The 114,161-nt window shown below is 33.7% G+C and carries 113 protein-coding genes, 1 rRNA gene and 1 pseudogene; 76 read left to right on the top strand and 39 right to left on the bottom strand.

The genetic code is table 11. The features are described from left to right. From rrf to EKM77_RS08385, 8 genes are all read left to right on the top strand, one after another. Positions 1-77: ribosomal RNA gene (gene rrf / locus EKM77_RS11235) — 5S ribosomal RNA — on the top strand; the annotation flags it as partial. A 324-nt stretch (positions 78-401) separates the two neighbouring features. After that, a complete protein-coding gene (locus EKM77_RS08355) occupies positions 402-2,024 on the top strand; it encodes a helix-turn-helix domain-containing protein (RefSeq protein ID WP_225425214.1) in 1,623 nt (540 codons plus the stop codon). Between the two features lie 239 nt (positions 2,025-2,263). Further along, positions 2,264-3,451: an MFS transporter gene (locus tag EKM77_RS08360; protein WP_125593605.1), complete on the top strand. Its 1,188-nt coding sequence runs from the start codon at positions 2,264-2,266 to the stop codon at positions 3,449-3,451. Position 3,452: 1 nt separating this feature from the next. Then, positions 3,453-4,352 carry an alpha/beta hydrolase gene (locus EKM77_RS08365; RefSeq protein WP_125593606.1) on the top strand — a complete coding sequence of 300 codons (900 nt, stop codon included), beginning with the start codon at positions 3,453-3,455 and terminating at the stop codon, positions 4,350-4,352. A gap of 9 nt (positions 4,353-4,361) precedes the next feature. Further along, on the top strand, positions 4,362-4,829 hold the full coding sequence (locus tag EKM77_RS08370; RefSeq protein WP_125593607.1) for a hypothetical protein: 468 nt from the start codon (positions 4,362-4,364) through the stop codon (positions 4,827-4,829). After that, positions 4,829-5,671, top strand: a complete 843-nt coding sequence (locus EKM77_RS08375; protein ID WP_125593608.1) for a sulfite exporter TauE/SafE family protein — start codon at positions 4,829-4,831, stop codon at positions 5,669-5,671. Before EKM77_RS08370 ends, EKM77_RS08375 begins: the two co-directional genes overlap by 1 nt. Beyond that, positions 5,671-6,021, top strand: coding sequence for a DUF1634 domain-containing protein (locus EKM77_RS08380; protein WP_125593609.1), 351 nt, complete (start codon positions 5,671-5,673; stop codon positions 6,019-6,021). Before EKM77_RS08375 ends, EKM77_RS08380 begins: the two co-directional genes overlap by 1 nt. 66 nt (positions 6,022-6,087) lie before the next feature. Further along, the gene (locus EKM77_RS08385) at positions 6,088-7,017 is read left to right on the top strand and encodes a DMT family transporter (RefSeq protein ID WP_125593610.1); all 930 of its coding nucleotides are present in this window, start codon (positions 6,088-6,090) and stop codon (positions 7,015-7,017) included. A 49-nt stretch (positions 7,018-7,066) separates the two neighbouring features. Here the strand turns inward: EKM77_RS08385 and nrdF are convergent, their stop codons facing one another. Genes nrdF through nrdH form a run of 4 tightly spaced genes read right to left on the bottom strand, consistent with a single transcriptional unit; the run spans position 7,067 to position 10,842 of the window. Further along, positions 7,067-8,068 (bottom strand): class 1b ribonucleoside-diphosphate reductase subunit beta, encoded by a 1,002-nt coding sequence (gene nrdF / locus EKM77_RS08390; RefSeq protein WP_125593611.1) that lies wholly within the window; start codon positions 8,066-8,068, stop codon positions 7,067-7,069. A gap of 13 nt (positions 8,069-8,081) precedes the next feature. Further along, the gene (gene nrdE, locus EKM77_RS08395) at positions 8,082-10,253 is read right to left on the bottom strand and encodes a class 1b ribonucleoside-diphosphate reductase subunit alpha (RefSeq protein WP_164507752.1); all 2,172 of its coding nucleotides are present in this window, start codon (positions 10,251-10,253) and stop codon (positions 8,082-8,084) included. Then, positions 10,234-10,608 carry a class Ib ribonucleoside-diphosphate reductase assembly flavoprotein NrdI gene (nrdI, locus tag EKM77_RS08400; protein ID WP_125593612.1) on the bottom strand — a complete coding sequence of 125 codons (375 nt, stop codon included), beginning with the start codon at positions 10,606-10,608 and terminating at the stop codon, positions 10,234-10,236. Before nrdI ends, nrdE begins: the two co-directional genes overlap by 20 nt. Positions 10,609-10,611: 3 nt before the next feature. Next, positions 10,612-10,842 carry a glutaredoxin-like protein NrdH gene (nrdH, locus tag EKM77_RS08405; RefSeq protein WP_125593613.1) on the bottom strand — a complete coding sequence of 77 codons (231 nt, stop codon included), beginning with the start codon at positions 10,840-10,842 and terminating at the stop codon, positions 10,612-10,614. Between the two features lie 260 nt (positions 10,843-11,102). Between nrdH and EKM77_RS08410 the strand changes: the two genes are divergently transcribed. Continuing rightward, positions 11,103-11,735 carry an LVIS_2131 family protein gene (locus EKM77_RS08410; protein WP_125593614.1) on the top strand — a complete coding sequence of 211 codons (633 nt, stop codon included), beginning with the start codon at positions 11,103-11,105 and terminating at the stop codon, positions 11,733-11,735. A gap of 39 nt (positions 11,736-11,774) precedes the next feature. Here the strand turns inward: EKM77_RS08410 and EKM77_RS08415 are convergent, their stop codons facing one another. Next, complete coding sequence (locus EKM77_RS08415) at positions 11,775-11,984, bottom strand: DUF2187 domain-containing protein (protein ID WP_125593615.1); 210 nt, start codon at positions 11,982-11,984, stop codon at positions 11,775-11,777. A gap of 87 nt (positions 11,985-12,071) precedes the next feature. Between EKM77_RS08415 and EKM77_RS08420 the strand changes: the two genes are divergently transcribed. The 5 genes from EKM77_RS08420 (at position 12,072) to EKM77_RS08440 (ending at position 16,575) form a co-directional block, all read left to right on the top strand. Continuing rightward, on the top strand, positions 12,072-12,629 hold the full coding sequence (locus EKM77_RS08420; protein ID WP_125593616.1) for a guanylate kinase: 558 nt from the start codon (positions 12,072-12,074) through the stop codon (positions 12,627-12,629). Positions 12,630-12,860: 231 nt separating this feature from the next. Further along, a complete protein-coding gene (locus EKM77_RS08425; protein ID WP_225425215.1) occupies positions 12,861-13,589 on the top strand; it encodes a C40 family peptidase in 729 nt (242 codons plus the stop codon). A gap of 102 nt (positions 13,590-13,691) precedes the next feature. Beyond that, complete coding sequence (locus EKM77_RS08430) at positions 13,692-14,531, top strand: MurR/RpiR family transcriptional regulator (protein WP_125593617.1); 840 nt, start codon at positions 13,692-13,694, stop codon at positions 14,529-14,531. Between the two features lie 92 nt (positions 14,532-14,623). Continuing rightward, positions 14,624-15,607: a Gfo/Idh/MocA family protein gene (locus EKM77_RS08435; protein WP_125593618.1), complete on the top strand. Its 984-nt coding sequence runs from the start codon at positions 14,624-14,626 to the stop codon at positions 15,605-15,607. Positions 15,608-15,615: 8 nt separating this feature from the next. After that, entirely contained in the window at positions 15,616-16,575 is a 960-nt protein-coding gene (locus EKM77_RS08440; RefSeq protein WP_125593619.1) for an alcohol dehydrogenase catalytic domain-containing protein, read from the top strand. A 65-nt stretch (positions 16,576-16,640) separates the two neighbouring features. Here the strand turns inward: EKM77_RS08440 and EKM77_RS08445 are convergent, their stop codons facing one another. Then, positions 16,641-17,450, bottom strand: coding sequence for an SDR family oxidoreductase (locus tag EKM77_RS08445; RefSeq protein ID WP_125593620.1), 810 nt, complete (start codon positions 17,448-17,450; stop codon positions 16,641-16,643). A 495-nt stretch (positions 17,451-17,945) separates the two neighbouring features. Between EKM77_RS08445 and EKM77_RS08450 the strand changes: the two genes are divergently transcribed. The 8 genes from EKM77_RS08450 (at position 17,946) to EKM77_RS08485 (ending at position 26,291) form a co-directional block, all read left to right on the top strand. Continuing rightward, positions 17,946-19,460, top strand: a complete 1,515-nt coding sequence (locus EKM77_RS08450) for a xylulokinase (protein WP_125593621.1) — start codon at positions 17,946-17,948, stop codon at positions 19,458-19,460. Positions 19,461-19,483: 23 nt separating this feature from the next. Beyond that, the gene (locus EKM77_RS08455) at positions 19,484-20,503 is read left to right on the top strand and encodes an aldo/keto reductase family protein (protein ID WP_125593622.1); all 1,020 of its coding nucleotides are present in this window, start codon (positions 19,484-19,486) and stop codon (positions 20,501-20,503) included. A 49-nt stretch (positions 20,504-20,552) separates the two neighbouring features. Further along, a complete protein-coding gene (locus EKM77_RS08460; protein WP_125593623.1) occupies positions 20,553-20,990 on the top strand; it encodes an RbsD/FucU family protein in 438 nt (145 codons plus the stop codon). 99 nt (positions 20,991-21,089) lie between these two features. Then, positions 21,090-22,445, top strand: a complete 1,356-nt coding sequence (locus EKM77_RS08465) for a sugar porter family MFS transporter (protein WP_125593624.1) — start codon at positions 21,090-21,092, stop codon at positions 22,443-22,445. A gap of 28 nt (positions 22,446-22,473) precedes the next feature. Further along, a complete protein-coding gene (gene lacD, locus EKM77_RS08470) occupies positions 22,474-23,472 on the top strand; it encodes a tagatose-bisphosphate aldolase (RefSeq protein WP_125593625.1) in 999 nt (332 codons plus the stop codon). 84 nt (positions 23,473-23,556) lie between these two features. Next, positions 23,557-24,513, top strand: a complete 957-nt coding sequence (gene lacC, locus EKM77_RS08475) for a tagatose-6-phosphate kinase (protein WP_125593713.1) — start codon at positions 23,557-23,559, stop codon at positions 24,511-24,513. Between the two features lies 1 nt (position 24,514). Then, positions 24,515-25,396, top strand: coding sequence for an aldose 1-epimerase family protein (locus EKM77_RS08480; protein ID WP_125593626.1), 882 nt, complete (start codon positions 24,515-24,517; stop codon positions 25,394-25,396). Positions 25,397-25,529: 133 nt separating this feature from the next. Next, the gene (locus EKM77_RS08485; protein ID WP_125593627.1) at positions 25,530-26,291 is read left to right on the top strand and encodes a DeoR/GlpR family DNA-binding transcription regulator; all 762 of its coding nucleotides are present in this window, start codon (positions 25,530-25,532) and stop codon (positions 26,289-26,291) included. A 52-nt stretch (positions 26,292-26,343) separates the two neighbouring features. Here EKM77_RS08485 and EKM77_RS08490 read toward each other — a convergent pair whose 3' ends face one another. The 8 genes from EKM77_RS08490 to hflX all read right to left on the bottom strand — a co-directional run bounded on the left by EKM77_RS08490 (position 26,344) and on the right by hflX (position 36,331). Next, a complete protein-coding gene (locus tag EKM77_RS08490) occupies positions 26,344-27,669 on the bottom strand; it encodes an MFS transporter (protein WP_125593628.1) in 1,326 nt (441 codons plus the stop codon). A gap of 7 nt (positions 27,670-27,676) precedes the next feature. Beyond that, a complete protein-coding gene (locus EKM77_RS08495) occupies positions 27,677-28,189 on the bottom strand; it encodes a DUF1440 domain-containing protein (protein WP_125593629.1) in 513 nt (170 codons plus the stop codon). A gap of 1,072 nt (positions 28,190-29,261) precedes the next feature. Next, a complete protein-coding gene (locus EKM77_RS08500) occupies positions 29,262-30,185 on the bottom strand; it encodes an ABC transporter ATP-binding protein (RefSeq protein ID WP_125593630.1) in 924 nt (307 codons plus the stop codon). Beyond that, positions 30,185-31,228, bottom strand: coding sequence for an ABC transporter ATP-binding protein (locus tag EKM77_RS08505; RefSeq protein ID WP_125593631.1), 1,044 nt, complete (start codon positions 31,226-31,228; stop codon positions 30,185-30,187). Before EKM77_RS08505 ends, EKM77_RS08500 begins: the two co-directional genes overlap by 1 nt. A gap of 23 nt (positions 31,229-31,251) precedes the next feature. Continuing rightward, the gene (locus tag EKM77_RS08510) at positions 31,252-32,271 is read right to left on the bottom strand and encodes an ABC transporter permease (RefSeq protein ID WP_125593632.1); all 1,020 of its coding nucleotides are present in this window, start codon (positions 32,269-32,271) and stop codon (positions 31,252-31,254) included. Further along, positions 32,271-33,203 carry an oligopeptide ABC transporter permease gene (opp3b, locus tag EKM77_RS08515; RefSeq protein WP_125593633.1) on the bottom strand — a complete coding sequence of 311 codons (933 nt, stop codon included), beginning with the start codon at positions 33,201-33,203 and terminating at the stop codon, positions 32,271-32,273. The genes EKM77_RS08510 and opp3b overlap by 1 nt, the downstream gene beginning before the upstream one ends. A 21-nt stretch (positions 33,204-33,224) precedes the next feature. Then, the gene (locus tag EKM77_RS08520; RefSeq protein WP_125593634.1) at positions 33,225-34,859 is read right to left on the bottom strand and encodes a peptide ABC transporter substrate-binding protein; all 1,635 of its coding nucleotides are present in this window, start codon (positions 34,857-34,859) and stop codon (positions 33,225-33,227) included. Positions 34,860-35,056: 197 nt separating this feature from the next. Next, positions 35,057-36,331 carry a GTPase HflX gene (hflX, locus tag EKM77_RS08525; protein ID WP_125593635.1) on the bottom strand — a complete coding sequence of 425 codons (1,275 nt, stop codon included), beginning with the start codon at positions 36,329-36,331 and terminating at the stop codon, positions 35,057-35,059. 237 nt (positions 36,332-36,568) lie between these two features. Here hflX and EKM77_RS08530 point away from each other — a divergent pair, with 237 nt between their 5' ends. The 16 genes from EKM77_RS08530 (at position 36,569) to EKM77_RS08600 (ending at position 50,269) form a co-directional block, all read left to right on the top strand. After that, a complete protein-coding gene (locus tag EKM77_RS08530) occupies positions 36,569-37,273 on the top strand; it encodes a DUF975 family protein (RefSeq protein ID WP_125593636.1) in 705 nt (234 codons plus the stop codon). Between the two features lie 316 nt (positions 37,274-37,589). Beyond that, positions 37,590-38,342, top strand: coding sequence for an ABC transporter ATP-binding protein (locus tag EKM77_RS08535; protein ID WP_125593637.1), 753 nt, complete (start codon positions 37,590-37,592; stop codon positions 38,340-38,342). 21 nt (positions 38,343-38,363) lie between these two features. Then, on the top strand, positions 38,364-40,151 hold the full coding sequence (locus EKM77_RS08540; protein ID WP_125593638.1) for an FtsX-like permease family protein: 1,788 nt from the start codon (positions 38,364-38,366) through the stop codon (positions 40,149-40,151). 492 nt (positions 40,152-40,643) lie between these two features. Next, positions 40,644-41,375: an amino acid ABC transporter ATP-binding protein gene (locus EKM77_RS08545; RefSeq protein WP_191987452.1), complete on the top strand. Its 732-nt coding sequence runs from the start codon at positions 40,644-40,646 to the stop codon at positions 41,373-41,375. A gap of 15 nt (positions 41,376-41,390) precedes the next feature. After that, a complete protein-coding gene (locus EKM77_RS08550; RefSeq protein WP_125593640.1) occupies positions 41,391-42,218 on the top strand; it encodes a glutamate ABC transporter substrate-binding protein in 828 nt (275 codons plus the stop codon). Further along, entirely contained in the window at positions 42,215-42,853 is a 639-nt protein-coding gene (locus EKM77_RS08555) for an amino acid ABC transporter permease (protein ID WP_125593641.1), read from the top strand. The genes EKM77_RS08550 and EKM77_RS08555 overlap by 4 nt, the downstream gene beginning before the upstream one ends. Positions 42,854-42,866: 13 nt before the next feature. Beyond that, positions 42,867-43,520 (top strand): amino acid ABC transporter permease, encoded by a 654-nt coding sequence (locus tag EKM77_RS08560; protein ID WP_125593642.1) that lies wholly within the window; start codon positions 42,867-42,869, stop codon positions 43,518-43,520. Positions 43,521-43,542: 22 nt separating this feature from the next. Continuing rightward, a complete protein-coding gene (locus EKM77_RS10970) occupies positions 43,543-43,701 on the top strand; it encodes a hypothetical protein (RefSeq protein WP_164507753.1) in 159 nt (52 codons plus the stop codon). A gap of 414 nt (positions 43,702-44,115) precedes the next feature. Beyond that, a complete protein-coding gene (gene nhaC, locus EKM77_RS08565; protein WP_125593643.1) occupies positions 44,116-45,525 on the top strand; it encodes a Na+/H+ antiporter NhaC in 1,410 nt (469 codons plus the stop codon). Positions 45,526-45,714: 189 nt separating this feature from the next. Further along, positions 45,715-46,620, top strand: coding sequence for an efflux RND transporter periplasmic adaptor subunit (locus EKM77_RS08570; protein ID WP_125593644.1), 906 nt, complete (start codon positions 45,715-45,717; stop codon positions 46,618-46,620). An 11-nt stretch (positions 46,621-46,631) separates the two neighbouring features. After that, on the top strand, positions 46,632-47,303 hold the full coding sequence (locus EKM77_RS08575; protein ID WP_125593645.1) for an ABC transporter ATP-binding protein: 672 nt from the start codon (positions 46,632-46,634) through the stop codon (positions 47,301-47,303). Continuing rightward, entirely contained in the window at positions 47,303-48,457 is a 1,155-nt protein-coding gene (locus EKM77_RS08580) for an ABC transporter permease (protein WP_125593646.1), read from the top strand. Before EKM77_RS08575 ends, EKM77_RS08580 begins: the two co-directional genes overlap by 1 nt. Positions 48,458-48,465: 8 nt before the next feature. Next, entirely contained in the window at positions 48,466-48,921 is a 456-nt protein-coding gene (locus EKM77_RS08585; RefSeq protein WP_125593647.1) for a hypothetical protein, read from the top strand. A gap of 93 nt (positions 48,922-49,014) precedes the next feature. Beyond that, on the top strand, positions 49,015-49,632 hold the full coding sequence (locus tag EKM77_RS08590; RefSeq protein WP_164507754.1) for a hypothetical protein: 618 nt from the start codon (positions 49,015-49,017) through the stop codon (positions 49,630-49,632). A 35-nt stretch (positions 49,633-49,667) separates the two neighbouring features. Beyond that, positions 49,668-49,880, top strand: a complete 213-nt coding sequence (locus tag EKM77_RS08595) for a hypothetical protein (protein ID WP_125593649.1) — start codon at positions 49,668-49,670, stop codon at positions 49,878-49,880. A 170-nt stretch (positions 49,881-50,050) separates the two neighbouring features. Next, positions 50,051-50,269 (top strand): P8 family protein, encoded by a 219-nt coding sequence (locus EKM77_RS08600; RefSeq protein WP_125593650.1) that lies wholly within the window; start codon positions 50,051-50,053, stop codon positions 50,267-50,269. A 49-nt stretch (positions 50,270-50,318) separates the two neighbouring features. Here the strand turns inward: EKM77_RS08600 and EKM77_RS08605 are convergent, their stop codons facing one another. Beyond that, positions 50,319-52,013 (bottom strand): phosphoenolpyruvate carboxykinase, encoded by a 1,695-nt coding sequence (locus tag EKM77_RS08605; protein WP_125593651.1) that lies wholly within the window; start codon positions 52,011-52,013, stop codon positions 50,319-50,321. 261 nt (positions 52,014-52,274) lie between these two features. Between EKM77_RS08605 and EKM77_RS08610 the strand changes: the two genes are divergently transcribed. Together EKM77_RS08610 and EKM77_RS08615 are read left to right on the top strand one after the other, a co-directional pair. Beyond that, positions 52,275-52,997, top strand: a complete 723-nt coding sequence (locus tag EKM77_RS08610) for an NrtR DNA-binding winged helix domain-containing protein (protein ID WP_125593652.1) — start codon at positions 52,275-52,277, stop codon at positions 52,995-52,997. A 105-nt stretch (positions 52,998-53,102) separates the two neighbouring features. Further along, positions 53,103-54,287, top strand: a complete 1,185-nt coding sequence (locus EKM77_RS08615) for an MFS transporter (RefSeq protein ID WP_125593653.1) — start codon at positions 53,103-53,105, stop codon at positions 54,285-54,287. 224 nt (positions 54,288-54,511) lie between these two features. On the opposite strand, the gene EKM77_RS08620 is transcribed toward EKM77_RS08615, so the two are convergent. Beyond that, complete coding sequence (locus tag EKM77_RS08620; RefSeq protein WP_125593654.1) at positions 54,512-55,171, bottom strand: histidine phosphatase family protein; 660 nt, start codon at positions 55,169-55,171, stop codon at positions 54,512-54,514. 146 nt (positions 55,172-55,317) lie between these two features. On the opposite strand from EKM77_RS08620, the gene EKM77_RS08625 reads away from it, so the two are divergent. Both EKM77_RS08625 and EKM77_RS08630 read left to right on the top strand, forming a co-directional pair. Continuing rightward, positions 55,318-55,938 (top strand): NAD(P)-dependent oxidoreductase, encoded by a 621-nt coding sequence (locus EKM77_RS08625; RefSeq protein WP_125593655.1) that lies wholly within the window; start codon positions 55,318-55,320, stop codon positions 55,936-55,938. A gap of 9 nt (positions 55,939-55,947) precedes the next feature. Continuing rightward, positions 55,948-56,391 carry a flavodoxin domain-containing protein gene (locus EKM77_RS08630; protein WP_125593656.1) on the top strand — a complete coding sequence of 148 codons (444 nt, stop codon included), beginning with the start codon at positions 55,948-55,950 and terminating at the stop codon, positions 56,389-56,391. 94 nt (positions 56,392-56,485) lie between these two features. Here EKM77_RS08630 and ilvA read toward each other — a convergent pair whose 3' ends face one another. Then, positions 56,486-57,757: a threonine ammonia-lyase IlvA gene (gene ilvA, locus EKM77_RS08635; protein WP_125593657.1), complete on the bottom strand. Its 1,272-nt coding sequence runs from the start codon at positions 57,755-57,757 to the stop codon at positions 56,486-56,488. 99 nt (positions 57,758-57,856) lie between these two features. Beyond that, positions 57,857-58,111: a hypothetical protein gene (locus tag EKM77_RS08640; protein ID WP_125593658.1), complete on the bottom strand. Its 255-nt coding sequence runs from the start codon at positions 58,109-58,111 to the stop codon at positions 57,857-57,859. Between the two features lie 467 nt (positions 58,112-58,578). On the opposite strand from EKM77_RS08640, the gene ilvB reads away from it, so the two are divergent. From ilvB to EKM77_RS08670, 6 genes are read left to right on the top strand one after another with little or no spacing between them, the layout of a single operon-like run. Continuing rightward, positions 58,579-60,279: a biosynthetic-type acetolactate synthase large subunit gene (ilvB, locus tag EKM77_RS08645; protein ID WP_125593659.1), complete on the top strand. Its 1,701-nt coding sequence runs from the start codon at positions 58,579-58,581 to the stop codon at positions 60,277-60,279. Positions 60,280-60,316: 37 nt separating this feature from the next. Continuing rightward, entirely contained in the window at positions 60,317-61,342 is a 1,026-nt protein-coding gene (gene ilvC / locus EKM77_RS08650) for a ketol-acid reductoisomerase (RefSeq protein ID WP_125593660.1), read from the top strand. Positions 61,343-61,350: 8 nt separating this feature from the next. After that, positions 61,351-62,136, top strand: a complete 786-nt coding sequence (locus EKM77_RS08655; protein WP_125593661.1) for an ABC transporter ATP-binding protein — start codon at positions 61,351-61,353, stop codon at positions 62,134-62,136. 20 nt (positions 62,137-62,156) lie between these two features. Beyond that, positions 62,157-63,905, top strand: coding sequence for a dihydroxy-acid dehydratase (ilvD, locus tag EKM77_RS08660; protein WP_125593662.1), 1,749 nt, complete (start codon positions 62,157-62,159; stop codon positions 63,903-63,905). An 8-nt stretch (positions 63,906-63,913) separates the two neighbouring features. Continuing rightward, positions 63,914-64,246, top strand: a complete 333-nt coding sequence (locus EKM77_RS08665) for a metal-sulfur cluster assembly factor (protein ID WP_125593663.1) — start codon at positions 63,914-63,916, stop codon at positions 64,244-64,246. Positions 64,247-64,277: 31 nt separating this feature from the next. Continuing rightward, the gene (locus EKM77_RS08670) at positions 64,278-65,243 is read left to right on the top strand and encodes a bile acid:sodium symporter family protein (protein WP_125593664.1); all 966 of its coding nucleotides are present in this window, start codon (positions 64,278-64,280) and stop codon (positions 65,241-65,243) included. A gap of 73 nt (positions 65,244-65,316) precedes the next feature. Here EKM77_RS08670 and EKM77_RS08675 read toward each other — a convergent pair whose 3' ends face one another. Continuing rightward, positions 65,317-66,222 carry a proline-specific peptidase family protein gene (locus tag EKM77_RS08675; protein ID WP_125593665.1) on the bottom strand — a complete coding sequence of 302 codons (906 nt, stop codon included), beginning with the start codon at positions 66,220-66,222 and terminating at the stop codon, positions 65,317-65,319. A 546-nt stretch (positions 66,223-66,768) separates the two neighbouring features. Between EKM77_RS08675 and EKM77_RS08680 the strand changes: the two genes are divergently transcribed. The 5 genes from EKM77_RS08680 (at position 66,769) to EKM77_RS08700 (ending at position 72,094) form a co-directional block, all read left to right on the top strand. After that, positions 66,769-68,667 carry a heavy metal translocating P-type ATPase gene (locus EKM77_RS08680; RefSeq protein ID WP_125593666.1) on the top strand — a complete coding sequence of 633 codons (1,899 nt, stop codon included), beginning with the start codon at positions 66,769-66,771 and terminating at the stop codon, positions 68,665-68,667. A gap of 56 nt (positions 68,668-68,723) precedes the next feature. Further along, entirely contained in the window at positions 68,724-68,954 is a 231-nt protein-coding gene (locus tag EKM77_RS08685; protein WP_125593667.1) for a heavy-metal-associated domain-containing protein, read from the top strand. After that, a complete protein-coding gene (locus tag EKM77_RS08690; RefSeq protein WP_125593668.1) occupies positions 68,954-69,508 on the top strand; it encodes a ferritin-like domain-containing protein in 555 nt (184 codons plus the stop codon). Before EKM77_RS08685 ends, EKM77_RS08690 begins: the two co-directional genes overlap by 1 nt. A 185-nt stretch (positions 69,509-69,693) precedes the next feature. Next, complete coding sequence (locus tag EKM77_RS08695) at positions 69,694-70,386, top strand: Crp/Fnr family transcriptional regulator (RefSeq protein ID WP_125593669.1); 693 nt, start codon at positions 69,694-69,696, stop codon at positions 70,384-70,386. A gap of 199 nt (positions 70,387-70,585) precedes the next feature. Then, positions 70,586-72,094, top strand: a complete 1,509-nt coding sequence (locus EKM77_RS08700) for a cytosine permease (RefSeq protein WP_125593670.1) — start codon at positions 70,586-70,588, stop codon at positions 72,092-72,094. A 77-nt stretch (positions 72,095-72,171) separates the two neighbouring features. Here the strand turns inward: EKM77_RS08700 and EKM77_RS08705 are convergent. Further along, positions 72,172-73,131 (bottom strand): annotated as a pseudogene (locus EKM77_RS08705) (ornithine cyclodeaminase family protein). Positions 73,132-73,304: 173 nt separating this feature from the next. Here EKM77_RS08705 and EKM77_RS08710 point away from each other — a divergent pair. Beyond that, positions 73,305-74,018, top strand: coding sequence for a TetR/AcrR family transcriptional regulator (locus tag EKM77_RS08710; protein WP_125593671.1), 714 nt, complete (start codon positions 73,305-73,307; stop codon positions 74,016-74,018). A gap of 193 nt (positions 74,019-74,211) precedes the next feature. On the opposite strand, the gene EKM77_RS08715 is transcribed toward EKM77_RS08710, so the two are convergent. The 3 genes from EKM77_RS08715 to EKM77_RS08725 form a co-directional block, all read right to left on the bottom strand. Further along, positions 74,212-74,643, bottom strand: a complete 432-nt coding sequence (locus tag EKM77_RS08715; RefSeq protein ID WP_125593672.1) for a GNAT family N-acetyltransferase — start codon at positions 74,641-74,643, stop codon at positions 74,212-74,214. A 2-nt stretch (positions 74,644-74,645) separates the two neighbouring features. Next, positions 74,646-75,089 carry a MarR family winged helix-turn-helix transcriptional regulator gene (locus EKM77_RS08720; RefSeq protein ID WP_125593673.1) on the bottom strand — a complete coding sequence of 148 codons (444 nt, stop codon included), beginning with the start codon at positions 75,087-75,089 and terminating at the stop codon, positions 74,646-74,648. A 152-nt stretch (positions 75,090-75,241) separates the two neighbouring features. Next, positions 75,242-75,703, bottom strand: a complete 462-nt coding sequence (locus EKM77_RS08725; protein WP_125593674.1) for a VOC family protein — start codon at positions 75,701-75,703, stop codon at positions 75,242-75,244. Positions 75,704-75,898: 195 nt separating this feature from the next. Here EKM77_RS08725 and helD point away from each other — a divergent pair, with 195 nt between their 5' ends. Next, a complete protein-coding gene (gene helD, locus EKM77_RS08730) occupies positions 75,899-78,205 on the top strand; it encodes an RNA polymerase recycling motor HelD (RefSeq protein WP_125593675.1) in 2,307 nt (768 codons plus the stop codon). A gap of 49 nt (positions 78,206-78,254) precedes the next feature. Here the strand turns inward: helD and EKM77_RS08735 are convergent, their stop codons facing one another. From EKM77_RS08735 to EKM77_RS08745, 3 genes are all read right to left on the bottom strand, one after another. Beyond that, a complete protein-coding gene (locus EKM77_RS08735; RefSeq protein ID WP_125593676.1) occupies positions 78,255-78,623 on the bottom strand; it encodes a hypothetical protein in 369 nt (122 codons plus the stop codon). A gap of 86 nt (positions 78,624-78,709) precedes the next feature. Further along, positions 78,710-79,345, bottom strand: a complete 636-nt coding sequence (locus EKM77_RS08740) for a GPP34 family phosphoprotein (protein WP_125593677.1) — start codon at positions 79,343-79,345, stop codon at positions 78,710-78,712. Between the two features lie 10 nt (positions 79,346-79,355). Next, complete coding sequence (locus EKM77_RS08745) at positions 79,356-79,940, bottom strand: SGNH/GDSL hydrolase family protein (RefSeq protein WP_125593678.1); 585 nt, start codon at positions 79,938-79,940, stop codon at positions 79,356-79,358. 94 nt (positions 79,941-80,034) lie between these two features. Here EKM77_RS08745 and coaA point away from each other — a divergent pair, with 94 nt between their 5' ends. The 4 genes from coaA (at position 80,035) to EKM77_RS08765 (ending at position 85,872) form a co-directional block, all read left to right on the top strand. Beyond that, on the top strand, positions 80,035-80,961 hold the full coding sequence (coaA, locus tag EKM77_RS08750) for a type I pantothenate kinase (RefSeq protein WP_125593679.1): 927 nt from the start codon (positions 80,035-80,037) through the stop codon (positions 80,959-80,961). A gap of 65 nt (positions 80,962-81,026) precedes the next feature. Then, complete coding sequence (gene guaA, locus EKM77_RS08755) at positions 81,027-82,577, top strand: glutamine-hydrolyzing GMP synthase (RefSeq protein ID WP_125593680.1); 1,551 nt, start codon at positions 81,027-81,029, stop codon at positions 82,575-82,577. Positions 82,578-82,975: 398 nt separating this feature from the next. Then, positions 82,976-84,244: a Fic family protein gene (locus tag EKM77_RS08760; RefSeq protein ID WP_125593681.1), complete on the top strand. Its 1,269-nt coding sequence runs from the start codon at positions 82,976-82,978 to the stop codon at positions 84,242-84,244. A 164-nt stretch (positions 84,245-84,408) separates the two neighbouring features. Then, positions 84,409-85,872, top strand: a complete 1,464-nt coding sequence (locus tag EKM77_RS08765; RefSeq protein ID WP_125593682.1) for an MFS transporter — start codon at positions 84,409-84,411, stop codon at positions 85,870-85,872. Positions 85,873-86,037: 165 nt separating this feature from the next. Here EKM77_RS08765 and EKM77_RS08770 read toward each other — a convergent pair whose 3' ends face one another. After that, positions 86,038-88,743 carry an FtsX-like permease family protein gene (locus tag EKM77_RS08770; protein WP_125593683.1) on the bottom strand — a complete coding sequence of 902 codons (2,706 nt, stop codon included), beginning with the start codon at positions 88,741-88,743 and terminating at the stop codon, positions 86,038-86,040. Positions 88,744-88,753: 10 nt separating this feature from the next. Continuing rightward, entirely contained in the window at positions 88,754-89,458 is a 705-nt protein-coding gene (locus tag EKM77_RS08775) for an ABC transporter ATP-binding protein (RefSeq protein ID WP_125593684.1), read from the bottom strand. A 127-nt stretch (positions 89,459-89,585) separates the two neighbouring features. On the opposite strand from EKM77_RS08775, the gene EKM77_RS08780 reads away from it, so the two are divergent. Both EKM77_RS08780 and EKM77_RS08785 read left to right on the top strand, forming a co-directional pair. Next, positions 89,586-90,197, top strand: coding sequence for a TetR/AcrR family transcriptional regulator (locus EKM77_RS08780; RefSeq protein WP_125593685.1), 612 nt, complete (start codon positions 89,586-89,588; stop codon positions 90,195-90,197). Positions 90,198-90,370: 173 nt separating this feature from the next. Further along, complete coding sequence (locus tag EKM77_RS08785) at positions 90,371-91,264, top strand: YitT family protein (protein ID WP_125593686.1); 894 nt, start codon at positions 90,371-90,373, stop codon at positions 91,262-91,264. 111 nt (positions 91,265-91,375) lie between these two features. Here EKM77_RS08785 and EKM77_RS08790 read toward each other — a convergent pair whose 3' ends face one another. Next, on the bottom strand, positions 91,376-92,293 hold the full coding sequence (locus tag EKM77_RS08790; RefSeq protein ID WP_164507755.1) for a LysR family transcriptional regulator: 918 nt from the start codon (positions 92,291-92,293) through the stop codon (positions 91,376-91,378). Positions 92,294-92,430: 137 nt separating this feature from the next. On the opposite strand from EKM77_RS08790, the gene EKM77_RS08795 reads away from it, so the two are divergent. Together EKM77_RS08795 and EKM77_RS08800 are read left to right on the top strand one after the other, a co-directional pair. Continuing rightward, positions 92,431-93,399, top strand: coding sequence for an NAD(P)H-dependent flavin oxidoreductase (locus EKM77_RS08795; RefSeq protein ID WP_125593688.1), 969 nt, complete (start codon positions 92,431-92,433; stop codon positions 93,397-93,399). A gap of 216 nt (positions 93,400-93,615) precedes the next feature. Next, positions 93,616-94,014 (top strand): type II toxin-antitoxin system HicB family antitoxin, encoded by a 399-nt coding sequence (locus EKM77_RS08800; RefSeq protein ID WP_125593689.1) that lies wholly within the window; start codon positions 93,616-93,618, stop codon positions 94,012-94,014. Between the two features lie 2 nt (positions 94,015-94,016). Here EKM77_RS08800 and EKM77_RS08805 read toward each other — a convergent pair whose 3' ends face one another. The 3 genes from EKM77_RS08805 to EKM77_RS08815 form a co-directional block, all read right to left on the bottom strand. Then, on the bottom strand, positions 94,017-94,319 hold the full coding sequence (locus EKM77_RS08805; RefSeq protein ID WP_125593690.1) for a hypothetical protein: 303 nt from the start codon (positions 94,317-94,319) through the stop codon (positions 94,017-94,019). Between the two features lie 165 nt (positions 94,320-94,484). Then, complete coding sequence (locus EKM77_RS08810) at positions 94,485-95,483, bottom strand: lipid II:glycine glycyltransferase FemX (RefSeq protein WP_125593691.1); 999 nt, start codon at positions 95,481-95,483, stop codon at positions 94,485-94,487. Next, positions 95,483-96,712, bottom strand: coding sequence for a carboxylate--amine ligase (locus EKM77_RS08815; RefSeq protein ID WP_125593692.1), 1,230 nt, complete (start codon positions 96,710-96,712; stop codon positions 95,483-95,485). The genes EKM77_RS08810 and EKM77_RS08815 overlap by 1 nt, the downstream gene beginning before the upstream one ends. Before the next feature lie 299 nt (positions 96,713-97,011). On the opposite strand from EKM77_RS08815, the gene EKM77_RS08820 reads away from it, so the two are divergent. Further along, positions 97,012-97,977, top strand: coding sequence for an Lreu_0056 family protein (locus EKM77_RS08820; RefSeq protein WP_125593693.1), 966 nt, complete (start codon positions 97,012-97,014; stop codon positions 97,975-97,977). Positions 97,978-98,038: 61 nt separating this feature from the next. Here the strand turns inward: EKM77_RS08820 and EKM77_RS08825 are convergent, their stop codons facing one another. Continuing rightward, positions 98,039-99,124, bottom strand: a complete 1,086-nt coding sequence (locus tag EKM77_RS08825) for an SLAP domain-containing protein (RefSeq protein WP_125593694.1) — start codon at positions 99,122-99,124, stop codon at positions 98,039-98,041. A gap of 538 nt (positions 99,125-99,662) precedes the next feature. On the opposite strand from EKM77_RS08825, the gene EKM77_RS08830 reads away from it, so the two are divergent. Next, a complete protein-coding gene (locus tag EKM77_RS08830) occupies positions 99,663-99,887 on the top strand; it encodes a hypothetical protein (RefSeq protein WP_125593695.1) in 225 nt (74 codons plus the stop codon). Here EKM77_RS08830 and EKM77_RS08835 read toward each other — a convergent pair. Next, complete coding sequence (locus EKM77_RS08835; protein ID WP_125593696.1) at positions 99,882-100,193, bottom strand: helix-turn-helix domain-containing protein; 312 nt, start codon at positions 100,191-100,193, stop codon at positions 99,882-99,884. The genes EKM77_RS08830 and EKM77_RS08835 overlap by 6 nt on opposite strands. Before the next feature lie 236 nt (positions 100,194-100,429). On the opposite strand from EKM77_RS08835, the gene EKM77_RS08840 reads away from it, so the two are divergent. From EKM77_RS08840 to EKM77_RS08850, 3 genes are all read left to right on the top strand, one after another. Then, positions 100,430-100,999, top strand: coding sequence for an SLAP domain-containing protein (locus tag EKM77_RS08840; protein WP_125593697.1), 570 nt, complete (start codon positions 100,430-100,432; stop codon positions 100,997-100,999). A gap of 322 nt (positions 101,000-101,321) precedes the next feature. Further along, positions 101,322-102,218 carry a hypothetical protein gene (locus EKM77_RS08845; RefSeq protein WP_125593698.1) on the top strand — a complete coding sequence of 299 codons (897 nt, stop codon included), beginning with the start codon at positions 101,322-101,324 and terminating at the stop codon, positions 102,216-102,218. Positions 102,219-102,410: 192 nt separating this feature from the next. Beyond that, positions 102,411-103,274 carry an SLAP domain-containing protein gene (locus tag EKM77_RS08850; RefSeq protein WP_125593699.1) on the top strand — a complete coding sequence of 288 codons (864 nt, stop codon included), beginning with the start codon at positions 102,411-102,413 and terminating at the stop codon, positions 103,272-103,274. Positions 103,275-103,894: 620 nt separating this feature from the next. On the opposite strand, the gene EKM77_RS08855 is transcribed toward EKM77_RS08850, so the two are convergent. Next, positions 103,895-104,833 carry a helix-turn-helix transcriptional regulator gene (locus EKM77_RS08855; RefSeq protein WP_125593700.1) on the bottom strand — a complete coding sequence of 313 codons (939 nt, stop codon included), beginning with the start codon at positions 104,831-104,833 and terminating at the stop codon, positions 103,895-103,897. Positions 104,834-104,965: 132 nt separating this feature from the next. Here EKM77_RS08855 and EKM77_RS08860 point away from each other — a divergent pair, with 132 nt between their 5' ends. The 3 genes from EKM77_RS08860 to EKM77_RS08870 are packed head-to-tail and all read left to right on the top strand — an operon-like array spanning position 104,966 to position 106,745. After that, complete coding sequence (locus tag EKM77_RS08860; protein ID WP_164507756.1) at positions 104,966-105,406, top strand: LytTR family DNA-binding domain-containing protein; 441 nt, start codon at positions 104,966-104,968, stop codon at positions 105,404-105,406. Positions 105,407-105,419: 13 nt separating this feature from the next. Continuing rightward, positions 105,420-106,166 carry a LiaF transmembrane domain-containing protein gene (locus tag EKM77_RS08865; RefSeq protein WP_125593702.1) on the top strand — a complete coding sequence of 249 codons (747 nt, stop codon included), beginning with the start codon at positions 105,420-105,422 and terminating at the stop codon, positions 106,164-106,166. A gap of 42 nt (positions 106,167-106,208) precedes the next feature. Beyond that, the gene (locus EKM77_RS08870) at positions 106,209-106,745 is read left to right on the top strand and encodes a GNAT family N-acetyltransferase (protein ID WP_125593703.1); all 537 of its coding nucleotides are present in this window, start codon (positions 106,209-106,211) and stop codon (positions 106,743-106,745) included. A 47-nt stretch (positions 106,746-106,792) separates the two neighbouring features. On the opposite strand, the gene EKM77_RS08875 is transcribed toward EKM77_RS08870, so the two are convergent. Next, the gene (locus EKM77_RS08875) at positions 106,793-107,251 is read right to left on the bottom strand and encodes a nitroreductase family protein (RefSeq protein WP_125593704.1); all 459 of its coding nucleotides are present in this window, start codon (positions 107,249-107,251) and stop codon (positions 106,793-106,795) included. Between the two features lie 214 nt (positions 107,252-107,465). Between EKM77_RS08875 and EKM77_RS08880 the strand changes: the two genes are divergently transcribed. Together EKM77_RS08880 and EKM77_RS08885 are read left to right on the top strand one after the other, a co-directional pair. After that, a complete protein-coding gene (locus EKM77_RS08880) occupies positions 107,466-108,302 on the top strand; it encodes an SDR family oxidoreductase (RefSeq protein WP_125593705.1) in 837 nt (278 codons plus the stop codon). Positions 108,303-108,461: 159 nt separating this feature from the next. Beyond that, entirely contained in the window at positions 108,462-109,499 is a 1,038-nt protein-coding gene (locus tag EKM77_RS08885; RefSeq protein ID WP_125593714.1) for a zinc-dependent alcohol dehydrogenase family protein, read from the top strand. A gap of 42 nt (positions 109,500-109,541) precedes the next feature. Here EKM77_RS08885 and EKM77_RS08890 read toward each other — a convergent pair whose 3' ends face one another. After that, positions 109,542-110,471 carry a helix-turn-helix transcriptional regulator gene (locus EKM77_RS08890; RefSeq protein ID WP_125593706.1) on the bottom strand — a complete coding sequence of 310 codons (930 nt, stop codon included), beginning with the start codon at positions 110,469-110,471 and terminating at the stop codon, positions 109,542-109,544. Positions 110,472-110,564: 93 nt separating this feature from the next. On the opposite strand from EKM77_RS08890, the gene EKM77_RS08895 reads away from it, so the two are divergent. The 3 genes from EKM77_RS08895 (at position 110,565) to EKM77_RS08905 (ending at position 112,583) form a co-directional block, all read left to right on the top strand. Continuing rightward, a complete protein-coding gene (locus EKM77_RS08895; protein ID WP_125593707.1) occupies positions 110,565-111,209 on the top strand; it encodes an FMN-dependent NADH-azoreductase in 645 nt (214 codons plus the stop codon). A gap of 38 nt (positions 111,210-111,247) precedes the next feature. Then, positions 111,248-112,126, top strand: a complete 879-nt coding sequence (locus tag EKM77_RS08900) for a LysR family transcriptional regulator (RefSeq protein ID WP_125593708.1) — start codon at positions 111,248-111,250, stop codon at positions 112,124-112,126. Positions 112,127-112,211: 85 nt separating this feature from the next. After that, on the top strand, positions 112,212-112,583 hold the full coding sequence (locus EKM77_RS08905; protein ID WP_125593709.1) for a nuclear transport factor 2 family protein: 372 nt from the start codon (positions 112,212-112,214) through the stop codon (positions 112,581-112,583). A gap of 60 nt (positions 112,584-112,643) precedes the next feature. Here the strand turns inward: EKM77_RS08905 and EKM77_RS08910 are convergent, their stop codons facing one another. Further along, the gene (locus EKM77_RS08910; RefSeq protein WP_125593710.1) at positions 112,644-112,928 is read right to left on the bottom strand and encodes an iron-sulfur cluster repair di-iron protein, ric; all 285 of its coding nucleotides are present in this window, start codon (positions 112,926-112,928) and stop codon (positions 112,644-112,646) included. A 235-nt stretch (positions 112,929-113,163) separates the two neighbouring features. Further along, positions 113,164-113,946 (bottom strand): aldo/keto reductase, encoded by a 783-nt coding sequence (locus tag EKM77_RS08915; RefSeq protein ID WP_225425216.1) that lies wholly within the window; start codon positions 113,944-113,946, stop codon positions 113,164-113,166. Between the last annotated feature and the right edge of the window lie 215 nt (positions 113,947-114,161).

Consider the following 114,161-nt stretch of genomic DNA (forward strand, 5'->3'; position numbering starts at 1 on the left):
CGAACACAGAAGTTAAGCTTCTTAACGCCGAAAGTAGTTGGTGGGAAACTACCCGCGAGGATAGGTAGTTGCCACGCAATTCTTAAAGGAAGGACATTTGTCCTTCCTTTTTTTTGTATATTTTTTTAACTTTACCTATTATTAATGAATTATTATTATATAATGATTAAAAAAGACTATACATATTGAACATAAGGCGTAAAATATCTTATGAGATATATTATATTTAATATTCTTTTAATACTATTAAATGTGTGTGTGTTAAATGCCGTTTTAACGGGCATATTGCCTAAAAGAAAAATTAAAACTCAATTGAGTATTAATTTCTCTTTTGGGTAATATGCAACAATGTTTATAAAATATAGTTTAATTTCTACTATAAAATAGTGATAACTACGGGGGTGAACATTTTGGATAGTTTTACTGATTTATTTTTATCAAAATCCGAAATTGAAAAAATTCAATTATTCAACAAAATCAGACTTATTAGAACCAGCCAATTGGCAAGTGCGGACCTAATTGGAACTTATCGAAATAGACATATAGTGGTTAAAGATATTAATCTTCGTAAGGCCGCTTATCAGATGAATAAGAGTTATGGAAGTGTTTATAATACCTTCTTAGGTATACAGGAAGACTTCAAGGAGATCATTGGTAAAGATGATTATACAGTAGAAGAAATGTTCACTGTTAGTCGTGACGCTTATCATGCTTATTTAACAACGAACTCTGATGGATATAAATTTCTTGATTCTATTGTTAAAGGAACTGAAACTTCATTTAGACATTTTTACACTAGTATGAATAGTAGTAAGGCTACCGTTTTACGTCATTTAAAGCCTGTTAGAAGTTATTTGAAACGTTTTGGAGTTAGAATCGCTTACGAGCCTATGCGTTTTGTTGGTGATGAGGAGGCTATTCGTCTATCTATTGCTGCATTATATTGGAATGCTACTCGTGGATACGTTTGGCCTTTTGAGGACTTTACTCAAGAGACTGCCTTTAAAGTTGTTGATATTGCCTTAGATAAATATCGTATGAAGACTATTAATAATATCACTAAATTATTTTATGCTTATGTTGTAATGGCACATCTATACCGCATTATTGGCGGCAATCATATGCAAAATATGGATGCTTTGAATGTCATTAATTATCCATTCCCTAATATTTTTGAAGGTGCTAGTGCCTTATTAGAAGGAAATACAGGTAATGATAGAGTACGAGAATTGAAACGTGCTATTAAAGAAGATGTCAGTTATGAAGAGCAAATGTTCCAATCTGCTGATTTTTACATTCTATTAATGTGTGTTCCAACTACCTTTGAAGTTTCAAGTGAATACTTACAAACTGTTTCTAAACAATTGGTAAGATATAATCCGCTGTTTGCTAATTTTATTGATGATTTCTTGGATCTTATTCCCATTGATGTGGAACAAACTGTTTCTGAGTTGGCTTTGTCTCATAAAGAATTTTTACGCTATAAGTATAATTTGACTACATGTATCATTGGCGTATTGGCCCTTGACCACAAGTATATAGAAATGCTTAATTTGTTCTCAGGTTTTGGTGATGCTGTAAGTAAGATTAAAGATGAGAACTTGGAAAGTAAGATCGAATCAACGGTTCAGCATCTAATGCTTCGTGATAAATATAGTTCTCTCAAGGGTAAATCTAAACTTATTTCAGAATCATTGTATTCAATTGCTTATAGATTTTTCTCTCTATACAATAAGAATTTAAAAGTTAAAATTTATCTAGAATTAGAGTCATTCTTCTTGGTTTATTCAGACCTTTCAGTTACTTTACAATCCTTGCCATATGCTAAGATCGTTAGTGATTCTAAGGATGCAGATATTATTGTTACTGCTAATAGCTCTGAAATACCGGAAGATAAAATTAAAAAAGATGCATGTATTTATCGTTGGATGTACAACGGTGTTGATGGTCAAATGGGTGGATTACTCAATTTGATTTATAAAATTTGGAGTGAAGAAAAGGTAGAACAAAATCCTGATCTCTAAGATGCAGTAGTTGCAACTTAGGAAATAATATATTATGATGGTGAATGTGCGATGAGTCGAGAGCCGCCGTATTTGGACGGCACTTGTGGTAGGATATCATGCACCACTCACCGTATTGTGAGCGATATCTTCAGTAGTTGTGTGAACCGACGTACTGATTGCTCGTATAGAGTACTACCGTCAGCCATGGTGAAAACCATGGCTTTTTTTATGAAAAATTTTATGAAGAGGTGAGAGATATGAGGTCACAAAGAAGATGGCTATTGATTTTAAATATGACTTTTAACATGGTGATGGGATTTATATTACCTGTTAATACCATTTTTATTCATAAGAATCTTCACGAACCACTCACGACTGCTGGTTTTGCATTAATGATCTATTCCATTTTGATGATGGTCGGTAATGCATTGGGAGGAGTCATGTTCGATAGATTTTCAAAGAGATGGACTCTATATATTGGATATTTTATTTCAGTATTTTCGTTGATCGTCATGTCTTTTCACCATGTATGGCCCTCATACGTTGTATATTTAATTCTTTTGGGATTTGGTATGGGAATCTCTTATACTGCAATAAATGCTTATACAGCGTTAGCAGCTGAACAAATGGTCGGCGATAGTCGAATAATTTTCAATAATATGTATTTAGCGGCTAACTTAGGTATTGCGATCGGTTCAACTGCCGTTGGATTTATTTTCAATGCTAGTATCTTTTTAACTTTCTTTATTCCAGTAGTTATTTTTATTTTATGTATAATTATTTTGGCATTTAAGGCTAGTCTTTTTGAAGAGAAAAATACACATAAAACGGGATCTAACAAATATGTCAGTGATGATGTGGAAGACCCACTTATTAAAATTGGTTTTAGAAGATTTAGATTAAATATTGTTATTTTATGTATTGCTATTCTGATCGTCTGGATCGGATATTCTCAATGGGATAGTAATATGTCGGTTTATATGCTCAATAAGGGATTTACTACTCGTGAATATGGCTTAACATTTACAATCAATGCTGGTTCACTATTAATTATTCAGCCAGTTATGAATCGTGTAGTTTCAAAAATGTTTAAATTATTAAGGACACAGCTATTATTAGGTATTTCTATTATGGGATTATCATTCTTAATTCTGCCAACGGCTAAAACTTACATGGCTTTTGTTATCAGTATGTTAATTGTTACAGTCGGTGAATCAATGGTATTTCCAACTATTCCTGCTTTACTTAGTAAATTTTCAACCAATAAAAACCGCGGAACATTCCAAAGTTTTTACAGTATGTTTGGTTCATTAGGAAGAGCTTTGGGTCCGTATGTAGGTAGTTTAGTAGTAACTTGGATGTCATTTGGTCATATGTTTTATGCGATTACTTTGATGATGTTATTAATTGCTGCAACAATGACCGGAATTAAAGAGTTAGAATAATATGATATTTATAATAATAATAGTTTTAATATTAGTGGCATTAGGTTTGAACAAATTCTTTTTATACATCCAAAAAAGAGGTTCTAGTGCCTTAGGATCTAATCCGCCCAATATAAAACGCGACCCAGGTTTAGATAAAAAAACAGCAGAATTTTTAAGAATCGAAAAAAAAGAATGGAAGATCAAATCAAAATTTAATCAAAATGAACTTTATGCTTGGTTTACCGAAGCAAAACAGCCGACAAATACAACTGTTATTTTAGTTCATGGGTTTGCGGTCGATCATAATTCATTGAATATTCATGCCCAACTATTTTATAACTTAGGTTATAATGTTTTGCAGATCGACAACCAAGCGGCCGGTAAAAGTTCTGGTAAATATATGGGATATGGCTATATTGAGAGTCTGGATCTTATTGACTGGATCGATGAATTAAAAAATAGACGTCCGAATGAAGAAATAATCCTCTTTGGTGCCTCAATGGGAGCGGCAACTGTGATGTTGGTCAGTCCTAAAGTAGATGGAAAAGTTAAAGCAATTATTGAGGATTCTGGCTACACTAGTACCAAGGACATTTTGTCTTATCATGCTCAAAATATGTATCATATTAAAGGTCGATGGCTGATCAATGGTATATCTTTATTTTCTAAAATTAGAGCGGGTTTTTTCTATGGTCAGGCAGATTGTATGAAAGCTTTAAAAAAGAATAAAATCCCCATATTATTTATGCATGGTCAAAATGACTTTACAGTTCCGTTTGAAATGGAAGAAAAGTTATACACCTGTGGAAAATTCTTTAAAGAAAAATATGTCAGTCAAGGTGTTCATATTCGTAGTTACTACATCGATTCGATAAATTACCAAAAAGCTGTGGAAAAGTTTTTGCAACATGATCAATAGGAGAAAATTATGAAAATAAATATTAAAGAATTCATGGAAAAAATCGAAAATAACGAATTTAAACAAGATCATTTTGAAATAAGTAAAGACGATCTTTTACAATCTGATTCGTGGGTTTTAGAACAAGCTAAAGCAATTTTGGATAAGGATGAGGAATTGTCACAAGTAATGATCCATGTTGCTGATGCGGAATTTGATATTGATTTCTACTTAGAGACTGGTGTTATTAACTTGCCATTTGATGATGCTAAAAAAGTTACTCATTTCTTTGAAGATGAGGAGATCGTTGATACGAAAATTTATCTTTCAACTAGATGCGATTATTTGAACGCCTCGAAGTTTCATATTGATTTAATTTCAGAAAATAAGCTAGAAAATAGTGAAATCAAGAAAACTTTGGATATAATGAAAGAGAACTATCAAACTAGTTTGGAAAATTTCAATAATAAGGATGAATCAGAAACCGAGGAAAAGTAATGAATTCAATGTTACTGATATTATTAATGGGACTTTTTGCCGGATGCCTAGGCGCAATTTTAGGTATTGGCGGAGGGATGATCATTACACCGATTTTAACCATTATGATGGGATTGGATATTAAATATGCGATCGGTGCTAGTATTATTTCTGTTATTGCTACGAGTTCAGGATCAACCATTGCTTACTTAAAAGATGATATGTTAAATCTTCGTGTAGCTATGTTTTTGGAGATTGCCACTACTGTTGGGGCGATTATGGGTGCTTTATTAGTTGGACTCTTCTCCAGTTCTTTCCTATATGTTTTGTTTGGATTTTTCTTACTTTATTCAACTTACAATATGATTCGTAAGTTAATGGATAAAAAAGGTGAGAATGTTTATACGGGACATGATCCAATTGTTGACAAGCTTAATCTGGCGAATACTTACTACGATAAATCAGAACAAAAACAGATAGATTATTCGATGAAGAATGTACCAGGTGGATTTATCATGATGTGGGCAGCCGGTCTTGCTAGTGGATTGCTTGGTATTGGTAGTGGTGCTTTTAAAGTTATCGCTATGGACACCATTATGAAAATGCCATTAAAGCCATCTAGTGCTACTAGTAATTTAATGATGGGAGTAACCGCTGCTGCAAGTGCGACAGTTTATTTCTTTAATGGATCTATTAGACCAGATATAGCTGGTCCTTTAGCAATCGGTGTTTTAATTGGTGCTACGATCGGTGCTAGAATTATGCAAGTGCTCAAACCAAAAATTATTAGAATGATCTTTGTACCTATTATTCTTTATATGGGTGTTCAGATGGTTCTTAAAGGATTTGGGGTGAACCTATAATGCATGAAGAAATGAGAAAAGTTGAATTAATTATTGGCAAAATTTTACGTATTGGTGTTGTTACTTCAGCAATTGTTATTTTAATTGGAATTGCACTTTATTTCTTAAACGGTAGCGGATATGCAAATGGTTTTCCAACTAGATTTGGAACTATTTTAAGTGGTATTGTTGCAGGAAAATCATACGCGATTATTATGTTGGGAATTTTCTTATTGATTTTGACTCCTGTATTACGGGTCGTTGTTTCAATTTATGCATTTTATAAGGAAAAGGATAAAATGTATGTGGTCATTACAACAATCGTTTTGGTTATTTTGATTGTTGCTATGTTGTTAGGTTATAGAAGTTAAAAAGTCCGTCAAATTTATATTTGAGGGGCTTTTTTAGTACAATAAGGTGAATCAGGAGATGATAATATGTTGGCAATTGCAATTGGTTTGATTATTGGAATCGGACTTCCCCTTCAAACTAGTATTAATTCACGTTTAAAAATAGCTTTAGGTTCACCATTTTTAGCATCATTAACGTCTTTTACTATCGGAACTATTTTGTTAGCAATTATAACTTTAATAATTGACCACGGTTTATTTTTCCCAATCAAATTGTTTGTACAACAGCCGATTTGGTTATGGATAGGTGGAATATTTGGAGTTACTTATCTAACGGCTAATATATTGTTATTTCCTAAACTTGGTAGTGTTCAGACAGTTATCATGCCTATTTTAGGGCAGATAGTTATGGGGTTATTAATAGATAATTTTGGATTATTTTATTCTTTAAAGAGTCCGTTAACTATTACAAGATTTTTTGGTGCCATTTTAGTTTTATTAGGTGTAATAGGTGCGGTTTCAATTAATGAACTTATAAATAAAAGACATCATAGAATGGACAGTGAAAGCTCTGGTTTATTTATTTGGAGAATGTTTGGAGTTATCGCGGGGATGTTAGGTGCTGCTCAGTCAGCCATTAATGGTCATTTAGGAGCGGTACTAAATTCAACAGTCAAAGCAGCATTTCTTTCCTTTTTTGTGGGAACGATTTGTATTTTGCTGATTGTTATCTTTATTCATCCTAAATTGCAATTAAATAAGGCTAAAAATGGTAATCCCTGGTGGATGTGGATCGGAGGAATTATTGGCGGGCTTTATATTTTAGGTAATGTTTATTTAGTTCCCATAATTGGTACAGGACTTTCAGTAGTAATTATTTTATTAGGATTAATGATCGGTAGTTTGATAATTGATCAATTCGGTATCCTTGAATCGAAGAGAAATCCGGTTACAGTTGCACAAGTTCTAAGTTTGTTAGTAATGATCAGTGGAGTTGCTTTAATTAGATTATTTTAAAATTGAGTATTAAAAAAGATCCTGCGAAAATTCGCAGGATCTTTTAATGTTATTTCTTTAATTTATTAATTAATGAATTACCGTCTTTTAAACCGATATCATAATCAGAATCTTTCATAGCTTCAACTTTACCCATCAAGTAACCATTACCAACTTGTGAGAAGAAGTCATGGTTACTAGTACCTGTTGAGATACCATTCATAACGATAGGATTAACATCTTCAGCATTACCATCTGGGAATAATGGACTTTGGCCTAGATTCATCAAAGCTTTATTAGCGTTATATCTTAAGAAGACCATAACTTCGTCTACCCAGCCGACTTTATCATAAAGTGTCTTTGTATATTGTTCTTCGTTATCATAAAGCTGATATAAGAAGTCATACATCCAGTCACGCATTTTATCTTGTTCATCAGAACTTAACTCATTAAACCCTAATTGGAATTTATAACCAATATAAGTACCGTGAACTGATTCGTCACGAATAATTAGTTTAATGATTTCAGCGACGTTTGCTAGTTTATTATTTCCTAAATAATAAAGTGGTGTATAAAAACCAGAATAGAATAGGAAACTTTCTAGGAAAACACTGGCAACTTTCTTCTCTAAAGCAGTACCGTTTTGATAAACATCATTAATGAATTTAGCCTTCTTTTGAAGGTGTTCATTGTGATCAGTCCATTCAAAGATTTCTTCAATTTCTTCGGCACTATTTAAAGTACTAAAAATTGATGAATAACTCTTAGCGTGGACTGATTCCATGAATTGAATATTATTAAAAACAGCTGTTTCTGCTTGAGTACGAACGTTTTTAAGCATTGCTTGAATACCATCTTGAGATTGTAATGTATCAAGTAGTGTTAGTCCTCCAAAAACGTGTCCGACAACAGTTTGCTCTTCTTTACTTAAAGTACGCCAATCATCTAAATCGTTGGACAAAGGTATACGTGTATCTAACCAGAACTGAGAGGTCAACTTTTCCCATGTAGCTTTGTCTACGACATCCTCGATTTTGTTCCAGTTCATGGCCTTATAATACGTATCAACCATTTAAAAATTCCTCCTAAATTGAGCAGCTTTCACATTCATTACTGCCGATTTCATCATTGTTCTCTGTAAATGTTCTAACATAATAAAGTGATTTAATGCCTTTATAATATGCATAATTACGAAGAATGCTTAAATCACGTGTAGTTTGTTTAGAATCAGTTTTCCATTCGTAAATACCTTCTGGAATTTCTGAGCGCATAAATAATGTCAAACTCATACCTTGATCAACATGTTCTTGTGCTGATGCATAAACGTCGATAACTTTTCGCATATCAGTGTCATAAGCAGATTTGTAGAATTTAATTGTATCATTATCTAGCAATGGAGCAGGGAAATATAATTTACCGTTTTTCTTCTCTTGTCTTTCCTCAACTAGACGAGTTACAGGCTGTAAACTGGCACTTGTATTATTGATATAAGAAATTGATCCGTTAGGAGCAACCGCTAAACGATAAGCATTATACAATCCGTCTTTCATCACGCTATCCTTTAGTTTAGACCATTCTTCTTGTGTAGGCATATCAATTCCTGCAAATAGTTTTTTCACAAGTTCGGATTTTGGCGCAAAACTAGTATTTATATACTTGTCAAAATATGATCCATTTGCATAAGCAGATTTTTCAAAATTATAAAATGTTTCATTACGTTCCTTAGCAATTTCATTACTTTCTACTAAGGTCCAGTAATTTAATAGCATGAAGTAGACGCCGATAAACTCGATAGATTCAGGTGAGCCATATTCAATATGCTGACTAGCAAGATAAGTATGCAGACCCATAGCTCCTAAACCGATTGAATGATTTAACTTGTTACCATTTGCGACTGAAGGAACAGCTTGAATATCAGAAACATCACTGACATAAGTTAAAGCTCTAGTCATAGCACGAATGGATTTACCGAAGTCTGGTGTCTTCATCATATTGTAAATATTGGTTGAACCAAGGTTACAACTGACATCAGTACCCATTTTGACATATTCTTGAGCGTCGTTGATCTCTGAAGGAGTTTGTACTTGTTGGATCTCAGTACAAAGATTACTCATAATAACTTTACCTTCGATTGGATTATCACGGTTAACAGTATCAATGTTTAGGACATATGGATAACCAGATTCTTGTTGTAACTTACTGATTTCATCTTCTAGTTCACGAGCATTGATCTTATATTTTTTAATACGAGGATCTGCGACCATGTTGTCATATTCTTTTGTGATATCGATATATGAGAATGGTTTTCCATATACTCGTTCAACAGAATATGGGCTAAAGAGATACATGTCAGCATCTTCTCTGATTAATTCATAATATTTATCAGGCACGATCACACCTAGAGAAAGAGTTTTAACACGGATCTTTTCATCAGCGTTCTCTTTTTTAGCGGAGAGAAAGTCAATAATATCAGGATGGAAAACATTTAAATAAACAGCTCCAGCACCTTGTCTTTGACCTAATTGATTACTATAACTAAAACTATCTTCAAGTAACTTCATAACTGGTAAAACACCAGATGATGAGTTAGCAACTCCTTTAATAGGTGAACCTGATTCACGCAAATTAGATAGAGTAATACCAACACCTCCACCAATTCTAGAAAGTTGTAAAGCACTATTGATGGTGCGTCCAATACTGTTCATGTCATCAGTAACTTGTAATAAGAAACAAGATACGTATTCTCCACGACGTTTTCTACCAGCATTTAGAAAAGAAGGTGTTGCAGGTTGATAACGTTGTTCGATCATTTCAATTGCTAAAGTTTTAGCTAGTTTTTGATCGCCATGAGCGTAAAGAAGAGCATTAAAAAGAATTCTCATTTCGTAATTCTCTAAATACAGATCACCGTCATCAGTTTTTAAAATATATTGATTATAAAGTTTATAGGCTGCCATAAATGATTTAAATTGAAAATGTTTAGCAAGTAATTCTTGATAAAGGTCTTCAATAAAGTCAAATGGATATTCAGCTATGACATCTTTTTCAATGAAATTATTATCGATCAAATAGTCGATATGTTCTTTAAAAGAAGCAAATTTTTTAGTGTTAGGCTCAACGTTTTCGGTAAAGAAGGCTTTAATAGCCTCACGATCCTTGTTTAATGGAATTTTACCGTCTACAGGGATGTTGATCTCATTATTTAATTTAAAATAAGTTACTTTAGTTACGTCTAGATTATTTAGTCCCAAGGTCATTCACTACTTTCTTAAAATTTTCTACGTCTTTGTTAGTACCATTAAATTCAAACTCGAAAACAACTGGGACATTTAGTCCAGTAGCTATATCTCGTGCTGTGTGGTTATACAGAGTATTAAAGTTCCTATTGCCGCCGCCAGCAACTCCGATACAATTGTCATGATTTGTCTTATATTGAAGAAAATCAATCACAGAATCCATCATATCATCATCATAGGCTGGGACAATAAGAATAAATTGCCGACCCATTTCGTGGAACGGATCGGCATCGTTTATTTCATATCCTGTAAAACCAGTTTTGTTCATAAAACGTCTAGTTTGACCAGTTATTGAGTAAAAAGCTATATCAACCATAATTTAGCCTACTAATTCCTTTAAACTATCTGGACGAAATCCAACAATTGGAGCGTTATTATCTTGCATAACGATGGGAACACTCTTAAAACCTTGTTGCTTTAGAGTATCTAAATATTTAGGATCTTGATTAATATTTCTTTCTTCAAAGTTAACATTGTGTTCTTTGAGAAATCTCTTTGTCATCTTGCATTGCATGCAATTATTTTTACTATATACGATTACGTTATTCATGGTCTGATACCTCTTTTGATGTTAATGTCATGTTCTAGTATAAAACATTCGTTCTCCTTAACACAACATATAGTTACTAAAATTTATAAAATATACTATATGATGTATGGTAAAGCCTAGTATTGCAATATCTTTCAGATAAGCTCTCAATTTATTATAATTAAGCAGAGTCGTGGTAAAATTACCGTAATGACTATTATAGAATTATTAGTTAAAATTGAAAGTGCTTAAAGACAATTAATTTTAGTTGGGAGAAAATTATGAGTTCTTGGAATTTAATAGGAATTATTGCATGGGTTATTGTCATTGCCTTGCTAGTATGGGTCGTTTTCAATATTAGAAATCGTCACTTAAAGTTATTGGTAGTAAAAAAAGAAAAAATCACTTGGAAAACAGTTTTGACTGACTTAATTGAAATTATTGTCGTTATTGCAGCTGTTGTAGGGATGTTGTATGCATGCCTATTTTCAAATGCAGATTTGAGTAGTAAAAAAGATATTTCAATGTCCTATAAATATGAACCGATGATCATTCAGACAACAGAAGATGGTCAAGGATACTATGTCAAAATAAGTAAGGGTAATTCTCATGGTAACAATGATGTTTATCAGTATTGGGTAAATAATTCTACTTATAATGTATCTAGTCGAGATGCAACCATTTCTGATGCTACTCTGCCATTTAATGTTTCTGGTGTACGAATCAGTTGGCCAGTGAATAAATTTAAACATATGGATGATAAGTATCAATCAGCTTATGTTATTACTGCTCAAGCAAAGTATAAAAAGAATTTTGTAAATGGACTCGGCTTAAAAGCTGGACGTTTAGCTACAGAATATCGTGTGTTACGAGTACCAGCGCGTTCGTTTATTGATGTAAGTCATGATAAGTAATAAAAGAGGGGGTATCGTTTGACGATACTCCCTCTACTATTATTTAGTTTTTTTCATTTTCTTAATACTTACAACTATTTTATTGTTTAGTTCCATTTTGTTGGAATTATCTTTAGGATCATTTTCAACAATTTCCATTAAAGCTGAATGTTCGTAAATCTTTTCGACTTTTCCTTTAAATGGGTGATCCATATCTTCATCTACTTTACATTCGTAAATGTCGCCGACTTTCAAATCTTCTATTTTCATGAACAAGATCTCCTAAATTTTTACTTAACAGCATAGTATATTAATATAGTAGAATAAAAAATTCAAATTTAAAACTAGGGTAATCCAATGAATAAAAAAATTATTGTCATAACTGGAGCTAGTGGTACGGGAAAAACGACCATTAGCCATTACTTAAAAGAAAAATATCAAATTCCTAATGTTATTACACATACTACTAGAATGCCGCGTAATGGGGAGAAAAATGGGATTGACTACTATTTTGAAACAAATGAGAGCTTTTCTGAAAATCACTACTTAGAAAAGGTTGAATATAGCGGACATAAATATGGTTCTTCTGAAGAAGGACTAGAATCAATGTGGAGTAAAGTTGATGTTGCCAGTATTGTCGTTGACACAGCTGGAGCAATTGCATACAAGAAGAAGTATGGTGAAAAGGCGATCGTTATATTTTTAGAATTGGATCTGCCTAATTTAGCTAAGAGATTGAAGAAACGCGGCGATACTCCGGATAAAATTATCCAGAGAATCAATAGTGAAGAATTCAATCGTGATCTGAAAATACCGCAAGAATTACAAGGAAAATCTTACGAAATAGTCAATAAAGACATGAATATTACTAAAATGAAGGTCGATAAGCTATTAAATGACCTAAATATCAATTAAATTACATATAAAAATAAGACCTCTAAACACTGTTGCATCAATGCTTAGAGGTCTTTTGTATTATTAAAGTAATAAAGTGTAACATTCTTATACAATTGCTGTAACAATTCTGAAATATTCGGAGAGTATTATAGTCATCGTTGAGTGATAAGGAAACATTAATTAAGAAAATTTAAACATTTATAAAAAAAACAAAAAACAAAAAAACAAACCATTCGGGGGATTTCAATTTTGAATACTAAAATTAAAAAGAGTTTAATTTCATTTACAGCAGCTGCTTCATTGGCAGTTACAGGTTTAGGTATGACAGGTCTAACAACACATGCCGCAACACAAATCATTACAGACAACGTACCTTCAGTAGTTACTGCTAACAAGACAGCTATGCTTTACAAGACACCTTCTAAAGATGGTGACACAACAGGACGTGCTATTGCTGCTAATACTCCTTGGGCTGTTGGCCAAGAAGCTATGGATGACCAAGGTAATATCTGGTACTTCATTGGTACTGACGCATGGGTACAAGCATCAGACGTTACAACAAACACAGAAGCTACACAATCAGCTGACGACTCAGCTACACAAGCTGCAACAACAGAATCAGCTGCTGATACAGTAATCAGTACTGCTAAACAATATATTGGTACACCATATGTATGGGGTGGTAAGACACCAAGTGGTTTTGACTGTTCAGGTTTCACATCATACGTATTCAACGAAGCATTAGGTAAGAGCATTGGTTCATACACTGTTGCCCAAGAAGGTGCCGGTACACAAGAATCAGTATCACAAGCTTCAGCCGGAGATCTATTATTCTGGGGTAGCAAAGGTTCAACATACCACGTAGCTATCTACTTAGGTAACAACCAATACATCGCTGCTCCAAAGCCTGGTGATTCAGTTAAGGTTGCTACAATCTCAAGTTACTTCATGCCTTCATTCGCTGTTAAAGTTTTGTAGGATAAGTAATTTAACAATAAATTCAAAATTAAAATCCAAGACTGCCAATTTGGCGGTCTTTTTTTTATACATTTCTGATAAGATGACTTCAAGAGGGAAAATATGAAAAGCAAAAAAAATATTATTGATATTATTTATGAAAAACTACCCCAAATGTCTACCACGGATAAAAAAATTGCTCAAGTTATTATAGAGAATTCTGAAAAAGTTGTTGATTTTACAATAGCCCAGTTAGCCCACAAAGCTGATGTCAGTGAGGCATCTGTTTCTAGGTTCTGTAAAAATATCGATATTAGTGGATTTCATCAGTTAAAAATAAAATTGGCACAAATTTCAAATCAAAACGATGGATTTAAATCAGTCAATGGATCAGATTTACAAAAATCCTTATCTAATATTATTGATAATAAATCTTTAGAGATAAGAAAAACCATAGAGAATTTATCTGAAGAAGATTTAAAGCAGATTCTAAAAATATTGACTGATGCTAGAATAATTCAGTTCACTGCTGAAGGAAATACCTATCCCGTTGTTGAAGATGCCATTTATAAGTTCAATCAAGTAGGAATATTAGCGATCGGTAATTCCTCCTGGGAAACTTCATTAGCCCAAACTATGAATTTAAATAATAATGACGTTTTGATAGTTATTTCAAATTCTGGCGAATCTAAAGAATTGTTAGAACAAATCAAAGTGGCTCATCAAAAAAATATTCAAGTTATTTCTATAACGAATCGAGCTGATTCTCCTATTGCAAAGCAATCTGAATTTCACTTAATGACATCAGTTCGTCAAAAGGTTTTTCAATCAGAATATTATTTCTCTAGGATTGCAGCGGGAACATTAATTGAGACAATTTTTTTGTTATTAGTTTCAAAAGATAAGTTTCGACGTGATCAAATAGTCAAACACGAAGAAATAATAGCGGATCGAAAAATTTAAAGAATTGACAAATTTCAAAGAGCGGCCTATTATGAAATTAAATTTCATATATATTTTTAAAATGAAATATTATTTCTAAAGGAGAGCGCAAAATGAAATATAATTGGGGAATGATTGGAACTGGTTGGATCGCGCATGAGATGGCAGATGCTTTAAATAAAGTTAATGGAACAATTTATGGAGTGGCTGATTTAAATGAAGCTAAGTTACAAAAATTTGCTTCAGAAAAGAAAATTTCAAATACTTATGTAGATCCTGATGAAATGATAAATGATCCTAAAATAGATATTATCTATATCGCCACATCTCACACTTATCATTTTGATTACATTAAAAAGGCTTTAAATGCTGGAAAACATGTTTTTTGTGAAAAAGCCATAACAGTCAATGCTAAACAATTTGATGAGGTAAAAACGTTAGCTGATCAAAAAAATTTAATTTTGACCGAAGGTCTTACATTATTACATATGCCAATCTATGATGATGTTAAAAATCTAATTTCTTCTGGAGCTATCGGTGACGTTAAATTAGTTCAAGTTAATTTTGGAAGCCTGAAAGACTATGACCCCAATAATCGTTTCTTCAATAAGGATCTTGCAGGTGGAGCATTACTAGATATCGGTGGCTATGCAACAGCTTTTGCTAGAAGTTTTCTCAAAGAACAACCAAATAATATTTTAACGACGGTTAAATATTTTGAAACAGGAGTAGATGAACAGTCAGGAATAATTTTGAAAAATTCATCTGAACAAATGGCAGTTATGGCATTGTCTATGCGTGCTAAACAACCTAAAAGAGGAGTTATTTCTGGAACTAAGGGGTATATCGAAATCGACAATTACCCACGAGCTACTTCGGCTAAAATAACTTATACAAAAGACGCTCACACACAAACAACACAAACTATAACCTCAGGAGATTCTAATGCTGCGCTAGAATATGAAGTATCTGATATGCAAAGTTATGTAGATAACGGATATGATAATGGGCAACTTAAATTGTCAGGTGAGGTTACACATATTTTGGATAGTGTAAGAAATGAATGGGGCATGAAATATCCATTTGAGTCAAAATAGGAGAAATTATGAAAGCAGCTTATATTGATAAAGTAGGTTCATATCAAGAAATTAAAGTCGGTGAATTACCTGTTCCAAAGATAGATTCCTTAGAAGTGTTAGTAAAAATTGATTATGTTTCAGTTAACCATGTTGATACTTTCGTGAGGTCTGGTGGATATCAGACTAAGTTGAGTTATCCATTCGTTATTGGTAGAGACGCGATTGGAGTAGTGCAAGACATTGGTAGTCAGGTCGATGAATTTAAAATAGGTGATCTTGTTTGGACTAACAGTATGGGATATGACGGTAGAAATGGAGTAAGTAGTGAATATGCCGCTATCCCTGTTGATCGGCTGTTTAAGGCACCTGACGTTGACGAAAAACAGTTGATTGCGTCAGTCCATTCATCAGCCACAGCGCAAATACTTTTAGCAGATATTTTGAAAGTAAAATCCAATAAGTCCATCTTGATCGAAGGCAGCGCAGGCCACGTTGGAACTAAGTTGTTGCAAATAAGTAAAATATTAGGTTTAAATGTTGCGACTACTAGTAATAGAAGAGATTTTGAGCGTTTGAAAGAATTGGGAAGTGATCAGCTGATTGATTATCATCAAAGTGTTACAGAGATAGGTAATACTTTTGATTATATTATTGATACTTCTGGGAAAGTAGATCTTAATGATAATCTTCATTTGCTGAAGTTATACGGTCAAATTGGGATGATAACAGCACCTAAATCGGATAAATTTAGTTTTGATGTTAGAAATTTTTACACTAATGCTAAAAGTATTAAAGGCTTTGTTATTAGTCATGCTAGTTTGGAGCAGTTAAGGGGTGCTGGTAGAGCGCTGAATCGATGTTTTGAAAAAGGACAGCTGCTTGATGATGATATTTTGGAACTGCCTTTGAGTGATGCTGGTGAGGCTCATAGGATGCTTGAGAATGGGCTGGATAGTGGTAGGAGAGTTGTTTTAGATTTGAAATAAACAAAAAAAGATTGTTTTCTAAGATGAAAATCTCAGAAAACAATCTTTTTTTGTGTAATTTAAATTTATCCGCGAGACTTTCCACCAGACACATTTACAGTCTGTCCAGTCATATATCCTGCTCGATCTGACAAGAAGAATGCAACTAAGTTTGCGACTTCGCTCAATTTTCCACTTCGTCCAAGTGGAATGGTTGATGTTTTGGAATATCCAGCTCTAAGTTCTTCTACTGTTTTATGTCTTGAGTAAGCTAATGCGGTTTCATAATCTATTGTTCTTAAACCAGTTGCCTCAAGGACACCGGGAGCAACACCAATAACTCTAACATTATATTGTCCTAATTCTTTTGCCCAGGCGCGTGTGAATCCATTAATTGCACCTTTTGTTCCTGAATAGATGCTTGCACCTTGGGAACCTTCGAGGCCTGATTCTGATGACATATTTACGATTGATCCATTTTTTTTGTCTACTAATATTTTTGCTACGGCAGATGACATTAAGAATGTACTTTTAACATTTACGTTAAACATTTTATCAAAATTAGCTTCATCTATAACATATTTGCCGTTAGGATCTGTTGGATCGACTAAGACTCTTGGTATATTAATTCCAGCATTATTTACTAATCCGTCAACGGTGTTAAATTTTTCCAGTGTTTCATTGATTAAATTAGTAACATCGGCTTCATTAGTAACATCCGTTTTTACATAAAGTAAGTTTTTATTTGAAGTAGGTCCTTCTTTTAGATCTGCGTTAACTACATTTGCACCATCTGTAAGTAATTCATTTACGATTGCTTCTCCAATACCAGAGGAACCTCCAGTAACGATAAATGTTTTTCCTTTAATCTCTAACCAATTATTTTCTATTGTCATTTGTTTTTCCTTTCGATGATTAATGAAATATGTAGTGTCAGATATTATTAAAAGTATTAAACAACAAAGTTGGGAAGGGAGGAAGTTAATTGAACAATACGAAAATATTAAATGGCAAAAAAATTTGTCATTGATTCTTCTATTTACGTACAAATTAAATTTACCACATTTTTTGCAAATGTCCACATTAATGACAAAAAATATTTGCAAACGGTAAAAAATATAGGTTTAAACAACATTAATCCAAATTAATAAACAATAATTAAAAAAATTAAAGACATTTATTTGTGAAATGGCTCTAACTAAGCAAATTAATACTTTATTTATTTGTCAAACTTTGTATTAATGCAAATAAAATATTGCAATTGCCAAAATATATGCTAAGATATCGTTGTAGTGCACGAGATATAAATTGTTAACAACGAATCAGGGATTTATTTGAGCGTTCATTAAATAATGATCATTGGTTTCCATGTCTAGAAAGGCGGTACTTAATTGGCAGATAAACTTTTATTAGGTATAGATGTTGGAACTTCCTCATGTAAAGTAACTATTTTTAATTTAAAGGGTGAAGTTGTAGCACAAGAGTCCTCGGATCATAAAACATATTACCCACATGATGGATGGGTGGAACAAGATCCTATGGAATGGTGGGATGGGATTTGCAGATCCATTAAAAAAATTAAAAGTAATGGAAATATTAATTTTAATGATATCGCTGGGATTGGATTGGATGGCCAGAGTTGGTCAGCAATTCCTATTGATAAAAATGGAAATGTTTTGGATAGAACTCCAATTTGGATGGATACAAGAGCAAGTAAAATTTGTGATGATTTAGTGCAGCAAATTGGGAAAAAAGAAATATTTGATATTTCTGGAAACGATTTGCATCCTACCTACTCACTTCCCAAAATTTTATGGTTAAAAGAGAATAAATCAGATATTTTTAATAAAACTGTAAAATTTTTACAATCAAATAGTTTTATAGGATATAAGTTGACAGGAGTCATGTCACAAGATCCATCGCAGGCTTATGGATTATATTTTTACAACATGAGAACTGGAAAATATGACTTAGATTTATTAAAGAAATTTAAATTAAGCATTGATTTATTTCCCGAAATAATGAATTGTGATCAAGTCATAGGAGTTATCAATTCCGAATCTTCCGAGGAAACTGGATTACCAATTGGAATACCAGTTGTAGCAGGTGGATTAGACGCTGCTTGCGGAGCATTAGGTGCTGGCGTCATTTCATCAGGACAAACACAAGAACAAGGTGGTCAATCAGGTGGTATGAGTTTATGCCTAAATGAGGATGAATATAAATCTGATCCTAGATTGATTTTAAGTCGTCATGTTATTCCTAATAAATTATTGCTACAAGGTGGAACAGTTGGTGGCGCAGGAGTTGCTCGTTGGTTATTAAAGAATTTTTGCAAAGAAGAGCAATTAGAGTCTGAGAAAAATGACTCTAATCCTTTTCACGAAATGGATATTACAGCAGTCAAAACTAAACCCGGAGCTGATGGATTAATTTTTCTTCCTTACATGTCAGGAGAAAGGTCCCCAATTTGGAATGCTAAAGCAAAAGGAATCTATTATGGATTGGATTTTTCCAAGACTAGAGGTCATTTGATTCGTGCTAGTTACGAAGGCGTTGCCTATTCTTTGGAACATAATTTAAAAATTGCCGAAGAATCTTCAGCAAATATTCAGGAGCTATATGCCATGGGTGGAGCAGCAAATAGTGTTTTTTGGACACAGATAAAGGCTGATGTAACGGGTAAAAGAATATTAGTTCCAAGTTCCGATACAGCAACCACACTTGGAGCAGCAATTTTGGCTGGTATTGCGATAGGTGCTTATTCAAGTTATGAAGACGCGATTAATAAGACTGTGGAAATAAAGAAAATCTATGAACCAAATCCAGATAATAAGGCTACGTATAAAAAAGGATTTGAAAAATATTTACAAATTTATGATAATTTAAAAATTTTAATGAAATAATTTCAAAATAAGGAGTGGCAAAAATGTCAGATAAAATTACATCGATTGATCCAAGCATTGTACCAAGTTATACACTTTCAACTGGAGAAAAAATGCCAGCGATTGGAATGGGAACATTTGGATCTGACCATTTTTCAGCTGAAGATATTAGTGCAGCAGTAGCTGGAGCAATCGATTTTGGATATAGATTGTTTGATTGTGCTTCTGTATACGGTAATGAGGATTTAATCGGTAAAGTATTTAAAAATGTTTTTGATAACAAAACAGTAAAACGTGAAGATTTATTCATTATGTCAAAAGTTTGGAATGATCAACATCGCGAAGTCGGAAAAGCAATTAACAAATCACTGAAAGATCTTCAATTAACTTATTTAGATGCATATTTTGTTCACTGGCCATTTCCTAACTATCATGCACCATTTGCGAATGCTGAAGATCGTAATCCAGATTCAAAACCATTTAGTGTTGATGAATTTATGGATACATGGCATCAATTGGAAGATGCATACGATAAAGGTTTAATTAAGAATTTAGGTATGTCTAGTATGACAATTCCTAAGTTAGAAGCTGTTTTACCATTATGCCGTATAAAACCAACACTTATCGAAATTGAACAACATCCTGCTTTCCAACAAGCTGATTTATACCAATATATTATTGATCATGATATTCAACCAGTTGGTTTTATGCCATTAGGTTCACCAACTAGACCTGATAGAGATAAGTTTGACGAAGATGTAGATGATATGAAGATGCCTGAACTAGTTGAAATAGCCAAAGCTCATAATGTTCATCCTGCTTTAATTTGTTTGAAATGGGCATTTCAACGTGGAAGTATTCCTATCCCATTTTCAATTTATCCTGCAGAGTATCAAAGTAATTTAACAAGTATCACTGAAGATCCACTCACAGATAAAGAAATGGAAACAATGGCAACTTTGGATAAAAATAATCGTTTGGTTAAAGGTGAAGTATTCTTATGGCCAGGTGCTGACGATTGGCAAGCACTTTGGGATATTGATGGAACAATTACTAAAGAATAATTTTTTTTAGACATTAATGTAAGCGCTTTTATAAAAAGGAGGAATAATTATGTTAAAAGGAATTCCAAGTATTTTACCCCCAGAATTAATGAAATTATTAATGGAAATGGGACATGGTGATGAATTATTAATTGGTGATGGTAATTATCCAAAGTTTGGTCAGCCTGCAGAAAATGTTATTAGAATGGATGGTCATGGTATCCCAGAAATTTTAGATGCCGTAATGCAATTAATACCATTAGACCCTTATGTTGATAATCCGACAATGTTAATGGCTGTTCTTCCTGATGATCCATATGTGCCAACCATTTGGGATGATTATAGAAAAATAGTAAATAAATATGAAGCAAAAGGAACTAGAGAAATTCAACTTGAAAAACCTGAATTTTATGAACGTGGAACTCACGCATATGCTGCTATTGCAACAAGTGAAACTGCATTATACGCCAATATTATTTTAAGAAAGGGCGTAGTTGTACCTAAATAATGTAGTTGTCCATATTAAATAGGAATCTTAATGATAAGTTGAGATTCCTATTGTTCTTAATAAAGATAGGAAAGTTTCATATTTAGAAGGGGGTTCATTATGGAAAATGATGTAGAGGAAACTGAGGAAAAAACTAATTCAGTTCCTAAGACATTACCTATTGTCTATCTATTTGCCATTTTGGGAGGGTTTGCTGGATTATTGTACGGATATGATTCCGGAGCAATTTCATTGGCTCTACCTCCTATGACAAATGATTTTGGTTTAAATGCATCTACAAAAGGATTAATCGTTAGTTTGTTGTTATTTGGTGCTTTACCTTCAATTGTTGTGTTTACAGCATTGGAACGAAAAATTGAACGTAGAAATGTACTAATTATCGGTGGAGTTATATTCATCGTAGGTAGTTTGTTAACAGCTTTTGCAAATTCAGTTATGTACATTTTGATTGGACGTTTTGTTTTAGGAATTGCTGCAGGTATCGCTAATATGTATGGATTGATTTATTTATCCGAGTTAGCGCCAAAGCATATTCGTGGAATGATGTCCTCGTTATATCAATTAAGTGTGAACGTTGGTATTTTAGGAGCTTATCTAATTGGTGCTTATAACATGCCTAATGGTGTGTGGCGCTGGACTATTGGATTAGGTGTTGTACCTGCTTTAATTTTTGCGGTTGGTATGATCTTAAGCCCACAAAGTCCTAGATGGCTGGTTCGTGATGGCCAATATGACAAAGCAAAAAAAGTTTTAAGACGTGTTCGTTCTACTGATAAAGAAGTGGAAACAGAGTTTAATGATATAAAAAGTAGTTTGAACACACAGGATGCAGGATTGCGTGAATTATTAGGTAAATTTAAACCAGTAATTATTATGTTGGAAGTTTTAACCTTTATTCAAGTTTTTACAGGAATTAATGCTGCTGTTTATTATGCTCCAGAAATTTTTAAGAGTTTAGGATTAGCAAATGCTATGGTAGTTGCCGATATAGGTGTTGGTTTGGCACTTGTTATCCCTGTAGCGATTGCCTTGCCACTGATTGATAGAATTGGTCGTAAAAAACTTTTGGAATTTAGTTTAGCTGCACAAGTTCTACCATCAATTGGACTATGTATTTGGTCTGATAATGCTGTTATTGCTGTTACTTGTATCATTATTTATTGTGCTGCATTTAGTATTGGATTAGGACCAGTATTTTGGACATATGTTCCAGAAATTCTTCCTTTAAAGGCCCGTGGATTAGGAGTTGGTTTAATCACATTCTCACAATACTTGATGAATGCAATTTTCTCTTGGTTATTCCCGATTATTCTTGAAGCAATTGGTATAAATATTTTTTACTTCTTTGCCGCTCTATCACTATGGGCAGTTTGGTACATTCACAGAAATGTTTATGAAACTAAAGGTAAGTCACTAGAATCCATTGAAAATTATTGGGAAACACGTAAAGCGTAAGATTCAAAAAATCAGAGGAGATTATTAAATGTCACTAACTAAAAATAAAATTGAGCATCTAAAAAAATTATCAAATTCTCAAAATATCATAAGTGCACTAGCAATTGATCAACGCGGATCTTTAAAAAAAATGATTGCAATGGAGTCAAATTCACCTGCAAATGAAACGGAAATAGTTCATTTTAAAGAATCCATTTCAAAAGAATTAACTCCCTATGCATCTGCCATTCTCTTGGATCCAGAATATGGTCTGCCAGCGGCAAAAATTCGTGATAAAGACGCTGGATTGTTACTAGCTTATGAAAAGACAGGATATGATGCTACTGAACCTGGTAGATTACCTGATTTATTGGAACATTGGTCAGCTCAATTATTGAAGGAAGAAGGGGCCGATGCAGTTAAGTTCTTACTATATTATGATCCGGATGAATCTAAAGATATAAATGATCGTAAGCATGCTTTTGTAGAAAGAGTTGGTGCTGAATGTATGGCCGTTGATTTACCATTCTTCTTAGAACTTGTTTCTTATGACGGAACATTAGACAGCGTTAAAGATGAATCCTATGCAAAAGTAAAACCACATAAGGTAATTGAAACAACTAAAGAATTTTCTGATCCTAAGTATCATGTGGATGTTTTAAAAGTAGAGATTCCAGTAAATATGAAGTATGTCGAAGGATATACTGCTGGTGATATTTCACCAGTATATTCAAAAGAAGAAGCTGCTAAGTATTTTAAAGAACAAAGCGATTCTACTAACCTACCATTTATCTTTTTGAGCGCAGGTGTCACTAACGAACTATTTATAGAAGAATTGCAATTTGCAAAGGATTCCGGATCGAAATTTAACGGAGTTCTTTGTGGACGAGCAACTTGGAAGCCTGGTGTTAAAGAATATGCTGGCAAGTCCCCTGAAGAAGGTAGTAAATGGTTGCGTACTGAAGGTAAGAACAATATTGAAAAGTTGAATAAGGTATTGTCGGAAACAGCGACTCCTTGGACGGAAAAGGTTATTGATTTTGTTTAAAAATATATAGAAATTAGCATGTTGGACAAAGATATTAACTTTGGAAAACATGCTTTTTTCTTAAATGTGAATGGAGATTTTATTATGATTTTAACAGTGACTATGAATCCATCGATTGATATGTCCTATCCAATTGATCATTTAAAAATAGATGACGTTAATAGAGTTAAAGATGTAAGTAAGACTGCAGGTGGAAAAGGATTGAATGTTTCTAGAGTTATTAATTTTATGGGAACTGATATTTTGGCAACTGGTATTATTGGTGGATTTTTTGGAAAATTTATTGAAAAAAATTTAGATCAGGAACAAATACAACATAGTTTTACTCATATTGATCAAGAGACTAGAAATTCGATTGCTTTATTACACGACAATGGAAATCAAACAGAGATTTTAGAATCTGGCCCAACAATTGCAGAGGAAGACAATATTAGATTTTTAAAGGATTATAAAAAGCTTTTAGAAAAAACAGATCTGGTAACGATGTCTGGAAGTCTTCCTAGAGGACTAGGAAGTGATTATTATTCAAAAATGATTGATATAGCTAAAGAAAATAATGTAAAAGTAATTTTAGATAGTTCAGGAGAAACTTTAAGAACTTCTTTATTGAACAATAATAAGCCATTTTTGATAAAACCAAATCAAAATGAAATAGGTCAATTGGTGGGAGAAAAATTTGAAAGAAGCAATTATGATTCCATACCTTACTATTTAAATTCATCTATTTTTGATGGAGTTGAATGGATTGTTGTTTCTTTAGGAGCAGATGGGGCAATTGCTAAACATAATAAAAAATTTTATCGTGTAAAAATCCCGGTAATAAAAGTTGTAAATCCCGTTGGATCAGGAGACTCAACTTTAGCAGGTTTATCAGTTGCAATTTCCCACGAAAAATCAGATGAAGAAATTTTAAAAACGGGAATGACTACAGGAATACTTAATACGATGGAAAAAAGAACCGGATTTATTAATAAAGATCTATTTTCTAAGTATTATGATGAGATAACTGTAGAATCAATGAATTATGTAAAAGAGGGATAATATGATTCAGTTAAAAAATAAAAAATTTTCTATTGAAATAAGTGAAAAAGGTGCTGAAATACAAAGTATTTATAATATTGATGAAGAATTCAATTATATTTGGAATGATAAGGATAAAAAGTATTGGAAACGTCATGCTCCAATATTGTTTCCTTTTATAGGTCGTTCCAATGAAGATTCTTACCTATTCAAAGGGAAAAAGTATAATATGAGTCAACATGGTTTTGGTAGAGATCAGTTATTTGAATTGATAAGTAAAACTGATACGCAAGTTGTTTTATCTATTAATGATACTGAGGAAACTAGAAAAATATATCCTTTTAAGTTTAAGTTTACAGTTACATATACGTTAGAAGAAGATGGATTAAAAACGACTTACTCCATTAAGAATATAGATAACAAAGATATGTCATATGCATTAGGATCACATCCAGGGTTTAATGTTCCTTTTGGCAGTGACGATAAATATGAGGATTTCTACTTAGAAATCACTCCAAATGATTTATCTTTAGAACAATTTGAGATAGATCCTGTACCATTTATAAATGGTGAAATTGAACCATTTTCAAATATACAAGGGGTAATAAATTTGAGTCATGAAATGTTTAAAAATGGATTAATTATCTTAGCCAATAAAGATATCAAATCAGTTAAACTAGCCTCCATGAAGTCTAATCATAGTATTAAATTGGACATTAGTGACTTTCCATACTTAGCCTTATGGAGTAAGGAAGATGAAAAAGCACCATTTATTTGTATAGAACCTTTTGCAGGTTTGCCAGATAAGTATGGCAAACCAGATGATATAATGAGTAAGAAAGGTAACAATTTATTGAATTCTGGAAAAGAAGACATTTATTCATATAAAATGTTTTTAAATTAATTTAAAAATTGCAAAAATAACTTTGCAAGTATAAGCTTAACGAGTAAATAAGTTGATTTAATAAAATAATGTTCAAAAAACTTTTATTCATTTTATCAAGTTGCAAGTTAATATAGAGATAGGACGAAAGCTTATGGATGGAACTGCTCGTAAGAATTATATTATTCAAATGATGAAAGATAGTAACTCTGTAAAGATATTAGAGTTAAGTAAAAGATTGAAGGTTACTAGAGAGACAATTCGTCATGATTTGTATGATTTAGAAAAAGAAAAATTAGTCAAAGTCGTTAGAGGCGGAGCAATATTAAATACACCTATTACTGAAACTCCGTATGATAAAAGATTGGATGCACATATTAGTGAAAAAAGTGATATTGCCGATAAGTTTGTTGAATATATAGAAAAAGGCGATACTATTTATTTGGATTACGGAACTACAAGTCTTTTTGTCGCCAGAAAAATAAAGAATATGGACAATATAAATGTAGTCACAAATTCTTTACCTATAATTAATGAATTATATAAAAGTGAGAGTGTTAAATTAATTGTTTTAGGTGGAGAAGTTAGATCTAATGAAGGATCTCTTTATGGACAAGAGGCTATTAATAATCTTAAATACTTAAATATTAATATTGGATTTTTCAGTGGTAGTGGATTCAGTCCGGAGTTTGGATTATCTAATCTTCATACAGGTGAATCAGAATTGGCAAGAGTTGTGGCAGAACATAGTCAAAGTATTATGGTTGGAATTGATCACTATAAATTTGGAAATGTCTTTGTAAATAAGGTTTTACCTGTTTCTAAAATAGATACGCTAATAACTGATTCTTTAACCGACCAAGAATTAATTGGAAAGTTATCTGAAGAGACTAATTTGGTTTTTGCACAAGAATAAACACAAAAAAAGATTGTCTTCTAAGATGAAAATCTCAGAAAACAATCTTTTTTTATCCAGTAATCTCATTGATTTTAGCTTGAATCTTACTTTCGTTATAAGCTAGTAAAATCAAAAACATTACGACATATAATGCCAATGGTATTAAGGCAAAATTTAAATTAATTGCAGAAATGGTAGATGCTGATTGAGGTTTATTAGAAACATATCCAGTTAGTTGCAATGATTCAGCAGTGACTAAACCACCTAACCCAAGTCCTAAGTTAACTCCAAAGTCATCAGTAGATGCTAGAACACCTTCGGCCTGAATTCCCATGGCTGTACCATAACGAATTGTATCGGCAATCATAATTGAAACTAATCCAATTATGAATCCATTACCAATTGAATTCATAAGAATACCAAAGAACAATATTGGCATATTTTCACTATATGCGGCATAGGTAATAATCAGTTGTCCAATAAAAGCCGTTCCGATCCCAGTCAGCATAGTATTCTTTTTACCCAAGTGCTCTGAAACAAAGTAGATTGAAACAACTCCGATCAAAGCGGTTAGAGTAAAACTATTAGCTAGTGAGACTAAACCTTCATTACGTATTACATATTTAAAATAATAAATAATTGTCTGGTTTTTAATTGCGGTTGTCATCCAATATAAGAAAATAACAATTGAAATAACCATCCAAGGTTTATTCTGTTTTAACATTTTCCAAACGGCACTTAATGGTTGATGATTGATCTCTTCATTAGTGAAGCGTTCTCTAACGTGGAAAAATGTATTTAAAATCAATGCCAAAGAGATGATTCCAAATAAAACTATTGTTAATAGAAATCCTTTTTGCTGATCACCTTGTCCAAATAGAGCTACTAAAGGAATGGTAAAAGTAGCAACGATGATTTGTACGGAACTGCCAAAGAATTGTCTGATAACGCCTAATAAGGTAGTTTCTTTTTCATTTTCAGTCATTGTTGGCAAGATTGAAGTTATTGGTAAATTAACAGCTGTATAAAAGAATCCTAAACCAAGATAAGTAACGTATGCCCAAATTAATTTACCAGTATGAGGCAAGAAATTAGGCGTAACAAATGTTAAGACGGCGAAGATAACATACGGGAAAGAGAACCAAAGAAAGAAGGGTCTGCTTTTTCCCCATTTAGAATGCGTATTGTCAATCATAACACCGATAATTAAACTCTCAAAAACATCAGCGGCACGTGCTACAACAAATAAGACGGCTGCTTCATTAGGAGTTAATCCAAAAACATCAGTATAAAAAAACAGCAGATACATGGTCATCATTTGGAATACTAAGTTGTCTGCTGCATCGCTCAGCCCATAGCTGAGTCTTTCTGGAATAGACGTTTGCCATTTATTCATATAACGCCTACTTTTTTGACGTTAGACGACGATATAACTCTTGTCCAACGACGTCATTAGTCCACATCCAAGCAATATGGCCTAATGCCTCTGAAATATGTTCTTCTGTTGGTTGATCTTTAGCATCTGGTACGGTCTTCATCATTGGCATGATACCTAGATGAAAAGCTGCCCAAATGGCTAATCCAAAAATACTGCCAGAACCTTTTCTTATAAAAGGTTTATACTCTGCTAAAACTTCATAAATGATGGCAAAAGAAGTTGAGAATCCAAAATGAACTAGATAACTGACCCAAGGTAATTTGTGTCCGGAATATGTATAAGTAGCATGAGTCCATTTACTAGGGATCCCGAATTGTTGAAGTAAGGTTTGGGGTGGATTAGTTGCGTCTCGTTCCTTTGTTCTAGGAGGTAAGACATTTTCCCAACCGAGTTTTACAAACCCAGATGCCACACCAGCCAGTGTTCCAGCGATAATAGCTGATTTTAAGTTACTTTTTTGATCCTTTGATAATTTCATAATTTTCCCCCTTTTGATGAGTATTTTCCCCATTATTATAGAACAGACGTAATAATATCGCAGTGATTTAGTATTCAATTATTACAATAACCTCACAAATTCTTCACAATTTATTATTTGTTTATTCTTAATTTGGAAATTAATTATTCATAATTAGAAGTTATTATTTAAGCATAGTCAAAAACAAAGAAGAGGTGACCGGATGAAATATTAAACTCTCTATCAAGTTTTAATCCCCCTTAAAACAAGATAATGTTTTCTTAGAAACTCACTTACATAAATAACAATATAAATGATTAATCCCCTATATAAATTTAATCCCTATAAAAAATCCTTATTTATTATTTAATCCCCCAATTAAATAATCCTAAGAATTATACAAATTGAAAATATAACTCCCTGATATATATTTTCAAACTGAAAACAGGACCTGCCCCCTACGGTTAGATCCTGTTTTTTTGTATGTAATTATTGAATACCTCACATTTTCTTCACAAATTGATTAATAATAATTCGTACTTTAGGAATTAATTCTTCATAGGTAAAAGCTATTATTTAAGCATAGTCAAAAACAAAGAGGTGACCGAATGGAAGACAGATCCTAAGTTTTAAACTTAGATAATACTTTTACTTATAAATTTAATCCCTTTAATAATCCTTATTAATTATTTAATCCCCTAATTAAATAATCCCCTGATATAAGAATATATATATATCCTCCCCAGATATATTTAGAAAAATGATTACAAGAATTAAAACGGACGGTTATATCCAAATTGGATAATCGTCCGTTTTATTGTCACTCTCACAAATTCTTCACAGTTTATTAATCAATTGATCTTACTTTCAAAACTGACTCTTCATATTTAGGCGTTATTATTTAAGCATAGTCAAGAACAAAGAGGTGAATGATACAGTTTTCAAGTGATCCCTGAAAAGTTTTCTTCATAAATTGAAAAATTTTTTATTTAATCCCCTAATTAAATAAACCCTATATACAAATAAGATATATTTCCTCCCTAGATATATATCAAAAAAAAGGATTCCGCATCTAATGTGGAATCCTTTTTGCTTACTTAAATGTTGCAGCTTTCTTATCGTCACAATATAAGAAGTGTCCTGGTAATACTTCTTGTAATTTTTGTCCTTCATGGAAAGAACTCTTATGATCAAAATCAATTCTTTGACGAGTTTTTTCGATTTCAGGGTCTGGAACAGGGATTGCTGACAACAAACTCTTTGTATATGAATGAAGAGGGTGATTGTAGATCTCATCGGAATCAGCCAACTCAACGATTTTACCATTGTACATAACGGCAATTCTGTCACTAATATATTTAACCATCGAAAGATCATGGGCAATGAACATATAAGTTAATCCTTGATCCTTTTGAATATCTTGCATCAAGTTAACCACTTGAGCTTGAATAGATACATCAAGAGCTGAAATAGGTTCATCAGCGATGATGAATTCGGGATCGACTGCCAATGCTCTAGCAATACCGATACGTTGTCTCTGACCACCAGAGAACTCATAAGGGTAACGTGTCATATGTTCAGGATTTAGATGAACCATATCTAGCAACTCACGAACACGTTTATCACGATCTTCACTATTTTTGGTTAAGCCATGAACATCTAAACCTTCAGCAATAATATCTTTAACTTTCATTCTAGGATTCAATGAAGCATAAGGATCTTGGAAGATCATCTGCATTTCACGACGGAATTTTTTCATTTGTGGGCCATGACTTTTAATTTTACTAATATCTTGACCATTAAATAAAATTTGACCGTCAGTTGGATCATAGAGTCTGATAATACTACGTCCAGTTGTACTTTTACCAGAACCGGATTCACCAACTAATCCGAAAGTTTCACCTTTATATATATCAAAGGAAATATCATCAACGGCTTTTACTTCGTTAGGTTTACCAATATTGAAATATTGTTTTAAATGTTTGACTTGGACAATTTTTTGCTTATCTTCTGCCATTATTCATTATCTCCTAACTTTTTAAATTTAGAAAAGCGCTTTTGGATACCCTTTGGTGGAGTAACTTTTGGTGCATCTGGATGAAGTAACCAAGTTGCGGCGTAATGAGTTTTGGAAACTTTAAAGAATGGTGGTTGTTCTTCCAAATCTATTTGCATAGCGTACTTATTACGTGGGGCAAAGGCATCACCCTTAGGAGGGTTCAACAAGTTTGGAGGTGTACCTGGGATTGAATTTAGATGATCTTCTTCATTTGTATCCAAAGTAGGCATTGAATCTAGTAATCCCCAAGTATAGGGATGTTGAGGGTTATAAAAGATTTCGTCTACTGAACCATACTCGACAAACTTACCAGCATACATAACGGCGACACGGTCAGCGATACCGGCTACGACACCAAGGTCATGAGTAATAAAGATAATAGCAGTACCGATTTTTTGCTGTAATTCTTTTAATAAATCAATAATTTGAGCTTGAACGGTAACATCCAAAGCCGTTGTTGGTTCGTCGGCGATAAGGATCTCAGGATAGTCAACAATAGCGATTGCAATAACGATACGTTGTCTTTGACCACCAGAAAATTGATGAGGATAATCATTCATTCTTTCCTTAGGATTGGGAATACCAACTAAACGTAAAACTTCTTCGGCACGTCCTAGGGCTTCTTTTTTGGAAACTTTATTGTGAATCAAAAGAGGTTCAGCAACTTGCTTCCCAATTGTCATTGTTGGATCGAGGGATGTCATAGGATCTTGGAAGATCATTGAGATCTTATTTCCACGAATAGCATCCATTTCTTTTTTACTTTTTTTAAGGAGATCTTCTCCATGATAAAGGATCGTTCCTTTATTTATATCAGCATTCTTTGCAAGTAACTGCAAGATAGAACGAACAGTGATTGACTTACCAGAACCAGATTCACCAACAATAGCTAAGGTTTCACCGGCGGAAAGATCAAAATTCACTCCACGAATAGCTTGGACAGTACCGTTATAAGTAGCAAAGTTTACATGCAAATTTTTAACTTCTAGAATTTTATCCATTGCTTATTCTTTCTCCTTAGTTATTAGTCTGATGATTGTGGATCAAAGGCGTCACGTAGACCATCACCTAGCAAGTTAGTAGCAATCATAATGATACTTAAAATAATTGCCGGTGCCCACATTTGATATGGTAAAAATCTGAACGCTTTTTGACCGTCAGATAATAGTGTACCTAATGATGCGTTTGGTGCAGGGATACCAATACCAATGAAACTTAAGAAGGCTTCAAAGAAAATTGCATTTGGAATTGTAAACATTGTTTGAATAATAATAGTTGAAGATAGATTAGGTATTAGATGTTTTGTAGCAATTTTAGTTGATGACTCACCTAGAGTTCTCGCCGCTAAAACATATTCTTGTTCTTTTAATTGGAAAGTTTGCGCACGTATCAGACGTGCCATTGTAACCCAATCAGTTATAGCAATTGCTAAAACAATTGAGATCAAACCTGGTTTTAAGATGATCATCATTAAGATAACCACGATCAAGTTAGGAACTGAAGAAACGATTTCAACGATACGTTGCATAAAGTTATCTGTCATTCCGCCTTTCCAGCCTGAAACGATACCATAAGGAATACCGATCAATAGGTCTACTAAAGTGGCTAAAACAGCAACTATTAGTGAAAGACGAGTACCATAGATAATTCTTGATAATAGATCACGGCCTAAATAGTCAGTACCTAGAATATAGTAAGTTCCTTTAGGAGCATGAACTTGTTGGTAGGCATCGACCATTTTGCCACCCATATTTTGATAACCGTTGAATCCAGGGATATTTAAGTTACCCAATTTTGGTGGAAGGTTAGACAAAGTGGCATGTTGGACATTAGGTCCATAAGGTGCGATCACTGGTGCGAAAACAGAGATAAGGACGATTATTGAAAGAAGTGTTAAACATACAACAGCAACTTTATTTTTGAAAAGACGACGACGAACATCTTGCATGTAAGTTAGAGCAGGTGTGCCGATTTTTTCTTGTTCCTTATTACCCTTATTATTTAATAATTTAAATTTATCCTTGGGTATTTGGGGAATTTCCATTAGTCATTACCTCCATTTCCTAGTCTGATTCTTGGATCAATAAGTACATATAAAATATCGACGATCAAGAAGACTAAAATCAATAAGAATGAGTAAAAGATCGTTAGTCCCATGATAGTTGGATAGTCGTTAGTAGTAATTGATTTAACAAATTGTTCACCGATACCAGGGATCGAGAAAATATTCTCGACAACCATTGAACCGGTCATAGTTGATACTGCCATAGGACCGATAATAGTAACAATAGGGATCAATGAATTACGTAGAGCATGTTTAACAACCACTTGCCATTCTGAATTACCTTTTGATTTAGCAAGTTCAATGTAGTCACTACTTAAAACATCAACCATTTCAGTTCTCATGAATCTAGCAACATTACCTAAAGGAAGTGCTGCTAAAGCAATTGTTGGTAGAACACTTGATTGGAAGTTGTCCCATAATGCAACTGGGTAGATATGCCACTTGTAGGCTAGGTAGAATTGTAATAAAACAGCCAAAACAAATGATGGAATTGAAATTCCTAGGATCGAAATGAATGTAGCTAAAGTATCAACCCATGAATTTTTTCTGATGGCAGCGATAGCACCAAGTAAGATACCAAGAATAGTACCAAGGATCATGGCTTGTGCACCAATTTGCATTGATGGAGCTAAACGTTGACCGATTAATTGTGTAACAGGTTCATTATTAAATTGGAAAGATGTTCCAAGATTTCCTTGGAAGAGTCCGCCGATATAACGAATATATTGAATGAATACTGGTTGATCCAATCCATATTGTGCTTTAACGATTGCTAATTGATCTGGTGATAGACGATTCTGATTAGAGAACGGTGTACCAGGAAGCATCTTCATTAAGAAGAAGGTAATCGTAGCAATTATGAAGAGGGTCAAAAACAGGTAAAGAATTCTTTTAAGAATATACTTAGCCATATTTAATCTCCCTAACTTTAATTATTTTTTATATGCAGTAACGAGGTTATAACCGCCATTTGGTGAAATACGATAGTTTTTAACGTTAGATCTAGTTAAATTAGCTTGATTTAGTTGATAAAGGACAACAGCACCTTGATCTTCAGTTAAGATCTTAGTTGCTTCAAGCATATCTTGCCATCTAGCATCTTCATCGTTAGCATCAGTTGTTTTACTCTTCTTAACTAAGGCATCGTATTCTTTATTAGAATATTTACCATCATTAATAGAACTTGTAGTTGTAAAACAGTCTAAGAAACTGATTGGATCAGGGAAGTCAGCTGTCCAAGCTGAAACAACCATGTCAAAATCACCACTAATTGATTTATCCAAACGTGACTTGAACGGAACATTTTGCAGAGAAACTTTAAGTCCTGGCAAATTATCCATTAATTGTCCTTGAATAAATTCATCTTGTTTCTTAGCAGCATCAGTATCGTCACCTAAAATAGTAAAGTTAAGATCCTTTTGACCAGTTTCTTTTATTCCTTCTTTCCAAAGTTTTTTGGCAAGTTTAGGATTATATTCTGAATATTTATTTACTGAATCCAATGTCTTTTCTTTAGTAAAGTCAGTACCAGTCTTTGGATTATAAGACATTTTTTCAGGTACTAATGTATCTTCAATACCACCAGTTTTACCTAGGATATTGTCGGTCAATTGTTGACGATCGATTGACATTGAAATAGCTTGTCTGATCTTTTTATTTCTAAAGAATTTATACTTCTTTTGATTTAGTTCAAGATAATAGTTACTTGCTGTTTGTGAGACACTAAATGTTTTGTAGTTTGAAACTTGACGTGCTGTATCACCGCTGATTTGTTGCAAACGGTTGATCCTGTTTGTGTCATAAAGATTTAGTCCGGTATTGGCATCTTTAACAACATAGTATTCAAGTTTATTTAATCGAACTTTTTTAGCATTCCAATATGTATTATTTTTAACTTCAGTCCAGTCATTATCTGAAACGTTCCAATTAACTAACTTGAAGGGTCCATTGAAGACCATACCTGTACTCTTCAAACCATATTGTTTACCGGCCTTCTCTACAGCTGGTTTATATAATGGTAAGAAAGGCGAATTTACTACCAACTCATTGAAATATGGAATAGGTGATTCCAAAGTGATTTCTAGTTTATATTTGTTAAGAGCCTTAATCCCCAAGGTATTAACTGGTTTTTTACCTGCACTGATTTTATCAGCATTTTTTATTCCACTATAAATGTAGGCATATTCAGAAGCTGTCTTTGGATCAACAGTTCTACGCCATGCGTAAACGAAATCCTGAGCCGTAACGGGTTTACCATTAGACCATTTAGTATGTCGCAGTTCAATCGTATAGGTTTTACCATTATTAGTAGGTTTGACGATCTTTTTAGCAACAGCTGGTTGCAATTTTTTACCGTCAAATCGGTATAAACCTTCCATTGTATTGGAAAGATTTTGCGAACCGATGACATCGGTATTCATTGATGAGTCCATAGTTGCGATAACATCGGTTGAACTGATGGCAAGAGTTTTCTTGTCATCTTTTTCGGTGTTAGAACCGCAGCCAGACAAAATCAGCGCTATCGCAAAAATCGGAAATAGTGCTAACAAATACTTTTTAAATTTCATTACTTAACCTCCCTAAAAGCATCACAATAATTAGAGTACACCATAAAACATTAAATACAAGAACTTTTTATTAAAAAACCTCTAATATTTTGTTAAAGGATAATAAAATGTTGTATAAAATGCCTAAAAGTGCTTAATTTGGGGAATTTAAACAAAAACAGACATGACCTTGGGTTAGGCATGTCTGTTGATTAAATCTAATCATTAATGAATTCACTGTATTCTGCCAGTTCATCTGGACTTAGATTAGCTGTGATAAGTGAACCTTCGTTGAGAAAGTCTTTTTTGATGATTTGAGAGCTTCTTAGAATCTTTTCAGCGATTTTTTGTTGACTATAAGGTATTAATAATTCGACTGTTTTAAAGTTACTGTAGAGTTTCTTTTTAATGAGATCGACTAAAGTATCAATTGATTTTTTATCTAAAGCTGAATAGTAGATGTTGTCTCCTTCAATAGAAGGAAAAATTTGATCTGGTTTTAAATCGGCTTTATTGAATGCATAGATCATTGGTTTATCTGTAACACCAACTTCTTTTAATGTTCGTTCAGTAACATCAAGCATATTTCTCCAATGTTCATCACTAACATCAATAACTTGCACTAATAAATCAGCATCTTTAGCTTCTTTTAGAGTTGTTTTGAAAGACTCGATCAAGTTATGAGGTAATTTGCTGACAAAACCAACTGTATCAGATAGAAGAAAACTAGTATTGTCTTCCAAATCGATTTTTCTAACACTTGTATCAAGTGTGGCAAACAACATATCCTTTTCAAAGACTTTACGATCATCTGAATCTTCTTTATTAAAGTTCAAAAGTCCATTCATAGTTGTAGATTTACCGGCATTTGTATAACCAACTAGTGAAACTAGCGGCATCGTAGTATTGGTACGTTTTCTACTTTGAACATTGATCGTTTTATCGACGGTTTTTAATTGATCCTTTAAATAGGTAATTCTTTTACGAATCACACGACGATCCAACTCTAATTTTGTTTCACCAGCACCACGGTTTGCTAATCCACCTGATGAAGATTGTTGATCAAGTGGATTTCCTGATGGATGTATTCTTGGCAATTGATATTGTAATTTAGCAATTTCAACTTGCAGTTTAGCCTGTTTAGTATGAGCTCGGTTAGAGAAAACTTGTAAGATCAATTCAGTTCTATCCATGAAACTTAGTTTAGTCTCTTTTTCCAAGTTACGAATTTGTGAGGGTGTTAATTCATCATTTAAAACAATCGTCTTAACATCATCAGCATTGGCAATTTCTTTTATTTCAGTAACCTTACCAGAACCAAAATAAGTTTTAGCACTGACACTGTCGGCTTTTTGTTTGATAGTATCAGCCACTTCCATGTTATTAGCTTCGACTAATGAGGCTAGTTCTTCCATTGTATATTCAAAATCAGGCTGTAGATGGCTGACTCCGGCAACAATAACGCGTTCTTTTGTATTATTTAATTCTTTCATAGATCCTCCTGGTGGCACCAAAACCCCAGGGTATTAATGCCGTTTAATTATTTGTTTGAAATATGGGCGTTTCTTAATCTTATTTCTAACCACATGTGCAGTGTCCATCCTTTCGATAGTCTGCCTAAATAATAACATGGATTGATAAAACTCACCATAATAGGAAGGAACAGGAGCATTCTTTTGTTTACGATTGCTTTTTTGTATGATTGTAACTAAGGAAGGTGGGTATTAAACTTGAAAAATTATCGTACTAGAAAAGAGTTAAAGAAAGAGGTTAAAAAGCTATTAAATAAAGACCTCGGTAAAGCATTGATGCTTTATTTGGTAATAATTTTTTTAGGAATATTAAGTATGTTTTCGGGAAAAATTGAAGCCAAATCATTATTAATTGCAAACTATGATCCTTTCGCTGTTTATCATGGTTATGCAAGACTACTTTCAATCAGTGGCATTGCAGGTTTAATATTTTTATCTTTATTTTTATCAGTATTATTCAGAAGTTTAGATTGGTTAAGAAATAATGAATTAGAATTTTCACCTTTTAAGAGCAACTTTACATATTATCGTAATCCTGATTGGTGGAAATTGATTGTTATCAGAGTAATTGTAGCTATATTCACCTTTTTGTGGATGTTGTTATTAATTATTCCAGGGTATATTAAAATATTTTCGTACTCGCAGACTTTCCTTATTTATAAGGATGTACAAGAGAAAGGTTACGGCGATAAATATAAATTTACTGACTATATTACTAAAAGCCGACAATTGATGGATGGTAATAAATGGCGCTTTTTCGTTTTACAGCTAAGCTATATTGGGTGGTATTTTCTAGGATATATCACATTTGGAATAGCTCTGATTTGGGTAATTCCTTATGTTTGTATGACTAATGTTAATTTTTACAAGGATTTAGTAGAACAAAATCCTGATATTATTTAGTTGACAGTTTGTCATTTGAAAATTTAGAAGAGCATGTCATAAGGCGATTAGAGACTGAGCATAGCCTAAGGCATCGAATAATTGTGTACTTTCAATTGTTCGGTTCCTGTAGCTAAGCGGAGGTCTCTGCCTTATGGCACGCGTTTCAATAAACAAGTGCAGTAATCCAAAAAATCGGGTTACTGCACTTGTTTTTTTGCTTGAAAACATATTCTTATCAGGCTTCTTACAAATTTGTAAGGAATTGTAAGGAGAATCAAACGACTTTAATCACTAATTTTTTTAAGATAGATATATCAAATGGAGGAAAGATCAAATGCAAAAAATCGTAGAAGTTAAAAATATCGAAAAAATATATGGTAAGGCGGGAGAAAAGCAATATAAGGCTTTATCAGATGTTAATTTTGAAGTTGAACCTGGTGAATTTGTCGGCATCATGGGGGCATCTGGTTCAGGTAAAACAACGTTATTAAACATTTTATCTACTCTAGATACTCCAACAAGTGGTCAAGTTCACATTGGTGGACAAGACATAACTAAATTAAATACTAACGAAATGGCTGATTTTCGTGCCAATAAAATTGGATTCATTTTTCAAGATTTCAACTTATTAGAAAATCTAACCGCTTATGAAAATATTGCTTTGCCATTAGCTTTGCAAAATACTAGTACAAAAAAAATCGACCCATCTGTTATGGGAATTGCTAAAAAGCTTGGACTAACAAACATCTTGAATCACTATCCAACAGAACTATCCGGTGGTCAAAAACAAAGAGTTGCTGCAGCTCGTGCTTTGGTACATGATCCATCAATCGTTTTCGGTGATGAACCTACTGGGGCACTTGATTCAAAAAGTGCTCGTGCCTTGTTGGATACTATGAGTAAAATCAACCATGAAGATAATGTCTCAATTCTTTTGGTTACACATGATCCATTTTCAGCTAGCTATTGTGATCGAATCATTTTTATTAAAGATGGTGAAATTGGACAAGAATTAAAGAAAAATGACCACACTCGTGGTGAATTCTATCAAGAAATACTAGATTCTTTAGGAACATTTGCAGAGTAAAAAAGAAGGGAGGAAATAAAATTGTTAAATAAATTAGCATTAAGCGGGATCAAACACCGCTTAAGAGATTACAGTGTACTATTTTCAGGCCTTATCATAGCTTCAGCTATTTTTTATATGTTTATGTCGCTTGCAACTAATAGTGCCTTTTTAAAATCGAATTCACCAGCACAAGCAACTAGTTTCATTTATGGCTTCGGAGCAGTTTTACTGGCGATTATAACGGTAGTTTATATCAATTATGCCAATGGATTTTTATTAAGCATGCGTCAAAAAGAATATGGAATGTTCATGATGCTTGGAGCCAAAAGTAGTAAGATTTCCAAGATGATTTTCATCGAAACCTTTACAATTGGTGCGATTGCCACTGTATTAGGAAGCGTTATAGGAATCGTAGCGACTAGTTTTGTTAGTCAATTGGTTATAAATGCATTAGATATGAAAGTAACTCATTTTAATAGTTTTTATTTACCAGCACTACTTATTACCTTCGCATTTTTTATAGTGATATTCATTATTTCCGCTTTAAAAAATTCAATTTCGATCCGCCGTACTAAAGTGTTGACACTTTTACATAAAGATAGTCAGCCAGCACGTATTAAAAAGAATAAGGCTTTGAAAATTTTCCAAGTTATTTTAGGAATAGTTTTTCTAGCAATTGGTTATGCAACCATGATCATTATGGGAAGTAATCCGATCTTAATTTATTTAGGAGTACCAGTTGCACTATTTACGATCGTTATTGGAACCTACTTTACGATAAATTCTGTCATAACAGCCGTTATAGCGGCGTTAAAGAGAAATAAAAACTTCTCACAAAAAGGTCTTAACAATTTCACTCTGTCACAATTAAGTTTTAGAATTTCGGATTATACGAAGATACTTTCAATGGTAGCGATGATGTTTGCTTTAGCACTAGGTGCTATTACAGTTGGATTAGGATTTCAAAATCAAATTTCAACCGTAGTTGACGGACAAAATTATTACGATGTCACAGTAAACAATATAAATTCAGCTCAACAAAAACGTATTGATAAATTAAATGTTAAAACACAAACAACATACAATTATAAGACGGATAAAAACACGATTTATTATCAAGCTAGTGAATTTAAAAAGACACCATTTAAATATCAAAAATTCAATATGAAATCAATGGTTGGTAAAACAGTTGATACTACTGATCCGTCAATTGCAGATGCTTCATATGAATTACTAAATAATAATTTACCAAAATACAGAATGTTTAAAGTTTCCACTGTTAGCGACAGTAAGTTTGATTCTATTAATTCTAAAACTAATAGTCTAACGCTAGTTAAAACAAAGTCGTTTAACGCTAACTTGTCAGAAATTAAGAAGATCAATCAAGCTGAACAAAAGCGCTTCCCTGAACTTGTTGGAGCAGCATCAAGCAAATATGATAGTTATGTCTTAGTTAATGGAATTTTCTCAGGACTTGAATTTATGGGTCTATTCCTAGGTATCGCCTTTCTAGCAATGTTAGCAAGTTGTTTAATGTTTAAAATATTATCAGGTGCTAACAGTGATGTTAAACGATATAACATGCTTTATAAGATCGGAACAAGAACTAAATTTTTACGTTCAACTATCAATAAAGAAATTGCAGTACTCTTTGCTGTACCAGCTGGACTAGGTATTGTTCATGTATTGATCGGCTTACAAATGTTTTCAAAAATTTTGTATAAACCATATATGAATATTGAGATACCGTTTGGAATCTTTATTATTTTATATTTAGGTTATTACTTTGTAACTCGTTATTTGTATAAGAAAATTGTTTTGAAATAGTTCCCTTTGGGGAACTGGGGTCTGCGGGAATCTTCTATCCTACAGACCCCAGCTCCTCAAATGAGGAGCTAAATCCCCCAACCTTATTTATTAATGTGTGAAATCCTCAACAAATTTCCCGTAAATATAAAACCCTTGTTATTTAATTGTGAAAATAACAAGGGTTTTTGCATCTTCTTTTCTGTAATTAATAAGATTAAATAAAATCATTTAAACAATTATTTAATTTATGTTCGGGAATAACTAGAATCTTAAAAATAAATAAAAAGTTTTAAAAAATAAAAAAATTCAAAACAGAGGTTTAAATATTATACAAATGGTGGTATTACAATGATTAGGTGATTTATTTTTGGGGCTAATAAACCGAACAAAGCAGGTCACTTAAATGATTTTTGTTGCTAAATAGTTTTTAAAACATTAAAATTTCTTTAATACATTTTTTTCAGTAAGAATTATATAGGGAAAAAGAAGGGAGAAAAGTTTATGTCATCAATGATTGAATTTCGTGACGTTCAAAAATATTACGGAAAGTTTCATGCACTAAAAGACATTAACTTAAAGATTGATAAGGGGGAAACTGTTGTTTTGATCGGACCCTCTGGTTCTGGTAAAAGTACTTTAGCTAGAACAGTTAATGGATTGGAGACTATTCAAAAAGGACAGCTTATTGTTAACGGCCGTGATATTGCCGACAAATCAACCGATATTAACAGAATCAGAACTGATGTTGGTATGGTATTTCAACATTTTAATTTATATGCCAATAAAGATGTTTTGGAAAATGTTATGTTAGCGCCTAGAATCGTTTTGAAGTTGAATGAAGAAGAAAATAAGAAGACTGCTATGAACTTGCTTGATCAAGTTGGATTAGCTGATAAAGCTCATAATATGCCTTCACAGATTTCTGGTGGCCAAGCTCAGCGTGTGGCAATTGCTAGATCACTTGCTATGAAACCTCGTTGTATGCTATTTGACGAGCCTACCAGTGCTTTGGATCCTGAAATGATCGATGATGTTTTGGGCGTTATTAAGTATGTTACAAGTCAAAGTGATATGACCTCACTTATTGTTACTCATGAAATGGGCTTTGCTGAAGAAGTTGCCAACCGTGTTATTTTTATGGCTGACGGACAAATTCTTGAGGATGACAAGACTGAAACATTCTTCAAGAACCCTACAAATGAACGTGCTAGTCAGTTCTTAGGTAAGATTATTAAGCATTAGAGGGGAGTAACAGATATGAAAAGGTTTAAATATGTAACACTTTTGATTACGTCTTTACTCCTTGTCTTGACGCTGGCAGGGTGTGGTTCTAAACCACTGTCATCTCAAAATGTTTTGGAAAACGACAAGCAATCTAACACCATTACATGGGGAGTTAAGGCTGATCAAAAGTTGATTGGTTTAATTGATGTTAAAGATGGTCAAGAAAAGGGATTTGAAATTGATTTAGCCAAGGCCATTACTAAAAAAGTTTTAGGTAAGAACGGAAAAGCTAAGTTTGTTACTGTTACATCACAATCTAGAATTCCGTTATTAAAGAATGGAAATATTGATGCGATCATTGCAACAATGTCTATTTTGCCTGACCGTAAAAAAGTAATTGATTTCTCTGATTCATATTTTAGTGCTGGACAATCTATCTTGGTTAAAAAAGGATCATCGATCAAGAGTGTTAAAGATTTGAACGGTAAAACCGTTACAAGTGCAGTTGGATCTAATTCCGTTGATAATATTCATAAAATAGCACCAAAAGCCCGTGTTCTTCAATTACCAGATTTTGCTCAAGCACTGACGGCTTTAAAGTCTGGTCAAGGTGAAGCTATGACGACTGATAATGTTATTTTGGCTGGGCTGGCAGTTGAAAACCCAGGTTACAAATTAGTCGGTGGAACATTTACAACTGAACCTTATGGTATTGGTATCAATAAAGGCCAAGGTGACTTTAAAAAAGCAATCAACAAAGGTTTAAAAGAAGTTATTAAAGATGGTACGTATAACAAGCTGATCATGAAATGGTTTGGAAACGTTCCTGGATTCAACTATAAGGAGGTGCTCAGAAAATGATAAAACTACTTGTAGATAATTGGTCGGAATTCATTTCTGGATTCGGCTGGACAGTATTATCCAGTATTGTGGCCTTATTTTTCAGTTTGATCATTGGTTCTCTCTTTGCGATTTTAGAGGTTATGCCTAGTAAAGTCGCCCGCGTGATCGGGAACGTCTATGTTGAGATTTTCCGTAATATTCCATTGTTAGTTATAACGATGTTCTTTTACTTAGTAATTCCGTTATATGTTGTTAAAATCAATGGATTTACAGCTGGTACGATTGGATTGACGATTTATACATCAGCCTTTATCGCTGAAACCGTTCGTTCTGGTATTAATTCCGTTGACGTTGGTCAGATGGAAGCTTCTCGTGCTCAAGGTATGACTTTCTGGCAGGCGATGCGTTATATCGTCTTACCACAAGCCTTTAAATTGGTAATTCCACCACTTGGGAATCAATTTATTAACTTAGTTAAAAATTCATCAGTTCTAGCCTTTGTTGCTGGATTTGATTTGATGTATCAAGGTAACGCAATTGCATCGACAAGTTTTCAAACAGTAAATACGTACATTATAGTTGGTTTGTTCTACTTAGTTATTACTTTGCCGATCAGCTACTATATGCAACATCTAGAAAGAAAATTAGCTTAGAGGGGGACGTATTATGCAAAATTGGATAGATGCTTATTCATGGATCAATATACGATTCCTGCTCCAAGGTTTGGAAATCACTATATTGATCTCTGTAATTTCTGTTGTATTAAGTTTTATTTTTGGATCAGTTTTGGGAATCATTAGATATGCTAAGATCCCTTATTTTTCAAGGATCGTAGGATTTATTATTGATGTTGTTCGTAATTTACCTTTACTATTGATCATCTTCTTCACTTACTTTGGATTGCCAGCATTTGGTTTCAAACCAGATACAATTCCTGCTGCAATTTTGGCGATGACATTTTTTGAATCAATGATGATCGCTGAAATTATTCGTTCAGGTATTTTGGCAGTTGATATTGGTCAAATGGAAGCAGCACGTGCCCAAGGCATGAAGCTTGGACAAGCTATGTGGCATGTTATTTTGCCCCAAGCTTATAAAAAGATGATCCCAGCCTTGGTTAGTCAATTTATTTCGTTGATCAAGGATACATCTCTTGCAACTATCATTGTGGTGCCAGAGTTGATGCAACATGGACAAGTTGTCTACGGACAAAATCCTAATTACATTATTCCAGTCTTTGTAATTATGGCGGTAATGTACTTTATCGTATGTTATGCATTGTCATTGCTTTCAAAATATATTGATCGTCGAATGGCTTAATTTGTGAAAGGGAGTTACCACTATGAAAGATAAAATTGAAGCAGTAAAAGGATCAAAAAATTCTACTAATCCGTGGTTTACGGGGAAGTATGATAATTATGATTTTGAAGCAATAAAAAATGAGTTAGATTTTCCAATTGATAACGGTTATGTTGTTGGTAAGGAGATTCTTGAGTTTTAACCAACAATTAAAATTAGAAATTTATTAAAATAATAACTTGACTTGTAATTTAAACACTGCTAATATTCATATCAATCACATAAACAAATTAAGTGTTTGAACTAAGTAATGCTGTATCTGTGTGTAAGAAAGCCGGTGGTTGATGCGAACCGGTCAGGATATAGTACAGAAATACCAAACACGACTTGGTTATCCAAGCGGAAAAAGAGAACCGTTATTTCTCAAGAGTGGAGTAATAGTTGTAAGACTATTCTCAAATTGGGTGGTACCACGGTAAAAGTCGTCCCTGTTATTTAAATATAGCAGGAACGGCTTTTTTTATACTCAAGGGGGTATTGATATGGAAACTTCAGGCGGTAATCCTCGATATTGATTCGACGATTTAAAGCAAAAAAATTCGAGGAGATTTTAATTATGGAAAAGAAAGTAAGTTTTAGAGAATCCATGACGATTCTAATAGTTATGTTAATAATTTTAGGTACTAGTGTTATTAAATTCGGATTGTCCCCACAAACTCCAGTTTTGGTAGTTATTGGCTTATTGATCCTTTGGGCAAAAGTCAGAAAGAATAGTTGGGATGATATTCATAATGGTATTATGGACGGCGTTAAAAATGGTATCGTGCCAATTTTCATTTTTATTTTGATTGGTGCCTTGATCGGAACTTGGATCGCAGCAGGAATTATTCCATCAATGATGGTAGCTGGATTCCATATGATTTCAACACAATGGTTTGTTCCATCTGTTTTCCTAGTTTGTGCTTTGATCGGAACTTCGATCGGTAGTGCTTTTACAATTATTTCTACAATCGGTATCGCACTATTTGGAATGGGAACTACACTTGGTATTAATCCCGCTTTAGTTGCCGGAGCAATTATCTCTGGTGCTATCTTTGGTGATAAGACTTCACCACTTTCAGATTCAACTAACTTGGCTTCAGCCATTGCTGGTTCAGATTTGTTTTCTCATATCAAAAATTTAATGTGGACAACAATTCCCGCATTTATTATTTCATTGATTCTATACGCTGTTATTGGTAATAGCGGTTCAGGCGCTAGTTTAGGTAAAATTGATACAACTTTGAATGTTTTAAACTCTAATTTCACAATTACTTGGTGGGCAATTCTTCCAATCGCATTACTTTTCGTTTGTGCCTTCTTAAAGATTCCGGCTATTGCAACTTTGATTTTAAATATCACTGTTACGATCGGTATGATTTTTATTGAAAATCCTTCAACACCAATTAAATCAGTTGCAGGTTTTATCGAATCAGGATTTATTTCAAAGACAGGTAATGCCAGTGTCGATGCACTACTTACTCGTGGTGGTATCAGCTCAATGATGGGTACAGTTTCATTGATTTTTCTTACATTGTCACTTGGTGGTTTGTTAATGAAGTTTGATATTATTCAAACAGCTATGCAACCACTTGCTAAACGTTTGAAGACAACAGGACCACTTGTTACAGCTACAATTCTTTCAGGTATTGGAGTTAATATCTTTGTTGGTGAACAATACTTATCAGTTATCCTTCCTGGTAAAGCATTTAAAGAAACATTCAATAAGCGTGGACTTGATAATTTAGCTCTTAGCCGTGTTCTTGAAGATGGTGGTACAGTTATCAACTACTTGATCCCTTGGGGTGTTGCTGGCGCATTTGCAGCCAATACACTAGGCGTATCAACTTTGGAATTCTTACCATTCTGTTTCTTCAGTCTACTTTCACCGATCCTTTCTATTATTAGTGGTTTCACAGGTATTGGTTTGAAACGTTTATCTAGTTCAAAAAAGACAGTTAAAAGCTCTAAAGCAGTGACTGCCTAATATTTGGCAAAACGTCAAAGAAAACGTTATAAAATGATCTAAAATTCAATATATATAAATTTATTAATCATAAAAAGCGTAATAACGACTATATTACTTAAATAGTTGTTATTGCGCTTTTTGAGTGATTTTGAATTTAAAAGATGAGCTGTTATCCTTAAAACTATCTTTGTTTAGGGAGAATTTTGCATGAAGAAAATTAAAATTGCCATTTGGGGAATTAATGTCATTTTATTAGGAATAGTTTTATTTTTAGCTTTTGGTAAAAGTAATACGACCGAACCTAAATATACTACTTACACGGTAAAATCACAGAGTACGAATTATTTTACCGGAGTGGTTCAAGCTGATGAAAAAAATGCTGTTAGTGCTGAACCTAAATCGTCTGATGAGGTACTGGCTTCAACACAAGTTATTAACGGTCAAAAGGTTATGAAGGGTCAAACTATTTTTACATTTTATGAAGATATGTCCGGTGAAATTAATAGTGTGAATTTAGAAATCAATCAAATAAATTTAGCTATTCAAGAAGTAAATAAGAATACAACTAAAACAGCCGATGACAAAATAGAATTGGCTAAAGATCAGCAAAATTTGGCGGATGCACAAGATAAATTGAATAAACTAAATAAGCAGCAAAATCGTGTAGTCGCAGCGCCAATTTCTGGTACTTACTACAAAGATAGTGAAGGTCACAGTTATATTTATGGCAATCCAGTTATTTTGGGTAATGTGAATGAATTTAGTTTGGATAAAATTAAAATCGGTAAAAACGTTACAGTTGTTAAAAATAATGGTAAAGAAATTTCAGGAACATATTCAAAAAAAGACGCCATACCGTATAACAATGGTTCCGTATCTTATTATCATTTCCAAGTAAGCACAGACGAAAGCTTGCCATATGGAATGCATGTTCAAATTAAGAATAAATCACTAGGTTATAAAATTCCTGCAAGTGCAGTTAAAGATGAAGATACTGTCTATCTTTTGAAAAATAACAAGAAACATAAAGTCATCTTAAACCTAACTAAACATGGTAATGATTACTACACTAAAGAAGATATCAAGGCCGGCGATAAGCTAGTCTTGTTTTAGGCGGTGATCATATGCTTAAAGTAACTGATATAGGAAAAACATACGGCAAGTTCATTGCACTTGAAAATATAAATCTTGAAGTTTCAGATGGAGAATTTTTAGCGATCATGGGTCCGTCAGGCTCTGGGAAATCGACTTTGATCAACATTTTGGGTCTGTTAGATCAGAAATACACTGGAGAATATTTGCTAAAGGATAAATCATATAAAGATGCTAATGATAATTACTTATCAAGGATTCGTGGTGATCAATTAGGATTTGTCTTTCAAAATTTTAAGTTATTAACGACGTACAGTGTTTATGAAAATATTGAAGTTCCGTTAATTTATAGTAAACAAAAACAAGCTAATAAACGTGAATTGATCGAAGATGTAATAAATAAAGTAGGTCTGGAGGGCAAAGAGAAGAATACTCCTTCTGAACTCTCAGGTGGACAGCAACAACGTGTGGCGATTGCTAGAGCAATTGTTAATCGACCTAATTTAATCATTGCTGATGAACCAACAGGAGCCCTAGATTCCAAAACTAGTACAGAGATCATGGATATTTTTACTAATCTAAATAAAGCTGGCACAACAATCATTATGGTTACACATGATCGAGAAGTTGCTGACTATGCCATGAGAACTGTCTACATACGTGATGGTCATCTATATAATGACGAAAAGAGTGTGAAAAAATAATGTTAGATAAAGTTATGATCGCACTCAAATCAATCGGTAAGAATAAGAATCGAAATTTTTTGACGATGCTAGGTATTATTATTGGTATTGCTAGCGTTATTTGTATTTTGGCAATTGGGGATGGCTTTACTCACGTTGCCACTAAAGGGATGCAAGATCACAATACTAAAAATAAAGTGACTTTAGAATTTACTGCTTCATCAGATGAGGATACCAAAAGTGGATTTACTAGAGATGATCTGGCTGTTTTAGAGGGTATTAAAGGGGTCGATCATGTCAAGCTCACTAGTAGTAATCCTGAAGCCAGTGTGACAGTTCAACATCAAACTAAGAAGACTTCAGCAACACTTAATAAAGTTCCCAAAAGAGTTAAATTATATAGAGGTTTTGGAACAATATTAAATTCCGATGATACGGGCAATATCTTCATTTCTAAAGATTTAGCAGATAGGGCCTTTAAAGGTAAAGCATTAAATAAGAGATTAGTTATTAATGACAATGTTTATGTTGTAAGTGGAATATATAAAATAGGTGATTTTGAATATCGTCCTGATATTTATGTTTCTAAAACTACATTCAAACAATTATTTGCTGGTCAAATTTCACAAGATGAGGCCAGGCTATCTGTTCAGCCTTCTGCTAATAAAAAAGCAGTTGGAAAAAGTGCTGTAAATGAAATGAAAAAATTTGGTGAAGATTCCAAATTGGGTAAATACTCGATTTCTCATCCTGATCAAATTAGTAAGAGTTTTACAAAGACTTTGAATAATATTACTTATTTCGTTGCTTTTGTAGCGGGAATTTCATTATTAATCGCTGGTATTGGTGTTATGAACGTCATGTATATCACCGTTTCTGAACGTAGAAAAGAGATCGGTATCAGACGTGCCTTTGGTGCAACCGCAGGGGATATCAGAAATCAATTCTTAATTGAAAGTATTGTACTTTGTGTGATCGGGGGATTGATTGGGATAGCTTTAGGTTACGGGGTGGTACAAATTATTAATAGTTTCTTACCATTTAAGGCAGTAGTCACAACGTACGCAATTATTATGTCATTATCCGTTTCGACAATAGTTGGCTTAGTATTTGGATTTATTCCAGCTAATAAAGCAGCTAAATCGCCACTTGTAGGATTACTTAAAGAAGAATAGGGGACTTTATGAAAAAATTATATAGGTTAGATAAAGTTAGTTTAATAGGAGTTTTCTTGATTTATTGCTTTTTAGAAATCATCACGTTATTTTTAGGTGATAAAAAATTAGCCGGAGCCCCAGCTGCAGCTATGAAGTTCAAATTTTTAATTTTTGCTGTTGAAGCAATATTAATTTTTGTAGTTTTGTATGGGATTTTCTATTTGTTATTAAAGAATACCCCAGCCGATAAAAAAGCACTTTTTGTAAATGTTGTTTTAGGACTGGCGGTAACTAGTATTTTAAGTTCAATAATATTTGCCTTTATAACTAAAGATACTAATATCTGGCAGAAAGTAGTTACTGGAATTGTAGGATCTGGTTTGATGATTTGGTTAAATTGGAAAAATTTAAAAATTGATCAAGCAAATAAAATCAAAATTACAATATGGAATGTTATTTGGCTTGTATTAAGTATCGTTTAAATGATAAAAATACATATTGATAAATAATGGCAGGGCTATCTTAGTCCTGCTATTATTTTGTGTATGAAGAGAATATTTTGGATAATCTTACCAATGTTAATGCTTGTTGGCTGCCGTCATAATAAATACCATCAATATGTTATTTCTAAAAATAAGCAGCATTGGAATCAAGGATTAAAAAATACCACAACAAAAAAAGAGCCCAGTTTTGGGATGATGGATTATAATAACGACCCACTAACTTGGCAGCAATTTAAAGCTAAAAATAACTTGATAATTTTAGGGACAGTTGTTGATTATGAGAAAAATAGAAATCAGAATATTTTTCCTACAACTAAGGTTCAAGTTAGGATCGATAAGGTCTTATTTGGTAAGAAAATGAATAAGTATATAACGACGACTTTTCCTTCAGGATTTGGATATGCTAATGAAATTGAGTTGATTGATAAAACAATGAATGAGGAATATTTCTATCAAAAGAATTCATTCCCTTTACCTAAAATAGGTAGTAAATTTGTGACGGGGATGAATTTATTGCATGGCAAGTATCAAGTGAGCTCTCCTTTATTTAATTTTTGGGTACTAAAGAATGATCGTCTTAAATTAAATAATTTGGATTTAAATGATATTAAAAATGATGAAAAGGTTAGTCAGTTACTTGATTTAACAGACTTTTTAAATTGCAAATTAAACATTGGTAAGAACAGATAAATCGTGATATTCTTTTTGAAAAAGGGGATAGGACCATGATGTTTAGTTCGACTATCATAATAGTTCTTCTTTTAGCACTGGTTTGGTACGCATTTTCCAAGGATAATGGCAAGCCAGTAAAATTTAACAAAAACAGAGCACCGCTTATTATTGGAATCGTTGTAGCTGTGCTAGTTATTTTTACCGTTATACCAGCGTTACACATGTTCCCATTTACTCACGGTTATTATATGGGATGTTTTAGGTAAAACGTCATTAAGCAAACTTCTTTACAAGAGATCGGGATGAGATTATTATCAACCATAACCTTATTTGAAAATGTTTGTATAAACATATAAATCAATAAGGGCTTTTGTTAAACATCTCGATAATAATGATTTACAATGGTACTTGTAATCAAAGAAAGGAAGCTTTAATAATGGCTGTATCAGTAGATAAAACAAGTTTATTAGATATGAAAATGAGTGAAGTTTTTGATTGGAGTGACTCAACTCTACCAGTTAGAGATGCTATCTGGGATCACTTTATGGAAGCATCAAATCATGATACTGATAAAACAGTAGTAGAGGCTAAGAAATATGAAGATATGGACGAAGCCGATTTGAAGCCAGCTGTTGAGAAGTTACTTAAAAAATAAAATTTAATATAATAAAAAAAGCAGATCAGGCGATCTGCTTTTTTGGTGCTTAATTATTCATTAATTGATTTAATAATTCTTTAGCTGATTCTTGCAAGCTATCTTTTGATTTGTCATACCCTAGATGAGTATAAATTTCACCAACGTAAACTTTATCTTTATAAAGCTTGTTAAATACCTTGTCGATTACCGGACGAGTTTTTTCTTCTTCTTGAACTGGGCCAAATGGATTAGCGAAGAATGTTGTACTCATGCCTACTTCATCAGTTGTGCCGAGAGCTTTTCTCTTACCAGCAATGAATGTTTTCTTTGCCTCATCTTCATCAGGGAATTGATGCAAACCGATCTCTGAATCATAATTATTAGCATAAACCCACATATCAATACTATGGTGTTCGACCACACGTTTATAAGTATTAGCAGGTAAAATAACACGAGCATTTTTCAACTCTGGATTTAAGTAAATACCACGGTCCATATTATTGAAAGCTACGGAGCTACTTAAATCATCCAAACGAACGAAAGCACCAGTTTCAGTACCTTGAGCATAAACATTGCCGTCATCATCAAATGCAAAACTACCCATGTCATCAAAAATAGTTTCAATATTTAAAATTTTATCATCAGCAATTTCTTGTAGAGCTTCAATTGATTCAGATTTTCCGGCACCTGAGTCCCCAAAGAAAACAACAGACTTAGTCTTACCATTTGAGAAACTGATTCTAACCATTGATCCATGGATTGGAAGACGATTCTCATAAATCATATGCAAGTTATGAAGTGTCAAACACATTTTCTTCATGTAACCAAAGTAAGTTGTCTTATCATTATATGGAACTTCACCAATCCAAAGATCATTTTCTTCGTCGTGGTAATAGTGACAAACATCACCTTCAGTTTTGTCTAATCCAAATAACAAAATTTCATCAGGCTTTTTACCTTCAATACTTGCTGTATCAGCAACTTCAAACAAGTTGGCTAGAGCAATTCCACTAACAAAATAATCACGATGGAAGTAAATATAGGCTAGGCTTTCACCAATTTTGGCTGGGAAACAGAACCAATCTTTTTGATCACCATCAAATTTAGCTATTGGATTATCTTTAACAGCATCAAAGACACCTTCACGCTTGTTGCTCTTAGTGTGCATCATCATTGGAGGACGTAACATAAGGGTGTCTAAGAATCTAATGTTTTGTAATGCTTCATACCCCTTTGGTGTAGGCCAAGAAATTGATTGTGTTAGAACACAGGCATTTGTACCAGCGTTAACTTGACGGTATGCACGGTTAGAAAAACCTTGTAATTTCTCTTCAATAGCACGGTATAACTGAAGAACAATTTCATTAAAGCGATTATCGATATCCATAAAATCGTTAGTTACGATTTCACTATTGTGTTTATTGATCAGAGAAACTCTAAAGTATGAACGATAGAATGAATATAAATCTTCAATACTTTTCAGTATCAAATTTCGGTCATATTTTTCGTATCCAGATTTATTATCTACTAAGATAGCTTTCAAAGTATTGGTGTATGTTTTGGAATCCAATTTCTCAAAGTCGTTAGTTGATGTTTTTTTGCTTTCTTTGAGATAAAGCTTTACTAGCTTAGCGAAGCTTTCGGAGTTGATCAATTGAAAAATATCACGAACATATTCTTCGTTATAGTTGATTACAGCTACTGAACGATCAGGGTTAATATAAAATCCTTCCGTTTCAACAGCATCTGATGGTTTCAACATATGTTAAATTTCCCCTTTCAATTTAAAGACTTAAACTACATTCTAAAACATTTTACTGAAAACTTATACACTAAGTTAAATGAAAATGAGATTTTTTTAATAAAAAGCTTAAATAAAAATATTTTTTCTAATACAAATAAGAAAATTAAAGACTTTTTCTTATTAAAATAATTACCACATTATTATAATAAGAATGATAAATTAAACATAGTTAATTGCCTACTACTTATTGTAAAATTAAAAATAAGGAGGCAGTTTAAGATGGCTGAAATCAGTATTACTAACGTTATTTGGAGCTTTAATAGCAAGACAAAAGAATTGTTGGTCCTTTTATTGAAAAGAACTGAAAATCAAATGTGGGGCTTACCTACAACTTATTTGCGTAAAGATGAAAATGCTGAGGAGGCTTCTTTACGGTTAGTACGTGAGAAGATCGGCGTAGACCTTCCACTAGTTAATACTGAACAATTAGCTACCTTTACCGATATTCATAGAAGTAAAAAAAGGGAACTGGCCTTAACTTATATGATTTATCTGCCAGACATGCCTAAATTAGTTCCAGGATATGGGGCTGATGATGCGCAGTGGTTCATTGTTGATCCAAGTATTGATAATTATAAATTGACTCATGGCAAACTATCTTTTGAAACTTTGAAAGATAGTGTAGATCGTGACAAATTTTATTCTGATTCAGAAAAGTATCGGAAAAAAGACGGATTATTTGCAGATCATAGTTTAATTCTACGTACAGCTTTTAGTCGAGTTAGAAATCGTCTTGACTATTCGCCAACAATATTGCGTATTTTGGGACCAACTTTTACCTTAAAAAAGGCTAGGATCATCTATTCGATCCTTCTAAGAATCCCGCTTTCAGAAATAGACAATTCAAATTTCCGTAAGACTCATCGCCATTTATTTCAAGAAGTAGGAGTAGAAAATCTAAAGATGGCTGGTCGTCCGGGTAAGGTTTATCGGTTAAAATAGATAACTTGACATGACTTTTATTGTCATGTTATTCTTTTGAAGTTTTAAAAGTAAAATGTACCTAAATTATTTTTTTAATAAAAAATATTAAAATGGAGATGGAATATGCAAAACGTTTTAACTAGAAGTAACAAGTTACTATTTGTTATTGGTACGGCATGGCTTTTCGACGCCATGGATGTTGCATTATTATCATTTATTATGCCAATTGTTGAGAGTGAATGGGGTTTGGCACCTACTCAAATTGGATATCTTAGTGCCGTAACATCTTTAGGAATGATTTTTGGATCATTGGGCTGTGGATATTTGGCCGATAAATTTGGTCGTAAGCATGTAATGATCGGGACGTTGATCTTATTTTCAGTAGGAAATCTTTTACTAGCTTTTACTAGGGATGTAAATACATTTATGTTAGTAAGATTTATCACTGGTATTGGATTAGGTGGAGAGTTACCGGTGGCGGCAACTATGCTAGCTGATTCTTTCTCTGGAAAAACTCAATCTAGGATGTTGGTTTTAGCTGATAGTTTCTGGGCCATTGGTTGGATTTTTGCGTCATTATTATCATTTTTAGTTATGCCTATTTTTGGTTGGAGAATAACAGTTATTTTCACATTCTTAGTGTCTTTATATGCCTTTGTTATGAGAAGACATTTGCCAGATGAATATATTAAAACTAAAAGAGATAAGATAAATATTTTCCAGTCACTAAAAGATATTTGGTCTGGTAAGTATTTAAGAGCTACTAGTGTTTTGACTGTTTTATGGTTTGTAGTCATGTTTTCATATTATGGAATGTTTTTATGGCTTCCAAGTGTTTTAATTTTAAAAGGTTTTACGATTTTTCACGGTTTTGCTTATACGTTATTGATGAGTTTGGCACAATTACCAGGTTATTATTTAGCTGCTTGGTTGATGGGTAAAATTAGTCGTAAGAAGATTTTAATTATTTATCTTTTAGGAACTATTGTAAGTGCTTTTATTTTTGGAACAGCTAATAACGAAATTGTTATATTTATTGGTGGTGCACTATTGTCATTCTTCAATTTAGGTGCATGGGGAACACTTATTGCCTTTACTCCTAGTCATTATGAAGCAAAAATTCGTGGAGTTGGAGTTGGATTTACTCAATCGATTGGTCGAGTTGGTGCAACACTTGGACCTTTCTTAATAGGAGCATTATTAGGGATGGGATTGAGTATTTCAATGATATTTATGATGTTTGTAGCAGTTTTAGCAATCGGTATTTTAGTATTATTGTTTGGAATAAACGATGTTAAGATGGAATAGCTAATGGTTTAAAAAAACTTGTTCAGCTTTCGATTGTTAAATTAAAAAAGTGCAGTAATCCAATTTTGGATTACTGCACTTTTTGGGTACATCTAATTTGTTTATTGCAACGCGTTATATAAGGCAGAGACCTCCGCTTAGCTACGAATATCGAACAATTGCAAATGCGCAATTATTCGATATCCTAGGCTATGCTCAGTCTCTAACCGTCTTATATAACGCTCTTATATAATCATTTGATTATAACTTGTAACAAGATTTTTACCATTATCGCGTTCAAGCATAGTTAAACTTGAATTTCTTGGACTGTCTGTTACATCAAATTGACCATCACTATAACGATCTGTGATTGATCTGATAGTTGTTCCGTGTGAAACAAGTAAAATTTTATCTCCATCTTTAGCTATTTTATCAATAGCATCAAATCCACGATTGATTCTAGTCCAATATTCTTCAGCATTTTCAGCATCGTGGAAAGGATCGGCTTCCTTCATGAAATCTTTAGTTGCATTTAGATCATATTTATCAATAATATCGCTAAATCCCTTGGCACCATGTGGTTGTCCGACCATGAACCAAGCCTCGGGTGAATTCATTCCTTCAAAATAACCATAAAATTGTTCTCTGAATTCCATCAATTTAGTGGGATTCAATTTATCTTTATTCATATTTTCATCAACAATTAATTTGCATGTGTCGATAGCTCGTCTAGCGTCTGATGAAAAAGCTGCACTGAAGTCAACATCTTTTAGTGCGACGGCAGCTTTTTTTGCAATTTCCACACCATCTGGTGCTAACGGTGTATCTGACCAGCCCTGCATTTTGTTATAACGATTAAACCAAGTACGACCGTGACGAATTAAGTATATTTGGTATTTTGCCATTTTGTTCCTCCTAAAGATTTATCAACTCTAATGATACTACATGTGTATCAAGTACCGTCAAATTAAAAAGAATTGTTCTAGTGAGCCTAATATGTAGGAATTATTGTTTATTTTGTGTAAAGTAAAAAGTAGTGGGAGGTATTTTAATGAAAATAGCTGTAATTGGAGCAAATGGTAAGCAAGGATCAATGATTGTTGAGGAATCATTCAAACGTGGTTTAGATGTTACATCAATTGTACGTAATGAAAAAAAATCTCCAACAGAAAAATTTCTTGTCAGAGATGTTTATGATTTAACGCATGATGATGTAAAAGATTTTGATGTTTTAGTGGATGCATTGGGCTTTTTTGGCGACAGTGTTAAAGAATTTGTACCCTCTACAAAACATTTGATTGATATATTAAAGGGAACTGGAACTAGACTTATGGTAGTTGGTGGTGCTGGATCTCTTTACGTCAATAAAGAACATACACAAAAGAGATTTGAACAAGACGACTTTCCAGATTTTGTAAAACCACTTAGTGAAGAAATGGGAAAGGCATTAGATGTTTTGCGTAAGAGTGATATCAATTGGACTTATATTAGTCCAGCTGATGATTTTGATTTTGATGCAGAAAAAACTGGCGGGTATGTCTTAGCCGGTGAAGAAATGACTTTTGATAAAAATGGGAAATCTAAAATAAGTTATGCTGATTATGCGATGGCTATGGTTGATGAAATATTAAATGCCAAGCACCAAAAAGAACGTATCAGTGTAAGATGGTAGGTATTTAAAATGAGTAAAATATTCTTAGGTTATATAAGTATGTCTGGCCGTAATGAAACCGTTGCAAAGCATTTAGCACATTATTTAGAGGAAAATGGTGCAGAAGTTGTTTTAGATCAATTAGTTGATGCTGACGCCTTTGATTTACCAGAGTATGACGCCGTTATAATCGAAACATATACTTATAACGATGGTGAAATACCCGAAGAGGCACAAGACTTTTTTGAAGATTTGCAAGATGTCGACTTGGCTAAAACTAAATTTGCAGTTTTAGGAGTTAGTTCAAAATCACATATTCATTTTGGAAGAGCAGTCGATTACTTTACTATGGAAATGAATTCTAGTAACGGTGATCAAGTTGCTGATTCAGTTAAAATAAATGAAGATCCAGATGATGACGATTATGCACGTGTAAATCAGCTGGCAGACTATGTTTTGAAGAGTTTGAAATAAAAAAATAAATTAGTTTCTACTATTATATAGTGCGATTTAATATAATTAAAAAGTTTTCCAAAAATGGAAAGCTTTTTTTGTTCCTAGAGATAATTTAAACTAGCATTCTGTATAGTGCGGGATTGTCTTCTAGATTTAAATAATTAGGATCGAATTGAGTTAGTCGTTCTAACAAAACTTTGAGATTATCGGCTTTACCTAAACGAACACCGATCAAAACAGGACCAGTACCACTATTAACTTTTTTCGTGTATTCAAATTTAGTGATATCATCATCGGGATTCAGTGTTTGATTGACGAATTCTCTCAATGCACCTGCACGTTGAGGGAAACTTACTAAGAAGTAATGTTGTAAACCTTGATAAACTAAGGATCTTTCTTCCATATCATGCATTCTATTAATATCATTATTTCCACCAGATACAACACAGACTACATTTTTTCCAGCCAGTTGGTCTTTATAAACTTCTAGAGCTGCAATACTCAAGGCACCAGCTGGTTCAGCGACCAGTGCAAGTTTACTATAAACATCTAAAATAGTTTTACTATCTAATCCTTCGGGAACCTGGACTAGTCGATCGACAAATTTTTGGCAAGTATTGTAAGTTAATTGGCCGACTTTTCTAACTGCAGCACCATCGACAAAAGTGTCAACGGTATTAAGATTGACGGGATGACCAACAGAAAAGGCTTTAGCCATCGAGCTGGCACCAGTTGGTTCAACACCAACAACAGTTGTTTTAGGACTAACTGCTTTAGTGTGAGTGCTTATCCCACTGATCAATCCACCGCCACCGATTGCTGCAAATAAATAATCAACATCTAAATTTTCTTTTTTTGCGTCGTCAAATACTTCGACTGCAAGCGATCCTTGTCCTGCCATGGTATTTAAATCGTCAAAAGGAGCGATGAAAGTTTGATTATTTTCTAAACAAAATTTATTTGCGGCTTCATTTGCTTCATCGAAAGTATCACCGACCATTTTGATAGTAACGTTTTTGCCTCCAAAAAATTGAACTTGATCAACTTTTTGTTGCGGTGTAGTTGTTGGCATAAAGATAGTTGCGGGAATATCCATTTTTGCACTGGTAAAAGCAACTCCTTGAGCGTGATTTCCAGCACTGGCACAAACCACACCGCGTTTCCTATCTTCTTTTGATGTTTGGGAGATGGCGTAATAAGCACCACGAATTTTGAATGATCGGACTACTTGCATATCTTCTCTTTTAAGATAGACATTACAGTTATATTTTCGTGATAGATAGTCGCTGTATTGTAAAGGTGTGTGAACGACGACTGGTTTTAATACTTCGTAAGCTTTTTTTACTTCTTCATCGGTTAAAACTGCTTTGTTGTTGGTTGTCATAATTATTTTCCTCGTATGTTTTTAAATTTTTGGATAAAAAAAGGGTTATCTGCTTAGCAGATAACCCTTTTTGACATTGAATCATGAATATTTTGATAGCTATTCCTGAAATTTACAGAAATTGATACAAATATCCAAAATGTTTTGGGAATCCCACTGAGCATTATTGTCTAAATCAAATAGCAGACTAATCAAGGCCGTTGTAGCGACGGCCTTAATAATGACAATAATAATTTCAGCATCGTTCAAAATATTTTGGACAAGCACAAGAAGACTATCGTTTTCGATAGCCTTCTTGTTTAGAGAAGCTGTTACATCAAGCATTGAATTATTTGATAGATAAGTGACTGACATATTCAGCTCCCCTTTCCTAGACATTTTAATGTGCCTTTAATTTTATTTAAATTTAACACTTTGGTAAGAAATGTCAATATATAAATAATAATATTTATTTTTGCAAAAAATATTTAACTATAAATTTTGAGATAAATTACCTATATATGCCTGAAATTTTATTGATGTTTTATCCAGCGTAATTTGGGAAAGCCCTCTTGACAATTGATTTAAAGGCGTTTAATTTAATTGCCATCAGCAAATGAAGAAAATTAGTCAATCGTTATAACGATTAAACAATGGCATTTAAGAAACTTTTGAAAATGTTGAATTTAATCTTTAATGATTTTTTATCTACTCAGCTGAAATTGCAATAATTGGTGATAATCAAGGTAAATTAAAGAAAAATTAGAAAAACCAATCACTATATTAATTCTAATATAATTTGACCTAAAAAATGAGAATCACTTATGGAAGGAGGATCTATTATGTTAGCAAAACAGTCAGACGGTGAACAAAATCAAATTAGCGGAGCTGAATCTTTGATTCGATCGTTAGTTGATCACAATGTTGAAGTTTTATTCGGATACCCTGGTGGGGCTGTTTTACCAATTTATGATACGTTTTATACTTCATCTTTTAGAAATATTTTAATGCGTCACGAGCAAGGTGCAGCCCATGCTGCTGAAGGATATGCCAAAGTCACGGGGAAAACCGGAGTCATTTGTGTTACTAGTGGCCCAGGGGCATCAAACGCCATTACGGGAATTGCTGATGCAATGATGGATTCGACTCCATTGGTCGTTTTAACTGGACAAGTTGGTACAGAATCGATTGGAACACACGCATTTCAAGAGCTAGATATTTTGAGTATGACGAAAGCTGTAACTAAGTCTAATTTCCAAGTTAAAGATTATTCAAAACTTTCCAATACTTTAGATAGAGCTTTTGAAATTGCTCAATCAGGTCGAAAAGGCCCAGTCTTAGTCGATTTGCCAAAAGATGTAATGTCGGCAGTTTATTCTGATAATTCGGTTGAGTATAAGAAGAATTCAAAGAATCTCTTATTTGATGATCAAAAAAGTCAGCTTGATACAATTCTAAGTAAATTAAGGCAAGCAAAAAAACCCTTACTTCTATTAGGAGCAGGGGTTGGTGCAGCCAATGCAGGATTATTAGCCGCAGAATTTGCATATCAATGGCAAGTTCCAGTCGTATCGACTTTGTTAGGTTTAGGAGTTTTGAAAAATAACGATCCACTTTTCTTAGGAATGGGTGGAATGCATGGCTCATATGCCGCAAATATGGCTTTTCAAGAATGTGATTTTTTGTTAAATATTGGTTCAAGATTTGATGATCGTTTGGTCCCAAATGTTGAAAAGTTTGCTCCTTATGCTGAAGTTGCCCATATCGATGTTGATCCACAAGAAATTGATCGGATCGTTCATACTAAGTATTCAGCAACAGCAGATGCCAAACTGGCACTAGAATATATGACCTCTTTTCCAGCTGAAAGTCGTTCGACTAGGAAGTGGTTAGAAAAAACACAAAAGAATAAAGCTCGTCATCCCTTTAAATATAAGAAAGAAAAGAATTTGTTAAAACCGCAAGAAGTTATTCAAGCTGTTGGTGAAGTTACTCATGGACAAGCAACTGTTGTTACAGATGTCGGACAACACCAGATGTGGGTGGCACAATATTATCCATTCCATTATCCAAGACAATTAGTAACATCTGGAGGTTTAGGAACAATGGGCTTTGGTCTTCCGGCTGCAATTGGTGCAAAGTATGCCAATCCCGATAAAGATGTTGTTTTATTCGTCGGTGATGGCGGTATTCAAATGACCAGTGAGGAACTAGAAGTTTTAGCAGCTGAAAAATTAAATATAAAAATAATCTTATTAAATAATAGGACCCTCGGAATGGTCCGCCAATGGCAGGATGAATTTTATGACCAGCGTCGATCACAAACAGTTTTTGAACATCAGCCTGATTTTGAAAAACTGTCAGAAGCGTACGGGATTTCCTACTATGAATTAGACAAATCAGACAATTTAGAAACTAAATTTCAAGATTTATTCAGTAAAAGTGAACCAGCTTTGATCAATGTAACAATTCCAAGTTTTGAACAAGTCTATCCAATGATTGCACCTGGTTGTGCTAATGATGACATATTGGGCTTAGATTAAAAAATAAAAAGTATTTAAACTAAATGGAGGATTTATTATGAAAGTAGAAATGTTATATGACAATGATGTCACAACAAATTATTTACAAGGAAAGACTTTAGCATTTGTCGGATACGGATCACAAGGACATGCACAGGCTAACAATTTACGTGATTCTGGCTTCAACGTTGTAGTTGGCGTTCGACCAGGAAAATCATTTGATAATGCTAAACGTGATGGGTTTGAAGTATATTCAGTTGCCGAGGCCGTTAAAAAAGCCGACTGGGTTCAGATGTTAACACCCGATGAAGTTATGTCAGATGTCTATAAAAATGAAGTCGAACCTAATTTAAAAGAAGGCGACGTCTTAGGATTCTCTCACGGATTTAATATCCATTATAAGGAAATCGTTCCTCCAGCTAATGTTGATGTCGTTATGATGGCACCTAAAGGTCCAGGAAATCTCTGTCGCCGTACATATAAAGAAGGCTTCGGGGTCCCAGCACTTTATGGATACTTCCAAGATTATTCAGGACATGCAGAAGATCTCTCAAAAGAATTTGCTAAGGGAAATGGTGCTGCTCGTGCAGGATTATTGAAGACAACTTTCAAAGAAGAGACAGAAGAAGATCTCTTTGGTGAACAAAATGTCCTAATGGGGGGTATCACAGCTTTGATCGAAACAGGTTTTGAAGTTTTAACAGAAGCAGGATACTCTCCACAACTAGCCTATTTTGAAGTTGAACATGAAATGAAACTTATCTGTGATCTTATCTATGAAGGTGGTTTCAACAAGATGTATAAAGATTGTTCCAATACATCTGAATATGGTTCTTATGTCGTTGGTCCAAAGGTCGTCGGTCCAGAGGCAAAACAAGCCATGAAGGATTCACTTGAGAATATCCAAAATGGTAAATTTGCCAAAGAATTTATGAAAGATTATCGTAACGGTTTCCCAGAACTTTACAAGATGCGCGAACGTTCAGAACATTCCTTATTATCAGAAGTTGGTGAAGGATTGCGTGAAAGAATGCCATTTGTTAAAGAAGCTGATAAATACAGTACACCTCAAGCTGAAGCATAGTAATTATTATGAGTAATATTCTTGAATTTAAAAATGTTTCAGTAACTCGCGGAAATAGGCAAATTTTAAAAGACATCTCTTGGCATGTTAAAGCTAAGGAAAATTGGGCAATTTTAGGTTTAAATGGCGCAGGTAAAACGACTTTATTGAAGATGATCCACGGTGATCTGTGGCCGACGACTGGTTCTTTAGAAGTATTGGGTGGATTGTTTGGTCAGACCAATATACCTAAATTACAAACTAAGATCGGCTGGGTCAGTACCGCCTTACAAGATGCTTTGCATCCAGGGGATATCGTTGACCAAATCGTTTTATCAGGTAAGTTCGCAAGTATTGGAGTTTATCAAGAATACAGCGACCAAGATTTGGAACAAGCACGAAATATTTTGAAAAATCTTGGCGGTGAAAAGTTATTGTCTAAATCATACGCTGTTTTATCACAAGGAGAACGGCAACTTATTTTAATAGCTCGAGCACTGATGGCAAAGCCTGAATTATTAATTTTAGATGAACCATGTAATGGATTGGATTTATTTGCTAGAGAAGAATTGTTAAAACGTATTCAAAAAATTGCCAAAAGCCCTGATAGTCCTGCCTTACTTTTAGTGTCGCATTACACTGAAGAGATTCTGCCAGTATTTGATCATCTACTGTTATTACGATCAGGGGAAATCGTTAACTTTGGTCAAACAAAAAATTTATTATCAGAAAAGTCCTTATCAGACTTTTATCAAAAACCAATTATTGTTCAAAAAATCGATGAAACTAGAGTATCTGTTTACCCCAAGTCATAAAAAGAGAAGAGGATGATGAAATGAGTGACACACTAAATTTCAATGTTAGTGGTAAAGATATGCAAAAGAGAAGTGACGAAATTAAAGTAGGTGTCGATCGAGCACCAGGTAGAAGCTTGCTCTATGCAACAGGTCAAGTTAAAGATCCAGAAGATATGAAAAAACCATTCATTGCAATTTGTAATTCATATATTGAAATCGTACCTGGTCACGTTCATTTGCGAGAACTAGCCGATATTGCTAAAAAAGAAATTAGAAAGGCTGGTGGGATTCCATTTGAATTCAATACTATCGGTGTTGATGATGGTATTTCAATGGGACATATCGGAATGCGTTACTCATTGCCTAGTAGAGAAATTATCGCTGATTCCGCGGAAACAGTTATTAATGCACATTGGTTTGATGGCGTTTTATATATGCCAAATTGTGACAAAATCACGCCGGGAATGTTGATGGCATCTGTTCGTACTAACGTTCCATGTGCCTTTGTCTCCGGTGGACCAATGAAAGCTGGGGTCGATCCCAACGGTAAAGCAGCTACTTTATCTTCTGTTTTTGAAGCTGTTGGTGCTTTTAAAGATGGGAAAATGACTAAAGAGGACTTCTTAGAATTGGAACGAAATGCTTGTCCTAGCTGTGGTTCTTGTTCAGGAATGTACACAGCTAATTCAATGAATTCATTAATGGAAGCTTTTGGATTAGCACTACCTTATAACGGTACTGCCTTAGCTACATCAGAAGAACGCCGTGAATTAGTTAGAAAAGCCGCACGACGCGTTATGGAAAATGTTAAAAATAATCTTAAACCTCGCGACATTATGACTAAAGATGCTTTTGATGATGCTTTTGCCCTAGATATGGCAATGGGCGGCTCAACTAATACGGTTTTGCATGGTTTAGCAATTGCTCATGAAGCGGGTGTTGAATACAGCGAGGAAGAAATCAATAAAATCGCTAAACGTACACCACATTTGGCAAAAATTGCTCCATCATCATCTTGGACAATGGAAGACGTTCACCAAGCTGGTGGAATTCCAGTATTGATGAATGAGCTGATTCAAAAAGGTGTTTTCCATCCTGATCGAATGACCGTCACCGGTAAAACGATTCGTGAAAATGTTTCTGGAGCAGTTACTAAAAATCCAGAAGTTATCAGACCTTTGGATAATCCTTATTCTGAACAAGGTGGACTTTCGATTCTTTATGGAAATGTCGCTAAATTAGGTTCAGTTATCAAAGTAGCGGGTGTAGATCCAGATATTCACAAGTTTACTGGTAAAGCTATTTGTTTTGATTCGCATGATGATGCGGTTGAAGGAATAGACAATGGAACAGTTAAGGCCGGTCATGTTGTTGTTATTAGATATGAAGGTCCAAAAGGTGGTCCAGGGATGCCTGAAATGTTAAATCCAACTTCAGATATTATCGGACGTGGTTTAGGAAGAACGGTTGCACTTATTACTGATGGAAGATTTTCCGGTGCAACTCATGGAATTTGTGTAGGTCATGTTTCACCAGAAGCCGCTTCAGGTGGAGAAATCGCACTGATCCATGATGGAGACGAAATAACGATCGATCTTACAAATCGAACTTTGAACGTTGCTGTATCTAATGATGAATTTGAAAGACGCAGAAAAGAATTAAAACCATTCCAACCTAAAGTTAGATTCGGTTATTTAGCAAGATATCAGTATTTAGTAACTTCAGCAAATACTGGTGGTGTAATGCTAGGAGCTGATCAATTATTTGGAAAAGAAAAGGGAAAGTAGTGATCTAAATGGTAGATGAGATGCAAGAATCAGCAGTAAAAAATTTGCAAGATAGGATGCTTGAACGGTTATCAAAAGTTATTGATCCAGAATTAAGAATTGATTTGGTCAATCTAGGTCTGATTTACGGTCTAAGTATGGAAGATAACGTCGTTACTGTCACTATGACTTTAACAACTATGGGATGTCCTATTTCAACAGTTTTGGAACAAATGATTCAATCATCTTTGGAAAAACTGCCAGAAGTAGACGAAGTAAAAATAAATATTGTTTGGGAACCGGCATGGGGACCGGATAAGATGAGTCAAGTCGCTAGAATGACTTTAGGTTATTACAATTAAATTTATTTAAAATGAAAAGAAGCGTGATTATATGGGAAAATTAGAAGCACTAGGTAAATGGATCGGTCGATGGTTTACGGTATTAGTTGTTATTTGGGCAATTTTTAATTATTTATTGCCACAAACGAGTAAATGGGTAATTCCCAACACATCGTATTTATTAGGAATTATTTTGTTTGGTATGGGGCTGACACTTCGTGGAGAAGATTTTGTCAGGATCGTTAAACGTCCTTTGCCAGTTATCTTAGGAACTGTGGCGCATTATGTGATCATGCCTTTAGTCGCTGTTGTATTATGTAAGATTTTCCATTTAACAGGAGCTACTGCTGTTGGAGTTATCCTTGTTGGATCTTGTCCTAGTGGAACATCTTCAAGTGTTATGGCATATTTGGCCGGAGGCGATGTTGCCCTAGATGTTTCAATAGAGACTTTATCAACTTTACTCGCACCATTGGCATTGCCAGGACTATTAATGTTATATGCTGGACAGTATGTAACGATCCCAACACAATCACTTTTCATGAGTACGATCAGAATTGTTTTAGTACCAATTATCTTGGGTGTTATTATCCATACATTATTTGGTAAAAGAATCGATAATTTAACACGTGCTTTACCGTTAGTATCACAAACAGCCATCCTTCTAATCATCGGGGCTGTTATATCTGCTAACCATGCTGAATTATTCACTGCTACAACAGCTTTGGTAATTCCAGTTGTTATCCTTCATAATCTATCAGGATACGGTTTAGGTTATCTATTTTCAAGATTAATTCGTTTAAAGGATCCGCAAAGAAAAGCTATTACCTTTGAAGTTGGGATGCAAGACTCTAGTTTAGGTGCAACCTTATCAATGTTGTACTTCTCACCAGCAGCAGCTATTCCTTCTACTATATTCAGTGTTTGGCATAATATCTCTGGTTCAGTTCTTTCATCATACTGGAGAGGTCATACTGAGAAAAATAGACTTCATAAGACTTCAGCTGTAATGGGATAATGTATAAACATGCAACACAAAATAGCTCAGTAATCCAAAAAATCGGATTACTGAGCTATTTTTGTCATAATGATTAGTCATTAAAATTATTAGATTCAACATCTTTAATAAATTGTTCCAAATGATCAAAATAAACTGGGGCATTATCGATCATATGATGATGTCCACCATTTGGTGTTGTAACAAGACGAGCATGTGGAATTTTTTCTTGCATGATTTTGGCAGTCGCAATAGGCATTGTTTCATGTTCACCAAAAGTTAGAAGTGTTGGTACAGTGATTTCATGAAGTCTATCTCTAAAGTGCCAGTTCTTTAATTTACCAGTGATAACAAATTCGTTGTCACCTTGGAAGACGTTATAAACACCGGTTGAAATAGTGCTGATCAAGTGAGAAATAGCAGCTGGTTGTTTACGATCGACATATTCAGCGTTTAATACATCGACATAACTTTGATAAGTGGCATCATCAAGGTCATTTTCAGCTTCTTTTTTCTCCATATACTTAACTTTTTCAGGACCTAAAGCATCCATACGACATTTGTTGATATTCTTAACGTAATCGTCAATCTCATCAACCATACTTGAAATAATAGCTCCCTTTAAATGTTTGCCATATTTAGCAGCGTACATTTGAACCAGAGCACCACCCCATGATTGTCCAATAAGATAGAAGTTATCTAAACCAAGTTTTTGTCTTACTTCTTCAACTTCTTCTAAGAAATAATCATAAGTGAGATATTTTTCAGCAATTTTTGGATCACTGTAATCGGGTTGGTCTGAATACCATGAACCCAATTGATCATACATTGTAACTTGAACACCAAGATCAGCTAACTTTTCTCCAAAGTTTTCCCAGTATTCGTGAGTTCCACCAGGTCCACCGTGTAAGCAAAGTAATTTAATATCTCCGTGACCTTGTGTATTTGTCCATAAGTGGTAGCCATTATCTAAAGTGATAATAGTAGTTCCTTGTTTCATATAAGTTTATCCTCCTGCAAGTGTATGAGTAACAGTATATCGCTTGTCCAGTTTTCATAGCAATTATTTTGTAATAATTCTTTAATGTTTTTAATTAATAATCCATTTATAGTTATGGATTAATTAGAGAAAGTAGTTATAATTCGAGTTTCATCCTATTAAGAAAAGAAAAACATATTAAAAAATCTGAAACATTTAAAGAATTAATCAAAAAACTAGTCGGAGGAGCTGAAAAAAGAATCACTAGCAGTGAAAGTGGCGTTGGCGATTTATCGCCTACACCACCGGGCGTGTTTGGAGACTTGCTGAACAAGCAAGGCTTCAAACCGAGGTCAGAGACGTTTCTCAGGCTCTGTCCGTTCCGCACTGCAAGTGATTCTTTTTCCAGCTCTGGAGACGGCATATTTAACTACTATATATATTAGTTAATATCAGTATTTGATTTAAAAAATAATAATTAAACTTATTTCCAAAACTTGACCGCAATCAAGTTGAAACCCCTAAAAACCTAATACAATGTATTTGTGCTTAAGGAGGAAAGAAAATATGAAATTCAATATATGGGTTCAGAAACATCAAAATCAAATGACTGCGGCAATCGCAATCTTAATCGTAATCAGTTTAATCTCGGACTACTTATTAAAATTACCGATGATCTCAACACCAGCCATGATCATAGCAAGTATTATTGGTGCCATTCCAGTATTCTTACATGCATGGACAGCCTTAATGAATAAAGTTATTAGTATTGAACTACTTGTAACGATCGCCGTTATCGGAGCTTTCGTTATTGGTGAATATGAAGAATCAGCTGTTGTTACATTCCTATTCTTATTCGGAAGTTATTTGGAACAAAGAACTTTACAAAAGACTCGTTCCTCAGTTAAGAATTTAACAAAAATGGCTCCAACAACTGCAGAAGTTGTTGATGAAGATGGAAATATTGAAACTGTTGACGTTGATGACGTTGACGAAGGCGACCACGTTATCGTTAAACCAGGTGGTCAAATCCCAGTCGATGGAAAAATCATCGAAGGTAAGGGATATATGAATGAAGCATCTATTACAGGTGAATCTACACCAGTTGAAAAGACTATTGGCGACAAAGTTTTCGCTGGATCACTAACAGACAATGGTACTATCACGATTGAAACAACTTCAGTTGGTGAGGATACTACCTTTGGTAAAATTATTGAACTTGTTGAAGAGGCTCAAGATAGTGCTTCTCCAGCCGCTAGATTTATTGATAAATTCGCTACATATTACACACCTGCAGTTTTAATAATTGGTATTTTAGTTTGGATCTTTACACAAGATTTCCCATTAGCTATCACTGTCCTAGTTCTAGGATGCCCAGGTGCTTTAGTAATCGGTGCCCCAGTTTCAAACGTTGCCGGAATTGGTAACGGTGCTAAAAATGGTATTTTAATGAAAGGTGGAAACGCCGTAAATACCTTCTCTAAAGTTGATACATTGGTACTTGATAAAACTGGTACTTTAACAACTGGTCAAATGAGTGTCACAAAACTATCTCATTTTGGAACTGATAAAGAATCAGATATGGCATTACTTTCAGCCGTTGAAGGTACGTCAGACCATCCACTAGGACGTGCCATCGTTAAATATATCGAAGCAGAAAATGTTACTGCAACAAAAGATCTTCCAGAACTTGATACTGTTAAAGGTCAAGGTTTACAAAGTAATGATGGAGACATTTTAGTTGGTAATGAACGTTTAATGAAAGCTAATAATGTTGAAATTTCAAAAGATGCAAGACAAGCTATGAATGATCGTGTAAATCAAGGTGATTCGATCGTACTTCTAGCCGTTAACAAAGAATTGAAATTAGTTGTTGGTGTTAATGATCAATTAAGACCAGATGCTTTTGAAGGTTTAACAGCTCTAAAGAAAGCCGGAATCAAACGTGTTGTAATGCTTACTGGTGATAACAAATTGGCAGCTCAACATGTAGCAGATAGATTACCTGTTGATGAAGTTCACGCTGAATTACTACCAGAACAAAAAGTTGATTTTGTTAAGAAATTTACTGATGAAGGTCATCACGTAGCCTTTGTTGGAGATGGTATTAATGATTCACCATCACTTGCAACAGCCGATATCGGAATTGGTATGGGTACAGGTACAGACGTTGCTATCGAAACAGCTGATGTCGTATTAGTTAAATCAAGTTTTGACGCTTTGGCACATGCCTATGTACTAGCTAAGAAAACAGTTGCTAATACAAAAGAAAATATCATTATTGCGGTAGGAACAGTAGCACTATTGTTATTAGGTTTATTAGTCGGAGTTATTCATATGGCAAGTGGAATGTTTGTCCATGAATTCAGTATCTTAGTTGTTATCTTTAACGCTATGAGACTACTAAGAATAAAAACTTTCAATAAATCTCCAAAACTTGATGTAAATCAAGTCGAGACAGCATAAAACAGACTATTATATGATTTGTAAGATAGATAAAGATATTTAGGAGGAACATAAATATGGCAAAAGTAGTATTACAATTAGGCGAATTAACATGTCCATCATGTATGACAAAAATTCAAAAAGCAGTTTCAAATCAAGACGGAGTTTCAGATGTAAAAGTAATGTTCAATGCAGGTAAAGTAAAAGCTAACATTGATGAATCAAAAGTTACAGGTGAAGATCTAGGTAAAGTTATCACTGAATTAGGCTATGAAGTTAAGAAAATCAAGACAAAGGAAGTTGCATAATGACAGAATTAACAATTGACGAAAAGTTTGAAGCAGAACAAAAACAAGCCGATGCAGATCATCATAAACCAACCGCCGGTGCGATGACTGGTCATATCGTTTCAAACCACGCATACATCAACATTAAGCTACATCAATTAAAATGGTTTGTTAAAGGACCAAATGCTGAAAACTATAAGTCAGTATTGAATGACACTATCGACGAAAACAATGCTTGGTTCGACAAAGTAGCCGATCAATTGTTAGATGAAGGTGAATTACCACCATCAACAATGAAAGAATATTCAGATTACACAATGATCGAAGAAAATGGTGCAAACAAATACTTGGATGCAGAAGCAATGATCCAAACAGTTGTAAATGACTTTGTAACTGATAATATGTTTGTAACAAGAGCAATCAAGTTAGCAGAAAACGAAGAACGTCCATTCATGGCCCAAGTATTAGTAGAATTACTAGGCTGGAATAATCATCAAATCCGTATCTATCAAGCCTTACTTGGTAATAGTGCCAAAGAAGGATTTGAAGATGACGATGATGAGGATGAAGATTAGAGAGCAAAATGAGGCGCTTAGCTTCTGAGCATTACCTAGAACAACGAGTATGGCGCCCTATGCCATACTCGTTGTTCGTAGTAAGCGCAGGAAGCTGTCTCATTTTGCTCGTTTCAGAAGAGCGCAGAGGTCTGTCCTTCTGGAACTCGTTTCAAAAAATCAAAAATAGAAAGTAGGAGATACAAATGACAGAAGTTCACGGACATCATGATGAAGAAACAGATGACTGCTTAGATCTAGTAACGATTTTTCAATCACTACCAGAAGAAGATTTGGCAAAGATTTCTACATTAGTATCGGATCGCCATTTTAAAGCTGGAGAATATATCTTTTCAGCCGGAGATCCAGCTGATACTTTAACGATCGTAGCTCATGGTCAGGCTAAGGTTTTTCAAATAGCTGCGAATGGCCGTGAACAAATGTTGCGAGTTCTTCAAACTGGAGATTTTGATGGCGAGGCAGCTTTGTTTACTTCTAAAGATAGAACAAGTTTTGCTCAAGCTTTGATGGAAACTAATGTATGTCAAATTCATCGTTCAGATTTTCAAAATATGATGAAATCCTCACCAGATTTAGCATTGAACATGATGAATGCTTTTGGAAAAAGGCTAGTAAAAATGGAACAACAGACAACTGAATCTGCAGTTTCTAGTGTTGAGGGTAGACTTGCCAACTATTTACTAGAAACAGGAGCCGGATTGAAACAAGAACAATTTGAGCTACCTTTAAAGAAAAAGGATATTGCAACTTATCTGGGAACTACTCCAGAGACCATTAGTCGTAAGTTGACATCTTTAGAGAAACAAGGATTGATTGAAAAACAAACTAATTCGAAGATCAAGATCGTTGATTCAGATGGATTAGCTATGGTGGAATAAGGTTTAAAGATAGAGCAATTCCAATGGGGATGCTCTATTTTTTTTTACGTAAATTAAAAGATTAAAATTACTTCTATATTTATATATAACAAAATAAAATTATATGTTAAACTGTGGATAATCGCTTGTCATAAAAAATAATCATTTGATTATCAAATAACTTTGCAGAGTTTGTTGACCATGATTAAGGAGAATATTTATGTCAAAGACGGTAGAGCAGACTGATATATATCATATTTCCGATGAGAAATATAAAGAATATGCGGATGCACAATCTAATGAAGAAATGCTACCTTTACGCGAAGATAAAAGAACTATGGGTTTTGGAAATTACTTTACTTTGTGGATGGGTGGAATTCATAATATCGCAACGTATGCGACTGTTGCAGGATTTCTACTATTGGGAGCACCCATGAAACATATCATTTTGGCCATTTTTTTAAGTTTTATTTTTTCGGCTTATATGGACACCTTAAATGGTCGTGCTGGATCCAAGTATGGTATTCCTGGTTCTATGCACTTAAAGTCTGTTTATGGTGATCGTGGTGCTAAGCTTCCTGGTATTTTGCGTGGTATTTTTTCAGGGTTAGCTTGGTTTAGTTTACAGATTTATACTGGGTCTCGTGCATTATATATTTTGATTGCTGTGATCTGGCCTTCTTTTGAATCATTAGGGGGGAACTTTAATTTTATAGGAATAAATTTGCCTAATTTAATAAGTTTTATATTGTATTGGGTATTTACTTTATTGATAGGATTGGGTGGAAGTAACTTAATTAATAAATTTAATGTCATCTTGAATCCTTTGATTTACATCTTTTTTATCGGAGCGGCGATCTGGGCTTTAAATGCTGCTGGAGGGTTTGGTAATATATTGTCTTTTACGCCTCCAAAGAATTTATCTTATAGTTACCCTACAATTTTAGTTTATTTTATGATTTTTAACTCATTGTTAGGTTTTTGGTCATCACCAGCTGTTAATGTGGCTGATTATACGAAGAATGCTAAATCAAATAGGGCTCAATCTACTGGAATGACTTTGGGATTTGGAGTCGGATATCTCATTTTTGCCTTTTCTAGTGTTATTATTTTGGCCGGTGGGGCTTTACGTTATGGTGTTACTAATTGGGCCGATTTCCAACAGTTTGGAATTTTGTCTATTATGCGTCATTGGAGTCAACCTTTTGCTATCATTGGCGGAATTATTGTTTTACTTATGGCAACAGTATCAGCTAATGTTTTGAGTAATGGATTGTCTGCTACTTATCAACTTATAGCGTTGTTCCCTAAACGTTTTTCATATAAGACAGGTATGATAACATCTGCAATTATTGCATTCATATTGATCCCTTGGAAAACAATGACAGGTAATGGTGGAGTTATGGCCTTTATGAATATGATCGGCGTAATGTTAGGACCTGTTGTTGGAGTCATGCTTGCTTACTACTTTGTAATCGATAAAAGAAAATTAGATTTAGACAGTTTATATTTAGACAAAGTAAATCCTAAGAAATATAATCGCTACGCTGGTATAAATAAGAATGCTTATATTGCCACAATTATAGCTATTATTATTACAATGTTAGGTTACATTCATGGATTTGAAGCTATTAATCAATTAAGTGTTTTTGTTGGTGCAGGACTAGGATTTCTCATTTCAATTATTCTACCAAGATCAAAAGATAGACGTGTACAGAAGAGTAATTAGTATAACTTTTTATTATTGTTTATTAAAAATAGAGACAAAAAAATCATCCCATTAATTGGAATGATTTTTTTATAGCTTTATTTTTTAGCTTTCTCATAAATCATGATTGCTAGTGCAATGTCTAAAACTCCTGAACCAACGCTTTCATTCAAAGTTATTTCTTCATCATTTTCACGTCGCTTGATCTTGCCAACAAGAGCTTCTCCGATAGTACCTGTAACGTCATCTTTGGATATTTCACCGTTCTTAAGCGGAATTAAGATATCACCAGCAGCTTCTCATAGTCCATCCATATGTTCTGTGACAATTTTATTTGCTCTTTTTACGGTTGTTGAATCAATCTCTTGCATGAATGATGTAAATGAACCAATTGCATTAATATGTGTTCCAGGTTTTATATTATTTCCATCAAATACCGGCGTATGTGCAGTTGTACAAGTACAAATGATATCTGATTCTTTAACTAGTTCGTCATTAGATTTGGCTTCTACTATTTCGTAATCAGTATTCTTTACCTTTTCGATCATACCAATAAACTCTTTAACACGATCTTTATCAATATCACTAACAATAAGCTTTTTTATTTCACGAACTTCTTGAATAGCTAATATTTGAGAATAGGCCTGAAGTCCTGTACCAATGATTCCTAATACATGTGCATTTTTTCGCGCATATAAGTTTGTGGCTACACCAGCATTGGAACCTGTTTTGATAGCTGTTAAGTAATTAGCGTCAATTAAAGCTTCAAGGACTCCAGTTTCACGTGAGTAGAGACTGATCGTAGAAATTACACTAGGTAACCCTTTAGAACGATTGCCTGGGAAAACAGCTGAAAATTTTGAACCAAAATGAGGCTGTGTCTCTGTATTGGCTACTAACCATTGTCCGACGTTTTCTTTTCCGTTTACTGGCATGAAAATACGATCACCTGAATAAAATGTTCCGGCAACGTTATCTCGATAGGCATCTTCAATTGTTGAGATAGCTTTTTTTACTGATAATGTTTCTTTTACTTGGTCTTCTGAAATACGTAACATAGTTATTCTCCTATAAATTTTAATTTTTACAGAGTTTGTTATAACTAGTGAATAAAATATAATCGCTTGATTAGATTATATCAACGTGGTTAAATATAATCAATAGGATATATGCAAACGTTTCCAAGTAATTTGAATATGTTAATATATTTTTTATAGAAAGGTACGTGACTATGAATAATAAGGAAATTCAGCGTCAGAGAATGTATAGTTACTTTATTACTGCTTGTCAGGATCTTATTAAAGAAGAAGGAATGGATCAACTGACGATCCGTAAAATTTCTGATAAAGCGGGATATAATAGTGCAACACTGTATAACTATTTTGAGAATTTGGATCAACTTAAGGCATTATCACTATTAGATAATATAAAACCTTATTTTTATTCGATAAGGTCTTTATATAATATGGATTTAAACTTAATAGATAGATTTCTTCTCATATGGCGTGAGTATGCTAAATATTCATTTAGAAATCCACAAGTTTATACAGAAGTTTTTGAGTCTAGTAATTCTGATAATATCTTGAGTTATATTGATAAATACTTTGAGTATTTTCCAAGTGATGAGTTTTCTAAAGAAGATGACGTATATAACCTTGTATACAACAGAGATATGAAACAAAGAGATAAAGTTTTATTAGATCCAGAAGTTGGTGCAGGATATATTAGTGAAAAACAAGCTAAGTATTTGATCAGTGGAATTTATGCTCTTCATATAGGTATGTGTAATCAGGTACTTAATGGTTATTACGATGATTCAGACCAAGCGTTGAATTTATTTATGAACTACTTGATCGATATGTTTTTGCTGAATTCTAATGTAGATGAAAATAAGGCAGAATTATTGAATAGGGTAAGTTCTTTAAAATTGAATGAAAATATGTAGTACGGCAGACAGGCGCAGTAATCCGATATCTCAGATTATTGCGCCTGTTTTTTATTGTGTATTATAAATTATTGAAACGCGCGCTATAAGGCAGAGACTGAACACAGCTACAAACGACGAACAATTGAAAGTGCACAATTATTCGTCGTTTTAGGCTATGATCAGTCTCTAACCGCCTTATAGCGCGCTCTTTTTACATCTGCAAAATCATTTTTACATGCGGTGTAGTATTGAACAAAAATTCATCACCAACTCGTGTGAAATTAAATTTCTCATAAAACTCTTGAACATAGGATTGAGCTTCTATCTCAATTCTAGAGCCAGGGAAATTACGTTTGATAAATCCTAGAACTTCATGCATTAACGATTTTCCTAATCCAGATCCACGATGTGAATTATCAGTTACAACGCGTCCAAAACTGATATGGTCGTCTTCTTTAAAAACTCTGGCGTAAGCAACTAATTCGTCATCGAGGTATTTGAAGATATGAAATGCTTCAAGGTCAATATCATCGACTTCTTTATAAAGTCTAGTTTGTTCAAGGACAAAAACTTTTTGACGTAATTTATAAATATCGAATAGTTCTTTAGTTGATAGTTCCTTAAATTTTTTAATTTCCCACATGATTAATTCTCACTTTCGTTTTTAAATAAAATATCGTAGGCCGTAGTTAGTGATTTATAAAGTTCTTTTTGCTTTTGAGCAGGGATATTGGATACAAGGTGCTGAATTTGTTTATTAGAATCATCATCAATTCGGTCAAATAGTTCCTGTCCTGATTTTGTTAGTAATAGAATCTTAGATCGGGCATCTTCTTTTGACTCATGTTTAGTAACTAATTTTAATTTAACCAGCTTGTTGATGATGCGACTAGTGTAGCTAGCATCCATATCTAAATTTTTAGCAACTTCCATAGGCGACAGACTGCTATGACTGCCAATTTCTAATAAAACTCGTGATTCCTGAAAACTAAAACCGGTGTTGAATACTTGTTTATTCAATAATCCTAATTGATCAGTATATTTACGATTAAATGAACGAATCTCGTTGATCTCTTTTTGTGAAAGCATATTATAAATCTCCTTTACTGGACAATGTCCATTATAATTATTTATTGGACTTTGTCCAGTAGTTTTTACAACAATCTACGATTTTTATTTATTAAAACGCGTGCCATAAGGCGGAGATCTCCGCCTTATGGCACGCTCTGATTTAAATATCACTAACTATGATCTACACTTTCTGACCAAGGTGAGGTATGCAACATCCATTGGATACCATATTTATCAGTGAAACCACCCATTTTTCCACCCCAGAATTGTTCTTCAAAAGGCATGGTGATATTTACTTCATCAGATTTTTCCAAGTTTTCATAAAAATTATCAGTTGCTTTTACACTCTCTGGATCTTCATTATTGATATCAAGTAGTAATGAAACTTGTCCTGATGGTTCGGCGTTTCCGTTAAAAGCATCGGAACATTCGATTTTCATACCTAGGATAGTGAATCCAGCATGCATCGTTAAATTATCTAGATCAACACCGTCAGGGATTCCAAATTGTTTAGCTTGTTCAGGTTTAGGACTTAAACGATAGACTTCAGTAGCACCGAAGACTTCTTGATAGTATTCAATAGCCTCTTTAGCGTTTTTAAAAGCAATATATGGATAAATTTGTGATTGCATATGATCCATCTCCGTATTTAATTTGGTGGCTAAATTATAGCAAATTATTAGTAGAAATATGCCAAATTAGTTAACAAAATAAAAAGGATTTTTATTGCCCAAATTCTTGTTATACCAACGGATTGATAAGTCTCTATTTTTGAATTCTGTTTATAAAAATGGTAATATAATATAACTAAAAATTTCGAGGTTAATATGACAGAAAAATCTGAAATTAAGCAATTAGATGAAAAACAAATAGAACAAGCACATTTAGATGATGTGGTTGAAAAAATCAAAACTTCCGAGAAGAAGTTAAAAGAACATATAGATGTAGCAGAAGAAGATTTAAAGGTTATCAATGATGCTTTTGATGATATTCATGTTGGTATGGATGGCGATGCTATTTCAATGGATGCTGCCTTGTCGATCCACGCACAGCAACAAATGCTCGATGAGCGTAATAATAGTTGGCACCAATCACAACAACGTTTAGGAGTTTTAAAGCGCCTTGAAAAGACACCTTTCTTTGCTAGATTGGATTTTCAAGAAAAAGGTGAACCTAAAAAAGAAAAAATTTATATTGGTTTGACCTCATTTACTGATAAAGCCGATCATTTTTTAGTGTATGACTGGAGAGCACCGATTTCGTCTATTTATTATGATGGAAAACTTGGTGATGTTGAATATCAAACACCAGATGGTTTGCAACAAGTTGAATTGTTCTTAAAACGCCAATTCTTAGTTGAAAATGGTAAGATTCAAGCCTATTTTGATACCCAAGAGACGATTGGCGATCAAATGCTTTTGGAAGTTTTGGATGGTAAATCATCTACTCATATGAAGGGGATCGTTAAAACTATTCAGGCTGAACAAAATAAGATCATTCGTGATACTAAGTCACGATTACTATTTGTTCAAGGAGCAGCTGGATCAGGTAAGACCTCGGCTATTTTACAGCGAATTGCCTTTTTACTATACAGATATCGTGGAACTTTGACATCAAGCCAAGTTGTTATGTTTTCGCCTAATATGTTATTCAATGACTATATCCAAAACGTTTTGCCTGAAATGGGTGAACAAAATATGGTTCAGATGACATATGGTCAATATTTAGCACGACGTTTACCAAACATATCTATGGAAAGCCTCTCACAAAGATTTGAAAAACAAGATAATCCCGCTAATAAGAATATTTCAAAATTTGTCTCAGATATTGAATTTTTCAAGATTTTAACTAATTATGGACAACTTTTGAATGAGAGTGGTGTTAGTTTTAAAAATATTAAGTTTAAAGGCAACGTTTTTATTTCTAAAGAGCGGATCGCAGAAATTTATTATAGTTTTGGACCACAATATAATTTAGGAAATCGCCTAGATGCCACAGTAGAACGACTTCAAAAAATGCTTCGTCGTAAAGTTGGTTCTGAAATGCGTTCAAAGTGGGTCGAAGAACAGATCGAGAATTTGAGTCAGGAACAACTAAAAATGCTTTACAACACTGCTGATCAAGAATTTAAAAATGGTGATGAAGAACATAAATTTTTAGCCCGCAAGATAGTTATGGCAGCAATGCAAAAAGTTTATAGCCAAATTACTCATTTGAGATTTTTGAGCGTTTCGACTAATTACTTGAACTTTTTAAGAGCTGTGCCAAAGATTACTGATCTATCGAAATATGGAATTACAGATGATCAGTGGAAGGCATATGTTGAAGACTTTATCGAAATGTTTAATGACAAACAAATTTCTATGGATAATTTAAGTCCTTACTTATATTTATATGATTTGGTTACTGGTAAGCATGGGGAACTTGATATGAAGTTTGTCTTTATCGATGAAATTCAAGATTATACACCATTCCAGTTAGCATATTTGAAATATAAATTCCCTAGAGCTCGTTATACTATGCTAGGTGATCTGAATCAGTCGATCTTTACTAAGAAGAATAGTCAAACATTATTATCCGAAGTGCAGGGATTATTTGATCCTGATGATACAAGGGTAGTTCAGTTGACTCATTCTTACCGTTCGACTAAACAAATTACAGATTATACCAAAGCCATTTTGACTAATGGACAAAAGATCGAACCATTCAATCGTGATGGTGATCTGCCAAATGTGCTGATTTCAAATGATGAAGCACAGGCTATGGATAATGTTGTTGAACAGTTGAAAGAAAATGATCAACGTAAATTCACAACAGCAATCATTACTAAGAGTTTAGAAGAATCAAAATGTGTTCAAAAGATGCTGTTAGAGCATGGAGTTGAATCCACTTGGATCAAATCTGAAAATCAACGACTTGCCACAGGTACGATTGTTTTACCATCATACTTGGCAAAGGGTTTGGAGTTTGATGCCGTTATTATGTGGGATGCTTCTGAAAAGAAATTTGATGAAGATGAACAACAATTAGTTTATACAATTGCTTCTCGTGCTATGCATAAACTTACAATTATCGCTATTGGCGAATTGTCAGAGTTGCTACAAAGAGTACCTGAAGAATATTACTCTAAGTAAAAAACAGTCTTAGTAATCCGATTTTGGATTACTGGGACTGTTTTTTTTGTTAAATTACTTTGATTTTATTTACTCTTAGAACGGGATTATAATCATCCATACGATTATTGGGTGAAATGAATTTGATATAAATTTGAACCATTTTGTCATCGTTTGTTTGGCCAATGAAATATTCACCTTGATTATCAGTGCCTTGATCATTGGTGATTTTTTTAAGAGCCAGATAAGGATGATATTTTAAGAAGTGCTTACTTTTATCATCATAACCATATTTTTCAGAATTAGTCTCTTTTAAAATCGATGTAGTTTCATTAAAAACACGATTTCTAATAGCAAGATCTGATGATAGTAATGATGTTATAGGGATAAAAGCAATTAAAAGAACTGTGGCAATAGTTGATAAAATTACTTTGTTCAATTCGATCCTCCATAGTAATGCTTCCAAGTAGATAGTACCACCAAAAAAGGATTGAAAATTATTTAAGTTTTTCTGAAAAATATAGATTAACTCAATAAAGTTAAAATAACTCTGCTTAATCTTTTTGATAATTCTAATAATTTTTCGTAAGTTGGATCATCTTTAGACTTTTCAAGCTTAGTTTTGATCTGTTTTTGTTCAAAGGCAGAGAAATAAGTTTTTAAATCATGATTTCCATAGAGTACAACTAATAAGGCAAAAGTTTCTGGAGAAATTTTGTCGGCTGTTAAGATTTCTTTTCTGACTTCAGAGACTAATTCTTGTTTAACACGGATGTCAGGAATATAGTTGTTAGTTTTAAAAACCATACCAGTAGTAGCTTTAGTCACGTCAACTTTTGTAACTAGTGAATCACCAATTTGATTGTAAATTTGTTTAGTGATTTTTTCCTTAGTAGCCATAGCTCGGAGTACGTGTGTCACACTCTTACCCTGATTACGGTTGATGATCTGGAAAAACTCATTAAGATATGTTTTATCATCAGGCAAAACTTTATTGATGATAACGCTGTTGTCGGTCAAATCAATAATGTCATTTAAAGCCAAATCAAAAAAGGAACTTGCGGCTAAATAAGCACGACGTCTCGTGTTTTTAAAAATACGAATGCTGCCCTTTTCGTTGCACGATAAAATAAAATATTTTTGTGGAATATTTAAATTCATACAGTGCTCCTTAATTAGAGACTAGCTCAGACTGTTTAGCTAGTGTCAGTTTAATTTTTGGTACCAATAATTCTTCTAAAAGATTATAGCCTTTGCTAGTGAAGTGCAAACCATCTGTCTGTAAAAAATTCTGAACTTCAGCTGACTTAGACATTTCATGAAGTAAGTCGATGTATGTCAAATTGAGCTCTTTACCAAGATGTTCAGTGACAAGGTCAAATTGCAGTTGTCTCGTCCAGGGATGATTTGGCAGTCTGTGCCAATCTGTATATGGTGGTGAGAGTAAAACGATTTTATCCTTACCAACAGCATCGATGATAGTTGAGAGATTAGAGGCAAATTTGCCAGGTTTGATTTCATCAGTAGTAGAAATATCGTTAGCGCCAAAACCTAGAATTAATAAATCGGGATGCAAGTTTAAAATATTTTGGTCGATATTGGAAACGGCATTGCTAGTTTTATAACCCGGGATCGATAAATTGATTATTTTATCATGGGGGAAATGTTTACTAATGCGGTCAGTTAAAGCGTCAGTCATTTTTCCATCTGAATAACCAGCAAAAATCGAATCTCCAAATAATACTATTTTTTTCATATATGTTCCTTCTAAAAAATGTTCTATACTATACTAGAATACCAGAAAAATGGTAAAAGTTAATTAACTATTATGATAAGTAGGTTCATAAATTATGAAAGAATTGTCGAACTATAACGAATTTTCTCGTGAGGAATGGAAGCACTTCCATGGTGAATATAATAAACAGGCTATCACTAACAGTGAATTACGCAAGATTAAATCTTTAGATGATGAGATCTCGATTACAGACGTTAGGTCAGTCTATGCTCCAGTTCGCCATCTACTTCATATCTATTTGAAGAATTATCGTAAATTAACTAAACTAAAGAATGACTTTTTAGATCATCCTAATAAAAAAGTTCCCTTCATTATAGGAGTTTCTGGATCAGTTGCAGTTGGTAAGAGTACCACAGCTCGATTATTAAAAATTATGCTGGAGAGAGCCTATCCGCAATATAATGTCGCACAAATGACGACTGATGGTTTTTTATATCCAAGTAAAGTTTTAAAAGAAAAAGGTTTAATGGATAAAAAAGGTTTTCCGCAAACTTATGACATGCCAAAACTTTTGAAATTCTTGAGTGATGTTAAAACCCAGTCAGGTCCAATTCGTTATCCACTATACTCACACAATATTTACGATATTATTCCTGATAAGTTTGAAGAAATAAATAGTCCCGATATTTTGATCGTTGAAGGTATTAATGCCTTACAATTGACAGAGAATACGAAAATTTTTATGAGTGACTTTTTTGATTTTTCTATCTATATAGATGCAGATGTAAAAAATATTGAAGAGTGGTTCTTAAATCGATTTGAAACTTTGTTGAGTTTAGCTAGAAATGACCCGAATAGTTATTACTATCAATTTACACAACTTCCTGAAAAGGAATCACTGCAAATGGCAAAGGATGTTTGGCAAAACATCAACTATCCAAATCTTTTAAACTATATTCGGCCGACTAGAACTCGCGCCGATTTGATATTACATAAGTCTGATGATCATCAGATCGATAAAATTTATTTGCGTAAATATTAGGAAAAAGTGACACAGAGTAGTATTTTAGATACAATAAAATAAATTAAACTAGGGGGAAATTGGATTTGAACAAACAATGGCCAGATGCAGACAGCATCATTGTTTTGGATTACGGTAGTCAATACAATCAATTGATCACTCGTCGAATCAGAGATATTGGTATTTACTCTGAATTGCTTCCAAACACAATCACTGCCGCTGAAATTAAAGAAATTAATCCAAAAGGTATTATTTTATCAGGTGGACCAAACTCCGTTTATGATAAAGAAGCCTTTTCTATTGACCAAGATATCTACGAACTAGGCATTCCTATGCTTGGTATTTGTTATGGTATGCAATTAATGGCTTACAACTTGGGTGGTAAGGTAGAATCAGCCAATAACCGTGAATACGGAAAAGCTGATATTGAAGTAACTGAAAAAGATGCCGTTCTTTTCAAAGATTTACCAAGCAAACAATATGTTTGGATGAGTCATGGTGACTTAGTTCGCGAAGCACCAACCGGCTTCAAAGTTACTGCTACAAGTAAAAATGCACCAATTTCATCAATTGCTGATGATAAACGTAAAATGTACGGTGTTCAATTCCATACAGAAGTTAGAAATACTGAATTTGGTATGGATATTTTGAAGCACTTTGCTTTTGACGTTTGTGGTGCTGAATCTAACTGGACAATGGATGATTTCATTAACCAACAAATCGAAAAAATTCGTGCAACTGTTGGTGACAAGAAGGTTCTTTTAGGACTTTCTGGTGGTGTTGATTCATCTGTTGTTGGTGTTTTGTTGCATAAAGCAATCGGAACACAATTAACAAGTATCTTCGTTGATCATGGTCTTTTACGTAAAGGTGAAGCTGACCAAGTTATGGAAAGTCTAGAAGGTAAGTTTGGTTTGAACATCGTTAAAGTTGATGCTCAAAAACGCTTCTTGGACAAATTAGCTGGAGTTTCTGACCCTGAAAAGAAACGTAAGATCATCGGTAACGAATTTATCCAAGTGTTTGACGAAGAGGCTACTAAGTTGCATGGAATCGACTTCTTAGCTCAAGGAACACTTTATACAGACGTTATCGAAAGTGGTACAAGTACTGCTCAAACAATCAAGTCTCATCATAATGTTGGTGGACTTCCAGAAGATATGCAGTTTAAGTTGATCGAGCCATTGAGAACATTGTTCAAAGATGAAACCCGTGAGTTAGGTGAAAAACTCGGTATGCCGCATGACTTAGTATGGCGTCAGCCATTCCCAGGCCCAGGTCTTGGAATCCGTGTTATCGGTGAAGTTACCGAAGAAAAGCTTAAGATCGTTCGTGACTCAGATTACATTTTGCGTGACGAAATCAAAAAAGCCGGCTTAGATAAAGAAATCTGGCAATACTTTACAGTATTACCAGGCTTTAGAAGTGTCGGTGTTATGGGTGATGGTAGAACATACGATTATACGATCGGAATCCGTGCCGTTACCTCAATTGATGGTATGACAGCAGACTTCGCTAAAATTGATTGGGATGTACTTCAAAAGATCTCAGTAAGAATCGTAAACGAAGTTGATCATGTCAATCGTGTAGTGTATGATACTACTTCTAAGCCACCAGCAACTATTGAGTGGGAATAAGTTAGAAATAAAATTTATTTCTTAAAATATGGATTTTAAAAGTGCTTCATAATTGTTAGTTTTTTGTCTGACAATTATGAAGCACTTTTTGTATGTTCAAATACGGTTCAATAATAAAGGACGATGTTAATCGATTTCGTGATTAATATGGACTATATGATTCAAAATTGGGAAATGATATCCCAAAAAGCGTATGCAAAATATACATCACATTTCAGCATTTGAATATAAAATGTAAATGTGAGTCTAATATCTACATCACATTTTAATATTTGGGGGTAAAATCAAAATGTAAGTGTAATTATCTCTTTACATTTTAATATAAGGGCATAAAATTGAAATGTAATGTGAAAATGTATATCATATTTCAATAAATTGCACTTTTGGAGGAATAGGTTATGATAAATAAACCATTATCAATTCTCAAATATATGAGTAGTAGAGATTCAATGATTGATGTTGATAAAGAATATAAAAAAAGAATTGATAGTCCATCTGCTGCACTAACTAATCTTTTTCCGTTATTATCATCACGGTCAGAATCTCAGCATAATGATTTACCCATTTTTTTTATAGAAACATTTAAAATGGCACAGCTTAATTCAAAAATATTTAAAAACTCTGCTGATATTTTGAAATTGAGTAATTCATTACCAGACATCGCAAAAAATAATTACATTAGTTCACTTCTATCTAATGAAATAAATTCTAGTAATGAAATTGAACAAGTAAAAACAAATAGGCATGACATCAGCACTATCGTCGATAGCCTTCAGAGCAATATAATACCCAAGCAGCCTAGATTAGTTTCGACCGTTAAAAAATATTTAGGAATTTTAAATGAACCACGAATTACTATAAGTGAATTGAAAGATTATCGTAAAATATATGATGAATTAACTTCAGGAGAAATTCCTCAAAATAAACTACCTGATGGGGAGCTGTTTAGGAACAGCTCGGTTACTATAGGAACTTCAGATAATTCGAAAATAGTGCATCGTCCGCCTATTTCTGAAAACACAATTAAGTCAAAATTGACGTCACTAATAAGCTTTATGAACAATGATGAATTTCCCATTGTAGAAAAAGCCATTGTTACTCATTTTATGTTTGAAAACACTCATCCTTTTTATGATGGCAATGGAAGGATGGGGAGATATTTGTTAACTCAATACTTAATTAAAAAAATTGATACTTTTACAGCGCTCTCTATATCTAAATCAATTCAAGATCACGAAAAGTTATATTATCAATCTTTTGCTGATGCGGATAAATACGAAAATTATGCTGAACTGACTTATTTTATTGAATCAATGATGCAGATAATTATTTACGGTCAAGAAACTGCCTTAGATAAAATGACTGAACTTCAGAGTATGCTGAATTCATATGGACAGATAATTAATGCCCATTTTGCGAACAATGGTGTTATTTCCGATGTCCTATTCATATTTGTTCAATCAAAATTATTCAGTATTGATACTCCTCTTGGTATTAAAGACACTGAATTAATTAATATGCTTTATAGAGATGATTCAAAGAAATATAAAAAAAATAATGTTAAAAAAATTATTAATAATTTAGAAAATGAAGGATTCTTAAAGTTAGTTAATGGTAATCCAATTCAACATGAAGTTATCATGGATAAAATTGATGATTTAACTTAGAATTGTGTACAATCTTCGATATTTATAGTGTTGACCAGATTATCCAGTGGTTTTATCATAGCTGTGAAGTGAATTCTGTTATAATTAAATTGAAAGTAACACATAAAAAAGGCGGTCAATGTGACCGTCTTTTTTATATCAGTTTCAAGTAGGGGATTGAAATAATGGAACGATCAAAAACAAATATAGCTGCTGTAACTATCGCAATTTATCTTGCTACTTTTGTTAGTGCAGTTGAGGGGACTATATTATCAACTGCGTTGCCAACTATTGTTGGTGATTTACACGGAGTATCACTAATGAATTGGGTATTTTCTATTTACTTATTGGTTACAGCAATGGTAACTCCGATCTATGGAAAATTGACCGATCTAATTGGTAGAAAACCAGCTGTGCAAGTAGGGCTGGCCATTTTTACATTTGGATCATTGATGAGTGGATTATCTAATTCAATGCTGGAATTAGTATTTTGGAGAGCAATTCAAGGTTTGGGAGCGGGGGCACTACCGACTGCAACGGTTACAATAATTGCTGACTTGTATCCTTATGAAAAAAGACCGCAAATCTTGGGACTAAATAATTTAGTTTGGGGAATTGCAACTTTATCAGCACCTTTGATCGGTGGAATAGTTGTTAATGCTTTAAGCTGGCATTGGGTATTTTTCATCAATATACCATTACGATTATTGATAATAGTCTTGTTCCAAATATTTTTGCACGAATCTAGGCAGAAAAGTAAGGTCGATATTGATTTTAAAGGCAGCTTTTGGCTGATGCTCAGCGTGTTATTTTTGATGTTGAGTTTTCAATTCTTGAGTTATAAAGATTTAGATTGGCTTAGTATAAGTATATTCTGGGTAGCTAGTATATTTACTCTATGGAGATTTATTAAGCATGAGCGTTTCACTAAAAATCCATTTGTATCATTACAATTATTTAGAAATAGGCCATTTGTTGTCCAGAATGCTATTGCGGCATTGATCAGTGGTTATTTGATGGCAATCACAGTTTATATTCCCATTTGGGTACAAGGAGTTTTGGGTACGCCGGTTTCTTATGCAGGTTATGCGATAACTCCACATTCGATATTTTGGGTAATTGGTTCCTTTGCAACTAGTTATTTGATAACTAAATGGACACCGCATAAGATTTTGAGATTTAGTTTATTGATTGTATTGGCAGCTGGTATTTTATTAGCATTTATTCCCATGATGACTAAATTTGGCTGGTTCTTGATTATAACTGCTATCAGTGGTTTTGGATTTGGAATAACAATTGTTATGACAACGGTTGAATCGCAGCATCTAGTATCAAAAAACGATGTTGGTATGGCCACTTCTTTCAATACATTATCAAAGACACTAGGTCAGACTTTAATGGTCTCTATCTTTGGAATTATATTGAATGTTGGTATTCAGAATGGTATTTCGACACATCGAGGAGTTAATTTAACTATGGTCAATCAAATAATTAATCCTAAAACTGCGATAGGGCTACCGGTTAAAGATTTATTAAAATCAAGGCAAGTATTGTATGGTGGTTTGCATTGGATCTATCTAGCTGGAGTGGTTGTTATTGTATTGGCTATTTTTATTAATAAATTTGGATATAAAAAATCACAAAGGTAATCATCTCAAAATTGCAACTATTTTAAACACATTTATTTTTGAATTCTAATTATTTGTTTTTGTGAGTTTGAATTGTTAATCGATAAACATCAAAAAACGTCAGGTCGAAATCGGCCTGACGTTTTGCTATAAAAGTTATATTTTGTAAAACAGTAAATAGATGATTTAATCTACTGATTTGAGAGCCTCTAACATATCAACTTTTTGAATCTTGTGATTCATCATGTACATTACGACTAAAGAAAAAATGATTGTTAATCCAACTGAAATTAGAATATTAGTCCAAGTTAGTCCAGGTGCTACCATGGCCGTTGATGGTGGTAATAACGCCATGATATAAGCATGAAACGCATAACCAACACCGATACCTACTATAATACCAGCACCTGTAAGAATGTTGGTTTCTCGATAGATATACATCAGCACTTCATTTGGATAGAATCCAAGAACCTTAAGTGTGGATAATTCCCGTATACGTTCAGATACATTGATATTTGTTAATGTATACAGCACAACTAACGACAGTAACGAGGCACTAAGTACTAATACAAGAATCAAATTGTTCAAATTACTTAAGATATTAGTTATAGTTCGTTTAGTTTCTTGTGACGGAATAGTTTGCACTGCAGCTTTGTTTCGATTAAATTTTTCAGCAAATGAATTAACTGATTTATTATTATTATGTTTCAATGTTACCAAGTAGGCATTTGCAGTAACTTTTGTATGGTAAACCTGATTATAGTAATTCTTGTTCATATAAATGTAATGTCCAGCGTACATTGTAGTGATTCCGGCTACCTTAATTTTATGACTTGTGCCATCACTATCTTTAATAGTAAAGCTTTCTCCGACACTGACTCCTTGAATTTTAGCCAGTTTTTGGGAGATGATTGCGCCTTTATCGTTCAACTTCATCTTTTTGCCAGTTTTATAGTTTCGCAACTTAATGTAATTATCCAGTTTATTAACAGAGTTTGGAACCATCAGTGAGATGTTCTCTCGTAAATCAGAATCACTATTTTTAGCGTAGACATTGGCAAAGTAGACTTGGCTATAGTGCTTGACGTTATCTGATTTTACGGTTTTTTGGACTTTTTTTACTTGTTCTTGATTAGCTTTTGGATTGTATACAGAAACTAGATCGTATTGACTAATATGGCCAAATTGACGTGTAACGATTGTATTTAATGAGTCTCTAATTCCAAAGCCCGTAATCATTAGTGCAGTTGCTCCGGCTATTCCAATGATAGTCATAAACATTCTTCCCTTGTAACGAAAGAGGTTACGAGCAGTTACTTTGTGAGAAAAGCTCATCTTTTTCCAAAGTGGAGTAATACGTTCCAGAAGTATTCTTGAGCCACTAACTGGTGGTTTTGGCAACATTAGTTCTGCTGTATTAGTTTTTAGTGAAGAACGTGCGGCTAGACAAGATGCTAGTACAGTTGAAAATAGTGCTAGTATAAATCCTGCAATAATATACATTGGGTGTAACGATAGTTGTAAGTTTGAGAAATTGAAGTTTGCCGTGTAAGCACGGAATATGATTCTTGGCAATACGATCAATCCAAGTAAACTACCTAATAATGTTCCAGTAATAGCAGTAGTGACACTGTAAACTAGAAATTCACGCATAACTTCATTCTTGGTATATCCGAGTGCACGCAATGTTCCCATTTCAATACGTTTTTCTTCGACCATTCGACGCATAGTTGTAAAACTTACCAAAATTGCAATTAAAAAGAAAAATGCAGGGAATGACTTTCCAAGTGTGTCAATACGAGTAGCATCTTCGCCGTAATTATTGTAGCCATCATTGTAGTCATTACGATTAGCAATTGTCAGAGTAACGTCGTTTAGTTGACGCCTTGATGATTTGGCAGTTGCTAACTTATCTTTAGCAGAATTGAGTTCTTTTTGTTGATGTTTTAATATTTCCTTTTTTTTATCGAGTGCTTGTTGCTGGGCATTTAGTTGTGTGGTGCTCCCCGATTCATTAGTACTTTTCTTTTGTTCGTCTAACTGCATTTGTGAATTATTAAGAATCGTTTGGGCTGATTCAATGGCGACCGTGTCCTTAGAAATTTCAGACTCTGCCGAGTTAATTTTTGTGTTTAAATTATTGCGTAGTTTTGTAACCCGTGTATGATTGCGATTGCTTAGTTTCTTTTGGAGATTATCTACTAAATTAGAAGCATGATGTTCATAGGATTTAGAATATGACTCACCTTTAGGATGAGTAAAAGATAGGCGAGCAATATTAGGATTTTTATTAGAAAAAGCAGCCTTAGTTGTATAAGCAAATCCATAAAGAGTACCACTACCAATGTTTGTAGAGCCAAGTTTATCTTTTTTAAGAAATTCTGTAGATGTTGCGAATCCTACAATAGTGAATTTTTTATGTTTTAAGCCCGTGCTGCTATTGGTTTTACCAGCGGATATGGTTATTTTGTCACCAAGGTTGTATTTACCTCGAAGCTTGTCGCTTAGAACAATTTGTGAGGCAGTTTTTGCTTTGTGACCTTTTGTTATAGTCAATTTAGATAGTGACTGGGGATTGCTTTGAATACGCAAAGCTTTATTGGTATTTTTAATTAAGTCATCGGTAGTATAGCCGAATTCAGTTTTTTTAATACCTTTAAGATTTTTAATTGTAGTCTGATCCTTAGAATTCAAAGCTATTGTTGATGATACCTTTGCATCAGCAAGATGTTCAGTGGTATATGCGATCTGAGCTGTTTTTCTCATGTTTGGTCCTGTGACATTTAGACCAATTAATACGAAAACTCCTAGCATCAATAGTGCCGATACAGAGACATATCGAGCAAGTGACATTTTGAATTCTCTGGCAATGTTTTTGTTTAGCATTTTCATTATTTATCATCTACCATTCTAGTTTATCTACTGGTATTGGATTTTCGTTATGTGTGTCAGCTTTGACTTTTCCATCTGCAATTTCGATTACATGATCAGCCATTGGACGAATCATCGAATTGTGAGTAACAATAATCACATTTTTACCGTATTTTCGAGTAAAGTCCTGAAATAGCTGCAAAATCTTTTTTCCGGTGTGATAATCTAGTGCACCAGTTGGCTCGTCTGCTAATAATAAATCGGGGTTCTTAGCGATTGCACGGGCGATGGCCGCACGCTGTTGTTCTCCACCTGATAGTTGTGCGGGAAAATTTTGAGTACGATTTTCTAATCCTACTGCGGCAAGTGCATCTTTTGCAGGCATAGCTTGATCAGCAATTTCAGCAGCTAATTCTACATTCTCAAGTGTGGTTAGATTCTGTACCAAGTTGTAGAATTGGAACACAAATCCAATTTTTTTGCGTCGATAAGTCGTCAGTTCACGTGTATCTAAATTTCCAAGTTCAACACCATTCACGTTTACTGATCCACTGGTCAGTTTGTCCATCCCTCCTAGTACATTTAGTAATGTCGATTTTCCCGCACCCGATGCACCAAGAATTATGGTTAATTCTCCAGGGGCGATATTGAAACTAATATCTTTATTAGCAGTTACAGAATTGTTTCCACTGTTGTATGTTTTGGTTTCATTTTGAACTGATATGAAATTTGGCATTGTATTTTTCCTCCAAACAGATAATAATGAACAACGTGTTAATTAATTACGAATCCATTAAAACATATTTTTTAAAAAGTCCTATGCACATTTTTTGGAAAAGTGTCAAGCAAATTTAGGAGGTATTATGCCAACAAATAAGGAACGTATTGCTAAAACGGATGCAGATATCTTGGACGCGTTAATTATCGTGGGTAAAAAAAAGCCGCTGAATCAAATTACCGTCAGTGATATAACTCGTTTCAGTGGTATTAGTCGAGGAACTTTTTATTTACATTATCTTGATAAAGATGATTTTATGAAAAAAATTAAAAATAATATTTTATCAAAATTTCAACTATTGTTAGACAACGGAATCGACGGCGCTATGAATTATAAAGATTTAAGTGCTGGACAACCGTATCCTGTGGTTGATGATATTGTTTCTTTTGTTGCTGAAAATAAGGCACTACTTAGTCTTCTTTTTGGGTCAAATGGTGATCCCGGTTTTGTATCGGATATCACCGATAAACTTCAAACAGCAATCTTACGTGAATTAAAGAGGATAAAGGGAGTTCCTACCTTTCGAAGTGATTTACCAAAGAATTATGCATTGAGTTTAGTAACGAACGCCATTATGTCAGTAGTGAGAATATGGCTGGCAGGGGATGATTCGCTGTCGGAAAAGGAGTTATCTAAAGTAATTATGCGAGCACTGTATTTATCACCATATGATGTCCTTGGAATTACGATTAGATAATATTTTGATTGATATTTGATTTTTTCCAGAGAATATCATAAAGCAGGGGACTTTATGATATGTTGAAAAATAGATTATCAAATAATCTATTACTACAACACTATAATTAAATAAAATGAAGTGTAAACTAATACTTGGGAAAACTCATTAACCATAAAAGGGGGACAAAAACCATGAACTTAAAGTGGACTAGATCCAACAGCTTTGAGCTACTAATGATAACTATAGGCTGTGCTATCTATGCCTTTAGTCTAGACATGATTTCTATTCCTAACGGCTTAGCTGATGGCGGACTAAGTGGTGTTACATTGATCATTAGATATTTCTTCGGCATCAATCCTGGTGTCAGCACTCTGATCCTTAACATTCCGCTAATAATAATTGGCTTCAAACTTTTAGATAAGCGAGTAATGTTTTATACATTTTATGGTGCCGTTTGTTTATCAGTATTTTTAATGATTTGGGCGCATCAAGATATTATCAAACCGTTGCCATTTAAACATGACCTATTATTATCATCCCTTGCAGCTGGTGTGTTATCCGGACTAGGAATTGGCTTAGTTTTCCGTTATAACGGTACAACTGGCGGTAGTGATATTATCGCACGTATCGGGCAGAAAAAATTTGGGATGTCATCTGGTAAAGGAATCCTGATTATAGACTATTTAGTATTATTCTTATCGCTATCATATTTGGATTTTTATCACATAATGTATTCATTGATCGTTAGTCTTATTCTGGCAAGAATGATCGATCTCGTCCAAGAGGGTCCTAATCGTGCTAAAGCGGTATTTATTATTTCGGATCAATACCAAGAAATAGCACATTTGATCGATACTAAACTTGAACGTGGATTAACGTATATGAATGCTGAAGGTGGCTATAAAAACGATCCTAAACAGATCATTTATTTGATGATCCAACCTCGTGAAGTTCCGCAATTAAAGCAGTTAATTAAATCAGTTGATGATAAAGCCTTTGTAAGTGTAATTGATGCTCATGAAGTTATTGGTGAGGGCTTTAGTTACCAACGTAAAAGATATAGGGTTGGTTTGCGTAGAAGATAGATAGTGGGCCAAAATATATTCAATTTTTGAACATAAATGAGAATAAACCAGTAATCCAACCGGATTACTGGTTTATTTTGCTTGTTTAATTAAAATGCGGATTTTTTTACGTCACACAGCAGTAGTGTTAAGAACTAATAATTTCTTACGTAAAAATTGAACCAGTTCTTTAACATCTGAACTAGTTCCGGAGCGAAAATTAATAGTTGTATCTAAAGAAATGAAACCAGCTGGTAGTGGAATTAAGTTGAAATCTAAATTAGGGAATGTTTGTTTTGCCGTGGAAAATGTCGTGATCGTAGTTGCTTGAGATAAATTATTGACGGCACGTAAAGCGTCAGCAGCACTTGGAACTAGGATGGTTGTAAAGAGTTTAATATTTTCCTTTTTAAAACTCATATCAACGTAATGCTGAAATGAATCACATCCAGATAGTCCTACATATTTAGACATATTCATATTATCAAAAAAATCTGTACTGAACTTTTGATAAAGATGATCTGGTTGATAACCATTGCAATGATTAGTAACAAATAAATTTAATTGACGTTGTGGCAGTTCAATTTGTTCAAAACGACTATCCAACAAGCGTCTTCCAATTAAAATGTCAGTTCCGCCAAGAGTCTCTTTATTATTAGTGATATCAGTTAGTAAACTGATTTGAACCTTTTGTTGAAATTCTTCATAATATTTAGTCGCTAATTCAGTGACGATACTACTCATAAATGGATCGGTAACACCAATTCTTATGGGGTGATTGTATTGGTTGGCAAGGAAATTCAAGCTGTCGTTTAAACGGTCTTCTTCGTCAATGATTGCTTGTAGTCCATTGACCATAATTTTACCGGCATCAGTTAATTCTATTGGTTTAGTGCGATTAACTAGAACTACATTGTGAGTAGATTCTGTTTCTTTGAGTAATTTGCTGATATATGGCTGACTAAGATAAAGTTGACTAGCGACATCAGAAATTGTCTGAGAATAGTCCACCGTTTTCAATATTTGTAATAAAATACGATTTGCATTCATAGTTATATCACCTGAAATTATATTCATTTAGTAATAATAAATGTTTTATTTGTTATTGGAAGTGACTACTTTTCTCACATATAATAACACTTGAAAAGATGATTTTTAAATTTAAATTATAACGAGGGAGAATAATTATGACAAATCGTGTTGCTGAAATTTTAAATATTGAAAAGCCTATCATTCAAGCACCTCTATTGTGGTTGACTGATGCGAAATTGGTTTCTGCCGTCAGTAATGCTGGCGGATTGGGTGTATTGGGCTTTAACTCGGGTCAAAGAGCAGTTACTCGTTCACTAGATACAACTATTGAAAGAATGCGCAGTGAAATTAATAAAGTGCAGGCGCAAACTGATAACCCGTTTGGCCTTAATCTTCAAGGAATTAAAGATAACTTTTTTGAACCCACTCTTAAACTTATGATTGATGAAAAAGTTCCTGTTGCCGCAATTGCAGGTGATTTGGATGCTGATTGTATTAAAGCAATCAAGGATGCTGGAATTACTGTTGTTTATCGTCCTTTAAATCCATCAGTTGAAATAACAAAAAAAGCCGTTGAAGCAGGAGTAGATATTATTGTGGCAACTGGATTTGATGAAGGTGGAACAGTTCCTGAAAAAGTTGTAGGTACACTGGCAATTATTCCCATGATTGTTGATGCTGCAGGAAGTGTACCGGTTATGGCCGCCGGAGGAATCGTTGATAAGAGAACCGCTAAAGCTGTTTTTTCATTGGGTGCAGAAGGATTATATGTTGGGACAGCTTTCTTATTATCTGATGAAAGTCGAATGGCGGATAATATCAAAGAACTTGCAATTAAATCAGACGCTGACGACTTAGTTTTTTATCGTACTCAGCCCGCTTATTACCGTTCTTTACCAGGAGAATTGCCAAATAAACTCGTTGAGATGAGTAATAATGGTGCTAGCCGATCAGAAATTGCTTCTGCCAGTAATGGTGGTGACGGAATGAGATTAGGCATGCTTGAAGGTGACCTTAGTCAAGGATATGCTTCATTTGGCTTGGGAATCTCTCAAATTAGTAAAATTGAATCCGTATCCACTATTATGGATAAGCTTTATGCCGGCGTTCCCGTTGAAAATTAATACATTTAAAATAATTACAAAAAAACCGTCACGGAAATTTCTGTGACGGTTTTTTCGTAATTTACAGATAGTGAATGGATAAGTAAATTGACAGTACGTATTAAGTACGTATAATGATAAATGCTTAGGAGTGTATATGGAACATTCAGCAAAGGAAGTTATTAGTTTATTAGCCAATCATGGCTTTTACGAAATACGAATAAACGGAGGATAGAAATGAAAAAAAGACTAGTAGTATATCCAGCAATTTTTGATGATTCAGAAAATAAAAAGGGTATCTATAGTGTTGAATTCCCTGATGTTCCAGATGCTTTAACGTATGGTGATAATCTAGCCGAAGCTTTAGATCGGGCACCAGAAGCATTGGGATTATCTTTGTATGAACTAAAAACTCTTCCCGAACCATCAAATATAAATGAAGTCAGAAAAAATAACCCTCAAGCAATTATCAATTTTGTGAGCGTTGATCTGGAAAAAATCAAAGCTAAAGTTAAGGTACCATACGTAAGAAAAAATACGACTCTACCAGCTGATATTGCCCAAAAAGCAGAGGAGAGAAATATCAATTTCTCAGAAACCTTACTCGAAGGCTTAAAGCAAAAATTGAATCAGTGAATTTACATTTCACTCAGATTTAAAAGGTTATTCTTAGGGTCATGAAACATTACAGAGGCAGAACCCATATCGCGTAGTTCACGCCACCAATTCTCTTGTTCATTTGAAAAAACAATCTTTTTAGTGAGACGAATGTAATTTACGGCACTAGCGGCACGTGTTGTTAAATCACCAACATCAGCACCTTCATCAAGCCTTTTGTAGGCTTTTAGCAGAGGTCCTTGCAAACTAGTTTCTTTAGTGGAGTTATAGAGATTTTTAATAAGTTTCTTTGCTTTAGATAGTTGATCATTATTTTTAGTCATCGTTTTCACCTTTCTAATTGTCTAATAGTTTCTATATATATTGTAATTCTGCATAGCTTTTTTGAAATTGACGAAGTGTCAAATCAAAAATTATTTTAATAAAAAAACGAGCAACTATCGAAACTCTTATATATTGAGTTTCGATAGTCGCTCGTTTTCTCTTTTTTACTTATTAGTGAATTTCTTGTAACGATCTTTATCCATAACGTAGTCGATTTCACCAATATATTCAAGATACTTACTATCTTTGAAGAAACCGTGCTTGAACTTATACAAACCATCACTTACATCAAAACCAAAGATACCACCAAAGTCATAGCGTGTCTTGTGGTCAGCAATGGCATGCTCGATCATAGCCCATTGCAAAAGATGTGGTGCCATATAATTACGATGTGAATTCAAACTTCCACCGTACATATACCAAGCTTTATCACCATATTCAAAACAGATTGATCCGGCGATTACTTCATCATCAACTGAAGCTAAGTAGATGTTCATCATATTTTTACCAGAGAATGCTTCAACCATGCGGTCAAAGTATGCTTTAGGACGATAAGTGATATCGTGTCTTTCACTCATAACTTTATAAGTCTTATAAAATTGATCCATGAATTCTTGTGTGTCGCCACTTTCGATCGTAACACCCTTACGTTTTGCTAAACGAATGTTATAACGTGTCTTTGAATGGAATGTCATGATGACATCATCAGGATCAGCATCTTTAATATTCATAACAAAGTTAAAACGAGGTTGGATCGTACTATGAGCTTCACTTAATGGAAGATTTCTATTTCTCATAGTATAGCCGTGATCTGCTAATTGACTATCGAGTTTTTCGTTGTATTCAACTTCAGGATCGATTCTTAATAAGAAGCAGTTTCTTTCTTCCAAAGCAGGTTGAGCTTCTTTGACTAAGGCGTCTAAAGTATCAACGTTAAAGTTGTCGCCAACGTATCCTTTAGAACAATATGCAAGGCCGTTGATAGTTAGAACTGACATAGCAGCAGTAGGATTGTCGATATCGCCTAGATAGACGTAAAATCCATCCCAATTATCCTTAACGTGTCCCCATTCTAGTGTTTGTGTTACTGAAGTAAAAGCAGCATCTTTGATGTAATCTTGGTATTTCTTAATTTCTGGATCGTCTTTTGTTAGTACAGGCATTATAGGTTCTCCTTGTTAGTAAAGTAAGTTTGATATCGTTGCCAATATTGATGGTAATACTTATATAATCGCCAATTTCGTTTGATCGATTTGTCCGATGAATTATAGAGAGTATAAGAATATTTATTTTCTCTGATCAATTTTTGAACTTTATTCTTAATTTTTTCATCTTCAATGTATTTTACGGCCAGTTTCTTAGGAACTCCGAGCCACAAATGATCAGCTTTGGCGGCTACCGTTTTTGTGAATGGTTCTTTCAATGCTAAATCTTTAACAACTTCTGCGAAGATATTGTAACCACTAGCAGTTGTAAAGTAGCTCGAACGACCGGGACGAACATTAACGTCAAAAGCCTTGAATTCTTCGTCTCTGGCATCATATTTTAAGTCAAAGTTAACGAATCCATGAAACTTGATCGTTTCAAGAAAACTCTTTATTTGTTTATAAAGTTTTTCGTTGTAGTCATTGATGATAGCAACATAATTACCTATTAAGTTAGGCGTTACGTCTTCTAAAACCGGATGACCAAGAACCATCATTCTTACTTGTCCGTTGTGATCGACGTAAGCATTGACCGTACGCATATGACTATCATCGCCAGGAATGAATTCTTGTAAAATCATTGTGTCTGAATATCCAGCTTGATAAATTTTTTCAATTACTGATTTTAATTCATCGTCATCATCAATAATGAAAGCTTTTTTCTTACCATCAAAATGTAGTCCTAAGTATTCCGTTGTATTAGCAGGCTTTAGTGCTACAGGAAAATCAAACTTAGAAATGAAGTTATTATGATTTTTCTCGGTAATGAGTTGTGTACCAGGAATTGGAAGATCAGTTTTTTCAGCTAATTGATAGAACTGATCTTTATGAGTTAGTGAAGTTAACAATTCTTGGTCAATGAATGGAACGTCAAAAAGCCCTTCAAGTTTACTTTTATTACGAATTACTTGTTCAGCATATTGATCGCTGGCAGCAATTATAATCAAGTGTTGATAGGACTGTTTTAGTTCTTTTCCAGTTTCATTAAGTGCAGCAACAAACTCTTCATCATTAGAAAAATGTTTAACTATAACATTCAAAATTTTTGAATCCCTAGTCATGATCAAATTACCGCGACCAAAGCAGGTTGGTTTGATATGAAAGGCTTCATGAAGTGAACGTGCAATCCCATAGGCATTGTTATCTGTCCCCAAAACTATGGGCATAAAAGTTTCCGTTTTTACCATCGTGCATCCCCTAATTAATCTTTTTCAAATTGTAGTTTGAATAAATAAGGTCAAATGAATCCTCATTTTTAAATGGTATCACAGAAAGCATGATTGGAGAAAATAATTTTCCGGCTTTCAAAAACATATCCCCCTAAAATTGCATAAAAATTTGAAAAAATTAGCTTCTTATGAATATGTCATTTACTTATTGATTATACAACTATTTTTATCATTTAGGATTATATTCTGTATTAAACAGGTATATAATCGATTTGAATATTCATTTTAGGGAAATTAAATAGTCTGGGGATTAGATTATGAAGGTTAATAAATTAAAGTTAACAATGATTTTGTTTAGTGCGCTTATTTTAACTGGTTGTACTAGTGAAAAACCAAATGTAAGTAAAAATAGTAGTCAAAATACGACTAAAGTAAGTAAAAAGAGTAGTGATAAATCTACTAATTCTGATAAAAAAACAGATACACTTTGGAATAATAGTAAGGATAAACAACTTGAGTCATTTATTAATCAATGGGCTCCCACAATGAAGCAAAATTATACCAAATATAATGGGAGCCGTTCTCTAAAGACATCAACTGGAACAGTCTATCCTGACGATTTGTCAAATGTAACTGTTTTGGGATCTAGTTCATCAATTGGATTCAGTAAAGATGGCGAAGGCAAGTATGCTTATAATGTTGTTGCTATTTATAACTACAATGGAACAGTTCCACCATTGCCAAATCACATCACTTATTTCTTTGCCTTTCATGATGGCCAGCCAATTGTCTTAGTTGACCAAAGTCGTGATGGTACACCTGACTTGTCAGAAACTCAAAATAACGATGTAAGATCTGCCTTTTCTAATATTGTTGCGGGTAAGAGCGTTAATACGAGTTCAAATAATCAATCAAGCGGTCAATCTTCATCTAAGAAGAGCTCTACAAGTTTGACTCATGATCCTATAATGATTGGACTGATGCTTCGTGATATGCGTGGATGGGATGATGTAGAGATGGAACCAAATTTGGCTGTCTATGAAGATGATGGGATGTATAGAATCAGTACTGGTACTTTAGCTTCAGAAACGCCTTATCGAATCAACGGGGATACTGTTACTTACTATACTAAGGATTTTAGTAATGGTGATTCAGACGCCGAAGCACCGTTGATCCCACATGATATGAGTTTGAAAGAGTTGGAAGATAAATATTATTCAACTGATTCACAGAGACAAAATATCCAAAGCATTGCCAGTCAAATGCCAGATATTAATGGATAAACAAAAAAGCATAGATAACAAGAATCTTCCTATAGTAGAGATTCTTGCATCTATGCTTTTTTTAAATTGAATCTTTTGAAATAAATTTAGTATTAGGATTTGATCCTGTGTAGTCGTATAAAGCATTGAATTGATCGAATGTAGCGTAGTCCCAGTCAGCGGTGAAGGCGGCAGCGTTACCACTAATACCTAAACCAACATTAGGTCCAGAATAAATCAAAGCGGCACGATGACCAAAGTGTCCTGGTTGTCCATTTCCAGTAAGATTTCCACCTTCGTCGTACCATCTTGAAAGTAGGTAGTAAGCTGCATCTTTATCGGATTTAACATTTGCCCATTTGAGCATGTAATCAAATCCGGCTCCAGATAAGTTTTCTGAAGTTTTTCTTGAAGCAGTAGTGTGATCAAGAGTATTGCCAACTTGTTGATCGGCACGTTGTTGAGCATAGTTCATCATATCTGAAGTTACAGTAACGGGTGCAGTACCATTAGCTTTATGCAAAGCATTCAGATATTTAGCAAAGTAGTTGTTTATATTTACAAGATTTGGTTTGTATGTATTAACCTCTTCACCAGTATCAGGATCGATATTTTTATTAAGATCTGTTAGATGACTTACCTCTACACGAGGCAAAGTACCTTCATCACCATGAACTTGGTAATTGTATAAAGATATGAATTGATGAGGTGAAATTTGATAGTATGTTTTACCTGTATAAGATTCAAAGACAACTTTAGAAACTATCCAATCTGAAAATTGATCAAGATGGCCATTAATTGATCCATCACGGTCATCATAAGTATCAGAATGAGGTTGTTCGACTAAAATATCGACTTTGCTATTTTGTTCGTCATTGCTACCAGTTAAACTAGCAGTGTCAGTAGATTTCAAATATTCGTTTGTCGAAACCTGATAGTAGTCAAGACCATTCAATTGAATAGTTTTGCCAACTCGCCAAGGCGTATTAGCGGCAAGTCCTCTATTTTGTACCAAAGTTCCATTTTGAGTGTAAAGACGTGTAATAGCCACATCTTTTGTAGTTGCGACTTGTGCAGCATCGGCGGTATCACTTAGGATCGAACTAGTAGCAAATGCTGCTAAAGCAAGTCCTGATACGGTCAATGATTTCAAAATTAATGATTTCATAAATAATAATCCCCTTAATTTTCCTCTATATTTACAAAACTATTTACAATAAATATCATATTACAATAATACCTTTTATCAACATTTTTTGCTGTATAAACAAATGCATCCTAGATAATTGAAATGAACTATATAACAAATTTGATAGTGCTATTTGTTGTTACTTTTTTGGCAGGATCATATACTGAATCTGAGAGACAAAATCTCTCGCGATTACTTTAGAAACTTGATTTCAGAACACCAACTCAGCGATTTCCTTACCTTGAGTTGGTGTTTTAATTTATATTTTTTTATAAAAAGTTCATTGGTTACTTTCTTTGTACAAAACTAATTAGGGTCATATACTCGAATTGAGAGAGGTAAACTCTCTCAGATATATACGTTTTTTGATGTTTCCCTGATTGCCGACCCTAACTTCCCTGGGGTCGGTATTTTTTTTAATTAAAATTTTAAATGACTAGTGAAACGACATATTGTGTCGGATCGATATGTTAAAGTGGCTTCATAAAACTTGTTACAGATGAGGGAGGGGATGTATATGGACGAAACTAATGATTTTTTAAGTAACTTGAAGAAATTGCAGGATTTAAAGTTTTTGATTTATGAATTCAGTAAAAAAAGAATTAATTTCCGTGATTTTGGCATTTTAAATATAGAGATTCCCGAAAAATCAATTGATTTGGATGTGGAATTTAAGCAATTAAAAAAAGACCATACAATTGAAGAAATTGCGTGGTCCATCATTAAGAAATATAATCTATAAATCTTTTATTCTCATAATCAATTTTGACAACTGGCGACGTTTATCTTCTGGAAGTGAAGATAGGTAGTTAATTAAACTTAACGTATCTGGATCTTGGAGATTCTCATTTAAAAAGAAGTCTCCTAGTTGTAAGTTCAGTGCCTGTGCAATGTCGTTGAGCTTTTGCATTTTGATGTTGTCTAATTTGCCGCGTTCAATAATGGAAATCAAACTGGGTGATGATCCGGATTTTTCGGCCAGCTGTTCGATAGTCATATTTAGAGATTTTCTTTGTTTTCGAATGGTCTTGCCGATATCTTCGAGCATGAACTTCCCCCAATTGTTAGTGTACGTGAACTCAATGTTAATTGAATTTGTAAGCTTCTAACAGATTATTGTATACGTATTTTTGTCAGTAATATGTATTTATATATACATTTTAATTAATATTTTTTGGATTCATCTTTTTTTACGGGAATAAAAAAATAAGTTGAATATACGTAACTATATATATATAATCAAGTTGATTTATGTAATAACATATGTATTGAGGGGGATTAATTGTGAAGAAGAATATCATTGGAAGTCTTGTTGTCGCCGGAATGGCAGCAGTGACAGTTGGAATTTTTAGTAATTCAACCGATGTATCAGCAGCCGGAGTGGCAACCACGTTTGACCATATTACACGCATGTATAACAGGGACGGTGATCTTGTAACAAACCGTGCTCTAGGTCCAAATACACCATGGCAAGTAGGTATTTTCGCTACTATCAACGGTGAAACAATGTATCAAGTATCAACTAACGAATTCGTTAAAGCTTCAGAAACAACTTATGAAGGTCCTGGCGGATCTGAAGTTAGTAACTTTACCAAAGATGACCTATATGGTTCATGGATAAACGATAATTCTAAATATACATTCTATGAAAGTGGAAGCTTGAGTATCAGGGGCAATGGTGAAAAAGCTGATGATGGTATTTTTAGTATCGTATCTGTAAAAGGTGATCAAGTAACAATTATATTTAATAGTGAGAGAGATCATTCTGGATGGACTCAGACCTTTACATATAGTGGTAATTCATTAACTTCTAATTCTACTGGTTTAACGCTATACAAAGTAGAGTATCACTAATAATTATTTACAAAATCAAATCACAACAGCTTTGAATAATAATATAGACGGATGAATTCCAACATTTACTTGTGACGGTAAATTATTTATATCTGAATTTACAAATATAGATCTTTAAAAACAATATTTTCCAATTGTTAATTACTTAATATTTACAACCAACATTAAAATTAATTTGTAATTTTTAGATTAGATTTAGTTTGAGTGAAGGAGTCCGTTACTATTAATGTCAAAGCTAAATGTAATTTGGTTTATTTTCAAACTAAATCGGAGATCGTACTGGTTATTCAGTACGATTTTTTTATGGAAAAGGGAAAAATCAATGAACAAGAAAAGAAATTTCTTAGCTATAATTATTTTGTTGTTATTACTGATTTCTGGTTGTACGAAGACTTCTAAGAATAATAATGATTCGTCAAAAAGTACAAAGGTAACTGAAACTAAGTTATTTAATAAAATGTCAAAAGGTAATCGTTCTGATGTTAAATTTACTTTTAAGAAAAATGAGGGTACAACGGTTAATGCCAATTCGATTGATTTAACTATCGACAACAAATCTAATACTAAAGTTAAATTCAATTTAGAAGATTTTATCCTTTCAGGAACTAGCGATACGCATTCCGATAGAACTGGTATGAAGACTATTGCACCAAATAAAAAAGTGACATTTAAAAAACTTTTCCAAGATGTTGATGATGAAGTTTTCGATAATCCGGGTCTATTTGTATATAAGACTGATTCATTTAAACTAGCCTATTTAGATGGCAAAATTTCTAAATCAAGTAACTTAAAAGATTCCAAATTGAAGAAAGAATATCTTCAATTTAAAAAAGACAAAAATAGCAGTAGTAATAATTCTGAAAATTTAACGGTTGATGATAATAATTCAAATAGCAATTCTAATGACAATACGACTGATAGTTCAAACGATACTACTACTCAAAGTGACGATTCGGCAACTGATTCTAGCAGTGATAGTTCTATTACTAGTGGTCAGGAGGCTATGACATTAGTTGAAAAGCAAAACGGACCTGCAACTGGTAATGAAAAGTATTATTCTAATGACGAAGTTTGGAATACAAAGTATGGGAAATCATATTGGGTTGTTTTATCTGAACCTAATCCTGAAAGTCCTGATATTCAAATGCCAAGAGGGTCTTGGATGGTTTTCTTTGATGGAACCATTATGCCAGGAAGACCAATAGACAATCAGGATTAAGTTTTAATTGAATAAAGCGGTTTAAGATAACTCTCTAGAATAAATAATCCACTAAATAAAATCAAATCTTATTTAATGGATTATTTATTGTAACAAAGAAAAATATTGAAATTACATATAGTTATAGATACAATTAAACTAAATTATGTAATGCAAACGCTTTACATAATAACTTAATAAGGGGGATCTATCGTGAAAAAGAATATCAAGGGAAGCTTGCTTGTAGCTGGAATGGCAGCAATTACAATCGGTGCTTTTAATTTTACAAACGTTTCAGCATCTGGAGTAGCCACAACATTTGATAAAATTGTCCGCATGTACAAACCAAGTGGGGAATTGGTAACAAACCGTGCCTTAGCTGCACATACGCCTTGGCAAGTTGGTGACACAAAGACAATTAATGGTGAAACAATGTATCAAGTGTCAACGTCAGAATATGTTAAAGCAAGTGATGTTTCATATGATGCTAATCCTGGTGGTACAGATACTAATACAAATACTGATAATAGCGGAAATAACAGCAATGTTATTCTCAAACTGGGTGGTTCATATGTATTTGATGATCAGACTGGAGCATTAGTACCAAATGTACCTGGTAGTGGCACTGTGGATAAAGACCTCACTTTAAAAGGTTCATTTAAAGTAGGGAGAATTGTTCAAAATGATATTGGAGTTTACTATCAAGTATCAGAACATGGCTGGGTAAGGGATTTCAGCAATGGTGATACAAGTAATTTTGAAGTAATAGGTACACCAAATATTGAACATGATGATAGTTTTAGTCCTCTAGGTACGGTCGTATTAGGTAAGACAGCGGATCAACTTCGTCAAAAACTTATCGACTATAACAAATGTGATCCTGCTGCTGTAAAAGCAGTTCCAGATCACTATCTGTTAGAAAGATATGTTTATTTCGATTATGGAATCTTTAACCCTGATGACTTTGATTTCTATGCAATTAGTATATACAAAAATTATCCTAGCATTGGTGGATACACACATAAGGGCAGTGATAGTTCAGTAATAGACAATCCTATTAGTTATCTTTATGAATAAATATTAGAAAAATAAGCCATTGAAGACGTAGCAATCAATTGGCTTACATACCCACACTGTTGTGGAGCTGTGACGATGGACTTTTAAAAGTTCATCGTCTTTTTTGTTACAAGAGTATTTATTAGAATTCATCGATAAAGAAAAGGAACTCATATTATTAAATATATTAAAATAGAAATTTATTGCTAACATCAACAAAGTACTACATACTACAAATACAGCTTGTCGACGGTGGTAGCTAATTCCAATTAAAGCGAGGTGGAAACTATGGAAACATAGTAGAAAACTCTAATGAAAGGATTAGCTGTTGTATATTTTAATAGCGCTCGTTATCTTATTAGACGTGTTAAGAATAACTGTTAAGCAGTCAGATGGACTGTTAGTTTTAATTAAGACATGGAAAAGATTCAAAAAGACGCTAAAAAAAAAAGCCATCAAAGACTTAGCAGGTCTGGCTCATTTTTTAGTTAGATTACCTAGCTACCACTATCGTGGAGCTGTGGCGGTGGACTTCTTACAAAAGTTCATCGTCTTTTTTATTACAAGAGTATTGTATCAAGCTGTATTGATAAGAGCAAATAAGATATTTTTCAGATGCCTTTCAATTTTTATTAAAAAATCTACTCATAATTATCCAATGTCTTCTTCAGTTCACTCTTAACTGCCTCGATCAAAGATCTAGGTGACTTGACCCGAACTCGAGGACCCTGTTCCATGATCCACATAATTAATCCTTGAGTATAAGCTGTACCCTCGATTAAAACTTTATTATCGAATCTCTTTTTAATCTTGGAATTAGGAAAATGATCAAGTGCTGATTGAGGAAATCCAGAATAGTAAATTTTAAAATTATCCTGCTTGCCATCACTGATCAGATAGGTATTGTTTATTTCTTTACCATCGTCTTTTTTCAAATCCCAAGGCAAACTGACTTTTTTAACTAGCGGTTTAATAGACTGAAATCGATCCATTCGATGTAAAACAATTTTATTTTTTTCTTCACTATACGTTACGATGTAAAAATAAAAATTATCAAAGTAAAGACTTATCGGAAGTTCGATACCACTGATTATTTCTTGTTTACTATTTAAGTAAGTAAATTCAATCGCAGTTTGGGAGCTGATATATTCAATAAAATTGTTGATTCGAGGTAAAAGAGCGTAATTGGACTTGACTGGAACGTATTTAGTTTCAGTGCTGTTGATCAATTTCTTGGCAATTTGGCTATCTTCATTTGATAAGGTACTCAATAAACGTTTAATTAATTGATTTAGTTCTGATTTATTGAACGCCCTAGTACCAATGACTATCTTTAATAAGGCTAATATTTCCTCGATGGGAATATCAGTCTCTTTTTTTATGTAGTATTCGCTAGTTTTCAAATCATGAATATAGGAAATGTTTAGTTGATTTTCATTAATAGTATCTCTAATATCCCGCAAATATCTTTGAATTGTTTTTTCGGAGCAGTTGTATCTTTGCATTTCCTCGATCATAGACAATTTGTCACCATGAAGCATTCGTGCAAACATTTCAATTGTATTTTTACCAGCATTCATAAATAATTTTCCTTAATTTAAATTATTTTCACTATAAAACAACCACTTATTCATCAAAAATAACCACTTAGTCAAATAACCTAGGCATCATGATCCATCTATGGTGTAATACTATCGAAAGGATTGGTGGGTGTGAAGATTAAAGTAGATATTTCATCAAAGTATGCAGAAAAGGAGATCGTGATCAAATCTCCGGCAGAAGATGATGAATTAAAAGCAATTATAGCTAAAATTAAAAATATTGAGAATAAGTTTAGTCAGATCAATGGTTATTTTAATGAAACTGTCTATTCTTTAAGTTTAAAAGATATTTTATTTTTTGAAACTAATGATCGAAACGTCTATGCACACACCAACAAAAATGCCTTTTTGATTCACTATCGGTTATATGAATTGGAAGATAAATTACCAGATAACTTTTTGCGGGTTTCAAAGTCATCGATTTTAAATGTAGAAGAAATTTCTTCTTTAAGTCGGTCGGTAACGGGGAACTTGGTTCAATTTAAAGATAGTTATAAGACGATTTATATTTCCAGACGATTTTTGAAGGAATTAAAAAATAGATTAAATTAAAGGAAGTTTTAAAATGAGAAATAGAAATGGGATATTTTGGGGCTTGTTCATGCTCCTTAGTGCAGGAATTTTAATTGTCAGTCAATTACATTTGATTACATATACATTTAGTTTTTGGACTGTAGTAGCAACAATTTTCTTAGTAGCAATTTTGATCCAGAGTTTGGTTAATTATGTAATCCCGGGGACGGTTTTTTCTTTGGCTTTTTTGGCAATTTTGTATGCTAAACCGTTAGGCATAATGGCAATTGTTCCTTGGACGGTTCTTGGAGCAGCATTATTGATTTCAATTGGATTGTCGTTTATTTTTCATCCCTTTATCTCTAAACGTCGTTTTAAAAATATGAGACGTTATCATCATGGTTGGCACAATCCTAGAATGCAGGCAAGATTTGATCATAATGTTGATGTAGAAACGATTGATGAACCAGATGTAAATGTTAGCGTGCGTATGGGAAACAGTATCAGATATGTAACCTCAGATGACTTTAGAGAGGCCAATATCGACGTTTCCATGGGTAACGCCAAAGTTTATTTTGAAAACGTAACCGTTCATGATACAGCAACGATCAATATCAATATTTCACTTGGCGGAGTTGATCTATATGTTCCTAAGAATTGGAATATAATACAAAAAATCGATAACAATAGTATGAGTGGCATGTCTGAAGTGGGCATTCCTGAAGTTACTGATGATAGTCCTAATGTCACGATTCATGGGTATACTTCACTTTCTGGATTGAAGATAACTTATATTTAAAAATAGTAGTATGATTGTTCCTATTAATTAGGAGATGATCATGTGTTAACAGTTCGACCAGCAACGTTTGCCGATACCAAAGTCATTTTAGAAATTTATACACCATATGTTTTGAATACTGCGATAACTTTTGAAAATGATGTTCCACAAGAAACTACTTTTCAAAAAAGAATAACGGATACTTTAAAAAACTATCCTTATTTAGTTGCTGAAAATAATGGTAGGGTTGTTGGTTTTACATATGCTAGCAGTTATTCTAAACGTTCAGCTTATAAATGGACCGCAGAAGTCAGTATTTATGTTGCCACAAATACTCGTGGTTTGGGTATTGGTCATAAGCTATATTCAGAATTGGAAAAAATTTTAAAGAAACAAAATGTAGTAAATCTTACCGCCTGCATCACATCTGATAATAGTAATAGTGTCTCATTTCATGAAAAATTAGGCTATCAGATAAGTGGGACGTTAAAGCATTTTGGTTATAAGTTAGGAAAATGGCACGATATAACTTGGATGCAAAAACGAATTAGTGATCTTAAAGAGCCAGTTGAATTTGTTCCATACTCAAAACTTAAATAAAAAGGTGGATATTTGCGAGATTTGATTTCTCACAGATATCCACTTTTTTACTTAACAATATTTGTTTTAATACGATCATCTGAAATATTTTTGGGTGAAAATTCTTCGCTAGTTTGGCCAACTGTAAGAGCAAAAACTGCAGTGAATCCATCAGGTAAAACACTGGTAGGAATCAAGCTGATACTTCCCATATTATAGTTGGCGCCAAGTCCTTGATCTTCAGCTGCAAGTTCCATGTTGTGAACGATTGCTCCAGCTGAAACGTATTCTGATTTAGTAGGATTTTGAGCTGAAACAACGATCAGAGTCGGTGCATTATAAATCCCATTTATTTGTGAGAGTATTTGTTGATCTTGAATGACGGTTAAACGGTAATCGTCGTAACTTCCTAATGAGACAGGTGCAGCATTTGCAGCTAGAATGATTTGATGTAATTGTTCGTCAGTCAATTGCCCAGAATACTTGCGAATTGCTTTACGTGAATGAATCATCTTTAAAGTTTCCATAAATAAACACTCCTTTTGAACATATTTATATATCTATTTTAGTTCATTTTAAAGGTTTATTTAAACATATCAAAATTAAAATTGAATTCTACTAATTGTAAACCAATCATAAGTTAAACTTATCAATGGATACTTGATTCGGAATTGGTAAGATTGTTCTATGGCTGTAAGATTATCCTCGAAAGTTAATTAATACACGGAGGATAATATATAAATGAATAAAGAAGTAGTTGTTTTATTTGGAGCTGGAGCAATTGGTGAAGCTATTGTTAGAAGAGTTTCGGCTGGACGTAAATTATTATTAGCTGATTACAGTGAAGAAAAATTAGTTGAAATGAAGAAGACTTTGTCTGAAGCTGGATTTGAAGTTGGAACTATCAAGGCTGACCTTTCTTCAAGAGAGTCTATCAAGGAAGTAGTTAAAAAAGCCCAATCACTTGGTGATATTATGGGATTAGTCAATGCTGCCGGAGTTTCACCATCACAAGCCAGTGTAGAACAAGTTTTGAAAGTTGATTTGTATGGTACTTCAGTTCTATTAGAAGAGTTTGGTAAAGTTATGGCACCAGGTGGTTCAGGAATCGTTATTTCATCACAATCAGGTCATCGTTTACCCGGATTATCGGTTGAAGATAACAAAGCCCTAGCAATGACACCAACTGAAGAACTATTGGATTTACCAATTTTACAATCTGATGTTATCACTGATTCATTAGCTGCATATCAATATTCTAAAAGAACCAATGTTTTGCGAGTCGCCGCTGAATCAGTAAATTGGCAAAAAAGAGGAGCAAGAATTAATGCCATTAGTCCTGGTATAATTATGACACCACTAGCTTTAGATGAATTGAATGGACCACGTGGTGATGGTTATAAGAAAATGTTTGATTCAATGGTTACAAAACGCCCCGGAACACCAGATGAAATAGCCAGTTTAGCTGAATTATTGATGGATCGCCGCAGTGCCTTTATCACCGGAAGTGATTTTTTGGCGGATGGTGGAATTACCGCACAGTATTGGTATGGTGATGTATCAGAAGTTAGAAATTAGAGAGTGAAAGAAGCCGGTTAGATTTTGAGCATTAGCCTAGCTATTGAAATTACCCACAGAGTGGGTGATTTTAATAGTGTAGCTAAGCGCAGAAATCTGGCTTCTGTAACTCGTTTAGTTATAAAAGTATTTCAAAAAACAAAAAAGGAAGTTATTAATATGAAAGCAGCATTATTCGTAGAACCAGGAAAAATGACAGTCACAGAGACACCAAAACCAACAATTGAGAAGCCAACAGATGCCGTTATCAGAGTCATCAGAGCTTGTGTTTGCGGATCTGACCTATGGTGGTATCGTGGTATTTCTCATCGTGATCCTAATTCATTAGCTGGACATGAAGCAATTGGTGTCGTTGATGAAGTTGGTTCAGATTTGAAGAATATCAAGAAGGGCGACTTTGTCATTGTTCCCTTTACACATGGTTGTGGACACTGTGCCGCATGTCTTGCTGGTTTCGATGGTGACTGTTTAAACGGTCCTAAAGGTGGCAATGGTTATCAAGCAGAATATGTTAGATATGAAAATGCTGACTGGGGTCTAGTTAAAGTTCCTGGGAAACCAGAAGATTATTCTGATGAAATGTTAAATAATTTGTTATCATTGGCTGACGTTATGGCAACCGGATATCATGCTGCAACTAGTGCTGAAGTTAAAAAAGGTGATACTGTCGTTGTTATGGGTGATGGTGCTGTTGGTTTAAGTGGTGTTCTTTCAGCTAAATTACTTGGTGCTAAACGAATCATTGCTATGAGCCGTCATGAAGATAGACAAAAGTTGGCTAAAGAATTTGGTGCTACTGATATTATTCCTGAACGTGGGGATGAAGCGGTTGAAAAGGTAATGGAACTAACTGGTAGTGGTGCTGACGCTGTTCTTGAATGTGTTGGTACAGAGCAATCCGTTGATACAGCTGTTAAAGTAGGCCGCCCCGGTGCTGTTGTTGGTCGTGTTGGCGTTCCACAAAAAGCTGAAATGAATACTAATAACTTATTCTGGAGAAATATCGGTTTACGTGGTGGAATTGCTTCAGTAACTACTGATGATAAAAAAGTATTATTAGATGCAGTTTTGAAAGGCGAGATCAATCCTGGAAAAGTCTTCACTAAGAGATTTGACCTTGATCACATTCAAGATGCATATGAAGCTATGGACAAACGTGAAGCTATTAAGTCATTGTTGATTATTAGTGAGAAATAGAAAAAAGTATCTGTAGGAATCAATTTTCCCACAGATACTTTTTTAGTATTTGGCAATTATTTCTTGAAGATTTTTTAAATAAGCTTGTTTGAGGTTCTCTGGATAATTTATTTTGACGTTTTTTCCTAAAGAAATTAAATATTCAACCATGTATTCTAATTCGTCTTTATTGTATCCGCCATACATTAAAATGGTGTTATTTATTGTTTTAACATGCATATTAGGATAATTATTTTTTTGAAATAATTCTTTGCCTAAAGATGTTAGTTCACATTGGAATTTAATATTATGGTAGCTTGCTTCATATTCTTGTTGGAAACTTTTTAGCTCTTTTCGTGTGTAAGATGGGATACCTTCTTTTAGCTGGCATTTTTCAATACAGTCACATCGATAAGTTCCCCATTTATGAGTATTGATATCATAAGCTTCACAGAACCAAATCCCATTTCGATAAAGCAGATTGAAGACTTGTATTTGCTGGTTAGCTTTTTCTGTTTGATTGTAGGTTATGTCGATGACCTTTTCATCAATGATAGATTGTAAAATACCATTTAAATAATTAGGTTTAGTTATCGATGGAATTCGATAGTAATTAACACTATTTTGTAATTTTTCGATGTAATCTTGTTGAAACTTGGGAAGAGTAGACAGTAATTTATCATAAATGTGCTGGTATGATTTCTCAAATGGGGTAGTGGACAATAACGTTAAAGCTTGAATTGCAAAAAAGATGGCACTTACTTCTTCTAAATTAAAAATAACGGGAACTAGTAAGTCTTTTTTGATTAGGTGATAACCGCCATTACGTCCATTCTCTACCCAACATGAAAGTCCCATACTTTCGAGTTCTGAAATGTCACGTAAAACAGTGCGCTTGGAAATATGAAATTCAGTAATGAGATCTTGAATTTGAAAGAAGTTTTTATTACTTAAAAAAATCAATTCTTGATTTAATCGCTCAGCCTTATTCATTTTTTCTCCTAAACAAAATAGATAAAAGGTGCCATATATTGTCACCTTTAGATTGTAGAATATATCTATCGAATAAGAAAGAGGATTTTAACTGTGAAAACTTTGATTATTAATGCTCAACCTGATTTTAGAAATGGAGATCATTATTCTGTTAAATTACAAAAATATTTTTTGAAAAAATATCAAGATCAATTTCCTGATCAATCAGTTGACTTGATTGATCTTTACGATATGGAAATACCACAATTAACGACTGATCAGTTATTGGGTATTTGGGAAAAACAAGCTAATCATATTGCTTTAAATAGTAAGGAAAAAGAAATTTTTGCTATCAATCAGCAATTGATCAGCCAATTTAAAGACCATCACCGTATTGTGATCGTTTCACCCTTGCATAACTTTAATGTGACTTCGAAGATGAAAGATTATATTGATAATATTTTGGTAGCGCATGAAACCTTTAAATATACTAAAAATGGATCTGTTGGTTTAATGACTGATGACTATCGAGTTATGTTACTGCAAGCCAGCGGTTCCATTTATACCAATAATGATCGTTACACTAAACTAGAATTCTCAAGGTTTTATTTACAAGAAATTTTTGAAGAATTAATGGGATTTGATAAATTTTCAATTGTTAGAGCGCAGGGATTACAGACTTATGGCGTTGATGTAGCTTCAGCTTTAGATCAAGCTAAGAATGATTTAGATAGAGAGTTTGTTAAATTCTATGAATAGTATAATTAGGATATATCGAGTAGATAGGAGACCTAATTATGTTCCAACAAATGCAATATTTTATCGCAATAGTGAAAAATCATAGTTTCACTCAAGCAGCAGTTGAGTGTAATATTTCTCAATCGGCAATTTCACAACAGATGAAAGAGTTAGAAAGTAATTTAGGTGTGCAGTTATTGGAGCGTAAAGGGCGTAGCTTTGAAGTCACCAAAGCTGGTCAGTATTTTTACACGCACAGTCAGGATATTTTAGAAGATGTTAATCAATTGGTTGATAATACGGTCAAACTTGTTAAGGACGAGCAAGTTGAATTAAAAGTTGGCTATCTGAAAAATTTTGGGACGACAGAATTTTTAAAAACAGTTTCAAAATTTTCCAAAGACTTTCCGCAAGTTAAAATTAAAATAACCAGTGGCAATCATGAAGAATTGTTTGAACTTTTAAAAAGTGGTCAGATAGATTTGAATTTTTCTGACCAAAGAAGAGCTTTGTCGAATACATACGTAAATGAATTTTTAACTAATAGTAAATTTATGCTGGCAATTAGTCGAAATAATTTTTCTGATGATAGAACTGCTATGGAAATTTCTGAATTAGCCGATATACCATGTATTTTGATTGCTGATAATGATCAAAAAAAGACCGATGAAGAATATTTTCGTGAGATCCTTGGTGTCAGAAGTGACTTTATTTTGGCAAAAAATTATGATGAAGCACAAGTTTTAGTGGCATCTAATCAAGGCTACATGATCATCAATGACAGAACACAACAGCTTAATACGGATATTGTTAAAACTGTTGATCTGATGAATAACAAACAATTGATGATTCAAAATTATTACGCTTATTGGAAAATCGATAATTCAGGATATTATATTGAGAGTTTTGCGGACATGCTCAAAAATAGTTTTGCATAAGCTATACTTATTAATTACTATTTGAATTGAAATAGCTCTATATCAGTCGTGATAGTATTATTTGAGTTAATCAAGGAGATAAATTATGACTGATAAAGAAAAAATTATTGCATTATATCGAGCAGAAAATACTGCTATGGTTTCTAAAGACATTAATAAGTTAAATGAGATTTTAAAATCAACTATGAAGCTGACACATATGACTGGTTATGTTCAATCGAAATTTGAATGGATTGACCAGATCCAAAATGAAGAAATGAAGTATTATTCCTCAATTGAGGATAATCTTAAAGATATTCAAATCCATGATGATAAAGCAAGTTTAATTGGTCAAAATCAAGTTCGAGCTAGCATTTGGGGTGGTGGAGTAAATACGTGGCCACTGGAAATGAAGATGTATTTTGTTAAGCAAGATGGTCAGTGGGTGATTGATAAGCAAGTTGCAAGTACGTATTAGAACTTTATATAAATAAAAAAGGTATATCCAAGAGAAATTCTCTAGTGGATATACCTTTTTTTAAGATTTAGCATTAATTGAATCTGCACTTTCAAGCATTTGATATGTTGCCTCAAAAGTAGGGCAAACATCACCTGGAATTGCATAATTTTGAGTGGTTTCACGAATTTGATCAAAATCATCATCCAAATTTAGACCATTTTCAGCTGCCTTTTTAAGGTTAAGATATTCTTCTCTAACAGCAAATACTTCTGGATGATTTTTACCATGGGCAATAGTAATTGCTTTAGTAAATAAGTCTAATTTTTCTTGATGTTCGTTTAAGTAATCTTTAACTGCAGTCATCTGTAAAACCTCTTTTCATTTGATGACTTTAGTTTAAAGGAAACGCTTACTTATTAAATTGATTTGAATCAAGTTTTGGCTTTTGTTTTGAAATTTTCGTCTTTTGACACGCTCTATTTAAACGCGCTTACAAAAGACAGCAATTTGCGCTTACTACGACTAGTAATCATGCCAACTTCGTTGTCATAATCCCTAGTCTAGGTAATGCTCAATTGCTCCCGTCATTTGACACGCTCTATTTACCTAATTTATCCAATGTATCAAAATCTTCTTGGCTCAATTCAATATCTTGAGCTTTGATATTTTGAACAACATGGTCAGTTGAGCTTGTTCCTGGAATTGGTAGGATAACGTCTGAACGTTTCAATAGCCATGCCAATGCTATTTGAGCTGGTTGAGCGTCATACTTTTTAGCGATTGCTTTTAGTTCATTACCATTTGCTAGTTCACCGGTTGCTAGTGGGAACCAAGGGATAAATGCCATATGTTTTGATTCGGCGTAATTTAAAACATCTTCGTCAGTACGATCGATCAAATTATAACGGTTTTGTACGGAGACGATAGGTGTAATTTTTTCAGCTTCCTTAATTTGGTCAACTGAAACTTGGCTCAATCCAATATGCTTGATCTTGCCTTCTTTTTGCATTTTAGCAAGTTCACCGACTTGTTCTTCAATTGTGTAATTAGGATCAACACGGTGCAATTGCAAGAGATCAATGTGATCTAGTCCAAGAGTCATCATGTTAAGTTCAACTTGTTGGCGCAAGTAAGCTGGTGTTCCAACTGGTGTCCAGATATCAGGTCCTTGACGAGTATTACCAACCTTTGTAGCAACCATAACATTTGAATTTTTACGTTCTTTTAGAGCATCTCTAAGATAAAGATTAGAGTAGAAGGGACCATATGCATCGGCAGTATCAATAAAGTTAACACCGTTATCTATAGCAGTAGTAATAACTTTGACCGCATTTTCGGGATCATTTGATGGTCCCCAAACGCCCTTTCCAGGTAGTTGCATAGTTCCTTAACCTAAACGATTAATAGTTAAATCATTGTCAAAAGAAAATGTTTTATTCATTTATAATTCTTCCTCTCGTATCTGTATGACCCTAATTTAAACCATGGAGTGCACTTCAATGCAAACATTTTGTATTAATTTAATAAACATTATGGCAGAAATCTCCTGATTTTAATCAGGTTGATGAATGCCTTTATGCCTACGCCGTAAGTCAT

Source organism: Companilactobacillus baiquanensis (assembly GCF_003946605.1).
GTDB classification, from domain to species: domain Bacteria; phylum Bacillota; class Bacilli; order Lactobacillales; family Lactobacillaceae; genus Companilactobacillus; species Companilactobacillus baiquanensis.

What these genes read in the sequence shown, in the direction of transcription:
- EKM77_RS08360 (WP_125593605.1), top strand. Translation starts at nt 2,264, where the DNA reads ATGAGGTCACAAAGAAGATGGCTATTGATTTTAAATATGACTTTTAAC.
- EKM77_RS08365 (WP_125593606.1), top strand. Translation starts at nt 3,453, where the DNA reads ATGATATTTATAATAATAATAGTTTTAATATTAGTGGCATTAGGTTTG.
- EKM77_RS08370 (WP_125593607.1), top strand. Translation starts at nt 4,362, where the DNA reads ATGAAAATAAATATTAAAGAATTCATGGAAAAAATCGAAAATAACGAA.
- EKM77_RS08375 (WP_125593608.1), top strand. Translation starts at nt 4,829, where the DNA reads ATGAATTCAATGTTACTGATATTATTAATGGGACTTTTTGCCGGATGC.
- EKM77_RS08380 (WP_125593609.1), top strand. Translation starts at nt 5,671, where the DNA reads ATGCATGAAGAAATGAGAAAAGTTGAATTAATTATTGGCAAAATTTTA.
- EKM77_RS08385 (WP_125593610.1), top strand. Translation starts at nt 6,088, where the DNA reads ATGTTGGCAATTGCAATTGGTTTGATTATTGGAATCGGACTTCCCCTT.
- nrdF (WP_125593611.1), bottom strand. Translation starts at nt 8,068, where the DNA reads ATGGTTGATACGTATTATAAGGCCATGAACTGGAACAAAATCGAGGAT.
- nrdE (WP_164507752.1), bottom strand. Translation starts at nt 10,253, where the DNA reads ATGACCTTGGGACTAAATAATCTAGACGTAACTAAAGTAACTTATTTT.
- nrdI (WP_125593612.1), bottom strand. Translation starts at nt 10,608, where the DNA reads ATGGTTGATATAGCTTTTTACTCAATAACTGGTCAAACTAGACGTTTT.
- nrdH (WP_125593613.1), bottom strand. Translation starts at nt 10,842, where the DNA reads ATGAATAACGTAATCGTATATAGTAAAAATAATTGCATGCAATGCAAG.
- EKM77_RS08410 (WP_125593614.1), top strand. Translation starts at nt 11,103, where the DNA reads ATGAGTTCTTGGAATTTAATAGGAATTATTGCATGGGTTATTGTCATT.
- EKM77_RS08415 (WP_125593615.1), bottom strand. Translation starts at nt 11,984, where the DNA reads ATGAAAATAGAAGATTTGAAAGTCGGCGACATTTACGAATGTAAAGTA.
- EKM77_RS08420 (WP_125593616.1), top strand. Translation starts at nt 12,072, where the DNA reads ATGAATAAAAAAATTATTGTCATAACTGGAGCTAGTGGTACGGGAAAA.
- EKM77_RS08430 (WP_125593617.1), top strand. Translation starts at nt 13,692, where the DNA reads ATGAAAAGCAAAAAAAATATTATTGATATTATTTATGAAAAACTACCC.
- EKM77_RS08435 (WP_125593618.1), top strand. Translation starts at nt 14,624, where the DNA reads ATGAAATATAATTGGGGAATGATTGGAACTGGTTGGATCGCGCATGAG.
- EKM77_RS08440 (WP_125593619.1), top strand. Translation starts at nt 15,616, where the DNA reads ATGAAAGCAGCTTATATTGATAAAGTAGGTTCATATCAAGAAATTAAA.
- EKM77_RS08445 (WP_125593620.1), bottom strand. Translation starts at nt 17,450, where the DNA reads ATGACAATAGAAAATAATTGGTTAGAGATTAAAGGAAAAACATTTATC.
- EKM77_RS08455 (WP_125593622.1), top strand. Translation starts at nt 19,484, where the DNA reads ATGTCAGATAAAATTACATCGATTGATCCAAGCATTGTACCAAGTTAT.
- EKM77_RS08460 (WP_125593623.1), top strand. Translation starts at nt 20,553, where the DNA reads ATGTTAAAAGGAATTCCAAGTATTTTACCCCCAGAATTAATGAAATTA.
- EKM77_RS08465 (WP_125593624.1), top strand. Translation starts at nt 21,090, where the DNA reads ATGGAAAATGATGTAGAGGAAACTGAGGAAAAAACTAATTCAGTTCCT.
- lacD (WP_125593625.1), top strand. Translation starts at nt 22,474, where the DNA reads ATGTCACTAACTAAAAATAAAATTGAGCATCTAAAAAAATTATCAAAT.
- lacC (WP_125593713.1), top strand. Translation starts at nt 23,557, where the DNA reads ATGATTTTAACAGTGACTATGAATCCATCGATTGATATGTCCTATCCA.
- EKM77_RS08480 (WP_125593626.1), top strand. Translation starts at nt 24,515, where the DNA reads ATGATTCAGTTAAAAAATAAAAAATTTTCTATTGAAATAAGTGAAAAA.
- EKM77_RS08485 (WP_125593627.1), top strand. Translation starts at nt 25,530, where the DNA reads ATGGATGGAACTGCTCGTAAGAATTATATTATTCAAATGATGAAAGAT.
- EKM77_RS08490 (WP_125593628.1), bottom strand. Translation starts at nt 27,669, where the DNA reads ATGAATAAATGGCAAACGTCTATTCCAGAAAGACTCAGCTATGGGCTG.
- EKM77_RS08495 (WP_125593629.1), bottom strand. Translation starts at nt 28,189, where the DNA reads ATGAAATTATCAAAGGATCAAAAAAGTAACTTAAAATCAGCTATTATC.
- EKM77_RS08500 (WP_125593630.1), bottom strand. Translation starts at nt 30,185, where the DNA reads ATGGCAGAAGATAAGCAAAAAATTGTCCAAGTCAAACATTTAAAACAA.
- EKM77_RS08505 (WP_125593631.1), bottom strand. Translation starts at nt 31,228, where the DNA reads ATGGATAAAATTCTAGAAGTTAAAAATTTGCATGTAAACTTTGCTACT.
- EKM77_RS08510 (WP_125593632.1), bottom strand. Translation starts at nt 32,271, where the DNA reads ATGGAAATTCCCCAAATACCCAAGGATAAATTTAAATTATTAAATAAT.
- opp3b (WP_125593633.1), bottom strand. Translation starts at nt 33,203, where the DNA reads ATGGCTAAGTATATTCTTAAAAGAATTCTTTACCTGTTTTTGACCCTC.
- EKM77_RS08520 (WP_125593634.1), bottom strand. Translation starts at nt 34,859, where the DNA reads ATGAAATTTAAAAAGTATTTGTTAGCACTATTTCCGATTTTTGCGATA.
- hflX (WP_125593635.1), bottom strand. Translation starts at nt 36,331, where the DNA reads ATGAAAGAATTAAATAATACAAAAGAACGCGTTATTGTTGCCGGAGTC.
- EKM77_RS08535 (WP_125593637.1), top strand. Translation starts at nt 37,590, where the DNA reads ATGCAAAAAATCGTAGAAGTTAAAAATATCGAAAAAATATATGGTAAG.
- EKM77_RS08545 (WP_191987452.1), top strand. Translation starts at nt 40,644, where the DNA reads ATGATTGAATTTCGTGACGTTCAAAAATATTACGGAAAGTTTCATGCA.
- EKM77_RS08550 (WP_125593640.1), top strand. Translation starts at nt 41,391, where the DNA reads ATGAAAAGGTTTAAATATGTAACACTTTTGATTACGTCTTTACTCCTT.
- EKM77_RS08555 (WP_125593641.1), top strand. Translation starts at nt 42,215, where the DNA reads ATGATAAAACTACTTGTAGATAATTGGTCGGAATTCATTTCTGGATTC.
- EKM77_RS08560 (WP_125593642.1), top strand. Translation starts at nt 42,867, where the DNA reads ATGCAAAATTGGATAGATGCTTATTCATGGATCAATATACGATTCCTG.
- EKM77_RS10970 (WP_164507753.1), top strand. Translation starts at nt 43,543, where the DNA reads ATGAAAGATAAAATTGAAGCAGTAAAAGGATCAAAAAATTCTACTAAT.
- nhaC (WP_125593643.1), top strand. Translation starts at nt 44,116, where the DNA reads ATGGAAAAGAAAGTAAGTTTTAGAGAATCCATGACGATTCTAATAGTT.
- EKM77_RS08570 (WP_125593644.1), top strand. Translation starts at nt 45,715, where the DNA reads ATGAAGAAAATTAAAATTGCCATTTGGGGAATTAATGTCATTTTATTA.
- EKM77_RS08575 (WP_125593645.1), top strand. Translation starts at nt 46,632, where the DNA reads ATGCTTAAAGTAACTGATATAGGAAAAACATACGGCAAGTTCATTGCA.
- EKM77_RS08580 (WP_125593646.1), top strand. Translation starts at nt 47,303, where the DNA reads ATGTTAGATAAAGTTATGATCGCACTCAAATCAATCGGTAAGAATAAG.
- EKM77_RS08585 (WP_125593647.1), top strand. Translation starts at nt 48,466, where the DNA reads ATGAAAAAATTATATAGGTTAGATAAAGTTAGTTTAATAGGAGTTTTC.
- EKM77_RS08590 (WP_164507754.1), top strand. Translation starts at nt 49,015, where the DNA reads ATGTTAATGCTTGTTGGCTGCCGTCATAATAAATACCATCAATATGTT.
- EKM77_RS08595 (WP_125593649.1), top strand. Translation starts at nt 49,668, where the DNA reads ATGATGTTTAGTTCGACTATCATAATAGTTCTTCTTTTAGCACTGGTT.
- EKM77_RS08600 (WP_125593650.1), top strand. Translation starts at nt 50,051, where the DNA reads ATGGCTGTATCAGTAGATAAAACAAGTTTATTAGATATGAAAATGAGT.
- EKM77_RS08605 (WP_125593651.1), bottom strand. Translation starts at nt 52,013, where the DNA reads ATGTTGAAACCATCAGATGCTGTTGAAACGGAAGGATTTTATATTAAC.
- EKM77_RS08610 (WP_125593652.1), top strand. Translation starts at nt 52,275, where the DNA reads ATGGCTGAAATCAGTATTACTAACGTTATTTGGAGCTTTAATAGCAAG.
- EKM77_RS08615 (WP_125593653.1), top strand. Translation starts at nt 53,103, where the DNA reads ATGCAAAACGTTTTAACTAGAAGTAACAAGTTACTATTTGTTATTGGT.
- EKM77_RS08620 (WP_125593654.1), bottom strand. Translation starts at nt 55,171, where the DNA reads ATGGCAAAATACCAAATATACTTAATTCGTCACGGTCGTACTTGGTTT.
- EKM77_RS08625 (WP_125593655.1), top strand. Translation starts at nt 55,318, where the DNA reads ATGAAAATAGCTGTAATTGGAGCAAATGGTAAGCAAGGATCAATGATT.
- EKM77_RS08630 (WP_125593656.1), top strand. Translation starts at nt 55,948, where the DNA reads ATGAGTAAAATATTCTTAGGTTATATAAGTATGTCTGGCCGTAATGAA.
- ilvA (WP_125593657.1), bottom strand. Translation starts at nt 57,757, where the DNA reads ATGACAACCAACAACAAAGCAGTTTTAACCGATGAAGAAGTAAAAAAA.
- EKM77_RS08640 (WP_125593658.1), bottom strand. Translation starts at nt 58,111, where the DNA reads ATGTCAGTCACTTATCTATCAAATAATTCAATGCTTGATGTAACAGCT.
- ilvB (WP_125593659.1), top strand. Translation starts at nt 58,579, where the DNA reads ATGTTAGCAAAACAGTCAGACGGTGAACAAAATCAAATTAGCGGAGCT.
- ilvC (WP_125593660.1), top strand. Translation starts at nt 60,317, where the DNA reads ATGAAAGTAGAAATGTTATATGACAATGATGTCACAACAAATTATTTA.
- EKM77_RS08655 (WP_125593661.1), top strand. Translation starts at nt 61,351, where the DNA reads ATGAGTAATATTCTTGAATTTAAAAATGTTTCAGTAACTCGCGGAAAT.
- ilvD (WP_125593662.1), top strand. Translation starts at nt 62,157, where the DNA reads ATGAGTGACACACTAAATTTCAATGTTAGTGGTAAAGATATGCAAAAG.
- EKM77_RS08665 (WP_125593663.1), top strand. Translation starts at nt 63,914, where the DNA reads ATGGTAGATGAGATGCAAGAATCAGCAGTAAAAAATTTGCAAGATAGG.
- EKM77_RS08670 (WP_125593664.1), top strand. Translation starts at nt 64,278, where the DNA reads ATGGGAAAATTAGAAGCACTAGGTAAATGGATCGGTCGATGGTTTACG.
- EKM77_RS08675 (WP_125593665.1), bottom strand. Translation starts at nt 66,222, where the DNA reads ATGAAACAAGGAACTACTATTATCACTTTAGATAATGGCTACCACTTA.
- EKM77_RS08680 (WP_125593666.1), top strand. Translation starts at nt 66,769, where the DNA reads ATGAAATTCAATATATGGGTTCAGAAACATCAAAATCAAATGACTGCG.
- EKM77_RS08685 (WP_125593667.1), top strand. Translation starts at nt 68,724, where the DNA reads ATGGCAAAAGTAGTATTACAATTAGGCGAATTAACATGTCCATCATGT.
- EKM77_RS08690 (WP_125593668.1), top strand. Translation starts at nt 68,954, where the DNA reads ATGACAGAATTAACAATTGACGAAAAGTTTGAAGCAGAACAAAAACAA.
- EKM77_RS08695 (WP_125593669.1), top strand. Translation starts at nt 69,694, where the DNA reads ATGACAGAAGTTCACGGACATCATGATGAAGAAACAGATGACTGCTTA.
- EKM77_RS08700 (WP_125593670.1), top strand. Translation starts at nt 70,586, where the DNA reads ATGTCAAAGACGGTAGAGCAGACTGATATATATCATATTTCCGATGAG.
- EKM77_RS08710 (WP_125593671.1), top strand. Translation starts at nt 73,305, where the DNA reads ATGAATAATAAGGAAATTCAGCGTCAGAGAATGTATAGTTACTTTATT.
- EKM77_RS08715 (WP_125593672.1), bottom strand. Translation starts at nt 74,643, where the DNA reads ATGTGGGAAATTAAAAAATTTAAGGAACTATCAACTAAAGAACTATTC.
- EKM77_RS08720 (WP_125593673.1), bottom strand. Translation starts at nt 75,089, where the DNA reads ATGCTTTCACAAAAAGAGATCAACGAGATTCGTTCATTTAATCGTAAA.
- EKM77_RS08725 (WP_125593674.1), bottom strand. Translation starts at nt 75,703, where the DNA reads ATGCAATCACAAATTTATCCATATATTGCTTTTAAAAACGCTAAAGAG.
- helD (WP_125593675.1), top strand. Translation starts at nt 75,899, where the DNA reads ATGACAGAAAAATCTGAAATTAAGCAATTAGATGAAAAACAAATAGAA.
- EKM77_RS08740 (WP_125593677.1), bottom strand. Translation starts at nt 79,345, where the DNA reads ATGAATTTAAATATTCCACAAAAATATTTTATTTTATCGTGCAACGAA.
- EKM77_RS08745 (WP_125593678.1), bottom strand. Translation starts at nt 79,940, where the DNA reads ATGAAAAAAATAGTATTATTTGGAGATTCGATTTTTGCTGGTTATTCA.
- coaA (WP_125593679.1), top strand. Translation starts at nt 80,035, where the DNA reads ATGAAAGAATTGTCGAACTATAACGAATTTTCTCGTGAGGAATGGAAG.
- EKM77_RS08760 (WP_125593681.1), top strand. Translation starts at nt 82,976, where the DNA reads ATGATAAATAAACCATTATCAATTCTCAAATATATGAGTAGTAGAGAT.
- EKM77_RS08765 (WP_125593682.1), top strand. Translation starts at nt 84,409, where the DNA reads ATGGAACGATCAAAAACAAATATAGCTGCTGTAACTATCGCAATTTAT.
- EKM77_RS08770 (WP_125593683.1), bottom strand. Translation starts at nt 88,743, where the DNA reads ATGAAAATGCTAAACAAAAACATTGCCAGAGAATTCAAAATGTCACTT.
- EKM77_RS08775 (WP_125593684.1), bottom strand. Translation starts at nt 89,458, where the DNA reads ATGCCAAATTTCATATCAGTTCAAAATGAAACCAAAACATACAACAGT.
- EKM77_RS08780 (WP_125593685.1), top strand. Translation starts at nt 89,586, where the DNA reads ATGCCAACAAATAAGGAACGTATTGCTAAAACGGATGCAGATATCTTG.
- EKM77_RS08785 (WP_125593686.1), top strand. Translation starts at nt 90,371, where the DNA reads ATGAACTTAAAGTGGACTAGATCCAACAGCTTTGAGCTACTAATGATA.
- EKM77_RS08790 (WP_164507755.1), bottom strand. Translation starts at nt 92,293, where the DNA reads ATGAATGCAAATCGTATTTTATTACAAATATTGAAAACGGTGGACTAT.
- EKM77_RS08795 (WP_125593688.1), top strand. Translation starts at nt 92,431, where the DNA reads ATGACAAATCGTGTTGCTGAAATTTTAAATATTGAAAAGCCTATCATT.
- EKM77_RS08800 (WP_125593689.1), top strand. Translation starts at nt 93,616, where the DNA reads ATGAAAAAAAGACTAGTAGTATATCCAGCAATTTTTGATGATTCAGAA.
- EKM77_RS08805 (WP_125593690.1), bottom strand. Translation starts at nt 94,319, where the DNA reads ATGACTAAAAATAATGATCAACTATCTAAAGCAAAGAAACTTATTAAA.
- EKM77_RS08810 (WP_125593691.1), bottom strand. Translation starts at nt 95,483, where the DNA reads ATGCCTGTACTAACAAAAGACGATCCAGAAATTAAGAAATACCAAGAT.
- EKM77_RS08815 (WP_125593692.1), bottom strand. Translation starts at nt 96,712, where the DNA reads ATGGTAAAAACGGAAACTTTTATGCCCATAGTTTTGGGGACAGATAAC.
- EKM77_RS08820 (WP_125593693.1), top strand. Translation starts at nt 97,012, where the DNA reads ATGAAGGTTAATAAATTAAAGTTAACAATGATTTTGTTTAGTGCGCTT.
- EKM77_RS08825 (WP_125593694.1), bottom strand. Translation starts at nt 99,124, where the DNA reads ATGAAATCATTAATTTTGAAATCATTGACCGTATCAGGACTTGCTTTA.
- EKM77_RS08830 (WP_125593695.1), top strand. Translation starts at nt 99,663, where the DNA reads ATGGACGAAACTAATGATTTTTTAAGTAACTTGAAGAAATTGCAGGAT.
- EKM77_RS08835 (WP_125593696.1), bottom strand. Translation starts at nt 100,193, where the DNA reads ATGCTCGAAGATATCGGCAAGACCATTCGAAAACAAAGAAAATCTCTA.
- EKM77_RS08845 (WP_125593698.1), top strand. Translation starts at nt 101,322, where the DNA reads ATGAACAAGAAAAGAAATTTCTTAGCTATAATTATTTTGTTGTTATTA.
- EKM77_RS08855 (WP_125593700.1), bottom strand. Translation starts at nt 104,833, where the DNA reads ATGAATGCTGGTAAAAATACAATTGAAATGTTTGCACGAATGCTTCAT.
- EKM77_RS08865 (WP_125593702.1), top strand. Translation starts at nt 105,420, where the DNA reads ATGAGAAATAGAAATGGGATATTTTGGGGCTTGTTCATGCTCCTTAGT.
- EKM77_RS08875 (WP_125593704.1), bottom strand. Translation starts at nt 107,251, where the DNA reads ATGGAAACTTTAAAGATGATTCATTCACGTAAAGCAATTCGCAAGTAT.
- EKM77_RS08880 (WP_125593705.1), top strand. Translation starts at nt 107,466, where the DNA reads ATGAATAAAGAAGTAGTTGTTTTATTTGGAGCTGGAGCAATTGGTGAA.
- EKM77_RS08885 (WP_125593714.1), top strand. Translation starts at nt 108,462, where the DNA reads ATGAAAGCAGCATTATTCGTAGAACCAGGAAAAATGACAGTCACAGAG.
- EKM77_RS08890 (WP_125593706.1), bottom strand. Translation starts at nt 110,471, where the DNA reads ATGAATAAGGCTGAGCGATTAAATCAAGAATTGATTTTTTTAAGTAAT.
- EKM77_RS08900 (WP_125593708.1), top strand. Translation starts at nt 111,248, where the DNA reads ATGTTCCAACAAATGCAATATTTTATCGCAATAGTGAAAAATCATAGT.
- EKM77_RS08905 (WP_125593709.1), top strand. Translation starts at nt 112,212, where the DNA reads ATGACTGATAAAGAAAAAATTATTGCATTATATCGAGCAGAAAATACT.
- EKM77_RS08910 (WP_125593710.1), bottom strand. Translation starts at nt 112,928, where the DNA reads ATGACTGCAGTTAAAGATTACTTAAACGAACATCAAGAAAAATTAGAC.
- EKM77_RS08915 (WP_225425216.1), bottom strand. Translation starts at nt 113,946, where the DNA reads ATGCAACTACCTGGAAAGGGCGTTTGGGGACCATCAAATGATCCCGAA.